The 95,818-nt window shown below is 62.5% G+C and carries 100 protein-coding genes, 1 pseudogene and 2 riboswitches; of the genes and pseudogenes, 26 read left to right on the top strand and 75 right to left on the bottom strand.

What is annotated here, in order from left to right; all coding sequences use genetic code 11:
* From AX681_RS05780 to AX681_RS05745, 8 genes are all read left to right on the top strand, one after another.
* Nucleotides 1-1,262, top strand: a 1,262-nt coding sequence (locus AX681_RS05780; RefSeq protein ID WP_443026337.1) for a TraG/VirB4 family ATPase, incomplete at its 5' end; no start/stop codon positions are given.
* Entirely contained in the window at nt 1,259-2,023 is a 765-nt protein-coding gene (trbJ, locus tag AX681_RS05775) for a P-type conjugative transfer protein TrbJ (protein WP_054362438.1), read from the top strand. The genes AX681_RS05780 and trbJ, both read left to right, overlap by 4 nt.
* A 10-nt stretch (nt 2,024-2,033) precedes the next feature.
* Nucleotides 2,034-2,405, top strand: coding sequence for a putative entry exclusion protein TrbK-alt (gene trbK-alt, locus AX681_RS05770; RefSeq protein WP_054362437.1), 372 nt, complete (start codon nt 2,034-2,036; stop codon nt 2,403-2,405).
* A 4-nt stretch (nt 2,406-2,409) separates the two neighbouring features.
* The gene (trbL, locus tag AX681_RS05765; protein ID WP_054362436.1) at nt 2,410-3,765 is read left to right on the top strand and encodes a P-type conjugative transfer protein TrbL; all 1,356 of its coding nucleotides are present in this window, start codon (nt 2,410-2,412) and stop codon (nt 3,763-3,765) included.
* Entirely contained in the window at nt 3,765-4,448 is a 684-nt protein-coding gene (gene trbF, locus AX681_RS05760) for a conjugal transfer protein TrbF (RefSeq protein ID WP_054362435.1), read from the top strand. Before trbL ends, trbF begins: the two co-directional genes overlap by 1 nt.
* Complete coding sequence (trbG, locus tag AX681_RS05755) at nt 4,445-5,473, top strand: P-type conjugative transfer protein TrbG (RefSeq protein WP_196490233.1); 1,029 nt, start codon at nt 4,445-4,447, stop codon at nt 5,471-5,473. The genes trbF and trbG overlap by 4 nt, the downstream gene beginning before the upstream one ends.
* A gap of 71 nt (nt 5,474-5,544) precedes the next feature.
* Entirely contained in the window at nt 5,545-6,678 is a 1,134-nt protein-coding gene (locus tag AX681_RS05750; RefSeq protein WP_196490234.1) for a TrbI/VirB10 family protein, read from the top strand.
* Between the two features lies 1 nt (nt 6,679).
* A complete protein-coding gene (locus tag AX681_RS05745; protein WP_054362432.1) occupies nt 6,680-6,913 on the top strand; it encodes a DUF2274 domain-containing protein in 234 nt (77 codons plus the stop codon).
* A gap of 35 nt (nt 6,914-6,948) precedes the next feature.
* On the opposite strand, the gene cynS is transcribed toward AX681_RS05745, so the two are convergent.
* From cynS to AX681_RS05710, 7 genes are all read right to left on the bottom strand, one after another.
* A complete protein-coding gene (gene cynS, locus AX681_RS05740; RefSeq protein WP_054362431.1) occupies nt 6,949-7,434 on the bottom strand; it encodes a cyanase in 486 nt (161 codons plus the stop codon).
* A gap of 89 nt (nt 7,435-7,523) precedes the next feature.
* The gene (locus AX681_RS05735) at nt 7,524-8,222 is read right to left on the bottom strand and encodes a cysteine hydrolase family protein (RefSeq protein WP_054362430.1); all 699 of its coding nucleotides are present in this window, start codon (nt 8,220-8,222) and stop codon (nt 7,524-7,526) included.
* Nucleotides 8,223-8,305: 83 nt separating this feature from the next.
* Nucleotides 8,306-8,896 carry a TetR/AcrR family transcriptional regulator gene (locus AX681_RS05730; RefSeq protein WP_054362429.1) on the bottom strand — a complete coding sequence of 197 codons (591 nt, stop codon included), beginning with the start codon at nt 8,894-8,896 and terminating at the stop codon, nt 8,306-8,308.
* A 27-nt stretch (nt 8,897-8,923) separates the two neighbouring features.
* On the bottom strand, nt 8,924-9,871 hold the full coding sequence (locus AX681_RS05725; protein ID WP_054362428.1) for a LysR family transcriptional regulator: 948 nt from the start codon (nt 9,869-9,871) through the stop codon (nt 8,924-8,926).
* Between the two features lie 161 nt (nt 9,872-10,032).
* Complete coding sequence (locus AX681_RS05720) at nt 10,033-10,875, bottom strand: SDR family oxidoreductase (protein WP_054362427.1); 843 nt, start codon at nt 10,873-10,875, stop codon at nt 10,033-10,035.
* Nucleotides 10,868-13,324 (bottom strand): strawberry notch-like NTP hydrolase domain-containing protein, encoded by a 2,457-nt coding sequence (locus tag AX681_RS05715; protein WP_058803406.1) that lies wholly within the window; start codon nt 13,322-13,324, stop codon nt 10,868-10,870. The genes AX681_RS05720 and AX681_RS05715 overlap by 8 nt, the downstream gene beginning before the upstream one ends.
* Nucleotides 13,325-13,359: 35 nt before the next feature.
* Nucleotides 13,360-14,226: a DUF7146 domain-containing protein gene (locus AX681_RS05710; RefSeq protein WP_066659803.1), complete on the bottom strand. Its 867-nt coding sequence runs from the start codon at nt 14,224-14,226 to the stop codon at nt 13,360-13,362.
* 358 nt (nt 14,227-14,584) lie between these two features.
* Here AX681_RS05710 and AX681_RS05705 point away from each other — a divergent pair, with 358 nt between their 5' ends.
* Together AX681_RS05705 and AX681_RS05700 are read left to right on the top strand one after the other, a co-directional pair.
* Entirely contained in the window at nt 14,585-15,271 is a 687-nt protein-coding gene (locus tag AX681_RS05705; protein ID WP_054362425.1) for a ParA family protein, read from the top strand.
* A complete protein-coding gene (locus AX681_RS05700; protein WP_054362424.1) occupies nt 15,268-15,594 on the top strand; it encodes a hypothetical protein in 327 nt (108 codons plus the stop codon). Before AX681_RS05705 ends, AX681_RS05700 begins: the two co-directional genes overlap by 4 nt.
* On the opposite strand, the gene AX681_RS05695 is transcribed toward AX681_RS05700, so the two are convergent.
* The 3 genes from AX681_RS05695 to AX681_RS05685 form a co-directional block, all read right to left on the bottom strand.
* The gene (locus tag AX681_RS05695) at nt 15,591-15,824 is read right to left on the bottom strand and encodes a hypothetical protein (protein WP_054362423.1); all 234 of its coding nucleotides are present in this window, start codon (nt 15,822-15,824) and stop codon (nt 15,591-15,593) included. The two genes, AX681_RS05700 and AX681_RS05695, sit on opposite strands and share 4 nt — an antisense overlap.
* Before the next feature lie 121 nt (nt 15,825-15,945).
* On the bottom strand, nt 15,946-16,350 hold the full coding sequence (locus AX681_RS05690; RefSeq protein ID WP_054362422.1) for a hypothetical protein: 405 nt from the start codon (nt 16,348-16,350) through the stop codon (nt 15,946-15,948).
* Between the two features lie 64 nt (nt 16,351-16,414).
* Entirely contained in the window at nt 16,415-16,666 is a 252-nt protein-coding gene (locus AX681_RS05685) for a hypothetical protein (protein WP_058539788.1), read from the bottom strand.
* 234 nt (nt 16,667-16,900) lie between these two features.
* On the opposite strand from AX681_RS05685, the gene AX681_RS05680 reads away from it, so the two are divergent.
* Entirely contained in the window at nt 16,901-17,170 is a 270-nt protein-coding gene (locus tag AX681_RS05680; RefSeq protein WP_054362420.1) for a hypothetical protein, read from the top strand.
* Between the two features lie 3 nt (nt 17,171-17,173).
* Here the strand turns inward: AX681_RS05680 and AX681_RS05675 are convergent.
* The 4 genes and pseudogenes from AX681_RS05675 to AX681_RS05660 all read right to left on the bottom strand — a co-directional run.
* A pseudogene (locus AX681_RS05675) lies at nt 17,174-18,226 on the bottom strand (hypothetical protein); the annotation flags it as partial.
* Nucleotides 18,227-18,259: 33 nt separating this feature from the next.
* Entirely contained in the window at nt 18,260-21,238 is a 2,979-nt protein-coding gene (locus AX681_RS05670; protein ID WP_012449407.1) for a Tn3-like element ISMpo10 family transposase, read from the bottom strand.
* Between the two features lie 4 nt (nt 21,239-21,242).
* The gene (locus tag AX681_RS05665; RefSeq protein WP_010339849.1) at nt 21,243-21,827 is read right to left on the bottom strand and encodes a recombinase family protein; all 585 of its coding nucleotides are present in this window, start codon (nt 21,825-21,827) and stop codon (nt 21,243-21,245) included.
* A gap of 133 nt (nt 21,828-21,960) precedes the next feature.
* Entirely contained in the window at nt 21,961-22,437 is a 477-nt protein-coding gene (locus tag AX681_RS05660; protein WP_010339850.1) for a YkgB family protein, read from the bottom strand.
* A 104-nt stretch (nt 22,438-22,541) separates the two neighbouring features.
* Between AX681_RS05660 and AX681_RS05655 the strand changes: the two genes are divergently transcribed.
* Nucleotides 22,542-23,084, top strand: coding sequence for a MarR family winged helix-turn-helix transcriptional regulator (locus AX681_RS05655; protein WP_010339851.1), 543 nt, complete (start codon nt 22,542-22,544; stop codon nt 23,082-23,084).
* Nucleotides 23,085-23,172: 88 nt separating this feature from the next.
* Nucleotides 23,173-23,532, top strand: a complete 360-nt coding sequence (locus AX681_RS05650) for a hypothetical protein (protein WP_058456890.1) — start codon at nt 23,173-23,175, stop codon at nt 23,530-23,532.
* A 128-nt stretch (nt 23,533-23,660) separates the two neighbouring features.
* On the opposite strand, the gene AX681_RS05645 is transcribed toward AX681_RS05650, so the two are convergent.
* From AX681_RS05645 to AX681_RS21320, 7 genes are all read right to left on the bottom strand, one after another.
* Nucleotides 23,661-23,870, bottom strand: a complete 210-nt coding sequence (locus AX681_RS05645; protein ID WP_054136348.1) for a hypothetical protein — start codon at nt 23,868-23,870, stop codon at nt 23,661-23,663.
* Nucleotides 23,871-24,010: 140 nt separating this feature from the next.
* Nucleotides 24,011-25,327 carry a hypothetical protein gene (locus tag AX681_RS05640; RefSeq protein ID WP_058803396.1) on the bottom strand — a complete coding sequence of 439 codons (1,317 nt, stop codon included), beginning with the start codon at nt 25,325-25,327 and terminating at the stop codon, nt 24,011-24,013.
* Nucleotides 25,317-25,748, bottom strand: a complete 432-nt coding sequence (locus AX681_RS05630) for a hypothetical protein (protein ID WP_152998738.1) — start codon at nt 25,746-25,748, stop codon at nt 25,317-25,319. Before AX681_RS05630 ends, AX681_RS05640 begins: the two co-directional genes overlap by 11 nt.
* A 10-nt stretch (nt 25,749-25,758) precedes the next feature.
* Complete coding sequence (gene mobF / locus AX681_RS05625) at nt 25,759-28,785, bottom strand: MobF family relaxase (RefSeq protein WP_058803394.1); 3,027 nt, start codon at nt 28,783-28,785, stop codon at nt 25,759-25,761.
* A gap of 1 nt (nt 28,786) precedes the next feature.
* Nucleotides 28,787-29,083: a helix-turn-helix domain-containing protein gene (locus AX681_RS21325; RefSeq protein WP_082660521.1), complete on the bottom strand. Its 297-nt coding sequence runs from the start codon at nt 29,081-29,083 to the stop codon at nt 28,787-28,789.
* The gene (locus AX681_RS05615; protein WP_066659786.1) at nt 29,080-31,476 is read right to left on the bottom strand and encodes a type IV secretion system DNA-binding domain-containing protein; all 2,397 of its coding nucleotides are present in this window, start codon (nt 31,474-31,476) and stop codon (nt 29,080-29,082) included. Before AX681_RS05615 ends, AX681_RS21325 begins: the two co-directional genes overlap by 4 nt.
* Nucleotides 31,469-31,762 carry a ribbon-helix-helix domain-containing protein gene (locus tag AX681_RS21320; protein ID WP_058818294.1) on the bottom strand — a complete coding sequence of 98 codons (294 nt, stop codon included), beginning with the start codon at nt 31,760-31,762 and terminating at the stop codon, nt 31,469-31,471. Before AX681_RS21320 ends, AX681_RS05615 begins: the two co-directional genes overlap by 8 nt.
* Before the next feature lie 392 nt (nt 31,763-32,154).
* Between AX681_RS21320 and AX681_RS05610 the strand changes: the two genes are divergently transcribed.
* A complete protein-coding gene (locus AX681_RS05610) occupies nt 32,155-32,538 on the top strand; it encodes a hypothetical protein (protein ID WP_156442723.1) in 384 nt (127 codons plus the stop codon).
* Nucleotides 32,539-32,585: 47 nt separating this feature from the next.
* Here AX681_RS05610 and AX681_RS05605 read toward each other — a convergent pair whose 3' ends face one another.
* A complete protein-coding gene (locus AX681_RS05605) occupies nt 32,586-32,837 on the bottom strand; it encodes a hypothetical protein (RefSeq protein WP_231733732.1) in 252 nt (83 codons plus the stop codon).
* 89 nt (nt 32,838-32,926) lie between these two features.
* Between AX681_RS05605 and AX681_RS21840 the strand changes: the two genes are divergently transcribed.
* Nucleotides 32,927-33,118, top strand: a complete 192-nt coding sequence (locus tag AX681_RS21840) for a hypothetical protein (protein ID WP_146215413.1) — start codon at nt 32,927-32,929, stop codon at nt 33,116-33,118.
* A 149-nt stretch (nt 33,119-33,267) separates the two neighbouring features.
* Here AX681_RS21840 and AX681_RS05600 read toward each other — a convergent pair whose 3' ends face one another.
* Together AX681_RS05600 and AX681_RS05595 are read right to left on the bottom strand one after the other, a co-directional pair.
* Complete coding sequence (locus tag AX681_RS05600; protein WP_058818295.1) at nt 33,268-33,834, bottom strand: hypothetical protein; 567 nt, start codon at nt 33,832-33,834, stop codon at nt 33,268-33,270.
* A 339-nt stretch (nt 33,835-34,173) separates the two neighbouring features.
* Nucleotides 34,174-35,166, bottom strand: a complete 993-nt coding sequence (locus AX681_RS05595; protein ID WP_058803389.1) for a DUF2493 domain-containing protein — start codon at nt 35,164-35,166, stop codon at nt 34,174-34,176.
* Nucleotides 35,167-35,847: 681 nt separating this feature from the next.
* Here AX681_RS05595 and AX681_RS05590 point away from each other — a divergent pair.
* The gene (locus AX681_RS05590) at nt 35,848-36,333 is read left to right on the top strand and encodes a hypothetical protein (RefSeq protein WP_058456879.1); all 486 of its coding nucleotides are present in this window, start codon (nt 35,848-35,850) and stop codon (nt 36,331-36,333) included.
* 431 nt (nt 36,334-36,764) lie between these two features.
* Here the strand turns inward: AX681_RS05590 and AX681_RS21835 are convergent, their stop codons facing one another.
* Together AX681_RS21835 and AX681_RS05585 are read right to left on the bottom strand one after the other, a co-directional pair.
* A complete protein-coding gene (locus tag AX681_RS21835; protein ID WP_156416645.1) occupies nt 36,765-36,905 on the bottom strand; it encodes a hypothetical protein in 141 nt (46 codons plus the stop codon).
* A 304-nt stretch (nt 36,906-37,209) separates the two neighbouring features.
* Nucleotides 37,210-37,845, bottom strand: coding sequence for a hypothetical protein (locus tag AX681_RS05585; protein WP_058456878.1), 636 nt, complete (start codon nt 37,843-37,845; stop codon nt 37,210-37,212).
* A gap of 154 nt (nt 37,846-37,999) precedes the next feature.
* Between AX681_RS05585 and AX681_RS05580 the strand changes: the two genes are divergently transcribed.
* Nucleotides 38,000-38,242, top strand: coding sequence for a hypothetical protein (locus AX681_RS05580; protein ID WP_156442722.1), 243 nt, complete (start codon nt 38,000-38,002; stop codon nt 38,240-38,242).
* A gap of 37 nt (nt 38,243-38,279) precedes the next feature.
* On the opposite strand, the gene AX681_RS05575 is transcribed toward AX681_RS05580, so the two are convergent.
* The 11 genes from AX681_RS05575 to AX681_RS05525 form a co-directional block, all read right to left on the bottom strand.
* Nucleotides 38,280-38,615 (bottom strand): single-stranded DNA-binding protein, encoded by a 336-nt coding sequence (locus AX681_RS05575; protein ID WP_058456876.1) that lies wholly within the window; start codon nt 38,613-38,615, stop codon nt 38,280-38,282.
* A gap of 476 nt (nt 38,616-39,091) precedes the next feature.
* Complete coding sequence (locus AX681_RS05570; protein WP_058456875.1) at nt 39,092-39,496, bottom strand: hypothetical protein; 405 nt, start codon at nt 39,494-39,496, stop codon at nt 39,092-39,094.
* Nucleotides 39,477-39,779 carry a hypothetical protein gene (locus AX681_RS05565; protein WP_058456874.1) on the bottom strand — a complete coding sequence of 101 codons (303 nt, stop codon included), beginning with the start codon at nt 39,777-39,779 and terminating at the stop codon, nt 39,477-39,479. The genes AX681_RS05570 and AX681_RS05565 overlap by 20 nt, the downstream gene beginning before the upstream one ends.
* A 75-nt stretch (nt 39,780-39,854) precedes the next feature.
* The gene (locus tag AX681_RS05560) at nt 39,855-40,226 is read right to left on the bottom strand and encodes a hypothetical protein (protein ID WP_058456873.1); all 372 of its coding nucleotides are present in this window, start codon (nt 40,224-40,226) and stop codon (nt 39,855-39,857) included.
* Nucleotides 40,220-40,735, bottom strand: a complete 516-nt coding sequence (locus AX681_RS05555; RefSeq protein ID WP_058456872.1) for a hypothetical protein — start codon at nt 40,733-40,735, stop codon at nt 40,220-40,222. The genes AX681_RS05560 and AX681_RS05555 overlap by 7 nt, the downstream gene beginning before the upstream one ends.
* A 184-nt stretch (nt 40,736-40,919) precedes the next feature.
* Nucleotides 40,920-41,420 (bottom strand): DUF736 domain-containing protein, encoded by a 501-nt coding sequence (locus tag AX681_RS05550; protein WP_058456871.1) that lies wholly within the window; start codon nt 41,418-41,420, stop codon nt 40,920-40,922.
* A 202-nt stretch (nt 41,421-41,622) separates the two neighbouring features.
* Nucleotides 41,623-41,970, bottom strand: a complete 348-nt coding sequence (locus AX681_RS05545; RefSeq protein WP_058456870.1) for a hypothetical protein — start codon at nt 41,968-41,970, stop codon at nt 41,623-41,625.
* A gap of 73 nt (nt 41,971-42,043) precedes the next feature.
* Complete coding sequence (locus AX681_RS05540; RefSeq protein WP_066646883.1) at nt 42,044-42,415, bottom strand: DUF3768 domain-containing protein; 372 nt, start codon at nt 42,413-42,415, stop codon at nt 42,044-42,046.
* Complete coding sequence (locus AX681_RS05535) at nt 42,408-44,102, bottom strand: ATP-binding protein (RefSeq protein ID WP_062344726.1); 1,695 nt, start codon at nt 44,100-44,102, stop codon at nt 42,408-42,410. The genes AX681_RS05540 and AX681_RS05535 overlap by 8 nt, the downstream gene beginning before the upstream one ends.
* Before the next feature lie 103 nt (nt 44,103-44,205).
* The gene (locus AX681_RS05530) at nt 44,206-44,841 is read right to left on the bottom strand and encodes a DUF7007 domain-containing protein (protein WP_062344724.1); all 636 of its coding nucleotides are present in this window, start codon (nt 44,839-44,841) and stop codon (nt 44,206-44,208) included.
* 47 nt (nt 44,842-44,888) lie between these two features.
* A complete protein-coding gene (locus tag AX681_RS05525) occupies nt 44,889-46,175 on the bottom strand; it encodes a hypothetical protein (RefSeq protein WP_058803381.1) in 1,287 nt (428 codons plus the stop codon).
* 67 nt (nt 46,176-46,242) lie between these two features.
* Here AX681_RS05525 and AX681_RS05520 point away from each other — a divergent pair, with 67 nt between their 5' ends.
* Nucleotides 46,243-46,740, top strand: coding sequence for a hypothetical protein (locus AX681_RS05520; RefSeq protein ID WP_058803380.1), 498 nt, complete (start codon nt 46,243-46,245; stop codon nt 46,738-46,740).
* A gap of 7 nt (nt 46,741-46,747) precedes the next feature.
* On the opposite strand, the gene AX681_RS05515 is transcribed toward AX681_RS05520, so the two are convergent.
* From AX681_RS05515 to AX681_RS05480, 8 genes are all read right to left on the bottom strand, one after another.
* Nucleotides 46,748-47,242: an RES family NAD+ phosphorylase gene (locus AX681_RS05515; RefSeq protein WP_058456863.1), complete on the bottom strand. Its 495-nt coding sequence runs from the start codon at nt 47,240-47,242 to the stop codon at nt 46,748-46,750.
* A gap of 4 nt (nt 47,243-47,246) precedes the next feature.
* Complete coding sequence (locus AX681_RS05510; RefSeq protein ID WP_054590611.1) at nt 47,247-47,597, bottom strand: antitoxin Xre/MbcA/ParS toxin-binding domain-containing protein; 351 nt, start codon at nt 47,595-47,597, stop codon at nt 47,247-47,249.
* A gap of 110 nt (nt 47,598-47,707) precedes the next feature.
* Nucleotides 47,708-47,908, bottom strand: coding sequence for a hypothetical protein (locus AX681_RS05505; protein ID WP_058456862.1), 201 nt, complete (start codon nt 47,906-47,908; stop codon nt 47,708-47,710).
* Between the two features lie 16 nt (nt 47,909-47,924).
* Nucleotides 47,925-48,548 carry a DUF6927 domain-containing protein gene (locus tag AX681_RS05500; RefSeq protein WP_058803379.1) on the bottom strand — a complete coding sequence of 208 codons (624 nt, stop codon included), beginning with the start codon at nt 48,546-48,548 and terminating at the stop codon, nt 47,925-47,927.
* Between the two features lie 12 nt (nt 48,549-48,560).
* The gene (locus tag AX681_RS05495; RefSeq protein ID WP_054136320.1) at nt 48,561-49,202 is read right to left on the bottom strand and encodes a hypothetical protein; all 642 of its coding nucleotides are present in this window, start codon (nt 49,200-49,202) and stop codon (nt 48,561-48,563) included.
* A gap of 47 nt (nt 49,203-49,249) precedes the next feature.
* A complete protein-coding gene (locus AX681_RS05490) occupies nt 49,250-49,642 on the bottom strand; it encodes a hypothetical protein (RefSeq protein ID WP_058818314.1) in 393 nt (130 codons plus the stop codon).
* Nucleotides 49,611-50,561: an ArdC family protein gene (locus AX681_RS05485; RefSeq protein ID WP_058803377.1), complete on the bottom strand. Its 951-nt coding sequence runs from the start codon at nt 50,559-50,561 to the stop codon at nt 49,611-49,613. The genes AX681_RS05490 and AX681_RS05485 overlap by 32 nt, the downstream gene beginning before the upstream one ends.
* A gap of 82 nt (nt 50,562-50,643) precedes the next feature.
* Entirely contained in the window at nt 50,644-52,761 is a 2,118-nt protein-coding gene (locus AX681_RS05480; protein WP_058803376.1) for a ParB/RepB/Spo0J family partition protein, read from the bottom strand.
* 698 nt (nt 52,762-53,459) lie between these two features.
* Here AX681_RS05480 and AX681_RS05475 point away from each other — a divergent pair.
* Entirely contained in the window at nt 53,460-54,581 is a 1,122-nt protein-coding gene (locus AX681_RS05475; protein WP_058818313.1) for a hypothetical protein, read from the top strand.
* Nucleotides 54,582-54,614: 33 nt separating this feature from the next.
* Nucleotides 54,615-55,352 carry a type II toxin-antitoxin system PemK/MazF family toxin gene (locus AX681_RS05470; RefSeq protein WP_062344765.1) on the top strand — a complete coding sequence of 246 codons (738 nt, stop codon included), beginning with the start codon at nt 54,615-54,617 and terminating at the stop codon, nt 55,350-55,352.
* A 314-nt stretch (nt 55,353-55,666) separates the two neighbouring features.
* Here the strand turns inward: AX681_RS05470 and AX681_RS05465 are convergent, their stop codons facing one another.
* A complete protein-coding gene (locus AX681_RS05465) occupies nt 55,667-59,884 on the bottom strand; it encodes a strawberry notch family protein (RefSeq protein ID WP_058803373.1) in 4,218 nt (1,405 codons plus the stop codon).
* A gap of 222 nt (nt 59,885-60,106) precedes the next feature.
* Here AX681_RS05465 and AX681_RS05460 point away from each other — a divergent pair, with 222 nt between their 5' ends.
* The 4 genes from AX681_RS05460 to AX681_RS21315 all read left to right on the top strand — a co-directional run bounded on the left by AX681_RS05460 (nt 60,107) and on the right by AX681_RS21315 (nt 65,046).
* On the top strand, nt 60,107-61,306 hold the full coding sequence (locus AX681_RS05460; RefSeq protein WP_058803372.1) for an AAA family ATPase: 1,200 nt from the start codon (nt 60,107-60,109) through the stop codon (nt 61,304-61,306).
* The gene (locus AX681_RS05455; protein ID WP_058803371.1) at nt 61,303-62,319 is read left to right on the top strand and encodes a ParB/RepB/Spo0J family partition protein; all 1,017 of its coding nucleotides are present in this window, start codon (nt 61,303-61,305) and stop codon (nt 62,317-62,319) included. The genes AX681_RS05460 and AX681_RS05455 overlap by 4 nt, the downstream gene beginning before the upstream one ends.
* A 178-nt stretch (nt 62,320-62,497) precedes the next feature.
* Nucleotides 62,498-63,751 carry a replication initiator protein A gene (locus AX681_RS05450; protein ID WP_082660526.1) on the top strand — a complete coding sequence of 418 codons (1,254 nt, stop codon included), beginning with the start codon at nt 62,498-62,500 and terminating at the stop codon, nt 63,749-63,751.
* A gap of 1,013 nt (nt 63,752-64,764) precedes the next feature.
* The gene (locus AX681_RS21315) at nt 64,765-65,046 is read left to right on the top strand and encodes a WGR domain-containing protein (protein ID WP_082660524.1); all 282 of its coding nucleotides are present in this window, start codon (nt 64,765-64,767) and stop codon (nt 65,044-65,046) included.
* A 5-nt stretch (nt 65,047-65,051) separates the two neighbouring features.
* On the opposite strand, the gene AX681_RS05445 is transcribed toward AX681_RS21315, so the two are convergent.
* Nucleotides 65,052-65,978, bottom strand: coding sequence for a hypothetical protein (locus tag AX681_RS05445; RefSeq protein WP_058803369.1), 927 nt, complete (start codon nt 65,976-65,978; stop codon nt 65,052-65,054).
* Between the two features lie 193 nt (nt 65,979-66,171).
* On the opposite strand from AX681_RS05445, the gene AX681_RS05440 reads away from it, so the two are divergent.
* A complete protein-coding gene (locus AX681_RS05440; protein ID WP_230960947.1) occupies nt 66,172-67,182 on the top strand; it encodes a site-specific integrase in 1,011 nt (336 codons plus the stop codon).
* Between the two features lie 359 nt (nt 67,183-67,541).
* On the opposite strand, the gene cobU is transcribed toward AX681_RS05440, so the two are convergent.
* From cobU to AX681_RS05360, 16 genes are read right to left on the bottom strand one after another with little or no spacing between them, the layout of a single operon-like run.
* Nucleotides 67,542-68,048, bottom strand: coding sequence for a bifunctional adenosylcobinamide kinase/adenosylcobinamide-phosphate guanylyltransferase (gene cobU, locus AX681_RS05435; RefSeq protein WP_039330671.1), 507 nt, complete (start codon nt 68,046-68,048; stop codon nt 67,542-67,544).
* A complete protein-coding gene (locus tag AX681_RS05430) occupies nt 68,041-69,504 on the bottom strand; it encodes a cobyric acid synthase (RefSeq protein ID WP_039330669.1) in 1,464 nt (487 codons plus the stop codon). The genes cobU and AX681_RS05430 overlap by 8 nt, the downstream gene beginning before the upstream one ends.
* Nucleotides 69,492-70,445, bottom strand: coding sequence for an adenosylcobinamide-phosphate synthase CbiB (cbiB, locus tag AX681_RS05425; protein ID WP_039330667.1), 954 nt, complete (start codon nt 70,443-70,445; stop codon nt 69,492-69,494). Before cbiB ends, AX681_RS05430 begins: the two co-directional genes overlap by 13 nt.
* The gene (locus AX681_RS05420; RefSeq protein ID WP_039330665.1) at nt 70,438-71,427 is read right to left on the bottom strand and encodes a threonine-phosphate decarboxylase; all 990 of its coding nucleotides are present in this window, start codon (nt 71,425-71,427) and stop codon (nt 70,438-70,440) included. Before AX681_RS05420 ends, cbiB begins: the two co-directional genes overlap by 8 nt.
* A complete protein-coding gene (gene cobS, locus AX681_RS05415; protein ID WP_039330663.1) occupies nt 71,424-72,140 on the bottom strand; it encodes an adenosylcobinamide-GDP ribazoletransferase in 717 nt (238 codons plus the stop codon). Before cobS ends, AX681_RS05420 begins: the two co-directional genes overlap by 4 nt.
* 13 nt (nt 72,141-72,153) lie before the next feature.
* The gene (locus AX681_RS05410; RefSeq protein WP_039330661.1) at nt 72,154-72,723 is read right to left on the bottom strand and encodes a histidine phosphatase family protein; all 570 of its coding nucleotides are present in this window, start codon (nt 72,721-72,723) and stop codon (nt 72,154-72,156) included.
* Nucleotides 72,720-73,736 carry a nicotinate-nucleotide--dimethylbenzimidazole phosphoribosyltransferase gene (cobT, locus tag AX681_RS05405; protein WP_039330659.1) on the bottom strand — a complete coding sequence of 339 codons (1,017 nt, stop codon included), beginning with the start codon at nt 73,734-73,736 and terminating at the stop codon, nt 72,720-72,722. The genes AX681_RS05410 and cobT overlap by 4 nt, the downstream gene beginning before the upstream one ends.
* A complete protein-coding gene (locus tag AX681_RS05400; protein ID WP_039330657.1) occupies nt 73,733-74,140 on the bottom strand; it encodes a DUF1636 domain-containing protein in 408 nt (135 codons plus the stop codon). Before AX681_RS05400 ends, cobT begins: the two co-directional genes overlap by 4 nt.
* A 25-nt stretch (nt 74,141-74,165) precedes the next feature.
* Nucleotides 74,166-74,813, bottom strand: coding sequence for a 5,6-dimethylbenzimidazole synthase (gene bluB, locus AX681_RS05395; RefSeq protein WP_081095568.1), 648 nt, complete (start codon nt 74,811-74,813; stop codon nt 74,166-74,168).
* Nucleotides 74,810-75,436: a cob(I)yrinic acid a,c-diamide adenosyltransferase gene (cobO, locus tag AX681_RS05390; protein ID WP_039330652.1), complete on the bottom strand. Its 627-nt coding sequence runs from the start codon at nt 75,434-75,436 to the stop codon at nt 74,810-74,812. Before cobO ends, bluB begins: the two co-directional genes overlap by 4 nt.
* Complete coding sequence (cobF, locus tag AX681_RS05385; protein ID WP_039330650.1) at nt 75,426-76,190, bottom strand: precorrin-6A synthase (deacetylating); 765 nt, start codon at nt 76,188-76,190, stop codon at nt 75,426-75,428. Before cobF ends, cobO begins: the two co-directional genes overlap by 11 nt.
* Nucleotides 76,187-77,005: a uroporphyrinogen-III C-methyltransferase gene (gene cobA, locus AX681_RS21310; RefSeq protein WP_230962559.1), complete on the bottom strand. Its 819-nt coding sequence runs from the start codon at nt 77,003-77,005 to the stop codon at nt 76,187-76,189. Before cobA ends, cobF begins: the two co-directional genes overlap by 4 nt.
* A complete protein-coding gene (locus AX681_RS05375; RefSeq protein WP_039330645.1) occupies nt 76,906-78,219 on the bottom strand; it encodes a cobyrinate a,c-diamide synthase in 1,314 nt (437 codons plus the stop codon). Before AX681_RS05375 ends, cobA begins: the two co-directional genes overlap by 100 nt.
* The gene (cobM, locus tag AX681_RS05370; RefSeq protein WP_039330643.1) at nt 78,216-79,001 is read right to left on the bottom strand and encodes a precorrin-4 C(11)-methyltransferase; all 786 of its coding nucleotides are present in this window, start codon (nt 78,999-79,001) and stop codon (nt 78,216-78,218) included. Before cobM ends, AX681_RS05375 begins: the two co-directional genes overlap by 4 nt.
* Nucleotides 78,998-79,363 carry a cobalamin biosynthesis protein gene (locus AX681_RS05365; protein WP_039330641.1) on the bottom strand — a complete coding sequence of 122 codons (366 nt, stop codon included), beginning with the start codon at nt 79,361-79,363 and terminating at the stop codon, nt 78,998-79,000. Before AX681_RS05365 ends, cobM begins: the two co-directional genes overlap by 4 nt.
* A complete protein-coding gene (locus tag AX681_RS05360; RefSeq protein ID WP_039330640.1) occupies nt 79,360-80,568 on the bottom strand; it encodes a bifunctional cobalt-precorrin-7 (C(5))-methyltransferase/cobalt-precorrin-6B (C(15))-methyltransferase in 1,209 nt (402 codons plus the stop codon). Before AX681_RS05360 ends, AX681_RS05365 begins: the two co-directional genes overlap by 4 nt.
* Here AX681_RS05360 and AX681_RS05355 point away from each other — a divergent pair.
* The gene (locus tag AX681_RS05355) at nt 80,567-81,328 is read left to right on the top strand and encodes a cobalt-precorrin-6A reductase (protein WP_039330637.1); all 762 of its coding nucleotides are present in this window, start codon (nt 80,567-80,569) and stop codon (nt 81,326-81,328) included. The genes AX681_RS05360 and AX681_RS05355 overlap by 2 nt on opposite strands.
* Here the strand turns inward: AX681_RS05355 and cobJ are convergent.
* The 12 genes from cobJ to AX681_RS21830 all read right to left on the bottom strand — a co-directional run bounded on the left by cobJ (nt 81,292) and on the right by AX681_RS21830 (nt 95,762).
* Complete coding sequence (gene cobJ / locus AX681_RS05350; RefSeq protein ID WP_039330635.1) at nt 81,292-82,068, bottom strand: precorrin-3B C(17)-methyltransferase; 777 nt, start codon at nt 82,066-82,068, stop codon at nt 81,292-81,294. The genes AX681_RS05355 and cobJ overlap by 37 nt on opposite strands.
* Complete coding sequence (cobI, locus tag AX681_RS05345) at nt 82,065-82,802, bottom strand: precorrin-2 C(20)-methyltransferase (protein WP_039330633.1); 738 nt, start codon at nt 82,800-82,802, stop codon at nt 82,065-82,067. Before cobI ends, cobJ begins: the two co-directional genes overlap by 4 nt.
* Nucleotides 82,799-83,428 (bottom strand): precorrin-8X methylmutase, encoded by a 630-nt coding sequence (locus AX681_RS05340; RefSeq protein WP_039330631.1) that lies wholly within the window; start codon nt 83,426-83,428, stop codon nt 82,799-82,801. The genes cobI and AX681_RS05340 overlap by 4 nt, the downstream gene beginning before the upstream one ends.
* Nucleotides 83,428-84,555, bottom strand: coding sequence for a cobalamin biosynthesis protein CobG (locus tag AX681_RS05335; RefSeq protein WP_039330629.1), 1,128 nt, complete (start codon nt 84,553-84,555; stop codon nt 83,428-83,430). Before AX681_RS05335 ends, AX681_RS05340 begins: the two co-directional genes overlap by 1 nt.
* A complete protein-coding gene (gene cobN / locus AX681_RS05330) occupies nt 84,552-87,830 on the bottom strand; it encodes a cobaltochelatase subunit CobN (protein WP_039330627.1) in 3,279 nt (1,092 codons plus the stop codon). Before cobN ends, AX681_RS05335 begins: the two co-directional genes overlap by 4 nt.
* A gap of 8 nt (nt 87,831-87,838) precedes the next feature.
* Nucleotides 87,839-88,876, bottom strand: coding sequence for a cobalamin biosynthesis protein CobW (gene cobW, locus AX681_RS05325; RefSeq protein ID WP_039330625.1), 1,038 nt, complete (start codon nt 88,874-88,876; stop codon nt 87,839-87,841).
* 181 nt (nt 88,877-89,057) lie between these two features.
* Nucleotides 89,058-89,288, bottom strand: a riboswitch (cobalamin riboswitch).
* Nucleotides 89,289-89,377: 89 nt separating this feature from the next.
* Nucleotides 89,378-90,358, bottom strand: coding sequence for a DUF6925 family protein (locus AX681_RS05320; RefSeq protein ID WP_052241778.1), 981 nt, complete (start codon nt 90,356-90,358; stop codon nt 89,378-89,380).
* On the bottom strand, nt 90,355-91,137 hold the full coding sequence (locus AX681_RS05315) for an ABC transporter ATP-binding protein (protein ID WP_052241777.1): 783 nt from the start codon (nt 91,135-91,137) through the stop codon (nt 90,355-90,357). Before AX681_RS05315 ends, AX681_RS05320 begins: the two co-directional genes overlap by 4 nt.
* Nucleotides 91,134-92,120: a FecCD family ABC transporter permease gene (locus tag AX681_RS05310; protein WP_039330624.1), complete on the bottom strand. Its 987-nt coding sequence runs from the start codon at nt 92,118-92,120 to the stop codon at nt 91,134-91,136. Before AX681_RS05310 ends, AX681_RS05315 begins: the two co-directional genes overlap by 4 nt.
* Nucleotides 92,117-92,908 carry an ABC transporter substrate-binding protein gene (locus tag AX681_RS05305; RefSeq protein ID WP_160328032.1) on the bottom strand — a complete coding sequence of 264 codons (792 nt, stop codon included), beginning with the start codon at nt 92,906-92,908 and terminating at the stop codon, nt 92,117-92,119. Before AX681_RS05305 ends, AX681_RS05310 begins: the two co-directional genes overlap by 4 nt.
* A gap of 113 nt (nt 92,909-93,021) precedes the next feature.
* Nucleotides 93,022-94,965, bottom strand: coding sequence for a TonB-dependent receptor plug domain-containing protein (locus AX681_RS05300; protein WP_039330622.1), 1,944 nt, complete (start codon nt 94,963-94,965; stop codon nt 93,022-93,024).
* A gap of 215 nt (nt 94,966-95,180) precedes the next feature.
* A riboswitch (cobalamin riboswitch) is annotated at nt 95,181-95,423 on the bottom strand.
* Between the two features lie 57 nt (nt 95,424-95,480).
* A complete protein-coding gene (locus AX681_RS21830; RefSeq protein ID WP_197421908.1) occupies nt 95,481-95,762 on the bottom strand; it encodes a hypothetical protein in 282 nt (93 codons plus the stop codon).
* Nucleotides 95,763-95,818 lie beyond the last annotated feature (56 nt).

The raw sequence follows: 95,818 nt of genomic DNA, 5'->3' as shown, positions 1-95,818 counted from the left end.
GCACATTGAACCTTGCCCACATGATCCCGCTATCAGCGGTGTGGGCGGGTCCGGAACGGGATGACCATCTCGGTGCGCCCCCCTTGCTGTTTGGCAAGACCGAGGGAAGCACCCCGTTCCGGTTTTCCATCCATGTCGGCGACGTCGGCCACACGCTGGTCGTCGGCCCGACCGGCGCCGGCAAGTCGGTGCTGCTCGCGCTCATGGCGCTGCAGTTCCGCCGCTACCGCCAAGCACAGGTCTTTGCCTTCGACTTCGGCGGTTCGATCCGCGCCGCCGCCATCGCTATGGGCGGCGACTGGCACGATCTTGGCGGCGGGCTTACCGAAGGCTCGGCCGACAGCGTCTCGCTCCAGCCGCTCGCCCGCATCGACGAGACCCCGGAACGGGCATGGGCTGCCGATTGGATCATCGCAATCCTAGCACGAGAAAGCGTCGCGATCACACCGGACGTCAAGGAGCTGATCTGGACGGCGCTCACGTCGCTCGCCTCGGCGCCGGTCGCCGAGCGCACGATCACCGGGCTGGCGGTGCTGCTCCAGTCGAACGACCTGAAGCAGGCGCTCAGACCCTATTGCGTCGGCGGGCCTTATGGCCGGTTGCTCGACGCCGAGAGCGAACATCTCGGCAGCGCCACGGTGCAAGCGTTCGAGACCGAAGGCCTCATCGGGACCGATGCGGCCCCGGCGGTCCTCGCTTATCTCTTCCATCGCATCGAGGACCGGCTGAACGGCGAGCCGACGCTCATCATCGTCGACGAAGGCTGGCTCGCGCTCGACGATGAGGGCTTCGCCGGCCAGCTCCGCGAGTGGCTGAAAACGCTCAGAAAGAAGAACGCCAGCGTCGTTTTCGCCACGCAGTCGCTTTCCGACATCGACGGCTCGGCGATCGCGCCAGCCATCATCGAAAGCTGCCAGACCCGGCTGCTACTGCCGAACGAGCGCGCGATCGAACCGCAGATCACGGCGATATATCAGCGCTTCGGGCTCAATTCGCGCCAGATCGAGATCCTCGCGCGGGCGATGCCCAAGCGCGACTACTACTGCCAGTCCCGCCGAGGCAATCGCCTGTTCGAGCTGGGCCTGTCCGACGTCGCGCTGGCGCTCTGCGCCGCCTCGTCGAAGACCGACCAGGCCGCCATAGACCGCATCGTCACCGAGCATGGCCGCAAGGGATTCCTCGCCGCCTGGCTGCGGCTGCGCGGCGCGACATGGGCGGTCGACCTCATTCCCGACCTCACCAACCTGGAGAGCCTGCCATGAAACTGCGCATTCCCCGCGCGGCGATCACCGCCGCCGTCCTCGCCATCCCTTTGTCTGCGTCGCCGGTGCTAGTCGCGCCGGCCTCGGCGCAATGGATCGTCTACGACCCGACGAACTACGTTCAAAACGTCCTGACGGCGGCGCGTTCGCTGGAGCAGATCAACAACCAGATCACCTCGCTCCAGAACCAGGCCACCTCGCTGATCAACCAGGCCCGCAACCTCGCGAGCCTGCCGTTCTCCTCGCTGCAACAGCTCCAGCAATCGGTCCAGCGCACCCAACAGCTTCTGCAGCAGGCGCAGCGCATCGCCTACGATGTCCAGAACATCGATCAGGCGTTCCGCACCAATTACGGGGCCGGAAGCGCCTCGATGAGCGCGTCCAATCAGCAGCTCATCGCCCAGGCGAAAGAGCGCTGGAACAACACCGTTTCCGGCCTTCAGGACGCCATGCGCGTCCAGGCCGGCGTGGTCGGCAACATCGACACCAACCGCACCCAGATGTCGGCGCTGGTCGGCCAGAGCCAGGGCGCCACCGGCGCGCTGCAGGCCACCCAGGCGGGCAACCAGCTTCTCGCACTCCAGGCCCAGCAGCTCGCGGACCTGACCGCCGTCGTCTCGGCGAACGGCCGTTCCCAGGCGCTCGCCGAAGCCGAGCGGTCGGCGGCCGCCGAACAGGGCCGCGAGCAGCGCCGCCGTTTCCTGACGCCGGGCTCGGGCTACCAGCCCGGCAACGCGCAGATGTTCCAGAACGGCAACTGAGGGCGCGACGATGGACGGAAAGATCCTCGCGCGCATCGGCGCCATCTTCTTCGTGACCTTCGCCGTCACCGCCACCGCCATCGAACTCGCCCGCAAGGACGAGCCGCCGATCTACCGCAGCATCGCGGTGCCCGCGGAAGCGGCGGCCGATCCGCTGAAGGCAAAGCTGCGCCGCTGCCAGCGGCTCGGCGAGGCCGGCACCAGCGACAGCGAGTGCCTGCAGACCTGGGCGGAGAACCGCGACCGCTTCCTCACGCCGTCGCAGCCGGCGCCGCAGGCGCCCGGTCCGCAGGACATCCCGCAGAATCCGCCGGTCACGCGCGAGCCCATCGTCAAGGAGCCCGTGCCGGCCGTCGACTCCCACACGAACGAGGCGCGCTGAGATCATGGGCGGCACCGGCGTCATCGACCACTTCCTGGAAGTTTTCACCCGCTACATCGACGGCGGCTTCGGGCTTCTCTCCGGCGAAGTTGCGTTCATCGCCACGACGTTGATCGTGATCGACGTCACGCTCGCCGCGCTGTTCTGGAGCTGGGGCGCCGACGAAGACATCATGGCGCGCCTGGTGAAGAAGACGCTGTTCGTCGGCGTCTTTGCCTACCTCATCGGCAATTGGAACAACCTGGCCCGCATCATCTTCGAGAGCTTTGCTGGCCTCGGCCTGAAAGCCTCCGGCACCGGTTTCACCGTCGCCGACATGATGCGGCCCGGCCGCGTCGCCCAGACCGGCCTCGATGCCGGCCGGCCACTGCTCGATTCCATATCCGATCTCATGGGTTACTGGAGTTTCTTCGAGAACTTCATCCAGATCGCGGTGATGCTGCTCGCCTGGGCGCTGGTGCTGTTGGCCTTCTTCATTTTGGCCATCCAGCTCTTCGTGACGTTGATCGAATTCAAGCTCACCACGCTGGCGGGCTTCGTGCTCATCCCGTTCGGGCTGTTCGGCAAGAGCGCCTTCATGGCCGAGCGTGTGCTTGGCAACGTCATCTCCTCAGGTATCAAGGTGCTCGTCCTCGGCGTCATCATCGGCATCGGGTCGAGCCTGTTTTCCGAATTCACCGCCGGCTTCGGCGGGGCAACACCCACCATCGATCAGGCCATGGCCATCGTGCTCGCGGCGCTGACGCTGCTCGGTCTTGGCATCTTCGGTCCGGGCATCGCCAACGGTCTCGTCTCTGGCGGACCCCAGCTCGGCGCGGGCGCCGCCATCGGAACCGGCCTAGCCGCGGGCGGCATGGTCGCCGCAGGCGCCGCCACGGTTGGAGCGGTGGCGTCCGGAGGAGCCGCGCTGGCAGGAGGCGCGGCCGCCGCCGCTCGCGGGGGCGCCGCCCTCGCGGGCGGCGCTTCCACCGCCTACAGCCTGGGCGCCGCAGGGCAGTCGGGCGCCTCAGGTGTGGCCAGTGGCCTGGGCGGCGTCGCCCGGGCCGCCGGTTCCGCTGCAACATCGCCGCTCCGCCGCGCCGCTGAACGCTCGACCGAAAGCATGCGCTCCAGTTTCTCGGAGGGCGCCAAGTCCGCCTTCGAGGCGACCGGCGGCTCCTCGACCATGGGCACCATCGGCGGCGGCTCAGACGAGGCCGCGCCCGCCGCCGGCAATTCAAACACGCCGCCCGCCTGGGCCCAGCGCATGAAACGCTCCCAGCAGATGAGCCACGCCGTTTCCACCACCGTCCATGCCGTCCGCAGCGGCGACAGCCATGGCGGCGGCTCTTCCATCAACCTCTCTGAAAGCGACCGCTGATGTTCCGAAGACCCTCTACGCATTACGGAAAGGCTCCCGAGCCCGAGACCCCTTATCAGCGCGCCGCCCAGGTTTGGGACGACCGTATCGGCTCGGCCCGCGTCCAGGCGAGGAACTGGCGCTATATGGCCTTCGGATCGCTGTTCCTCAGCGCCGGCTTCGCCGCTGCGCTGGTCTGGCAGTCAGCTCGGGGAACCGTCGTGCCATGGGTGGTGCAGACAGACCGGCTCGGCCAGGCGCAAGCGATTGCGCCTGCGACCGCCGACTACCAGCCGACCGATCCGCAGATCGCCTTCCACCTGGCGCGCTTCATCGAGCAGGTCCGCTCGATCCCAGCCGACGCGATCATCGTCCGCCAGAACTGGCTACGCGCCTACGACTTCACGACAGATCGCGGCGCGGCCGCACTCAACGATTACGCGCGCTCGAACGATCCCTTCACCAAGGTCGGCCGCCAGCAGATCGCCGTCGATGTCTCGAGCGTCATCCGTGCGTCGCCGGACTCGTTCCGCGTCGCTTGGACGGAGCGCCGGTATGAGAACGGCCAGCTCGCCGACACCACGCGCTGGACCGCGATCCTCACGATCGTCGTCCAGATTCCCCGCAATGCCGACCGGCTGCGGGCCAATCCCTTGGGGATCTACGTCAACGCAATCTCATGGTCACGGGAGCTGGGGCAATGACAAAGCCGTATTTCCGTAAAGCCGGAAGGCCGGCTTTGCGCATTCAGACATTTGCGGCTTTGCTGCTGTCGGCGACGGCGCTCGCCGGCTGCGCCACCGCGACGCCGCCGCCGGAAATCAGCTACGACGACGCTCCGGCCGCCGTGCAGACCGTCGATCCTCCCGCGCCGGTCCGGGTCGTCGAGCTGCCGCGACCGCTGCCGCTGCCCGGTCAGATGAAGCCGGTCGAGGAATCGCGCCGCGCTCCGGAGCCGGCCGATCCCACCGCGCGCGTCAACCAGGCCAACGCCGCCGCCCGTATTCAGCCGGTGCGCGACGGCTTCATCAACTCGATGCAGGTCTATCCCTTCACGCAAGGGGCGCTCTATCAGGTCTACACCGCCGTCGGGCAGATCACCGACATTGCGCTCCAACCCGGCGAGCAGCTCGTCGGCTCAGGGCCGGTCGCGGCCGGCGATACGGTCCGCTGGATTATCGGCGACACGCAGAGCGGCGCCGGCGCGACGCTGCAGGTCCATATCCTCGTCAAGCCGACGCGCGCGGATCTGATGACCAACCTGGTCATCAACACCAATCTACGCACCTACCATATGGAGCTGCGCTCGACCGAGCGGACCTATATGGCCTCGGTCTCGTGGCAGTATCCGCAGGACCAGCTCATCGCGCTCCGCAGGCAGAATGCCGAGGCGCAGGCCACCCAGCCGGTGGCCACCGGCGTCGATCTCGCACGGCTGAACTTCCGCTACGAGGTGACCGGCGACCGTGCTGCATGGCGGCCGCTGCGGGCCTATGACGACGGCCGGCAAGTCTTCATCGAATTCCCACGCGGCGTCGGCCAGGGCGAGATGCCGCCGCTGTTCGTCGTCGGCCCGGAGGGCAAGACGTCGGAGCTGGTCAACTATCGCGTCCGCACCAACTACATGATCGTCGACCGGCTGTTCGCCGCCGCCGAGCTGCGGTTCGGCTCCGGCGACAATCAGAAGCGTGTCCGGATCACCCGCACCGACGGGAGGCCGGCGTCGTGAGCGAAGACCGGAACGAGGGAGAGGATGCGGCCGCGCCGCTGACCGGATCGGCGCCCGAAGCGGCAGCGCCGATGCGGCTGCGCGCGGATGCGCCGCGCGTGACGCGGCTGTCGCGCAAGGTGCTCGCCGGGCTCGGCCTGGTCGCCAGCCTCGGGATCGGCGGTGCGCTGGTCTATGCGCTCCAGACTCGCAACGGCGGCCGGGCGCCGGAGGAGCTTTATTCAACCGACAACCGCAACACGGCGGATGGCCTCCAGGGCCTGCCGCGCGACTATAGCAGCGTGCCGCAGCTCGGCCCGCCGCTGCCGGGCGACCTCGGCCGGCCGATCGTCAGCGCCCAGAACCGCGGCCAGCCCGTGCCCAATCCCGGCGTCGCCGCTCCGCAGCCCGGCCTCAGCGCCGAGGAGCAGCGCCGGCTCCAGGAGATCGAGACCGCCCGCACCAGCCGTCTGTTCGCGGCGGCGGAGGCGCGCAATGCCGCGCCGGTCACGGCGAACACGCCGAACCAGGCGCCACCGGACCTCGCCAGCCTCGGGCTCGCGCCGCCGCCGGCAACGCCGAGCGCCCAAGATCGGCAGCAGGCCTTTCTCAACGCGCCGGTCGACCGACGCACTGTTGCGGCCGACCGCATCGCCGCGCCGGCCTCTCCGAATATCCTTCAAGCCGGCGCCGTCATCTCGGCCGCTCTCATCACCGGCGTTCGATCGGACCTTCCGGGCCAGATCACCGCCCAGGTCACCGAGAACATTTATGACAGCCCGACAGGCCGGATCCTCCTGATCCCGCAGGGCACGCGCGTGATCGGCCAGTATGACAACAACGTCCAGTTCGGGCAGAGCCGCGTCCTGCTCGTGTGGAATCGGCTGATCTTTCCGAACGGCCGCAGCATCGTGCTGGAGCGCCAGCCCGGCGCCGACGCCGAGGGCTATGCCGGCCTGCAGGACGGCGTCGACTATCACTGGTGGGATCTCGCCAAGGCCGCCGGTCTCTCGACGCTCCTGAGCGTCGGCGCCGAACTGGCCACCAATGATGACGACCGGCTGATCCAGGCGATCCGCAACGGCGGCCAAGACACGATCAACGACGCAGGCCAGCAGATCATCCGGCGGCAGCTCAACATCGCCCCGACGCTCACCATCCGACCCGGATTCCCGGTCCGGGTGATCGTAACCCGTGATCTTATTCTCGAGCCCTACGGAGGCTGATGTGACCAAGTTGAAACTCGGCATGATAGCCGACGACAAGCCCGTGAAGGTGACGGCGGAATTACCGGCGACGGTCTATCGGGATCTTGTCGCTTACGCTGAGGTTCACGGCCGCGAGACCGGCCAGCCGGTCGCCGATCCAACACGTCTGATTGCGCCTATGATCGAACGCTTCATCGCGACCGATCGCGGCTTCGCCAAGGCACGTCGCGCGCGGCACGTTACTTCCTCTTGATCGTCGGCAGGGCCCAAGGGAGCCCCGGCGAACGATCATTCGGGTTCCTTATAGCCATATTCGGGAATGCCTTGCTCGCTTCCGTAGTAGCGATAGGGAAGAAACTTGCCCGACATTCCGATCTTCACTCGATCACCTTTTGGATTCGGCTCACGCTCGAACGTGATGTCGAAATCGATTGCGGACATAATGCCGTCGCCGAACTCGTCCTCGATGAGTGCCTTCCACGCGGGGCCGTTGACCATCACCATTTCATAGAAGCGATATATCAGGGGGTCCGTCGGCGGCATGGGCATGCCTCGATATGGCACCTCGTTCAGCATACGCTCTTCTGCCTCCGACAGGCCGAACAGCGCCGCAGCCTTCTTCGCGAGCGGTTTGATCAGCTTCATCTGCCCGAGCAAAGCGCCGATGATCAGCACCTCGGACACACCACCGATCTCTCCGGTGATGTGTTTCCACGACCAGCCTCGCTCGCGCTTGATGTCCAATATCTTTTCGGTCAGTTCCTCACGCCTCATCGATCCGTTCTCCTTCTTTGATGATCGCTAACGGGATGCGGTCCCGGCAATGCCGGGACCACAGGGACATGTGCGCAGGTGCGGGCGTCTCAGCCCTTCAGTTGTGAGACGGTTTCCGCGGTCGTCCAAAGGCCGTGCGCGAGGAACCGGAAATTCACCAGGGCGGCGAGGTAGCCGTCGCCCTCCGGAACGCGAGGGCCGGCTGTCGCATCGCGAACGACCACCACTTCGAAGCCCTGTTCGATCAGTTCCCGCAAATGCGCTTCAATGCACAGATTGGCGGCCATGCCGGCCAGGATGACTTGTGACACACCTTGTTTGCGCAGTTGGAGAATGAGGTCGTTCGTCTCGGGGCCGTAGACCTTGTGCGGCGAGGCAATGATGGTTTTGCCGTCGTGGATGTACTTTTTGTAGTCTTCGAGGAAATCCGCGCCCGATCCCTCGAATTCCTCCACGGTAAACTGGCCTTTGCGACCAAACATGTTGATCGCATGCATGGTCTTTTCCAGTGGACCGCCAAACTGCCAATGATGGTCACATGGATAGTAGAAGTGGGGCGAGATGGCGACGGTGATATCCGCTGCCTTCGCGGCTTCGAACAGTTGGCCGATGTGCGACACGGTGTTGTTCTCGACAACGCTCTCGCCGAAGAACGGCCAGCTCACACCGCTGGGATGTAAGAAGTCGTTCTGCGGATCGATCACCACGAGGGCAGCTCGCTTCAGGTCGAGCTGAAACGTGCTTTTTGGAAGCACCGGATTTTCGGGATCTGCGTAGAGTTCAGTCATGATCTTCTCCTTTCAGAAGAGGAAGGCGCCATCTGCTGGCGACGTATTAAAGTGACTGGTCGTCTATTAATACGACACGATTTTCACGCGAGGAGCCGAGGCAGGGCAACAGTGCCAAATCGCCTCAGAGCTCTTCCGCTTTGCTCGACCTTGGCCACCATCACCGCGCCCTCGAAGGCCTCGATGAGCGTCGCCGCAAGGTCCTGGGGTTCGCGCGCGAGGGGAAGCTCTCCCGCTTCGCTCGCGGCCGACAGGCACTTTGCAAGGGCGGCTGTCCAAGTCCTCAGGAGAGCTTTCAGCTTTGATCGTGCAATCGAGCTCTGCGCCGCAAGCTCAAGCGCGAGATTGCCGATCAGACAGCCAAACGTGAATTTCTGTCGCTCATGATACTCAATCAACTCCGAAAAGTGTCTCTCGACGCGCTTTAACGGGCTAACGAAATCGTCTTCCAGGATGGACACGTAATTGGATTCGATTGCGCGCCAGTATTCATCGAGTATCGCTGCCGCGAACGCATCCTTGCTTTCGAAGTAATTGTAAAACGATCCCTTCGGAACTCCGGCAGCGGCAGTAATATCCTGCACGCCACAGCCGTTGAAGCCAAGGCGATGGATGATTTCTGCGCCTTTTTCGATGAGGCGCGAACGAACTTCTGGATTCGGTGGACGTGGCATGACGTTAATAAATGACCAGTCATCTCGTTATGTCAACCGTTGAATGGCCTCTAGGACCGTTGAGGACCGCCGCTGGTGCGTTTTTGCGATCGATGCGCTAAGGTCCAGCAGACGCTTAAGCGCGGGATTGACGTTGTTTGTCGACCAAACAACGCTTGAGTTGAACACCTCGCCCCCTTCGGCAAGCGGAACGAAGATGACCGCGGGATAGGAGGCGCCCTGAGTGGAGGTCGCAGCCAAGGTCACGCCGAATCCCATGCCCACCATGTTGAGGAGGTTCTCGCGGCCAACCCGCTGCACCGAGATCCGCGGATGAAAACCCAAACCGGAAAGCTGCCGCACGATGATCGCCTCGACCTCAGGCCCGTGAACGTCCGCTGCGACAAGGAATGTCTCGTCGCGGAGATCCTCCCAATTGACGCCGACGCGTGCCGCCATGGAATGGTGCTTTGAAACTGCGACGTATAGAGGTTCACCCCAGAGATGCATCGCCTGGCAACCGGGAAGACGCGGCTCGCCGGGAATGAATGCCGCGTCGAGCCGACCGCTTAGCACGCCGGCGGCAGTCGCCTGCGCCGTCGCCTCTTCGATCTTTATATCGATGTTCGGAAACCGGAAATGGAACGCCTCGAGCACGTCGGCCAAGAAACCGCTGGCGAGCGAGGCCATCAGCCCGATTTTCAACTCCCCAATCTGGCCTCGTTTCTCCATGCTTAGGCTGCTGACAGCTTGGCGAATGTGTTCAGCGCCAAATGCAGCCTCCCGTATGAAGCGCTCGCCGGCTGGCGTCGGCCGCACTCCGCTCCTGCTGCGTTCGAAGAGCGGCACGCCCACCCTGCGTTCGAGCAACTGAATTCGACGGCTGACCGTCGACTGCGAGAGATTCATCGCATCGGCCGCACGGCGGAAACTTCCGTGTTCCGCAACCAGAATCGCGTAGCGGAGAAAGCGGAGGTCAAGAGCCAAGTCAGGCATGTCCCCCTCCGCCTGCCCGCCGATGCAGTGGCCGGCCGACGCTCAGCCGCGACCTGCGCAACAGGGAATGACTGCGCATTTCCGCCGCCGCGAACCGCGGGACGGCGCCAATTATGCGGCTACGATGCTCGTGGAGAAGCGACACTCGCATAGAGAAAACACTACTCAGAAAGATCAGGCCCGAACATCGCCCGCATCTGTGCCAAATAATGTTCCTCCGAGGTCATCCATCGCAATTGTGCGAACAACGCGGTATCGGGGCCCGCCGGAAAGCGCAGCCGATCGCCCTCCTCCGTCGCAGCAGCGAAAACAGCCTCGGAGACTTCGCTCACACTCGTGAACGCGGTTGGATAGTCTTGCAACTTGGCGAAATAGCGTTGCGCAAAGGCGTCGTATGGCGGTGGTGTCAGTCCCTCAATGCGATTGGCGCTGTTCGTTCTGAAATTGGTCGTTGGTGCAAGGCCTGGTTCTACGATCCGCGCCCGGATGCCAACCAGGCCCAATTCATACGAAAGCGCCTCAGTGAACCCTTCAACAGCACACTTGCTGGCCGTATACACGGCAACGAACGGCATCGGGGCGATCGCCGTGCTGGAGGTCACATTGATTATCACACCACCCGCATGCTGGCGCATATGCGGGATTGCCGCTCGGCAGACCGCCATCACCCCGAAAGTGTTTGTTTCAAACATCTCCCGAATTACGGTGTCAGGCGTAAACTCGAACGCGGAAAGCAAGCCGATGCCCGCGTTGTTGACCAGCACATCAATCCGTCCAAAGGCGGCGACGGCATCGGCGAGAGCCTTAGAAATGCTTTCAGCGCTGGTCACATCCAGCGGCAGGACTTTCAGCCGGTCCCCGGGCTTGTCGAACACGCTTTCGTCAGGCGCCCGCATTGTCGCAACGACGTTCCAACCTTGATCGAGAAAGAGCTGTGCGGTCGCCTTCCCATAGCCTGAGGAAGTTCCGGTAATCAGTATAATGTGGAGCTCCACATTAGACATATTCGCGTGGCGACAGGTCGATTTCGAGGTCTGCCCGCTCGTCGGGGCTGAGCTCCCCGAGGCGACGGTTGAGGATCGATTCCGCGGTCGTGACGAGCTGCAGCACCACCGATTTGCCATCGGCGAGGTGTTCCTCGACCGCGGCGATGACGGTCGGCATCTTCAGGCTGAGAAGGACCTGGCCGAAGAAGCGCTGCTTGGTCGACTCGAAGCGCGAGCGGGCGGACGCCTTGGCGCCGCTGTTGAGCGTCGCGTTCTCGAGGGAGTCGACGACGGCGGTCAGCTCCAGCGCCTGTTCCATGTTGCGGTGGATGATGCCCCAGGCATCCGCATAGGTGTCGTAGATCCTGATCTGGTCGGGTGTCAGCGCATGCTTGAGGATGTCGTACTCGACGCCGGCGAAGCTGAGCGCGCGCGCCATGTAGAGGCCGGTCGCCTTGAGGTCGCGAGCGACGAGCTCCATGGCGGCGATCCCGCCCTTGCGGATGCCGCTGATGAACTGCTCGCGGTCGGCGAAGGCGGTCTCCGGTCCCCAGAGGCCGAGCCGGACGGCGTAGGCGAGATTGTTGACGTCGGAGGCTCCGGTCGCCGAGGCGTAGAGCACGCGCGCGCCGGGCAGGTTATTCTGGAGCAGCACCCCGCAGATGCCCTGCTGGGAACCCTTTTTCGCGCCGAGAGCGCCCTCCCCGCCTGCGACGCCGCCCATTTCGTGTGCCTCGTCGAAGGCGATGACACCGTCGAAGTCTTCGCGTGCCCAATCGATGAGCTGCTTGAGCCGGGTGTGATCACCCCGAGCAGAGCGGAGCGCCGGATAGGTGACGAAGATCACGCCCTGGTCGAGCTTGACCACCTCGTCGATCTTCCAGCTGGTAAGGGGCTGGATGTCAGCCGTCATGCCGCCCAGCGCGGTCCAGTCCCGTCGGGCATCCTCGAGGAGGGGCTCGTTCTTGGTGATCCAGATGTGGCGGCGGCGGCCCTGCAGCCAGTTGTCGAGGATGCAGGCGGCGATCTGCCGGCCCTTCCCCGCCCCGGTCCCGTCGCCCAAGAAGAAACCCTTGCGATACTCGCGGCCGTCCTCGGACAGGTCCAGTCCGACGCCCTCCTTGCTCGGGCGGAACCGGCCCGGGATCATCTGGGTCCAAGCATCGCCGGCGTAGACGACTGTTTCGAGCTGCGAGGCCGACAGCAGACGCTCGGCAACCGTCCGCTCGGGCAAGCGCGGGACATGATGGGGGATTGGCGCGGGGATCGAGCCCATGGCCACGGACTCGACCAGTGCGGTCGGATGCTCGCCGGCGGTGGTGAACACGAGGCGGCTCGGCCGATAGGGCAGGTAGACGCCCGTCTGTCCGAGAAGCGGCGCCGGGGTTTCCAGCGGCGTGAAATCGACGGGGAGAACCTCGTTGCGGACGGGGGCATGATAGGCGCGCGGTTCGGCAGGGCGCGTGCTCTTCACGGCACGGAACAGTGAGGTCGTGCCGGTCTTCCGGACAGGAGCCATTGGCACGTCCGTTTTCGGCTTCAGCCGGTCGACGATCGTCACCGCGTCGAGGATCTCGGCGACCGACGAGCGCTGGATCGTCGAGGGGATCGTCGTGCCCGGTGCCTTGTCGATGACGTAGAGGCGGACCGCGATCGAGGTGCCGTGCTTCGTGTAGCACTTTTCGAGGCGGATCGAGGTTCGGACCGCGACATCGCGCAGCGTGGAGTCGAACAGGTCACGCAGACGCGCGCTGGGGCCGAACCAGTCGGGCATGATCGCGACAAGCCGTCCTCCGGTGCGCAGGCGGCGCAAGGCTGCCTGTAGGTGGCGCACGGCCGCGAAGTCGTCGGCGCCGCGGCCGAGCGAGCGCGAGAACGGCGGGTTCATCAGGACCAGCGTGGGACGCTCGGACGATGCCATCAGCGACGTCAGCGCTGCGCCGTCGTAGCCGGTGATCGGCGCGCCGGGAAAGCTGTGGGCGAGCCGTGCCCGTCGAGCCGGGTCGAGTTCGTTCAGCTGAAGCGTGACGTCCTGGCGCAGCTGCGCGACGAGCAGGCCGTTGCCGGCGCTGGGTTCGAGGACGACGTCGCCTTCCTGTGCGTTCGCCAGGAGCACGGCCAGAGCGGCGATGTCTGCCGGTGTCGAGAACTGCTGCCATTCGAGCTGCTCCTCGCTCCGGACAGTCTGGGTGGGTAGCGCCGCCATGAGCCGGATGGCGTGGGCAACATCGGGCAAGGCGTGGAGCGCGTGGGGGACCGTCCGCAGGTGGACGGCGAGCGCGTGCTCCAGCACCTCGAAGCTCTCGCGCTGGGTCCAGCATCCCTGCGCGTCGGTGCCGCCATAGGCCTTCGTCATGGCCTCATTGAGGGCGGCCCGCGTGATGCTGTCGCCGGCGCGGAGTCGATCCTGCAGCAGGAGCGCGGCGCTTCGGTCGGCGTTCTCGGCCGTCGAGAATAGGTCGGTCATGGGGGTCTCCTGGATCGGCCGCCCAAACGGCAGCATCATCCACTCGCCCCCCCTCCCCTTTCCTGCTCGCGATCGAGGACGATCGCCCAGTCCTTGATGCGCCCTGGTGGTGGCGCTCGCCGGATGTTGAGCCGGGGACGTGCATAGTGAGCCTCTGCGCGTACGGCAGCGGCTTCGCCCTCCGGATCGTTATCCTGTGCGAGTAGAAGATTGGCGAGCGCCGACGGCAGGCCGAGATGATCGAACCGTCGAGCGCCGAGGGTCGCCCAGCAGGGCACGCCATGCAGGATCGTGAAGGCCGCGGCCGTCTCGAACCCCTCCGCGATCGCGAGCGTGTCACCTTGCAGCGGTCGTCCCTGCCACGCCCCCTGCCCCGGTTGTCCAAGCATGACCTTGCACTCGTAGTCCGCGGTTGCCGGGTCGAGGAAGATGCGCTGGAAGGCGACGAGCCGATGTCCCTCCCTCACGCCGACCAATAGGGCGGGCTTGAAAACGGTACGTCCCTTGGGTCCGAGCGGGCATCGCGGATGGAAGCGGAGATCGGCCGGTCCTGCGACGATGTGGCGTCGCTGCAAGTAGCGCTCGCCGAGCGTCTGCATGACGTCGCGGGCCTGTTCCCAGAGACGTTCGACGTTCCCGGTTCCGCGGCGTATGTCGGCCTTCGGGGGCTCGAAACGCCTCGTCACCGGGATGCGACGAATCTCGCGCAGGACGTCCTCTGCCTCGCAGCCCGCAAAGCACGTCACGAGGATGCCGCGATCTCCCTGGCGTAGCGACAGGCTCGGGGTCCGATCGACGTGGGCTGGGCATCGGCATGTCGCAACATAGCCGTGCCAAACTCCACCGAGCGAGCCGACGATGTCGACGAGTTCCTGGCTTGGTTTCAATGCGGTATAGGGCATCTTTTCTGCTCCTTCGCTATTCTGCACCCCCTCCCCTCGCTCCGGCCAGTGGTAGACTATGGTACCAAGAGAAGGCCTAAGCATCGCAGCTGAACCGCTCGGAATGCTCGGCATGCCCGAGCGGTGCATAGCGGTGGCTACCATATTCTAGCGTAGCGCTGCCATGCGGTGGCTGGGGTGGCATAGCCCTGCGTAGCATTTAGTACGCCTTAGTAGCGTATCCTATCCATGCCCTGCCATGTATAGCGTTGCCAAGCGATGTGTGGTCTGGCATGGCGTAGTCAGGGCGGGCAATCTCCCCGCCTGTCGTGTGAAGGCTGCGCCAGTGTAGCGCAGCGATGACGAGGAAGGCTGGAGCATGCCAGTAATCAGCTTTGCAAGCCCCAAGGGCGGGGTAGGTAAGAGCACGTCGGCGTTGGTGCTCGCCAGCGGTCTCAGCCAAGCCGGGGCCTCGGTGACTGTCATCGACGGCGACCCGAACCGAACGCTTGAGACGTGGGCGAGCGAGACGTCTGATCCTGGATTCGAGTGCCGGACACTCCCGTCAGACAACGCGATCATCGACGAGATCGAGGAGGCGGCAGCCTCCAGCCAGTTCGTCATCGTCGATCTGGAAGGAACCGCGAACTTGGCCATGTCTCGCGCGATTTCGCGGACCGACTTGGTCATCATCCCGCTGCAGGCGTCGCCGGTCGACGCACGACAGGCGAGCCGGGCGATCAAGCTGGTGGTGGATGAGGGGAGGGCGCTTCGCCGCGAGATCCCGTATCGCATGCTGTTTACGCGCGTGAACCCTGCGATCGCGACGCGCGACGAGAAGGAAATCAGGTCGCAGTTTCGGGGCGCGGGTATCCCGACCTTCGAGACCGCTCTGAACGATCGCGCGGGGTTTCGCGCGATGTTCACACACTACCGCTCGCTCTGGAGCCTCGGCGACGATCAGGCGACCGGGCTGGACAAGGCGCGCATCAATGCCACCGCCTTCGTGCAGGAGGTCGTGACGGAAATCAGACGGCAGAACGCTGTCGTGGAGCAGACGGCATGAGCAACGGCATCAAACTTGGGCTGGACGATCTCTCGGACATCCGGCCGAACACCCGGGCTGAACGCAGCCGAACGGATCAGCGCCGAGACGCGGCTGCGGTAGATGACATCGGGCGCGAACACGGGTTCTCCAAGCCGTCCGCGCCTGCGGCATTGCCGCGCCGGCAGAAGTCGGCTTATGCGGGCGAGCAGCTCCACCAGGTCAGCGTCAAAGGCCCGGTGAGCGTGATGGGGCGCTTCGTCGAATACTGCGACCGGGAGCGGCTGCCTTACTGGCAGGCCATCGAGAAGCTGATGGACCTGGCTGAGGGAGAGGAACGCTAGGCGGCGGGCAGCGACGCCACCACTTCGCCGATCAGGTAGAAGGCGTCCGGAAGTGCGAAGAAGGCGTCGACGCGCGCGTTCTCGTCATCGGGTGCCTCTGTGCTTCCGAGCAAGGCTGACCAGCGATCGTCCACGAACCCCAGCAGCGCCGCCCATGCGGAGCCGTGGTCCGGGTGGACCGACAGTTCGTCTTTGTCGCCGAAGGTGATCATCAAGAGGTGTAGCGACATCGCAAGCTCCTGCGAGCTGCGCCGGGACCGGAGCCTCGGCGGGTGAGGGCAGGGGCCGCGGGACGCAACTCCCGCTTGCCCGATCCTCTCGATCCCTCTCACCTCTTTTATGATTCTGCGCTCAGCGCAGAAGAACCGATGCTACTTGCGAATAGTTGCGCGGATGTATCCGGTCCCGCGTCTCAAAACGGTTCAAGTCGACCGTCTCGTCCCCGAAGCGAGCGGCAACCGAGCTGACAGTATAAGCCTGGGGTCTTGCATAAGGCAGCAGCCAAATGACTCGGCGAAAGCAGAGGCTGGTGCGGATCTTCGTGAGTTTGGTCGCGAGGGCGGCGCCGGCCGGGTCGTTTGATCCCATGGCGAAAACACAGGCGCCATAGTCTTTGCCCGTTTTCCTCCAGGTGAGGATCTGCGCCGCTGTAGCACGCTCGACGGCCTGCACGTCGCATTGCTGGGCATAGCGCCGGTTGATCGCCTGACCGGCACCGACGCCGGTGCTGTCGCCCAAGATAAGGCACTCGAACATAGGAGGCTCCCGCTCGCCTAGATTGTACGACGGGATGGTGCGTCAGGCCAAGCGAAGAACGGCGTCAGCTGAGCGCCTCCTGCAGCTCGGAAAGGTCGGCGTCGATGATGGCGTAGAGATCGTCGCTGTTGTTGCGGAAGAACTGGTCCGCGCGCGCCTCGGGCTCGATAGGGGAGGGGGCTCGGCCGAACCGGCGTTCCCAGCGTCGGTCTACGAACTCCATCAGCTGCCGCCACGCCTGCGCTTCGGTCGCGTGGAGCGTGACCTTCCGAACGCCCTCGAAGATGATGACGAGGACGACGACGCCGGGGTTCATCAACAAACCGCCTCGGCAGCTCGGCGTGCGGACGTGGGTCGGCGATCCGATCGGCAGGACGTGCGAAGCCGTTTATCGACCATTAGCTTGCGGTATGCGAGGAACTTGCGTCACTTTCGTTGCGGTGGGGGGTTAAGCATATCCTCACCATGCTGTTGTAAACAGATAGGGTCCGTTCGGAACCGGCCAAGGGTCGGAGACATTAATCACCCGAGGCGGGCTACGAGGCTGATCATGGCGCACCTGACCCAAGTCGAGTTGATCAACTGGATAGCACTCTACACCGCCACGGGGCTGTGCTGCGCGATCGCGATGGTCCTCTCCGTCTCGGTCGCCGGAATCCGTCTGTATCGCGAGCGGTCCTGGGAGGAGATGCGGTCCGTGCGTGGCGCCGTGCTGTTCCTGCCGAAGACCTGGTGGCGCTGGCAGAAGCTCTACCTTCTGTCGACCCCTGTGACGCTCGGGATCGTGGTCTCGTTCGGCATGAGCCTGAGCTGGAACTGAGCCTCAGAGATCGAGAGCACTCGCGATCAGATCGCCCACGCGGTCCTTCTCGACATCCGTGGGCTCGATCGTCAGGAGTGGTCCAAGGAGCCGCATACGCGGATGCGTCGTCGCCTTGGACGTCAGGTAGTCGTCGTCGCTGAAGCCCATCGCTTCGACCACGAGCTGTTTGATCTCGCCAGTCAGGCGCGAGCGTGCCTCGAGGAGGAAGTCGGGTCGGCATGAGCCCTGGGTCGTGAGGCGGTCAAAGACGGGCTTCTCGATCGCGAGATCCACTCCCCCGGCGTCCAGTAGCCGGCGGGCCTTGAACAGCTCGCGAAGGACCGACCGTTCGAACTCGGAGTCGACCGGGATGAAGCGCTGACCGGAGAAGATTGGTTGAGCGTAGGCGCGAAGCGGTGCGTAGCCGTGCGCCTCGGGATACTCGCCCGCGACGATCATCACCAAGAACGGCCCCTTGATGAGGTTGCCGCGCACGGAGGGCGACTGCACGCGGTTGGCGACGTGGATCGCCTCGGCCCCGGGGACGTCGACGACGTGGCCCCGGACGTGTGGCGAGAACAGCGCCATGAAGCCCTGTGGCGCGTGTCCGCTCGGCCACGATTTCGCGAGCTGGCGCAGCATGGCGTAGGCTCTACGGCTGTGAAGCGCATTTGCGTGGGTCCAGAACGCTCGGCCGAGCTCGATGCCCGGCGCGATCTCGATCTTGGTCGAGGCTCTGCCGAGCGCCTCGAACTCCAGCTTGATCGAGGCGGTTTCGTATTCGTGCGCGACGGGGGCCACCTTGTTGGTGCCGGCAGCGTCGATCAGGCGCCACAGGAGCCGCGCTAGGCGCGGAACGGAGGCATGGCGGGTGCGATCGTCGCTGGCATCTTCCTCGGGCCTCTGCGCCAGTTTCTCCGGGGCTGGGCGCAGCACCTCGAAATAGCCGGTGGGTGGATCAGCAGGCGTCTCGCGAGAGCGGATCTCGGTGATGCGGTGCGTGACCTGGTCGCGGAAGAAGGGGCAGTCCTCGCGGTGCTCCGGCCGCTTGGTGCTCGTCAATCTCCGCAGATAGGGGTCGGTACACAGAACGGACCCAGATATACGCTAAGGTTTTGCCGTGCCTTCGACGGCGCGCATCTGGCGAAGCGGTCTGAGCGCGGTGGATGGCGCATCGGGATCGGTCCAGAGGTAATCGCCGGTGAGATTGATATGCTGCCAACCGAGCGGTGATAGGTGTTGCAGCAGGTCCGGCGGGACCGGCCGGCCGAGGTTGGCGAGATGCATCCGGGCGGCTTGCAGGTAGGTCGTGTTCCACAGGACGATGGCACCGGCGACGAGGTTCAGCGCGCTCGCCCGATGGCTTTGGGCTTGCAGCGCATGATCGCGGATACGGCCGATGCGATGGAAGAAGATGGCGCGTTTCAGGGCATTTTCCGCTTCTCCCTTGTTGAGTTCGCGGGTGGCGCGGCGACGCTGTTCGGGCTGCTCGATCCAGTCGAGCGTGAACAGGGTACGCTCGACGCGACCGATCTCGCGCAACGCCAGTGCCAGGCCGTTGGCGCGTGGATAGGAGCCGAGCCGTTCCAGCATGATCGAGGCGCTGACGACGCCTGTGCGGATCGAGGTTCCCAGTCGCAGCACGTCGTCCCAGTGTGCCTCGATCAGACCTTCGTCGATGCGGCCCGCGACCAGCGGCGCAATATCGGGGCCGGGTTCGATGCCGTTAAACAGGTGCAAACGGCGTGCGGCGATATTCGGGATACGCGGCGCGAACCGGAACCCAAGCAGATGACATAGCGCGAACACATGGTCGGAGACGCCCCCGCCATCGACGTGATGCTCTTCGATGTGCAGATCGGCGCCGTGGTGGAGCAGCCCGTCGAGCACCTGTGCCGCCTCGCTCGCCGAAGCGGAGATAACTGTGGAATGGAACGGCGCGTAGCGATCCGAGACGTGGCTGTAAAAGGAGACAGCCGGCTCTGTCCCCTTGTGCGGATTGACTGCGCCGGTTGCCTGGGCGCGGCGGTCGAGCGGAAAGTTCTGACCGTCTGAGCTGGACGAGGTGCCGGACCCGAACAGCGCGGCCAGCGGCGCGGTGTGTTGGGCGTCGACAAGCCGGGCGAGCGCGCGACCGTAGGTTTCCTCGCGCAGATGCCACGAGGCGAGCCAACCGAGTTGGCGCTGGGTCACGAGATTGCAGGCTTCCGCCATGCGCGTATGGCCCAGATTGGTGGCATCGGCGAGCACCGCCGTGAGGATCGCACGTGGTTCATCCGCGGCACGGCCACTTTGCAGATGCGTGAAGCACTGGCTGAACCCGGTCCATCGATCGACTTCGGCAAGAAGGTCGGTGATGCGGATCGCGGGCAGATGCGCATAGAGCGGCGCAAGGGCGGTATCGGATTCCTCGGGAGTAATCGCCTTCAAGGGCGAAATCCGCAGCCTGCCCAAGCTGAGCTGCACGTCTTCCAGCGCGTCCGTCTCCGCCTTTCGCTCGACCTCGGCCAATCGACGGGCGAGGCGGGCGCGTCGTTCGGCCAGCCAGATATCGGCCGTATCCGGTGCCGGTATCGGCAAGGGGCCGGCCGCGCGCATGTTGGCGAATACGGGGGCAGGAATGAGTTGCTGCTCGACAGCACGATAGCGTCGGCTTCCCTCGACCCACATGTCGCCGGCGCGAAGCCGGTCGCGAAGCTCGACCAGCACGCACAATTCATAGATCCTGCGATCGGGAATGCCGGTGCCGATCGCCCGACGCCAAGCTTGCCGGATGAAGCCGACTGGCGTGCCTGCAGGCAATTTGCGCAGATGACCAAAATGAAGGTCGCGCATGATCGCGACCGCTCGCGCGAGCGCATGGCAGGCTGGCACCGCCCCGAATGTGAACGAGGCGATGAACGAGGGACCGACCTGTCGGAGGACGGGGTAATTGGTCGCGGCGACCGCGACGGGATCGACCGAATCGGGGCGGATCAGCTTGCGGGCTTCATCGACCTCGCGGCCGAGATCATTCCATCCGATCGCTGCCTCGACCGCAGCGCCGATATCGCCACCTGATATCTTGGCGGCGAGCAAGGCAGCGCCGAGTTGGGCAAGCAGCCGGATTTTGCCGTTGATGGTGCGCCGGTTGCGCTTGAGTGTCGTGTCCGCGCTGTTCTGTTCGCGCCGGAACATCTGCCCAAGCAGGCGATCGAACATCAGCACCGCATCGTCGGTGAGGGTAACGATGGTTTCGAGGATGGTCGCCACCAATGTGGCGCGACGCCGCGTCGCTTGCAGCGTCCGAACATGTTGCGCGGTCAGCCGCACGCCTTCCTGGCACAGGCGTCGGAGGCGCTCGGGATGGACGCCTACGGCGATATCCGGATCGATCCCGATGGCCCGAAGCAGTGTCAGTCGCTCGATGATGGCGGCGAATGTCTTTCGGCCGGGCTTGCCGGGTGACTGCCGCACCCAGGCCAGATCGCTCAAGTTCGTGCCTGTGTGGGGCAGGAGAAGCGCATCGAGCAGCCGGCGCTGTCGAGCATCGAGTCCTCGGGTCAGATGCTCGGCGACATGGCGTTCGGCATCGAGCAACGCCTGTGCGACCATCCGCTCGACCGAACTGATGCCCGGCACAATGATGCGCCGTCGCCGGCACTCATCCAGCATCACGCGCGCCAGCCTAGCCCCGCTGGTCGTCGTCAGCGCGATCGGCAGGAGCCATTCCTGCAACGTCGTTCGCAGCGGCCGACTGAGCGGCATGAAGCCGAATGCATCGCGCAGTGCATCGAGCTGTTCGTACCGGGTCGGGCCGCGCGTCGCGTAGTCGGCCAGCACCTCGGGTCCGACCTGCAATTGCTCTGCGACGAACGCGAGCGGCGTATCAGGGATCAGTTCACCGGGTCGCAGGAAACGGCCAGGATAGCGCAGCGCGCAAAGCTGGATCGCGAAACCCAGCCGGTTATGCGGTCGCCTCCGGCGGACGATGATGGCCAAGTCGTCCCGGCTCAATGTCCAGTGCTGGACGAGCAGGGTTTCGTCGTCGGGAAGCGCGAGCAACGCCGCGCGTTGCTCGTCCGACAGGACGGCGCGACGCGGCATCGGCTTAGACCTTGGCCGGTGCGGTCCAGCCGATCCGGGCAAGCGTGCCGAGAAGGGTCGAACGCGGCACCTTGAAGGTCCGGCAGACGGACGCCTTGCTGGCCCCGCCATCCAGCGCGGCGGTGATCCGCTCGAGCGTTTCGGCGTCGATCATCGGCGGGCGGCCACCTTGGCGTCCCCGGCGTTTGGCAGCAGCCAGTCCCGCCATCACCCGTTCGCGCGTGAGCGCACGCTCATATTGTGCCAATGCACCGAACAGCGAGAACAGCAATTCGCCGTGCGGCGTGGTCGTATCCATCTGCTCGGTCAGCGACCGGAACGCGATGCCGCGCGCCTTCAGATCGGTGACGATCGTCAGCAGGTGCGGCAGCGAGCGTCCGAGCCGGTCGAGCTTCCACACGATCAGTGTGTCGCCCGCGTTCAGATAGTCGAGGCAGGCTTTCAGGCCTGGTCGGTCGTCGCGCGCGCCGGATGCCTTGTCGGTATGGAGATGCCGATGATCGACCCCGGTTGCGACGAGCGCGTCCCGCTGGAGATCGACCGTTTGGCGGTCATCGGTCGTTGACACCCGCATATATCCGACCAGCATGTACGACAAACCCTCGAAAGCATGTTTTCGAACACCCTATCAAAGCGACAGGGTTTGTCGATCGTTATGGGCTGAGGCGGGTATGGTTCGGCAAAAGCGCAGGTCCGGAGCGTCGCCTATCACCTGTTTGCCGTCACGCGTCTGCTGTCCGTATGGACGCAAGTAGAAGGCACGCTGATGCCGCAAGAAGCACCAGGTCCTTCAACAGGAACTGTCCGGTTCCGGCCGAAATCGCCGGGAACCCGCCAGCGGTCGGCTCGGCGACGCCAGGCGTGCTCAGGAAAAACGTCAGTGTCACGGCATAAGTCAGGCATGACATCGCCGCGCCGAGAGCGGAGGCCGTCTTGTTGAAAGCACCGATAATCAGCGCAGCGGCCGTCGCGAGCTCGACGGTGCCTATAAAATAGCTTCCACCCTGCACCCCAAAAACGGCCGGAATCCAGCTCATGATCGGACTGTTCTTCATCAATGGCGCGATGCCCATCGCTTCATAGCTCGTGAATTTCATGCAACCGAACCAGAGAAAGATGACCACCAGCGCCCAGCGCAGCAACGCGAGAGACCCGCGAGAGCCGGTCGTCTTTTCAGCTATGTGTAATGTCGAAAACATGGTGCCTCGCTTTCATCATGGCGCATGACCTGCCTTCATGCTTAGACAGGCGTGATATATGCGCTGCGCATACACTATACGCCGTCAATGAATGAGGCAACCCTTTGAACGTACTCTCGGACCGGCTCGTCAATCTGTTCGGCGCCCTCGCAGTGGGCATCACCGATCGAATTAAGAAGGCGGCATTCGACCCGACGATACCCGGCGGTGGCGAAACCACCGCGGCGATCGTCGTCATCGGTCACGCGACCGGTCTTTCGATCGACGAATTAGGACGGGTGCTAGGCTTGTCCCACGCGGGGACGGTGCGGCTTGTCGATCGATTGGTTGCAGCCGGGTTCGCCGTTCGATCCAAAGCGCTACGGGACCGTCGTGCAGTAGCGCTGATGCTCACTGAGGCAGGCGAGACTCGCCTATCTGCGATCCTGCAACGAAGAAACGAGACTTTATCCGAAATCCTTAGCCATGTCTCGAATGCTGACCGCCTCGTGCTGGAACGTATTGCCGAGACAATACTTGCGCAGATGTCTGACGACGCTGTCTCGGCGCTGACGATATGCCGGCTCTGCGACGAGAGGCGATGCTACAACTGTCCGATGGATGCCTTTGGAATGCTGGAGTCGTCGACGCATAGAGTCGACCCATAAGTGCGCGCAGAGACGCTTAGCGTATATCTGTGCCCGTTCTATGTCCTGACCCCTCAAAGGGATCCCATGGCCTAACCCCGCTTGGAAAATGATCGACAAGCGAGATTCGGCCGCTCGCGATGCTTGGTTCTATGAGTGCCAACGCCGCAAGATACCGTTCCTGCACGTGGCAAAAGCAAGAAAACACTTCTCGGTCCATTGGGACCATATCAGCTTGGATTCTGATTATGACCAGATGATCAGACAGTCTGCCGATGGGAAAATGGCAAGGGTTCTGTTCCGAACCTATCAACTGATCGCTTCTGGCCTTGAGCCTAAAAGCTTTTTCGATGGCGGGGCCTTGGTGGGGGATGTGACTGGCTTGTCTGAATCAAGCGCCCGGCAGATTGCAAATGCCTTCGCTCTCCTGCTTTTTCCTGGCAACGTGCAATCTGCTTTGGCTGCATAAGAAGATATTGGAAGCCGCGGAACCAGCGGCTTCAATACGCCACAACTCCATCAGGCCGAAATTCTGAGCTCCGTTCGCGTCGTGCAACAAGCCAGTGGTCCAAATCAGGCACGCTGCGGTGGACTTCATCATCGCCAGAAGCCGTCCTGTCTCTGGCCGTGCCGGTTGTCGTAATTCTCGCGCTGATCGTAGGCGCTCTTGCGGATACCCACCTCGACCCGCTGGCCGCCGACGTTGCGAATGTGGAGATCGCGCAGATCGACCTTGTTGCGCTGCGCCCAGTCTTTTGCCTCGCGCTCGCTGCCGAAAGTGCCTGCATCTTCGTAATCGAATGCCATTTCATGCTCTCCTTCATGTGGTGATTGACGGTCTGGAAGATTGGATGCGCAGGCGCAGGCTCATGCCGACTGCTTCTGGGCATTGGCGGATCGGGCTTGGGAAGGGCTGCCGCTTGAAATTGGAGTTGAAGTGCAGTTCGTCATGTAAGCGCTGATCCTCGGTCCATCTGGTGGTCGAGGCTGGCTTTGGCCGACCGGTGCTCCTTTATTTGCTGGCTGAAGCCTCGAGCCGACTGGAACGTGAATAACGCCAGCGCAACGGCGGCAGCACCGGCAATGAATGCGGTGATGTAGAAGCTCATTGCGGGAACATTCATCCGAGCCAGATATTGTGGGTCGTTGATCACACTCATCTCGTGGGCGAGGAGTATGATGCTGCCAAACATCAGGGCCATCCGGATCGCTATCGTGCCGGCGTGTGTAATCAGCCGGCTTCTCGCAATGGATTCGCGCTGGCGAGCCTCGACGATAGGGTCTGGCGTCGAATTGTACGCTGCTTCGGCTCTATCGGCCTTTCGCTTGCGCCATATGGCGCGCCCCTGGGCAACGAACTGGGTAAACTCTCTGGGTCCGTTGTTTTCGGCAATAAGCCGCTCAAGGTGCCGATACTCAGCCTCGGCGGCTTCCTGATTCCTATAATAGATTGCTGCACTGAAGACCGATTCCATTCTTGCAATGATATCGTGTAGTGTTTGGTTAGGGTTGAAACATTCGTTCACTCGGGGGTGCAGTACCCAGTCGTGCCACTGTTCGTATCGGTTGGTACAAGCAAAGTATGAGTTAGGGCGTGTGTCCCAGTCGATATAGCGGATCTTGTGGAAGCGATTTTGGCTCCGGTAAGCCGCAACCCGTTGACGGGCTCGGTGATGAAATGCTTCGACGCTCATCAACTGCAGCGGCCCGATCAGGGCCTCGATCTTTGCTAGGTGAGCGTCACAATTGTAGATGCAGTGCTGGAGGTGCTCGAGCGTGAAGTCTTCATAGAGCGCCTTTACCTCTCGCAGGAGCGCTCCCTCGTTCAGCATTTTTGAGGTCCAGCAATGGACGCCCGTTCTTTTACCGAGAAGTACATTAAGGGGGATATCGAGCTGTCGTCCCTCATCGCAGTATTGCTGGATCATCCTTGGTGCTGTCACGTCGCGAAATTCGGCATCGAGGCCGCGATTGACGAGAACGCGGATTTTGGTCTGAGAAAGCTCAAAGCAGCCCGCGATTTCTCGTACCGACTTTCCGGCCCTATGCTCTTTGAAGACCCGGCGTGCCAGATTGTTTGCCGCTTCGCCCTTCAAGTAGCTGTTGGGTGATCTGCGCTTGAACTCGCTCGTTTTCTGAACGGTACTTTGACCGCCGGCATTGCGGATGTGGAGATCGCGCAGATCAACCTTTTTGTGCTGCGCCCCGTCCTTCGCCCCACGCTTGCTTCCGACGGTCCCTGCGTCTTTGTATTCAAGCGCCATGCCTCTTCTCCTTCCTGGTTATGATGTTGACCGCATCTTTCCGGGGCTTTGCCCGACCCCTGCGCAGCGGGATAAAGGCAACGGCGCACCGCTCCCAAGGAGGAGCCGCCCGCTGCGCCACCAGCCTCACAAAGGCGGCCGCGATCGTGCCCACCAGAACTGCGACAAGGATCATCAGACCTATCGCCACCAACTCGGCGGCCATTTTCTGGTTATGGAGGGCGGCTCGCAGATCAGCGCATCCCTGAACCCCGTACGTATTGAGGTCGCAGACCACAAAGCTGTCCCCGCCAGCGGCACGCGCAATCTCCGAGAGTCCTGCCTCGTTCACCAGATTGGTCAGGGTCAGCTGCTGCGTGAGGTGAATCTCGAAAGTGTCTGAAGGCGGCGTGCCCGCTTTGGCATGGCCCATCTGTGTCACGATCTTCCTCCTATCGGCTGCGTTCGATGTTGCGTTCGGGCACATCGAGCTGGGGCGTTGCCCGAAGGCTCGCCGGATCGATCCGTGAGGCATTTGCTTGCCTGTCCTCGGGCGCCCTCAAATGATCGGGAATTGTGGGCCGGAATTCGCCAGCCTCGCGGCCGCTGCGCTTGGCCTCGACCTGCTTTTCGCCGAGGGTTTCGAGTGCGCTGGTCTTGTCGCCCGGGTTGCGGCCGATCTGTGCGAGAAGCCGATCGCGGTCGTTGGTGACGACTATGATGTCGTCGCGCACCCGGGTCATCATGACGAGCGCCAGACGCTGGTTCGACAAGTGCCTGGCCGATGAGTGCATCTCACCGATCGCCATGTCGCGCGTGTCGCCCTGCGCCTGATGCATGTTGATCGCATAGGCCAGGCCCATGCGCTCGAGCATGCGGTCATTCTGCTTGAGTTCTACGATCTCGCCTGCCTTGTTCTCGAGCGTGACGATCCCATCCCTGATCCCGAGGATCCTCGCCTCCTCGGACTTCATCAGCCCCCTGGCATCATCCTTTTCGGTCCAGCGGATCTTGTCGCCCTCGTAGATTGTCTCCTTGTGCTTTTCGGAGAGCCTCAAGGCATCGCGCTTGTCCGAAGGGTCGATCGCCGCCGGATCGAATTTGATCAGCTTGCCGCTTTCATCGCGCAGCATGACCCGGCCCTTCACGTCTATGCTTTCGACATCGTACCGCCCCCGAACAAGCCCTCCGGGGGCGTTCTGGCGCGTCACTTCGAGCAGCTGGCCCTTGCTGTAGGTCGAGGCGTAGCGCAGCTCCTCGCGCGTCGCATGGGCCGGGAGGAGCGTGGTCAGCCTCAGCCCTTCCCCCTGGATCGCCCCTTCTGCCTTTAGGCCCTGCTGGACCATCCGGTTGAGTTCGCCGCGCGCTGCACGACCCGATGAGTAGATCGCGGTACGCTCGCGGTCTTCTGGCGATAGCTCCAGCCATTTCTGCGCGGTGACCTTGAGGTGGTCTGCGCCAGCTTCGACCACACGCTCGCCAAGCGAGGCAAAGCTTTCCTTGAACATTCCGGCGCGCGCGAGGCCAGCGGCTTCCTTCATATGTTCGGTGCGCTGCCGAAGGCTGGTATCGATGCGGGCTATGGCGGGGTTATCGGACTGGATCAGCGAAAAGCTTTTGCCCGCCTCGATCGGCTGCAGCTGGGCCCGGTCTCCGATCATGACCAGCTTTTCAACCCCAAGCCGGTTGGCGATCGTGAGCAGGTCATTCATCGGCTTGTTCGCAACGAGCGAAGCCTCGTCCAAGACCAGCACTTTGCCGCGCAAGGTCTCTCGTGATGCCTCGAACTTCGGACCTGAGCCCTCAAGCGTGGGCCGCAGATGCTCATTCACGAAGGATGAGACGGTTCTTGCTGTGATACCCTGCCTGACAACCTCACCGTCCGGCCCCCGGATCGCTGTATCGCTGCGAAGATCGCTCACCATCTTGTTGGCAAAGGCGAGCCCGATCACCTCCCTTCCCTCCTGATGAGCTACGCTTGCGATGGCCGAAATGATTGTCGTCTTGCCTGCGCCCGCGACACCCTGGATCACGATCGTGCGGTCCTTGCTGGCCAGCGCCAGAGTTCCCGCGGCAATCTGCTCGGCATTGAGCTCGTGGGTGCCCGCTACTTGCCGCAAGCGCCCGGGTGCCTCGGCAGCTTCAATGATGGCCTGGCCTGCGCCCTTTCCGGCGGCGACATTGGCAAGGGTTGCCCGCTCGATTGCGACATGCTCGGGCGTGGTGAATCTCTCAGGCCTGCCATCGAGCCTGTCGCTCTTGCCCTCGAGCACCCTCCCGTCGGCCACCAACACGCCAATCCTCGCTTCAACCCCATCAGCGGTCACACCCTTCACCCCAAGGTCGAGCGCGGTCTTGACCAGCTCGCCCCGGGTCCAGGAGGTTTCACGTTCGCCGATGATCCTGATCGCAGAAGCGGTTGCCATCTCAGTGCGCAGCTGCGTGGGCGTCAGAGTGATCCGTTGCAGGCCATTGGTTGTCAGTGTGTCTGCTGGCCGAGTGTAGAGCTTGGCGCTGTCGCGGAGCGCACTAAGAGTCTCCTGGACACGCTGCGGCGACCCCAAAGGGCTTTCACGCCCCTCGGAGCCGCGTTCCCGCGCCTGTTCGACCAGCGCCTTGGCATCGAACCCCAGCCCGGCAGCGCGCCTCGCCCATTCCTGCCGAAGCGCCTGCTTATCATCCGGATTGAGCTTGGGATCGCGGGTGCGCTTGGTGATTTCACGCAAGGCTTCTGTGTCGTTAGCGCTCTTCCCGAGTTTCTCGGCCGTTGCCAGAATGGTCAGGCGACGCTGGCTGAAGGCTTCGATCACATCGCGCGCCACGCCCTTGATCTCGAACTGGCCGTGCTTGCCCGTGATCTGGGTTTCGTAGCCGAGCTTCTCGAGGTTCGTCCGCAGCGCGGCGTTGTAGATGGAGCCAAGGACTGTGTTGTTCTTCCAGATCTCTCCGTTCCACAGCGCCTTCCAGTTGCCATCCTTGTCTTGGGTCATCGCGGCAATGACAGCATGGGTATGGTTCTGCGGGTCCAGCGCCCGGCTCGTGTCGTGCTGGAACAGGGCATAGAGGAGCTTGCCTGTGACCACGCCCTCGCCGTTGGCATTGCGCGAACGATCGCGGGCCTGCGCATAGTGCTTCTCGAGATAGGCCATGGTCGCCTTGACGGCGGCCTGCTGTGCATCGAGAATCCGTTTGTCGCCGCCCAACTGCGCCAGCAGGCTGGCTGACTTCGGCATCGAGAATGTGAGGTCTATGCCCGAGCGGCGGTTTGCATTGCCATTTACGACCGTGTCATCGGGCAACTTGCCATCGAGGACTTTTTCGAAGTCTTCCTTGGCAACTGGGCCTGCAAGCCCGAGCGCTTTCGCGCCCTCGCCACCCCATTCGCTAAGCTCGGCAGGACCATCGCCGACATAGTAGTCGTCCTTGGCAAAGTAGTTTGCGGCGCCGCCTGCAGATGCGACCGATGCGACCGACAGCATCTCAGGCCACCCTTGCCTGCTCATGCTGGAACATCGGCCGCGAAGCATCGCCCAGCAGAAGCCAGGCGGCATCGATGCGGAACTGTTCGCAGATGGCAGCGATCAGGCTGGAGGGCGGATCCCTGTGCCCACCTTCATAGTTCTTGATGGTCTTGTCCGCGATCCCGAGCTGCAATGCCATCACGTGCTGGGAGATACCCAGAGCCGCTCGGACGGTCTTTATCCGCCGCCCGATCGTACCGGCACAATGCGGGCACATTGACGGGGACACATGGCCAGTTTGCGCGGCCGCGCTCATCGCCCAAGCTCCTGATCATCGTCGATGGAAGGGTCCTGACGGCTCTGCTTTTCGTTGCCGATGCCGCGCATGTTCTCTTTGGAAAGCTCGCTCTCCTGCGCGTCTGCCCTGCTGTTCTGCGCTCGCCCCTTTGGCCCTTCGATCTTCGCCTGCGCGCTGCGCTCTTCGCTGTCGCGCATGGCCAGGTTTTGCCGCTCGCGCTGGTCCTTTTTTCCCGGGCGGTGATAGCCGTAGAGCTCCCCTTGCACTGGCCTGCGCTCTAAGCGTTCCCTCTCCTCTTCATCCTCGATCTTGCGCGCCACCTCCTCCGCGGTCAGCTCGCGCTCAGGGTTCAATGGCCCTTCGATCGCCTCCCTCAGCTGATGCGCTGCCCGCTCAGCCTCACTCAGCGCTACCTCTTCGCGATCCTTCGGTTCCTTAGGCGCGATGTCAGGTTGTGCGCCTTCCCTATCCCCACCCCCCAATTCCGCGCCATCCCCGGACGGTGGTGTGTATTCGGCGGCGCGCATGTCGGTGACACGTTCGAAGCCCTTTGCGCGGGGTTCGTAATCTTTCCACGTCAGCCTGATCCGGGCAGCGGGGAATCCGTCCGGGAATTTCACGAACCCGTGCATGCTGGGCAGGTCGCTGATGTCGACCGGCATGACGAGTTCTTCGACGTTGGTACGGGGCGTGATCGTCGAGGCGTCGCGGTTGTCATTATAGCCGTAGGAATAGGCTTCATCCATGATCCGGACCTGACGGTTGCCGATGAACTCGGAGCATCGCCGCGACGTCTCGGGATCGGCCGTCTTGAGGATCAGTTTGGTGCCCGCCAGCGAGGCCAGATTGGTAGCTCCGTTCTCGCCGTAGGTTTCTTCAAGCTTGTCGAAGGAATGCATGCCAAGCACGAAGGCGCCGCCAAACGCGCGCGCGGTCTGAAGGCCATGGTCGATCGCCGGGAGACGATGCAGCGCATGGACCTCGTCGATGAGAAACCAGGTGCGCAGATCGCGGCTCCGTCCCATGTGGAATAGCGCATTGACGGCCAGATCCATCCAGAGGGTCAAAAGCGGACGATTGAGGACCAGGTCCGGGTGAGTGGAGGTAATGAAAAGGATCGATCCTTCCTTGACCTCGGTCGTCATCCAATTCTTGATCGAGAAGCCGCTTTCGCCCGGAGGAGGTTCGGGCAGGAAGCGGAAAACATTCGCATTGGCGATGAAGGTGGTCCGGATCGACTCTGCCATTTTGGCAGCGGCGGGTGACATCATCGGCCCTGCAATCGTGCCTTCAAGTTGCGCATGGATCGTCTTCAGATCCGACTGCATCAGGAAGTAGGAAAGCGCGCCATTTGAGCGCACGCCCATTTTGATCATCTTGACGCACATCTCGACGAACAGGGTGCGCGCCGATTTCTGCCAGAAGTCATCTTCCGCGCTGTGACCGCTCGGAACCAGCGCCGTCGCAGCGCTCATGAATTCGGCGTAGTTGTCGCAGTCGTTGAAGATCGACCATGGCACGCAGCGCCGGTCCATCGGATTGAGGATGATGTCTGTCTCGGCATCATAGAAGCTCTCGACGAAGGTGCCGGTCAGATCGAAAATGACGCAGCGATGCCCGCGTTCACGCGCCTGCGTGACGATCTTCTTCAGCTCGGTTGTCTTCCCAGCGCCAGTCGTCCCGATGAACATCGCATGGCTCTGCTCAAGGCGCCAAGGAACCGGCACGCCTGCCAGACGGTAAGGCGCATGCAGACCCGCGCGGACACGGTCCTTCAAAGGCTCTGCGAGGATCTTGTCGGGGTCCACTGCCGGCGTGCGCTTGCGGCACTCGCTGACATGCGCTTTCCAGTTATGGCTGGTGATGGCTTGGGCCAGTTCGCTGTGTGTCACAAGCACGGCACCGCGCTCATGGCGCTCGGTCAGAATGTCGGTGCCGCGCCGTTTCGAAAAGTCGACGAACCAGACGGTCAAGGGCACGCAGATAAAGGCTGCACCGAGACCTGCGGAAATGCTGACCTGCACGGCCTTGGCCCACGCCCTTTCCACGGCAGGATGATAGGGCACCATGGACATAGTGCCTTGCACCATCTGACCCGATGGAAGCGTCAGGTTTACAGGCTTGTTCGGATTGAGCTGCACCCATCCCCAGGCCTCGGCATAGAGCTTCATCAGCACGAGCTGAACCTCGTGGTTCTTGAAGGTCAAACTGACGAGGATGCACAGCAGAATAACGGCGGTTCCGACCCAGACGTAGAGGGGCATTCTGATGCCCGCCCAGGTCATCAGGATTTCATGGTGGAACAGCTGCGATCCGCGCGTAAAATTGCCTGCGTTCCGCTTCACTTTTCCGCGCGCGGAAGCGTGGGTGAGAGTGGCAGCTTTTTTGCTGAACCGGATGTCTTCAGCCATGATGCTCTCGCACGTTGGAGAGCGCCTGAGCGATCAGGTGTTCGGCATCAGCCGGATATTGCTCTTGAACGATGAGCGAGAGCGCGAGCTGGGTATGCTCGAGGATTGTGACAGCCCGCTCGGCATTGAGCGATAGTCCCGCCTTCAGGAGGGGAATGCCCACTTCAAGGGCAATGCGGATGGCTTCTGACCGCGAGACACCGCGGCTTGCTGCAAGTTGATCGACGACGTCGATCATCCTCGGGCTGAGCGTTACACCGACGCTCTGGAACTGTTTCTTTTCCACTACCACACCTTTTCAGGCGTGGTTCGTCTATCGCAGGTTCGAGTATATAGCGCTGCATCGCGCTTGCCAAGAGTCTCGGCGATGCAGCCCGGTGCAGCGCTATGGTATTGGTTTTTCAGTGCTTTATTGTGGCCGTGAGCATCCTGCAGCCGACTGCACCGCCCCAATTCTGAGCAAGAGTTCAGCTAACCAATTGTGAAATATACAGAACGTCGCTGCATCAGCCTACCGCGCAGCGGTGTACGGTGTGCAAAAAATCAGGAACTTGTGCCCTGTGCTAGGTCCATTGCCGTAGCGGGATCACCGGCCCAGGTGGTTCTCCAGTGGGATTGCGCGAGCGAGCCTGACTCGCGAACTCACCGCATGCGTTATTTCCGCCTACAGCGGGAGCTGTGGGACGACAATGGCTCTTGGTTTGGCCATGGCGATGGCTCAACCAGGCCATCTTCCGCGACGAAGTGGCGCGAGAGCAGCAAGCAAAAAAATGCCTCGAACAGACCCTGCGATTGGTGCATCTTCGCATGGTCTTTCAAGGCTTGGAGGAATGCGCAGTGGTGTCGAAACTTGAACGCGAACGGTCCGCGCTTGCAGCAGCAGAAAAGGAGCTGGAAGAGCGCAGGCAGAAGCTTGCAGAGCTTGAGCGCGAGGAAGCAGAACGAGAGCTAAATCGGCTGATCAAGAAGGTGGGTCAGGATACGGCGATTGCCCTTCTGGAGCTGGCCGTCAAGGTGAAGCCAAAGGTGGCGATTTCTGCCCTCGAGAAGCTTGGCAGGTGAGGTCTTTTTTCGTCGAGTTGGGCGGCGATGACCACCGCCCTGTCTCGTCAGAATTCATCGGCCATCTTGCCGGTGGCGGTGTAGACGATCTGGTCGATCAGATGCATCGGCAGCTCGCCATAGTCTCCCTCCTCGATGAGGATGTACCCGTCCGGGGTCTCAACGACGTGGACGTCGAAGAATGTGTGGTAGGAGCGCCGCTCAGCTTCCAGCGTTCTTTCATCAAGGGCGATGATGTTGGGATTGATCTGGCGAAGCACTGAAATGTCGTCTTCGTAGCTTTCTGTTGTGTAGCACATGACCTTGCCTCCTGGCGCTCGGCGGCTCGTCCGCCATGCCATGAAACAGCGCCCCGTCAGTGTGCTGGTCACCGGAGCGAAGCGGAGGCTTGACCGCTAATTTTTCGATGGTGCGGAAGCCGGCGCAGCACGGCTTCTCGGTCGGGAAATTAGTGGTTGACCAGTATGCTGGCGGGGTGCTCATGGCGATGGTGGTGGACGTGCCTGCGGCGGGAGGCATGCGTTACCAGCGACTTCGCGAAAGCTATGTGCCGGAATGTGGTTGTTCGGCAGTGCCGTGACCCAGGGGGCATGAAAAAAGGGCACCGCGGCAACGTGCCGGGCACCCTTTTCCACCTCGATCCTGCAGGAGGCAATTTGCAGATCGAGCGTTAAACATGGCGACGAGTTCAGCCGGTTCGTGGCTGCTCGTGAACTGCTGTCCGGATAGTCATGAGGTCCATTCGAGCAGCGGATGTTGCTCTCCACAATCGGTGGCGGCGATGAACGCGAGGCTTTCGAAGAGCGGAGTGATTCCTGCCTTGGCGAAAGCCGCATAAGTCCGGTGATCCTCGAGCGCTGTCCCAAGCTTTTGCAGGGACAGTTGGCCAGATTCTTGGCGGTGGTAGCCAAGCGAGGTGAGCACCTTTGCAGCAAGGTCGCTGCTCATTGTGATGTCGCCTACCAGTGCAATGTGCTCACTCACCCGCATCGTGATCGGTGCGTCGTATTGGTGGTGCTCGATCCGCAGCATTCGTCCAAGAAACTGTGCTTCCTCGACGATCGCGATCATTTCCGGGCGATGGTCGAAACAGGATGCGAACTCGGCGATCGCAAGCGCGTTGGCATTGATCTCGAAGTTCAGGGGCGCGGCCAGGAATTCGCCTGGGTCTGCATCGATCGTGCTGTTGGCGGTGTGCAGTCTGCGCATCAGTGCTGCGAGCTCTGGCGGGCATATCTGAGCCGGTTTCGAATTGAGCCTTGTCTCGATATCCTTGACGCGGAATGTGACGAGCATCTTTGCCTCCTGTCGCTGCTCGTCTCCTCCATCCCCCTCTTCTTTCTCACTACCTGAGCTGGTGGCAGAATGCCGCCAGGTGGTTCTGGTTCACCCCAAGGATGGCTGGTCGACCCATTGTCCGGGTGTGGCAGTTAGTGCGGCAGCGATGCCCGCAAGATGCAAAGCATCGAGCATGGGCAAGGCGCGCCGAGCCAAGGCACAAGCGCGCCTGATAAACTCAGGGGATCGCGATGCTCGCGTCAGCGGGCGAAGGGGGTTCGATGCCCCCAGAGCCCGCCCCTTGCGCAAAAGAAGAGCGGAAGGCCCCGGGATAAGCCGGAGCCTTCCGAAGAGCGCTCACGCAAAGTTGCGCGACCGAACCTGCGCCTGATCACTGATCCGGCGGATGTGCAGCGGCACGCCTGCCTGACGGAGGCGCTGTGCAAGGTTGGACTGGATGCCCGACCCTTCACCGATGATCGCTTCAACAGGGTTCAGCTTAACGATGCTCTCGTTGCGCAGGAACGGAGCCCGGTTGCCGTGGCGCTGATCGGGGACGAACAGGATCGTGTTGACCCCGTTCTGCTGCGCCCATGCACCGGCCATGGCGTCGACGCCCTTGCGCATGCCGGTCGTGCCCAGGACCATGTTCGGGATCCGCGACTTGATGTCGTCGAGGATAGCCCAGATCATCGCAAAATCGTGCCAATCCTTCTGGCCACCTGACACGATCACCAGCGGGCCATCGGGCTGGAATTGTGCCCTGCGATCCTTGGCGCGTGCGGCGAGGAAATCGCGTGCCTGCACCTGGCTTGCGGTAACCCCGTTCTTGCTGACTTGCGATCCCCGTGCGGCCGTGAAGGGGCGACCGGTTTCGACCCGGTAGACGTCCGCTGCATGATCGCGCATCGCCTCGAGCGCTTCGCGGCATCCTTGCAGTGTCTGGCAGAGCTGTTGTGTTTCCTCGAGCTCGACAGCGTAAATCTCCGAAGGGTCGAAGTGGCGGGCCATTTCGCCCAGCTTCTTTGCAGCATCGTCCTCGCGACCTTCAGCCAGGCGTGCGGTCATGTGGAAGGAGTTGACCATGCCCCAGGCGAGTTGCTGCGCAAATTCCTCCATGCGCGTGTCCTTGAGGACATCGAAGATCGTTCCGATTGCCATCTCCACGGCGCGGCGCGCCATGTCGGGATCCGGCATCTCTGCGGCGATTGGAGCCTCGATGATGTTGAGCTTTGCCAGATCGCTGTGTTCAAGAAACGCTCCGTCATAGGATTCCGTGATCCCTTCACGAGCATCGGCGAGATTGATCCGTGCCTGAGCCAGATCTGCGAACGAATTGAAAAAAGTCATAAAAGCCTCCGATTTTTGAAATCGTCCCCACATTGGGAACAGCCAAAAACCCATCGGGCCGGACGAACCGTGTCAGGGACGGCGAGCTCGTCTCGCCGCCGCCATGGCGGGCGTGGGGGAACCGATTTTCTGCCAAGCGTGGCGCGAGCGCAGCGAGACAGCCGCGATTGCTGAAAATTGGGGGGACCGCGATCCTTGACCAAGGGGCGGCCGCCGATAGGTTTCGGCAGGTGTTCCTGTGTGTGTGGAAGAGACGTTCCCGCCCTCGAGCAGGTGAGACGAAGGCAGGGCCGGTCAGGCGCTTCAGCGCCACACCGGGCCGCCCCTTCGGCCCTGCGAAGGGGTTACAGCGGGAACTCCCCCCATCTTGAGAGACCGTTTGGCGGGGCTGGTCGCAAGACGACGGACTGTCAGGGATGATGCCGCAAAGCGGGCATCACCGCCACGCGGGCGGTGAAGGCAAGCGCAGCGACAGCCTGAGCCGATCCTTGACCGGACGGAGGATACCGAATGACCCGCCTGCTCGCAGCAGCACGCATTACGGTCGGAAAGCTCCGAGCGCGAACGCCTTCCTGGCAAGGAAAGGCGCGTTCGCGGGTAAGGGGCGCTGCCCTGCCCGCATGGGCGGCACTTAGCGAACGAGCCCATTGTCGGAGCCCGCATTGACGCTATGTTCGGGCCATGGCCGTCTGGCAGTTCGTCATCAACCTCATCCCTGCCTCTGCGGCGCGTATCGCAGGGGTCCACGCAGCACGGATGAGCCGCGGGCAGCTCGAGGAAGTTGTTCTGGCACTGCCCATCGCAAAGGCGGATGCGCTGTTCGCAAAACTCGACATGCTGCTGCCCGAGAAGCCGCGATCGTACACCGGTCTCCGGGTGTGGGGTGACGAACCTGCGGACGACATTCAGGTGAGCTTCGATGACGAATTCATCGAAGAAATCCAGGTCCGCTTCGACGCGGCAGATCTCTCTTTGCCTTTGGTCGGCGGGGTCTGCGACGTCGCGCGGCAACTCGACTGCGTCTTTGCAACGCCGGAGGGTGCGATCATTCAGCCAAGCAGGGAAGCTGTCGTCAGGACGGTTCTGCAATCAGACGCAGCGCATTTCGTGAGAGAGCCACAGGGCTTCATCGAAAAGGCGGTCCGTCTGGATCAGGAGGACCGATAGGGTCCATACCAGTGGCGGGCCACATTAAGTGACGAGCAGGAGCCGTACTTGAAGCAGACCGGCAGCTTCGTGCAGTTTGCCGCGGAAACGACAATAGCCGAGATGGCTGCGGCGGCGGTGTCTATGCACAGTTCGCACAGCAGATTCTGGCAATCTTGATCTCACCTGATGCCTCCTTGGCCAACACCTCGGAAAGAGGGACGGCTTGTTGCGGAAAGACTTGATGAATGCCTCGATGGCACGGCTTGCACACAGCATGTCGATGAGCTTCATCCGTGTATCGCTTATCGCCACGCTCAAAATCATGATGAGTGTCCGCACATCCGTCGCTAAGCGTTATGCTGCAGCGTGCGCAAACGGAATTCTCTTCGCGCGTTTTCTTGCGCCGTTTGCGCTCCGACCCACTGACGTTGGCCATATCTCATCTCCTTTCAAAGGTCTGATAAACGAAGAAGTTTGAAACGTGAAATCGCGCGCGGCAACTCGGCCGCGAGCGGCGGAACCGAGAGCCGGCGGGCCATCAGAAACGCAATGCCCCGGCGCAGCCCGAGCCGCTTGAGAGCGCCGCTCATCAGGCGGCAGCGCGCAAGCGTGGCCAGCGGCCAAATGCGTCAGCGATCGTCACCTGAAGGACCGAGACCTTTCAGGGGCTCGGTGAAGCCTTGGGTGCGCGAAGCCTTCGTGAAGACGGGGCCGCAGCGCACGGGGCGGAATAGAGCGCGATCCCGGCCAGAGGTCGGGAGACGCCACCCACTGTTTATCCTGCGAGGGGGCAACCAAGTTTGAAGCAAGGCCGCTTGCATGACGGTAGCCTCATGCAAGGCGCGCGTACGGAAGATGATACATCAACCACTCCGCTTGCCAGAGCACCATTTCCTAGCCAGAGGTCCGTCGCGCCGCTGCAGCTTCCTCATTTGAGGGGCGCCTTTCGCCAGCATCTATGCGCGCTTTGGCAGCTTCCCAGATGGCTGGTATTTCATCGAAAGCCGCTTCGCCTGCTTCCCAGTAGTATTGGAAGAATGCCTGGATCAGCGGCAGCCGGACCGAGTAGAGGTCATCGGTTGCAAAGCCAATGTCGAAGCGGATGATGGGCGCGAACGGGTAGCTTCGGTTGGTGGGTTCGATCTCGGGGTTAGTGGCGAAGGCGAGCGATTTTTCGATCACCTTTTCTCTCAAGATTTCATAGATCGGCTCAATGCCCTGGTCCCATTCGACGTCTTCGATGGCCTTGGTTAGGCGATCGAGCGTTTCGCTCCGCGAGGCCCATGCCTCATCGGGAAGGGTTCGGATGGCGGCTATGATCGCCTTTTGTTGTGCGTCGAGCACGGTTCGGGAGAAGTCGCGCCATTCGTCCCAGATGGCTTCGTCGTCGTGGACGTGGTTCTGAGCTGAACTGAAATACTCGGTCAGCGCTTGTCGGACGATTTCGGATCGATCGTGCCGCTGGTACTGGGCTGCGTTATCCAGATGCTCCTCGAGCTGTTCGTCGAGATTTACCCTAAAGAGTGCCATGATGTCATACTCCTCAGCTGCAATGTGCGGGATTATTGCGCTTTTTTGCTTCGGCGCAAAGTGTCTTGTTATTCGGTTTGCGGGTCTTTCTGATCAGGCCGATTGCGCAACCCCGCAGCACGCTTGACAACTAATGTTCTTATGATGTTCTGCCGTGGCTATGGGCAGCAAGCGTCTCGATACGGTGGCCGATCTGGTTCGCCATGGCCTCAACGCACAGGTTGAATGTCTCGCATGCCGCCGCGTTGTGATCGTTCCGGCGGCCAAACTGCGAGACCGATGCTTTGCCAAATCCATCCCGATGAAGCTGGAGATCGTCGCGCGGCACTTGCGCTGCAGCTGCGGTCACCGGGGAACCAAGCTGGACGCCACCGGTGTCCAGCTGTCGCCCCCCTGAAAGGGCTCGGGCGACGCCTGCGCGCCGCCCCTCCCGGTCAGAGAAACTCGACGTTCTCGGCGATGATCTCGCAGCCATAGCGGTCATTGCCTTCGGCGTCCTGCCAGCGCGAGTAGTGGATGCGGCCCGTCACGGCGAGTTGGTCACCCTTGGCCTTGTGCTGGCGCAGCGGGAGCCCGAGGCCATTGAAGACGGTGACCTTGTGGAATTCTGCATCCTTGACCGGGTAGCCGGTTCCCGGATCCTTCTGGACCTTGCCGTCGCGGATGACCGGACGCTCGGTCACGAGGATCAGTTCGGTGATGCGGGTGTCGCTGCGGTCGCGGGCAACGGGATCCTTGGCGAGACGGCCGACGAGGTTGACGATGTTCATTGCATGAGCCTCCTTGGTGCCGACGGCTCGTCCGCCGGTGCCCTTATCGAGCCTCGGCGAGAGAGCTGGGACACCGCGCGCTGCGGCGCGCGGGAAACCTCAGAAAGCGAGATGGTGCGGGCAGCCCGGCTTGCCGGGCAACACGGCTCGCATTTCTGCAGGTTGGCCCTAAGCTCGACCAGAGAGGCAGGGGCACTGGGCGGCGGACGTGCTGTTGGCACAGGAGCTTATCGCACGCCTGGACATCGACCTCGCCGCGTCTCGGCTCGCAGGAGCTTGCTGTCGACGGTGATGATCGCAGGATCGATCGCCCGTCCTCACCGATTTTAGGGAGCGAATAGACTCTTTGTGGCTGTCGTCCGGAAGACCCGATTTTGGCTACCTGGGGTGCCGATCCCCGAAGTTGCCGCCATACTGGCCTTGATGCGGGGTCAGACATGGCTCCAAGGGGGCTGCCTGTCTCTGCGTTGCGGCAATCAATCGCGATCGACGGCAGCGGCGCCCCAGGCTGCGATGGCATCGATGGTCTTTGCCGTGAACCGCGGTGGGAGTCGTCCGGCAATGTACCCGGGCTGCTTCATCAGGGGTCTGATGTCGAACCCGGGCCAGGTGAACCGGTTGAATTCCGAAACGACAATGGCGCTGCCCGGAGCGAGCCCGGCTGCGCGTGCGATCTCATCGGGGATTGCGACAGCGTTCTTGCGCCCCTCGCCCTTGGTCGTGATCGCCGCGACCAGGTAGCGTGACCCTTCCACACCAACGACGACGACAAAGCGTTCCTTGACGCCTTCGTCGCGGCCCCGTCTCTGCTCTTCCTCGAAGAGATAGACGTATCGGAGGATATGGCCTGCGGCGGGGCGGTCAGTCTTCCCAGCGGTCATTGGCGAGTTCACTGGCCGAAGGCCGTGCATTAGCGAAAGCCTTGCGATCGGCTTCGGTCATGTCGGACGAAGCGACAGCTTCGATATTCATGTGGCCGGCGATCACACCGCGTGCTGCCTGTTCAAGATGGCGGAAATATTCGCTATCTGCGATGACATGTCGCTCGCGCCCATGGCTGGTGAGGACGACCGGCTGTTTGGTTGCGAGATCAAGGAACTCGCCGGTGTTGTTGTGAAACCGGGTCAGGGGAATCCTGGGGTGCTCATTCGCCGTCGCTGGCATGGTGGTATCTCCTCTTGGCACCAAAATAGCAATTATTGCCAAAATAGCAAGATTTCTGTGGCGACGCTTGCCGCGCTAGCCGTCCACCTCTGCCGCCAGCAGCTCAGGCAACAAGGGGACGAGGCCCGCATCAATCGCAAAGCCCAGTGTCCGTGCGAGGCGGCAGGCTCGCGCGATTGACCCGTCTGGAACATCTAGCGCCGTTTCAATGTGCCCAAGGGTTTCACCAGCGCATGGCTCACAGACCGCGTGAAGCTTGCCCGGCTCTGCGGTGATAGCAAACGGCCAGGTCATCGCGACACCGACAACCCTCTCATCGAGGATGAGCAGCGTATCCCCAGCAGCAATAGTCTCGTCGGTCTGCACGGCGTCGTAGGCATTGCCCGTCGAGGCGAAGGCATGGATTCGCCAGGCGCTGAAGGCGAAGCGCTCGCTGTCGGTCAGCATGGCACGGCCCCTTCGGAAAAGGCGCGCTGTGCCGCTTCCGGAAAGGCTGCGGTGAGGTTGCGATGGATCGGCCCGGAGGATTCTGGAAAGAATGCCCCGGTGGTGCTCGGCCGTGTGATCCGCAGCGCGCTTGCGACGGCATCCACGACGAAACTCACAAGCTGATCGCTGGCCGTCAGCTTGCTAAATTCAGGCGGTGCGAACCCGGCCTGATGCCAGAAGGCGATGCCGATCTCGAGGGTCTCGAGATAGCTGGCATGGCTGCCATCGTCCTGGTCGTCGTCGATGCGCGCCTCGACCGTCCGGTAGGTTCCGAAGTCATGGGCGTTGGCCTTGATCCGCAAGGTGATGCCGGCAGGCGGGAAGCCAGCTACCGCGATCAGCGCAGCCCTGTAGAGCATGGCTTCGGCAGTATTCACGAGGTCGAAGTTTAGGGTGTGGCCGATCTGCGCGCAGTCTTCGTTCCACGGAGCCCCGCCAAGATCGAGAGTCCAGTTTGTCTGTGCCATTCAAGCCTCCTTTGCTCGAACGGCACCTCCCCCTTCCCTCTTGTGGGCCGAGTTCCTTCAGCAGTTCTGCCAAGCCCGACAGCAGCGGGCAAAAGAAAAGGCCCGCCCGCGACAAATGCGCGGACGGGCCTTCCCGATGTGACCGGCGCGGGTCGCGGCACCGGTCACGGGGGGCTTGTCCCGGTCAGGCGTCGACGCTCACGCGCGTCTTGCCCTTGGGTGCCGGAGCGGTGCTTTCGCCCAGACCGTCGCCGGTGGCAGCGGCGCTGTCAACGCTGCGGTCGCTGGCCGGTTCGTCGCCGGTGGCGGTGAGCGGCGGCAGGGCGCCTTCGCTCTCGCTGCCGAAGCCGTCGAGCGACGCCTTGGGCTTCGAACGCCGCCAGGCGACATTGAAGCTGCCGTCGTTCTGCTGGAACATGGCGACCGGGATCGGCGCCGAGAGGCTGGGATCGTCGATCTGGCCCGACAGGAAGCATTCACCGGTCTCGTTCGACGAGTATTCCCACAGCGCGCCGATCTTGACCCAGCTGCGGCGGTCCGCCGAGAGCGCCATAAGGTCGAACTTGGGTGCGCGCTCATTGCTGGATTCGAAGGCCCGCAGAGCAACCGTTGCGCTGAAGGTCAGGGTGGTGATGCGGCCGATGTGAACGCCTTCTGCGTTGGCCTTGAGGGTGCCGATGTTCATGTCACATTCTCCTGATGCTGTCCGAACCCCTTGTCCGGAACACCTTCTCCCATCCCCCCTCTCCTCCGGGCCCGTGGCCCGGCCCGTGCGCCAGCCACCGCAGGCGCGCGTCATCCTGTCCAGCCCAGAGGGCTGAGGAGCCTCGATGTGTGGTTTGGAGATGAACCGGCCCTGCTTCGAGCCATGCGCGGTCCGTGCCGACCTAAGCTTCCGGCTCGGTGTCCTTGATCTGGCTGACACGCGCCATGAAAGCCTTGGCTTCGAGCTGATTGGGTCCGTCGCGCGTGGCGAGGCATGCCATCCTGTCGATCTCTAGCTGTGCGGCAAGACTTGCCTCGATCTGGCAGTAGGGTTCGAGTACGCGGATTGCGTCAACCGCGCGGGGCAGCTCGCCGAAGGCAGTGCCGACCCACACGAGTTCGGTCTCCTCCCCGTCCTCGTCAGGCGCGCTCAGAACCTGCGCAAAGTATGTCTGCAAGGGGCGGTCCCAGCCAACATAGGCACTTGCCGCCGCAACCCCGTCACGAAGCGGTACTTTGTGTCTGCTCATGCGCTTTTTACCTCCCCATCAGGTTTTGGGCGGCTGCCGGGTGACGCAGCGATATGCCTGTCCCTCACAATGATCAGTAGTCCGCAGGCCGCATCAGCGTGACGACGCGCCGTGTCATCGCTGGATTGGCCGGATCCTCTGACCCGAACGCCAGTTCGGTGTCGTAATAATCGACTTTCATCAGCACCTTGATGCCATCGACATCCATGCTTGCAAAGTCTCGCTCGGGCGAATCCGGGGCGAAGGTGCAATGGCGCAGAGCGGCCATCAACCGAGCCTGGGCCATCATGCTGTCTGCCGCGGTGTCGCCGCCGAGTTCTGCAAGCAGCCCGGATGTCATGACGATGCGGGCCGTGCGGTCACGGCCCTGACGCGCTGCATCATTGAGCTGCGCGATGTGCTCGGTGCGTTGCCGTGCGCAAGAGATGTCGGATGTGTCATGCATTGGAGGTCTCGTCCCGATCCAGGAGGCAACAAGCGGATAGCTGAACATCGATCGCGGTCCCCGGGGCGACGGTAATGGCGACCTGCCGATCCTTGGGAATGACCCACAGGATGCCGGCGAGCGTGTCGCGGATGCGCGCCGCGATGGCCTCGTCCTCGCCGAGCAGCACCCGGGCCGCGAGTTCGCGCGCATCGCGCAAGAAGTGCTCGTGCTGGGTGTCCCAGGAGTCGGCCTCGCTGTCGTCGCTCGCGCAGAAACAGACGTTCTCGATCAGATCGACCAGCGTTTCGGGGGTCAGCGCCGGACCCAGCACATAAGCGATGCGGATCTGATCGACACCGCTGTACCAGCCATCCTCGCCCACGACAAAGGCCACATCTGCCGGGATCCGTTCCTCGCGCTGCGTTTCGCTGGCGCGGTGGGAGACACAGAACCTCAGTTCGATCGTCTCTGCACGCACATGGTCATTGAGCGGCGGGAAGCTGCCGTTCTCGGCGATGACGTGGCCCTGCTCCCCGGCAGCAACATAGAAGCGCACGTTTCCGAGCTGATGCAGCGCGTCATACCAGCCATAGCCAGCGTAGGCAGGATGGTTCTCGACGAGGTGCGCTCGCAAGGGGTGCTCGCGCAGCGCGCGCTCCAGTCCCTGTGCAATATCGGGCTCAAGATCCGCGACAAGGATCGTGTCCGCACCTGCTGCGACTTCCTCATACTCGACATTGACGTTGTCGCTCTCCGCGATGGCCGCATGCCAGCGGGGCAGGCAGGGGTCGGCCTCCGGCAGGGCGACCCCCAGATCGCGCGCTTCCTTCCAGTTCTCGAAGGAAAGCCGGTGCTGGCCTCTGTGCGCCAGCGCGGCATAGATCGTGCGCTTGCACGCTGTCTGCAGCGCCGCAAATGCGGCGTTCTCGACGAATTCCTTGCGCGCCGGCAGCACAAGGGCAAGGCCCGGGGTGGCCCCGATATCGAGCCGGGCATGGTAGGTCTTGCCGCCAAGGCTTTCCGAGACGCTGGCAAGCTTGCGGGTGAGCACCATGCCATGGAAGTTCGTGGTGGGATCCTGGTTGTATTCGCGCCCCTCGAACACCCCGATCTGGCTGCCGTTCCATTCGGCGATGTAGATCGCCTTGGCGAGAAAGTCCTCGCGCGGCACTTGCGCGCCATTGAAGAAGACCGGCAGCGGATAGAACTTCGCGACCTCGCGCAGAATCCGCTCGGTCGTCTGCTCACTCACTCCGGGCATCAGGAAGGTGATGGTCGTGCCAACCGGGCGAGCAAGGGGCACCACGGCAATGTCCTTCGCGCCGGTCCAGCCATCCGCGGGGACATGCACCGACCATCCGGTGTCGGCACCGCCATGACGTGAGCTGATCCGGGTGTCCTTGCCCGCCAGGCTGAAGACACCCATGCCTGCCGGGTCTTCGGCCTCATGGATGTGCTGGCTCCAGCCCGAATCCCCCAGCGCAATCATGGTCTGGGGATCGGCGACCCCGGTTCCATCATCGACAAGGGTCAATCGCGCTCCGTCCTGATCGGCGCAGCAGGCGATATCGATCCGGGATGCGCCAGCGCGGCGACTGTTCTGGAGGAGCTCGCCGAGGATATCGCCGATGGTGCCGTTAAAGAGGCGCGTGACTTTGGTGATAGTCTTCGGGCTCACGCTGGGTCGGATGACTGTCGGGTTCATGGCAAAGGGTCCTTCATCGCACTGGTTCGCCCTTCCCCTCCCCCTTCCCTCCAGATCGGCGGATCGATGCCTGGCCAGAGCCGGGCGGTCCTCGGCCTGCTCTTCAGCCCACTCGTTTCGGTCGCAGGGCCTCGGGCATCGGAATGATCTCGTGCGCCGTATCCCGCAGCGCTGTGACCTCGCCGCGCGCGGCGTAGAGGTCCTTCGCGATCAGCGCGCAGACCTCAGCCTCGCCATAGGTTGGCCGGCCAATGTGATCGACGCGCTCGACTTGCCGGGCAATCACGCCAACCTTGCCTTCCGGCACCCATTCGGCCCAATCGCCCCAGGCGCTGGTGACGCAGAACTCGCCGATGGCGGCGATGTAGGCCTTACGCGTCCGCAGGATCGTGGAGGCATTCTCCTCGACAGCCTCGCCGGTAAAGGCACTGAAGCGGTCCGGATGCCAACATTTGGCGGTATCGCGGGCAAGCTGCAGAAAGCCTGCAGAGCAGGAGCCCTGCCCATCAAGCTCGCTGGAAAAGGCAAGGATCGGGAGCGCCCAATCGCAGTCTTCTTCGTAGGACCCTCCGTCGATCTGTAGCGCTGACGGCATGGCGGCCTGTCTCTGATCGGACAGAATGATGCCGCCGTGGCTGGCGGTCATCACCGACCAAATCCCGGGGCCAAGCTGATCGGCCTGTTGGACAGCACCCCAGATCGATGTCGATGGGCGCGGCGACGGAGCAAAGCATGTCATGAGCGAACTCTCCTTCTTCAGGTTCGCTCAAATCCTCCCCCTCCCCTTCACGCGAGAATGCGGCGGGCTTCGCTGATAATTTTCTGAGGCGTCACGCTGCTGACCGACAGGCATACGACATGCCCTGCCTGAGCGAGACGCTCGCGCTCGATGCTGCACAGCTCAAGATAGTCGGCATCATCCGACTGCAGGATCTGGAGCGCGAATTTGCATTCCTCCCCGCTATGCTCATCGAGCAGCGCCACCAGGAAATCCGGCCTCGCCGAGCCAGCACCCAGCGTGATGTCAAAAAGGACCTTCTTGACCGCCATCCTGACGCCGAGGCGACGCAGTTCATACTGGGCCTGTTGGAGCGCGCGCAGCACATCGCGATCGTGGTCGCGCTCGGCGGGCACGAACTGGTTTCCGCTGAACACAGGCTGGGCATATGCCCGCAGCGCCAGGTATCCTTCGCGCCGGCTGTGCTCGCCGACGACAGCAAGCACCAGAAATGGGGGCTCGACCTCGGCGCGGATGATCCCGGTGTGCTGGATGCGGTTGCGGATTTCGACAGTTCCGAGCCCCGTCACCACCTCGCTCGATGTGACCTCGCTCGCTTCGAGAAGCAGAAAGGCTTGCGGTGCAAACTCGGGCGGCCAGGTCTCGGCCGCAGCCCGCAATCGGGCATGGACCCGCCGTTTCTCGTAATCGATCGCGTTGGTGTAGAGATGATCCGACAGCCGGATGCCCGGCGCGATTTCGAGGCCCTGAGCGGCGCGCTTGAGGTGACGCATTTCTTCGCTGATCGAGCCTGCGCGCCTGCCGCTGGGCGGTAATTCGCGCAGGATATTCGAGCCTGCGCGTTCGAGCAGCAACCAGAGCAGCTTGCCGAGGCGCGGGATCGCGACGCCGCGTGAGCGGTCGTCGGGCTCTATGTCCTCTGGCCTCTGTGCAAGCTTCTCCGGCGCCTTCTGGTGTGCGCTGAACAGGCCTTTTGGAAGGCCGATGGCATAGAGCGAATCCTTCACGGTCTCGCGGATGCGCGGTGGCGCCTGCGGCAGATGAAACGGGCAGCCCGGCTCGTGGCCTGGCCGCGAGGTAAGACGCCGGAGGTAATAGGTTTCCTGAAAACTGAGATAGGCCGCGCTCATCAGCGGCGGCGGCCGCTCTGCCCCAAGGCAATCGCAGGCGATCCACTTGTGGTTCTCTCGCGCGGTCGAGACCAGTGAGACGCAAGCGCGGTGGTCGGCCTCGCTGCCCCGGCCTGTATACCAGCGCACCAGCGCAGCCTTCAGCTCGTCGCTGATGGCGACCCTGCCGGTCTTTCCTGTGGTGTCCTTACCTACCAGCCACATGCATGATGACGCCTTGACCCTGTCGTTTGTTCACGTTATGTTCATAATCTGCAGGAGCCCATGAATAATGAACAAGGTCTTTGATATCGGCAAGTTCGACCTCGATGTCACGCTGCGCGACGCGGCACTTGATCCCAATTGCCGTCCAACCAAGCGTATGCTCGCCAATGCCTCGATCGGAGTGGAGCCGTTCGATGCCTATTACTCAGCGCGCGAGCTCTATGAGACCTTGCAGGGCGTGTTTCAGGGCCTGCCCAATGCCAAGGCTCGGCTGACGCAGATCCTGTCCTGCCATTGCGATGACTATCAGCGCTGCCTCTACTATGCACTGGCAGGGCGCGGGGTTGTCCAGATGCTCGACGATCTCGAATGGCTCTTCGAGCTCCTCGGGCCGCGGTGCCAGATGTCGGGCCACATTCTGCGCTCGGGCCAGCACCCGGCACCGATGGTCAACCCTTACGTCTCGTCAGAGCCTGATGGCCCTGTTCCTGCCCGCAACGCCGACTTTACCGAAGGCCCATCGTGGTATCTCGATCCCGGCCTCGGAGGGATGATCGAGGAATAAGAGGCCATCAGTTATTGCGAAGGCCAAGTCGGTCGTCGTCATCAACAAGCGTGATGCGCCCGTCCCAGTCCCATAGGACAAGATTGAGCGCGTCTGCGGGGGCGCCGCGGGCGTAGCTCGGGACAACGATGCCAGCATAGCCTTGCGCGATCGCGGCCTCCGCCAGGTCCTGCGTCGGGACCGGCTTGCCGGAGAGCATCCGATCACGCCATGACGGGTCGGCGAGTTCAGCCGGTGTGATGCCGAAGGGATGCAATGCAGCCGTGTCCCGGCCATCGAGCAGCGGCCCGATGTCGGCCTGATAGGCCACCAGCGTGGTGGGCTGCAGCGTGCCAGCCTGATTGGCCTCGCGCAGCGCGGTCTCAGGGGCGAGGGAAGTATAGAGCGCCGTGCGCCCCATGCGATTGAACCGTCCGCCAAATCGGGCGGCCCCCTCCCCTGAGAGGGGTTCACGGGACCAGACCGGATTGTGGGCGCGGTAGAGCAGCCCGGTAAAGTGCATTGGACTAGGCGTGGACGCCGGCGTCGACCGCGTCGATATAGGTCAGCACGTCATCGGCCCGGTTGCTCTGCACGAGCTGCATGGCAGTCTGGCCCGAGAAACCCGGCAGTGGTTCCGAGCGGTACCAGGCATAGGCCAACAACGCCGAACCAAAGCGCGGCTCGACCTTGTTGAGCACCTCGACCATCTGGCGAAGGCGGCGCTGCGTCCGGTCGGACGCGATCCGGTCCTTGCGCTGGATCGCATCCTTGCCGAGGCCCAGCGAGCGTGCGAGTTCGTCGCTGGTCGTCCGCAGCGCGTCGACGATCTTGCGCGGAGCAAACGCGCCGTTGTCAGCGTAGTTTTGAATCGCCATTGCACTTTCCCATGAATTCTGACGCGATATAGCGTCAATATCTGCGGTAATCAAGGTTTGGGTGTCAAACCCAGCAGGTGTTCCCGTTTTGCCGAAGAGGTTACCCGCTCTTACAAAACCACGACCTGCAATTCGATCGCGCCGGCAAGGCCCTCTTCTGCAGGCAGAACGCAAAAGGGCTGGAGCTTGCTGTCCGTCCTCACCACGGCATGGCTCTGCCCGGAATTTGCGGTCATCCGAATGGCGACACGCTCGGCATTGGCGCGCCCGCACAGGATCGCCCTTCTGGGGTCCAGGCTCTGAGGCAGCATGATCACCTCCCGAGCGTTACGGCGTCGCCGGGAAGAATGTGCGCACCGCGCGCTTTGGGGGCACGACTTCAAATCGGCGCTCCATCAATCTGCTGATGCGAAACCGGCCTCGGCCATCGGGCGTGCTGAGTTCAATTTTCGCGCCGCGCTTTGTCACCCTGAATTCAGCGTGTTCGGTGCCGTCGGTGAACTTCATCGGTTCAGGCAGCCGGATCATGTCGCCATCGGCGATCTTGCGTTCCTTGAGCCGGAGCTGGCGGTAGCACCGGTTGCGCCAGTCGAGGGCATAAGGATGACTGGTTGGCCCCAACTCCTCCAGGACACTTCTGGGGCACCCGGCCTCCACCGGTCCTGAATTTTCATCCATGTCCTTGTAGCCGAACAGGAGGCCGTCGGCTGCCTTGGGGTTCCAGCGGACCAGACAGATCACCGCGGAGATGGCGTGGGTCTGGTTGTTCGGTCCATAGCGCTGGACAGCCGCGTAGTAGGCACCGGTTGTGGACACGCTTCTGATGACCCGGCATCCTTCGAAGGTGCCGGTTTCTTCATTCTCGCGCTCCCATGTGAGCTGATTGTCAAGATAGGCCTTGGGAGTGTCGAAGCCCCCCATTCCGGCACGGTGCATGTAAAGCCAGCCCATGCGTGTTCTCCTTCAGATGAGCCCCGGCTGCGCCGGAGGTGCGATCTTCAATTCGCGCGCGATCCGCGCCGTGAGTGCGGGAATGTCTGCAAGGGCGGTGATCGGCGCTTTGCGCATCACCGCGCCAGGCGGTTTCCAGAACGGGTTGCGCCAGGCGAGACCCGGCTCGCCGAACCTTTCCGGGCTGATCCGGACGTAGATCCCGTCGGCTTCCAGCACATGCTCGCCCGCGAGCTGTTCCTGTGAGGTGTAATAGCTGATGCGATAATCGGCGTGCTCGAGCCCGATCCCTGCTGCGATCTGGCGCAGCGCCCGCGTGCCCTCGCGCCGGTAGTGGCGCAGTTCTTCGGGACGATAGTCGATCCCGCGTTTGACCAGCGCAATGATCGCAGGCCTGTGTTTGAGCTCGGCAAGGCGTTCAATGCATTGGGACCGCAGAGCCTGGTCGTCTGCCTCACATTCGGTCGGCCTTCCGTCAGCAATGCGTTGAAGGTGGCGCGTCAGCAGCAGCACTGCCGGACAGGTTGCGGCCTGCCGGCCTGCCAGACGGACATCATCCACGGCCTCGTTCAATGCTCGCAGCGCATTTTCGAAGGTCGTCAGCCCATCGGGCTGGAGTGCGCGGCGGTAACGGTAATCAATGTCGCAGGACATGAGGCTTCCTTTCCATTGCAAGATGCAATGGCCCCATCCCCCTTTCCTCAATGCAGGCTGCCGCAGTGCTCGCTCGGGTTCTCCAGCAGCAACGGCTCGTAGATCATCGGTCGCAGGAGCGCCCCTGGCGCAATCTGTTCGAGGATCCTCGCTATTGCCGAGACCGCAACGCCCGCCTCGGTTGTCTGGATGATGAGCGATCGGCCTTGACCCGGAACTGTGCCAAGCGACCAACCGACGCCCCCCTTGCCGAGAAGGCCGTCCAGCACCTGGCGCGGGTCCCTCTGGGGGAACAGGCCTGCGATATGCTGGTCCAGCTCCTCGCCGATCGGCGCCCTCCTCCGGCCTGCAACATCGCCCGCATAACGGTGAAGCTGGGTGAGGCAAACGACCTCCTGCGGTGCCGGCTCAAGCAAAAGCCGGAACTGGCGCCGTCTCATCGGCTTCCTCCCCCTCTTCGCCGGCAGGTTCGCTCTGGAAGCCCGAATAGGCCGCAAGATGGTTGAACGCCTGATCGGCCTTCGCGGCTGCGGTGATGATCGCCGTCTTGTCGGCCTTGAGGATCTCCAGCCAGTGCGAGACGTAGCTGGCATGGCTTTCGTGAAGGTCTGCCGGCAGACCCAATTCATAGCAAATGCGCGCACTCACCTGCTCGGCCACCAGCTCCTCGAAAGCGTATGCCTTGTCGCCGAAACGCTTGCCAAACTCGCGGGCGAGCCGCGAGGCATGGCCCGACCAATGCCCGAGTTCATGCGCTTTCGTCGCCACGAACCCGTCTTCGGTGTTGAAGACATTGGGGTGCGGAAGCTGAATATAATCAGCGCCCGGCGAGTAGAACGCGCGGTCTCCGCCGAGGCGTATGTCAGCCGGAACGGGTGAGAAGAAGCGCTCGATGGCAGCGGCCTTCTGTGAGGGCGTCGGCGGCGCTTCAGGCACCGGGCTCGGATAGAAATGCGGCGGCAGCCCGTCGATTTGCGATGCGTTGAACACACTGTAGGCGCGCATGAACCGGATTGTTTTCGAGGATTCCTCGCCGGTCGCCTGGTCGATCGCAGTCTTCTTCGTGCTGTTGAAGTAGATGCTCGGCTCGGCGGTCTCGCCCTTGCGCACCTTTCCGCCAAGCTCGATGGCTTGCCGCCAGGTCATCCAGTAGCGCGAGCCATAACCATAATGGTCGGCGACCGCCCAAAGATAGAGGCGGTTGATCCCTGTGTAAGGGACGCCTGCCGCGCGCAGCGGCGCTCCGCCCATCCCAGTCTTCTTCCAGGGCCGGCGCCAGGGCAGCGTTCCGGCCTCGATTGTAGCGATGATCAGATTGGTGATTTCCTGCGCGACGTCGCGCTTGGGTCTTTGGCGCATTGGCCTGCTCCTCAACAAAAAGAGGCCCAGCTCACTCAGGCGAGTGGCCGGGCCAGGTCATCAGGAGGGGTGATTTGCCGCCTCAGGCGGCTACCGCCGCTTCTTCACAGGCGACTTCAGGTTGATGGTCATTGATAAGCTCGTCGGCCTCGCTATCGGCTTCAGCTTCAGGTTCAGCGCCATCGCCATCGCAGGCGCCGGAGACAGGGGCGCTTTCGTCGGTGTCCGGGATGACCGGATCAGCGGGGTTGGCACCAATCGTGAACTTCATGCCTTCGGGGAGCCAGGCCAGCGCTGCTTCCTTGACGTCCTGTTCAATGATCGCCTTGCCGGCGAAGATCGTCTCGCAGGTCTTGGCAAGGTCAGCCTTCTTCGATGCGGCATAACGCGCCGCAAGATCGCTGCCGCCGACTTCGGTCAGTGCCGCAAGACACGAGGTCTTGCTCACCCGGTCGAAGAAATTCTCGGCTGTCGGGCGCCACATTGCTGCAACGTCAATGTCGAGCATGCTGCCGATGACGGCATGGATCGGATGGTATTCCGAACCATAGCCCTTCTTGGCTTCGAGCGAGATGGCCACCGCATAGGCGAGCCACGCCGCCTTGGCTTCGTCGGCAAGTTCGCGAAAGGCAATGAAGCGCTGCGCCGCACACCCATGTTCCTGCCATGCCTTGTCGAGCGCGCTTTCGGCCTCGGCGAGAATCCCTTCGGCTGTGGACTGCGGAAGTTCTCCGGTCGCCGGATCGCTGGGGTGCCCGCCCCTGATCGAGGTTCCCCGGCTTTCATAGCTGCGGCTGTCAGCCAGCGCGAAGATGGCGAAGTCGAGCGCGAGCCCGGCATCGCTGAGGAGGGATGCCGACAGGATATTACGGCGCTGCACGGAAAGCTCGTCGAACAGACGGGCGCTGATCGGCTTCTCCGTGCCCGGCGCAACTGCCTCGGGTCTGGAAGGTGCAGCGCTACCGCGCTTGGTGGAACCTGACACCGGCTCTTCGGCCGTCGCTGTCACCTTGCCATTCTCATCGGTCTCGAACGACAGGCGCTTTTCGCTGTAGTAATCGGCCTCGAGCACCATCTCGCCGCGGGTGGTGAGAACCAGGAACCGCCCGGCCTCACTGCGCCATTCTTCGGGCAGTTCGCGCACCGGGTTATTGAGGTCGCTGCGCTCAGCATCGAGATCCTCATACTCGGCCTCGAGCTGCCCGAAATCGGCCCCGTCGCCTTCAGGGCCGCCTTCATGGCCTTCGTCGATGATCTCGCTGATTTCTTCCATGCGGGCATCGATCGCGTCAATTCGGGCTCGTGCTTCTTCGGACAGCGGCGCGGGCGGCAGCCGGACAGCATTGACGCCCATTTCGCTGCGCGCCTGCCATGAATTGGTCGACGCCACTGGGCTGATCCAGGCAAGGCCAGTTTCAGCAGCGATCCGCTGGGCTTCGGCCTCCATTTTCTCGGCCGCAAGCCTGTGGGCGATCTCGATGTCGATCCAGCGATCATCTGCCGCTTCGCTGAAGAGGTCGCGTTCGATCTTCCCGCCGGCGGCCACATAGGCATCTTCGCCGATCAGCAGCGCAATCGGGTCATTGCCGCGCATGGAACCGTTCGCCACCATACGCCGGATGGCATCGGCGCTTGGGTTATAGGCGTAGCGCATCTGCTCAAAGACCCGCAGTTGCACCTCGTGCTGGTCGGTCGCTGCGTAGGCCTTGGCGATCTCGAGTGTGACATCGCCTTTGGCGAGTGCCTCGAAAATCGGCTCGGCAAGGTTCGCTAGCCGCAAGCGGCCTTCCACGAAGCGCAGGGTGAGGCCGAAGCGTTTGGCGACCGCGGCAACGTCGCTGCCTTCCTTGATAAAGTGCTGGAAGGCCCGGCATTCCTCAGCCGGTGACATCCCGACGCGCTGGAAGTTCTCGGCAAGCGAGGCCTCGCCTGCTTCCTCTTCGCTGCCTTCGAGCAGCTTGCATTCGATCTCGGTATCGGGGGCCCAGGCACCGCGCGTGACGATCATCTCGATGGCCCGCAATCGCCGGCCACCGGCGATCACGGCAAACTTGCCGCGCTTCTTGCTCCTGGTGACCAGCAGGTTCTGCAAAAGGCCGCGCGCTTCGATGTCGGCGGAAAGCTGGATATCGTCTTCTTCGCTGCGCGTTTTGCGCACATTGGCATCGCTCAGATAGAGCCGGGAAAAGGGAATAAGCATCGTGGTCGCTCCTGATGTGCACCCGGCAATCACCCGGGCACACATCCCCTCCCCCTCCCCTTCCGATCTGCGTTTCACGCAGGACTAAGAGTTGACCATCTTCTCCCCTGAGGGTGAACAGCATAACATGGTCTTGAGCTGGACGGAGCGACTCATAAAAGAACAAAATGCCGAAAGGGTTGGAGCTCGCGATTCTGGGATGGCCACCATTCGCGGCGTAACCAGACCGGCTTTGAGCCAGAATGCGACGTTAGCTAGTCGAGCTTTGAAAGGCAGTTTTCATCGCTTCTCGACAGCACCTGCCTGAAGGCGAGAGCTGAACGCACAATGCGCGATCGGTGATCGGAAAGCGCTTGATGCTAAAGGAATCTGGATGAGGAAAGGGGAGAGCCTCTTGCGAAGCTCTCCCCGAGCACCTTGCGGTGTAATTCCAAAAGGCCGTTAAGCCGAGCAGCCTGAGCTGTGAGTTCTATATAGGCCAAAGGCGTTAAAATTCAACTCGCGTTTGAATCCTAAGTCCCTGATTTCAGACATTCCTTGCGAGCCAGGCCGTTATACGGCATGATCCATTTTCCTTGATTCCCTTGATATGTTCCATTGTTCTTGATTGCCTTGATACCCTTGATTGCATTGAATACCTTGATGGGGACAGAAAGACGTGTTACCACGCCCTCGTGGAACGATCGAAAAATGCGCCTTTGGACGATTCGGCGTCCCGTGAAGCCGAATCAGTCGGTGCCGATCGCATTCGGGGGAAGGGGCGAGGCGGCAACTTTCTTGCCATTGATCGCGCAGCATGGGAACGCCTATGGGAGGTTGAGACTAACAACAGGCTGAACCTCGTCACCGCATATATTGTGCTGCTTGCCGGGACCGGCAGCGACCATCAGCTCAGCAAATGGTCGACCAAGGCTTGCGAACAGCATGCAGGAATGGGCAAGCCACGGGCCAAGGTCGCGATCGACGAGCTGATCCAGCATGGGTTCGTTGCGCACACCGACCGCTCGACGAAGCTCTATCCGCAATATCGCCTGCAGCCGATCCCTCTCGACAGCGACCCCATCTTTCTGCCGGTCGCGTTGGTAACGGGAATTGAAACTGAGGCTTCAATGCTTCGCCGTGTCCGCGAGACCGGCGACGCGCTCTTACTGCGAATGCTGGTGGACCTCTATGGTTTGGTCCAGCTCGATGCGACATTCGGTGTGCCAATCGGCGCGTTGAGCCAGACCCCGCCCGACGATTATCCTGCTCGAAAGGTTTTTGAGATCGGCATCCATTCCGTTTGGGCACTTCGCCTCGTCGGTGGGTCGAAGTCTGCGAAAGGTGATTGGGCGAGTTATCATCGCTCGAAAAGCCGCAACAAGGATGGAGCCTGGGGGGATTTCTGGGCGCGGGTGGCGATGCTCGAGAAGATCGGGGCCGTCTGGTATGAAGCATGGATCTTCGACAGCGAGGAATCGGATGCCGAGCCGCTGTTTCCAGTCGATCCCGGCGCCCTGTATCATCAGGGTGAGGGTGACGATGTCTATCAGCTCACCCGCACGATGCTCGACGCTGCGGCCAATCTTTCTGAAGAGCGCAGCAACCTGCTCGAACGCTATGGCATCGACATGTTAGTGACCCTCGCGCAGCATCGTCGCGCGCCAGGTATCCGGGGCGTGGCGCGTATGCGGATCGAGGCGGATACGCCGGGTCGTCGGCTTTCCTATTACAAGCGCCGAACCCAGATCGAAATCTACGAAGCTGGCTACACCCAAATAGCACTCGATGCGCTACGGGGTGAATATAGTCGACCAATGAATACCAGCACGCCGCAATGAGACAACCAACCGCCGGGAAAAAGCAGCCTCTCCATGCCGAATGACGACAATTCAGATGATCAGCCGACTATGGAAGTGCCGTTCCCGACCGAGGCCGAACTGCTTGCAGCGGGCTATGTGCCAATCCCGACAGACGAAGAGTTGCTGGCACAGGGCTATGTGCCGATCGATTTCACAAACATGCCGGACGTGGCCCATTTACTGACGGAAGCCGGGCATCCTTTTCCGTTGCATCATGAGATCATCAAAGCGGGCTATGTGCCAATCAGCCGCCGCGAACGGCGTATCGTAAGCCGACCGCGCATGGGCCAAATGTATTGGATCGATTTTCCGCACGACGCTTATGCGCCCGAGTTCGTGAAAGAGCACCCTGGCATTGTTATTCGCGCGGCCAATTCGCTACACGACACCTGCATTATCCTGCCCGTTACGAGCGCGCAGCAGAAAGCGGGGACGAACTTTCATCAGCTCTCCAGGAATCCCAATCCCAAAGGGCAGGCTGCAGGGCGGATCGCCTATGTCGTCTGCGACCATCTCTACACGGTCAACATCAACCGCCTCCGCCCATTGGTCCACAATGGGAAGGCTGTCTTTCCCAAGGTAGAGCCGCACGATCTGACCGCGATCTTCGCGGTAGTGCAAAAGGTTCTGGGCGCTGCGTTCGGACCTGCGCAGACCGCTGTAGCGGCGGGGGCCACGCCAGTTCAGGTACCGCCTGCCGTACCTGCAAAGGCTTTGGGGCCGAACACCCTGACGCTGAGAAAGAAGTAGGCAGCGGTGTCGGTGATGCGGTCACGTCGCTGACTCCATCCACTCGACTGACCCGAACTGTCGAAGCTGATCGGCTTCGGCTGCGCCGAGGGTGCTACGAGCACTGTCGCCCTCCCCAACCGGCCAGCCTCACTCGTCGTTGCGAACAAGCAGGAAACATCTGATTCTGGCGCGAGCCGTTGCTAGCAAACGCCACCGACACTGACAGGAATGCCCCACTTCGTGGCCTTCCATGCTGCACAGATAGTGCAGACCAAGAGGAAAACCGTGGGACGTCAGGGCTCCGGCATCGATGTTCCCAGCATTGCTTTTCATCATGCTCGAAACATCGCGCCTATGACCGACAGCGCTGCCTTTGTCGGGATGAACACCCGTGTGCGAAACGCAATGATTTCCGTAAAGCAGCCGATGCTCTTGAGCCAAGGCAGCTGTTCAGGCGGGACCCCCACGATTTCATAGCGCTGCTCGCCTGCCACGCGGGAGCATTTCAAGGTCGCCTCGAAGGGCTGATTGATCGGGACTGTCCGGCCTTCGCCGAGCGACCTGATGATCATTTCCGGGCTGAGTTCAACGGTGGAGGCAATGTCGAATTTCTCGAGCAGCTTCGCCACGTCGAGTTCGTGGACCATACGGCCGAGCCAGCTTCTGCCCTCTTCGTCCACGATCCGCCGGACCTCCAGATAGTCGATAGGCAGGCTCGACCAGATCGGCAGGAGAAGTCCGGTCGCAAGGTACACGGTCTCCGTCGTTAGCCGTTCGGCAAGCTCCGCAACCTCGCTTTGCCACAGCTTCTCGAAGGTCCTGCGCGGGACTTCCTCCCATGCGGATTCGGCGAGGTCATCGAAGTGGTGGTATTCGCGGCGAAGCGGACGGTGGAGGATAACCCGCCGGATCAAATCCCCCTGTTCTGTCATGAAGTGCCGCGAAGGTTCGGCCAAGGCCGCCTTCCCGCTCTTGATATTGTGGAGCAGAATGCAGCCGTCGGCATAGTCGCGGCGCTCAAGGACACGCTCAAGCGAGATCGGCCGTGCTCTGGTCTTGAGGGCTAGCTGCAGCAAATGCGACGTGGCGCCGGTTCGCTCATCGGTCCGAAGGACTATGTCCTCGACAATATCGGCCTGTTCAACCCGCAGGGTTTCGACGCCAACATCGAGCGATCCGGCCTCGCGCGCTGCTGACACCCGCGCTTCGACCAACCCCAGAAACTCCTCGAAGATCGCATTCTGCATCCCGATCGGCAGCGCGAGGATGCGATTGAGCCAGCGCTGGATCGGCGGAAGGTCCTCTTCGAGCACGCCATCGTCGGAGACGATCTTGAGCCCACTGCGGCGCTGAAAATCGATCAGCGTAGCGCTCTTGAGCTTGCCGTCCGCCAGCAAGGCAAACCATGTCGAGAGGGCCGCCTTGGCATATTCGCTCTCGAGATTGTCGGCAGGGTCAAACAGGTTCTGCCCGCCCGTCTGGCGTTGGCCCCGAGTAAGCGCGCCGAGGCTATCGAGCCTGCGCGCAATGGTGCTGGTGAACCGCAGTTCCCCCTTGCAGTTCGTGGTCACAGGCCGGAACAGCGGCGTGTTGGCTTGATGCGTCCGGTGCGTTCGGCCCAGCCCCTGGATGGCCCGGTCGGCTCGCCATCCAGGCTCCAGCAGGAAGTGGATGCGCCGCTTCTGGCAAGTTGCATCGAGGCTGGCGTGATAGGACCGCCCGGTGCCGCCCGCATCACTGAAGACCAGGATCGGCTTCCTGCCATCCATGAACTGGTCGGTCTCGGACTGGTTCGTCCGCGGCGAGCGGGTCTCGAGCCGCTGCTGCCCGTCGCTCTGGGTTATGAGCCGCTTGCTGCGCCCGGTCACCTCGGCGACTTTCTCCGGGCCATAGTGCTCGATGATCCCGTCCAGCGCTGGCTTGATCGGCGGCATGGCGCACAGGTGCTCGATCATCTCGCCGCGGCGGGCGATCGCAGTCTGGTTGTGGACGGGACGGCCTTCCTCGTCGAACATCGGTGCAGAGCGCTGGGTGCCGGTATCATCGACGAATACCTGCATCTGTTGCGTGGGGAAGGCGCGTTCGAGGTACTCGATCACAGCGTCGAGCGGGCTGAGGTCGAGGTCGAGCTCCGCGCGCTCTTCTGGCGAAAGGCTGTCGAGACGGCGATCGAGGATGCTTTCGGCAGTCGAGACCAGCTGAACCACCACCACCTCGTCCCGGTCCAGATGATGATTGATGGCAGCGATCAGCGTTGGCAGCTTCATCGACAGCAGCAGCTGGTTGAAGAACCGCTGCTTGGTGCTTTCAAACCGGCTGCGTGCCGCAGCTTTTGCGCCGCTGTTGAGCGTTGCGCCGCCGATTTCATCGACCACGCCGGTGAGCTCCAGCGCTTCCTCCATGTTCTGATGGATGATCGCCCAGGCATCCGCATAAGTATCATAGACCGCGATCTGCTCGGCGGTCAGATCATGCTTCAGGATGTCGTATTCGACCCCTGCAAAGCTGAGCGCGCGCGCCTGATAGAGCCCGAGTGCCTTGAGGTCGCGCGACACGAGTTCCATCGCTGCGATGCCCCCTGCCCTGATCTGGCTGATGAAATCTTCGCGGTTGGCAAACGCAGTGCCCGGTCCCCACAGACCGAGCCGCACGGCATAGGCAAGGTTGTTGACCTCCGAGGCCCCGGTTGCAGAGGCGTAGATAACCCGGGCATTGGGCAAATTGTTTTGCAGCAGTACGCCGGCGATGCCCTGCAAGGATCCGCTTTTCGTGCCCCGGGCGCCCTCGCCTCCCGCAACCCCGCCCATCTCGTGGCTCTCGTCGAAGGCGATGACACCGTCGAAATCCTCGCCCGCCCAGTCCAGTAGTTGCTTGAGGCGCGTGGCATCCTGACGCTGGCTCCGAAGGGTCGGGTAAGTGACGAACAGGATTCCTTCGCGAAACGGAACCGCCTGATCGATCTTCCAGTTCGAAAGCGGCTGAATGTCGGCAGCAAGGCCGCCGATGGCACTCCAGTCGCGGCGCGCGTCTTCGAGCAGACTCTCGTTCTTCGATACCCAGATGGCCTTCCGGCGTCCGGCAAGCCATCCATCAAGGATGCAGGCGGCGATCTGCCTGCCCTTCCCTGCCCCCGTGCCATCGCCGAGGAAATAGCCTTTGCGATAGGCCCGTCCTTGCTCGTCGAGTTGGAGGCCTACGCCCTCTTCAGCCGGAACGAACTGGCCAGGCAGATACTGCTGCCACGCGTTCCCAGCATAGATGACAGTTTCGATCTGGGCCTCGGATAGCAGGCTTTCCTGCAAAACCCGATCCTGCAGCGCCGGGACATAATCCGGGATCGGTGCCGGGATCGAACCCATGGCCACGCTTTCGACGAGCGGCGTCGGATGCTCGCGTGCACCAACAATGTCGATCCGGCTTGGCCGGTATGGGATGTAGACCCCGCTTTGCTCACCGAGAACGCGCGGCTTGTCCAGGGTACTGAACGCCAGTGCTTCGATCTTGGGCGCTTGGGCTGCCCTCGCTTTGACGGGCTTTGTGATCGGCGTTGCCCGCATGGCTTTGAAGAGCGCGCCCGGCTTTGTTTTCGGCGGCACCGCGCGCGGTTCGCAGTCGGGCTGGGCTGTCACGCGTTTGATGATTGGAACCGCAGACGCCACGTCTGCAACCGTTTCCCGCGCCAAAACTGCTGGTCTGGTTTGCCCCGGGATCTTGTCGATCACGTACAAGCGCACAGCCACGCTAGTGCCCTGCTTGTGATAGCATTTATCGAGGCGGATTGATGTGCGGACCGTGCAAGAGGCGAAGGTGTCGTCGTAGATTTTCGCAAGCTTCGCGCTCGTCGTGAACCAGTCCGGCATGATCGCGACGATCCGCCCCCCCTGCCCTATCCGCGTTATGGCAGCGCGCAGGTGACGCACAGCCGCGAACTCGTCTGCTCCTCGTCCCATTGAGCGGGAAAACGGCGGGTTCATCAGGATCAGGCTGGGCTGCACAGCAGCGTCGAGATGCGATGCCAGCATGGCTCCATCGATCCCCGTGGTGGTGGCCTGGGGGAACAGCAGAGCCAGCTTCTCCCGCCTGCGCGGATCGATCTCATTGAGATGCAATGCGCGGACATCGGGCAAAGTTGCCACCAGAGCGCCATGTCCGGCGCTCGGCTCAAGAACGATATCGGTTGCAAGCGGCTGCGCCAAAATCACGGATAGCGCTGCGAGGTCAGCGGGCGTCGAGAATTGCTGGTACCTGAGCTGGTTTTCACTTCTGACCGTATGTGTCGGCAGCGCCTCGATAAGCGCGCTGATCTCCGAAATTTGGGTCAGCATCTGAGGTTTGCTCAGGAGTCCGGCCATGTGGCGCGTCAATGCCGCCTCGAGCAGGTCAAAGGCGTCCCTCTGGCTCCAGGCGCCGTTTGCGGAGCCCTCCCCGTAGAGCTGGCTCATCGTCTCAAACAGGCGTTGTTTGTTCGCCATTCCGGTGGCGATGGCGTTCTGGATTTCGGTGATTGCTGCGTCCAGCTTCTGGCTGGATTGTTCAAATAGGTCGGTCACGGTCTGCTCCTGATGCTGAACCGCATCAGGTCATCCCCCTTCCCTCTCGCCTCGGGTTTATGAGCCCGTGATCACTACGGGCTATGCGACAAGGGATGCCCGGCAGCGACGAGGATTCGGGACCGGCACCATCCCGAAGATATCGGTTTGACTTCTACCGCCGAAAATGATCATAAAACACGAACTGGGTCGCAGAACTGCGATTCATCGAAAGGCAGACGCATGTCCTACACCGTGAACACACTGCGAAATATGACCAGATCCTGCGAAATGATGCGCGATCGGGTCAAAGCTGTGGTGTTCAAACCTGATGAACGCAAGGTCCTGGATATCACGTTTGGGCCTACGGCGGCAGCGGAATTGGTCGGAAGAACGCCTGAAGCGCTTGCCAAGGCAGAGAAGGAGGGACGTCTCGCGCCTCCGAAGCAGCTTAACAATGGCCGTCGCTATTACACGCTCGAAGACCTTACTCATATTCGCAAGGCGCTGAACATTCATCCGGGCAAGCTAGCCCATGAGAATGCGGTCGTAGTAGCCGTGCAGAATTTCAAGGGCGGCGTCGGCAAGAGTACGATTACCAAGCATTTCGCCGATTTTCTCGCACTGAACGGATATAGCGTTCTCGTGATCGACTGCGATCCGCAGGCGTCAACGACAACTATGTTCGACATCCAGCCCGAAGCACTTATCGATGAAGAGGAGACTTTAGGAAACTTCCTGTCGCCTCGCAGTACATTCGATGATTTCAGGAAGGCAATCCGAGAAACCGCTTGGCCTACAATCAAAATAGTGCCGTCAAGCCTTGGCCTGCAGGATGCAGAGTGGGACCTCACGGCAACGTTGACGGAGGGCGGACAAGCAGTGCGCGAGGGACTTCAGCGTCTCCGAATTGGCATCGACAGTATCATCAAGGACTTCGACGTCGTCTTGCTCGATCCTCCGCCGGCCATGGGGTTCCTGGGCCTCAATGTGATGGCCGCCGCAACAGGTATGCTCATCCCGGTTCCGGCAAGGCAGCTCGACTATCTTTCAACCATCCATTTCATGGACACCATCGCCGAGAATATCGAGATCCTCGAGGATCACGGAACGCCTGTTGATTATGGGTTCATTCGCGTCGTCTGCTCGGCCTACACCCCCAGCAAGCCAGGTGAAGCCGACATGTGGAAGATGATGAAGGCCACATATGCCAATTTCCTGCTGAATCAGCCAATTCTGGCTTCTGAGGAAATCAAGAATGCCACTCAAGCATTCCGGTCGATCTATGAAAGCAAGCCTTCAGCTGCGCACGCAACCTACCAGCGTTGCCGGGACAATCTCAACGCAGTCTTCGGAGAAGTTCTGAACGAAATACACGAGCAGTGGCCGTCGAAGAGCATTTCGAGACGGTCATCTGACACGGCAGGGAGTGTTGCAGCGTGAGCCGTCGTTCATTGATTGGCGAGGCCCTCGCCTCCCCTGCCCCTGACCAGCCTTCCGTCTCTGAAGCCAAGGACGCTGCAGGGGCAACTGCATCGCGCAATTTCACAACACGTCGGCTTGAAGGCTTCACGGAAGCAGCGCGGATGGTCAAGCGCCCGACCATCCGGCTCAAACCTGCAGAATGTTCGATCTGGCCGGGAAACGCCCGTGATTACGAACAGCTCACCGAACCCCGTTTGCGATCTCTGATTGAGTCGATCCAAGCAGAAAACGGGAACCGCATCCCAGTAGTCGTGCGTCGTAAGCAGCAAGGTGAGCTGCAGTACGAACTGATCATTGGCACAAGGCGTCACTGGGCTGTCGCGTGGCTCAACGCCAATCACTACCCGGATATCGAGCTCGTAGCGATTATCGAAGATCTCGATGACGAAGCTGCGTTCCGCCTTGCTGATATCGAGAACCGCGAGAGGGAAGATATCTCAGACTTAGAACGCGGTTTGAACTACAAGGCAGCAGTCGACACCTATTACGATGGCCTTCAGGCACGGCTTGCTGAACGCGTGAAGATCTCGAAATCTACGCTCGCCCGGTACATCGGCCTGACAGAGATCCCGCAAACAATCGTAAGCGCATTTGCCTCGCCAATGGAACTTCAGGTCCGGTACGGTGACAAGCTTCTTCCAGCCATACGCAACCCATCGCTGCGCCCCAGGATGGAGGAAGCAGCAAAGCAAATCGCTGCGGAACAAAGTTTCCGGCAATCCGGAGACGAAGAGCCAATTTCTGGCCCTCAGGTTGTTGTCCGTCTGCTCAAGGCAGTTTCGGGCAGGCCTGGCCGTGCCCAGAAAGCCGTAATCGAAGCCGCAGGATCGTCCATTGGTGTCATCGAAAAGGATCGTGCACGAGGGCTCACGATAACGATCAACCCCACTGATTTGAGCGCTGACGAAATCCTTGATGCATTGCGCCCTCTGATTGAGAAGGCGAAGATACTGAAAAGGCCTGCCCCATGAAGGAGGGTTTTGGACCCACCTATGGCCATGCCTTTACCACTCTGAAAATGTGGCTTTTATCGTTTTATTTCATATGTTTAGCTCACTTGTCCCACATGTGGGACAGCGGCAGATTTACTAGGCGAAGAACGTGAGCGAGAAAGATCAGTCCTCCTCCGGTCGCCGGGTGCAGTTCGAGATGTTCTTCACGCTGCCTGATTTCAGCGATATCTCGCTGCGGGACTATCAGGAGACCATGCAGCGCCCTTTCTTCAGCCTTTCGAAGAAGAAGCGCCTGAAACCCATTGAGTACCTCAGTCCGGACAAGTCGGTCACCGTGCATGTATCAGCCAACCCAGCCTATGGGATGGCGACCATCTGGGATGCAGATATCATGATCTATCTGGCGTCCCACCTCAACGAATTGCGCGAGCGGGGTGACAATGACCTGTCGCCGACCATTCGTGTTCAACCTGGCGATCTTCTCAAGCGAATCTGCTGGGGTGTAAGCGGGCGCGCCTATGAGCGACTGATCGCAGCGCTTGATCGCCTTCAGGCCACGACGATCAAGACGAACATCCGAGCGAACTCCAAATCCCGCGAGACCACATTTTCGTGGATCGATAGCTATACTCATCTCGTTGATGAGCGAACCCAGCGTTCGCTTGGGATGGAAATCACGCTTTCTAAGTGGTTCTTCGACGGGGTCATGGACAAGCGAAATGTCCTTGCGATTTCGCCTCTGTATTTCGAGATAACGAGCGGACTTGGGAAATGGCTCTACCGCGCAGCTCGCAAGCACGCTGGTGGCAATGGGCCAGAAGGTTTCACGATTGGCTTCGAAACTCTTCATCAGAAAAGCGGCAGCGAAAGCTCCCTACCCTCGTTCAAGAACAAGATTCTTGAATTGGCGCGAGCTAACAACCTGCCGGATATCAGTCTGGAGGTCATTGGAGCAGAGACGCCGCGTCCAAAGCTAAAGATGGTGATGCGTCGCCATCTCGAAAAACCTTCTGGAAAAACCGAACATAGTGGCTCTGTCGCCACGGAGAGCAGACCCCAGCGCATTCAGCGCGCAACCCCCGAAAAGGCAGCCAAGGTCAGCCCTCCGCAGGAATTCGTTGATCCTGCCCTCGTGCGCAAGCTCCTTGCAACAACAAGCGCGAGCTTGCGCCCCGAACAGCAAGCCGATGCATCAGCGGCATTGGACAGCAATGCGAGCCAATCTCAGTCACGACGAAGGGGAGGGGGCGCTCAGGACACTCTTGACCCCGAAATCTATCAGGCCATCCGTGCTGAATGTCCTGGTTGGGATCTCGATGTGCTGATGCGGCAATTCGATTCCTTTTTGAACAGCAATCCGCATGAGTTGCCAAGGAACTACTCGAAACGGTTCTACGGCTTCATGAAGAAGCACCACGAGCGCAACAAGCATACGCTTCCGGGCTTTTGAAGATCGCGACCTTCTGCAGGACTTGGTAGCGGCGCCCGGCGCGCTGGTAGAGCTGCCGCTCGGCTTCAGGCCTGATTACGCTCTGCCGCAGGCATAGCGATCTATCGTAAGAATAAGAACAGTCTCATCATGCACGGCAGCTAGCGAACGTGTTTTCGGGAATCACTTCGCTTAGCCCGCCCGATCAGAGGACCGCGTCTACGTTCGGCGCCAGGTAAATAAATCGCTGACTAGGCCCAAGAGTACCGGCATAGACCCTACAGCCGTGCTTCTGCCGTCCATCTTTGACTGAAATCAGCGATCTACTGTGCAGCGCTCAAGCCAGCTGGCAGATCGCCTGAGGCTCCACTTCAGTCACTGCGATCCAGAAACCCGACAGGTCGGCCTTCAATCTGGACGATGGAAAATGCCTCCAAAAACCATTCCTGAAAACACGTTCGACCGGAAATACCACATTTCCGAAAACACGTTCGTTTCAGCCTAGGAGCAAATGGGGGATCAGAAAGTTTGGGATCGGCGCATCATATGTGAATCGGAACGCTAACTGATCCTCTGGCCTCACGCTCACAGCCGCGCTTTCAAAGTTATCAACAGGGCGGGGAGGTGGCGAACGTGTGATCGGGCATCAGATGACGTGTTATTAGAATCTGGCGGTCGTGCTATCAGAAACCGAACATCGTGTTTTCAGATTCGGCATAGCCGCCCCGACTCGCGAGAAATCAGGAGTTTGCAGGCTGATCACGAGCAGGTAACCTCTTAACCTTAGAATCTAAATCCCCTAACGTTCACGCCTGCGGCGGATTTGTTATTGATTTGATTCAAGATTAAGGAAGGCCGACATATCCCTTCGACGATGACCGCTTTGCGTGCGATGCGTACATTCCACCAGAATGGCAACTCGGCAGATTAGCGCTGGTCACAGCCTTAAGATCGATTCCGTGAATCACGACAGGGACCTGTGATTCAAACTTCCGATTGGCCTAACTTCACGTGGCTATCGCATAGTCCTCCGCATGTTAGAGGTTGGACAAAGGGAATGTCAGATCTGGCTCGAAGCCAAAGATCCCGATCTCAATGTTGCAAGGCGGTACGTCATATCTCGAAGCCAGGACCTGTTCGGTGTCACGATTGTTGAATTCTCGTGGGGGCGGATTGGAACGCGTGGACAGCGACGCATCTTATCCTTCGCCGACGCAGGCAGGGCGACAAAGTTCGTAGAACAGTTGCTGCGTCGCAGAGCGACCTCACATCATCGAATTGGCGTTTGCTACCGGGAAGTATTCCGGGGTCCATGATACGTTCACGTGTCCGTTGGGACGATTGCTCCATCGGAAGTTCGAAGGCTGACCATGCTGGCAGTCACCATAGCCGCAACTGATTGTGAAGCGGTTCGCTTGGTCACCCCAAGGCCTCTGGCAAGCTCCGCACGGGTGAGAGGTCCGATGCCGGCTACCAGACGCCAAGCCAGGGGAGCCGTCGAGGAGGCGTACAGGCCTGAAAGTGCTCCCTCAGCCTGCAGGTGAGCCCTTTGCATGGCACGGAGGTCTGCGGCTGCACTCTCAGCGGTAGCCTGAAGCGCACGGCCTAATAGGACGGGCAGGGGTTCCTCGTGAAGTTCACGGAACAGAGCCCGCGGCATGACCCCAGCAAGCGCCATTGGCGCCGAGCCCAGCCCAAACAAGTGTGGCCGCATGGCAGCAGCGAGCGATGCCGCCCAGGCCGCCCCACGCGGTGCCATACGTGTTACCGCGAACCCTCCGACCTGGACCATCTCGCTGCCGCCTTCGAGAAAGTCGATTTCTTCCGTTCTCAGTTCCGTCAGCCATTCAAGCAAGGTGCTCATCGGGTCACGGCTTGGTAGCAGCGCGTCAAGCCGCTCCAGCGCGCGATCGGCGGGCCAATAGGTCTCGGTGAACCCTTCAGAGTGGTTCTTGGCGGCCATGACCAGCTTGGCAGCATGGGCGAGGGGAGGGTGTCCTCGCCGGCTAATCCACGACAAGAACTGACGGCGTTCCTCGGAATACCACGAGCGCATCAGCTCGCTCGCTTCGAGCCCCGGATTGTGTTCAATTCCAAGATTATCAAACGGATAATCGCGCACATGCACGCGCCAGAGGCGCCGAAGTGAGGCCAGCGCAAGGCATTCGGACAACTCGGGTGAGATGAAGGGGAGGGCGCCTTCGATGCGGGCAAGCGTCAGTTGCCAAGGTGCTGGGGCGGATACCATCGGCCAGATAGTATATAAATGGCATAAAAAGTATACCCAGCTTGTACGGTGGGTTTGCTGTCCGATAAGCGCCCTTCACGGACAACACGACAATCTATATAGAGTGCCTCAAATCCGCTGCGACGCCGCCGCTCTCCCAAGGGCAGAACGCCGAAGAAACCAGCGGCGCGATCGAGCATGAAGGAGAGGCGCTTTGGCTGACGGCACCGGGCTGATCGTTGAGGTGCCGATCGATGAGGGCCTCGTCTCGCTCGGACAGGCAATCCCTCCGCAGCTCGCCGCCGAAATCGAGGCCGCCCGTTCCTACAGGGCGCGATCCAAGGCCGCGAACACCGTCCGCGCCTATGACAGCGACTGGCGGCAGTTCGAAGAATGGTGCTGGACGCGCGACCTTGAGCCCATGCCCGCGATGCCCGAGGTGGTTGCAACCTGGCTGGCGTCACTGGCTCAAGCGGGGAGGGCGGACAGTACGATCGGGCGGCACCTTGCTGCCATTGCCTGGCACCACAGGCAGGCGGGGCACGTGGCGCCGCAGCACCGTGATCCCCGCGATGTCATCGCCGATACGCTCGCCGGCATTCGGCGCGAGCAGCGCGCACGGCCGACACGCAAGAAGAGCGCCATTCTGGCGGCCGATCTGGCGCGGATGATTGCGGCTGCAGAAGGATCGAGCCCGAGGGCAATCCGTGACCGTGCGGTCATGGCGCTGGGCCTTGCAGCAGCACTTCGGCGCTCGGAGCTGGTCGCTCTGCAGCTCGCCGATCTCGAGCTCGTGCGCGAAGGGCTCAAGCTGACGATCCGGCACTCGAAGACCGACCAGGAGGGGGAGGGGCAGGTCATCGCAGTTCCGTCGGGCAAGGTGCTCAAGCCCGGTCCCCGCCTCAACGAATGGCTGAGCGTCAGGGGAGGGGAGGCGGGGCCCCTTTTCTATCGAACCGATGCTCAGGGCTTGATGACGAAGGAGCCCATGTCAGATCGCTCGGTTGCTCGCCTGATCCAGCGCTACGCCGAGAAGGTCGGTCTCGATCCGGCTGCGGTCGGGGCGCACTCGCTTCGATCGGGATTCCTGACCGAAGCTGCGAAGGCTGGTGCTTCACTGCCAAAAATGCAGGAGGTCTCGCGACAGAAAAAGGTGGAGGTGCTGCTTGGCTATGTCCGAGATGCGGCTTTGTTTGAGAACCACGCTGGCAAGAGCTTTCTCTAGCCTAGGTTCAGGCTGAAACGCGGTGCCCCAAGGACCAAGGGAGCCACCGCGACACTTACCGCGCGCACATACACCGTGACGGTGGTCTGAAATGTAACCGATTTTGAGCAGAGTCCGACGCCAAGTTGCACTGCTACCCAACTTTGAACCGCTTGGGTCTAGAGTTTTCCGCCACCAGATAGGCACTCTCGTCGCGGAAAAAGATGTCCCGACAAGCCGCATCAACGTTATGAACGCCTTCCAAACCGGGCAGCCAACCATCGCCATGGGCAGCGCCATGATCCAGCTTCTGGCGGTCTTTCTGGCCGGCTCTCGCGCAATTTGAATTCCAAATATGCCATTAATACAATGGGACATTTTCATTTGAACTGCAAATTCAAGCCAGCGCACAGCAACTGCACCTCGTTCGCGCAAGCCGCGACACGTTGATGAAGAAACCCGGCCTCATCCCGAAACCGGCGCGCCAACTGGTTTTCCGGGACGATGCCCAATCCGACCTCATTGCTGACGAGTATGAGGGTCCCTTGCGCAACCGTGATGGTCTCAATGAGTGTGCGGACTGCCGCCGGGATATCGTGATCGCCGATCAGGAGATTGGTCACCCATAGCGTGAGGCAGTCCACCAGCAAGACCCGGTCGGGTGAGGCATGCAACTCGATCGCTTCCGCAAGTTTAAGGGGGGCCTCGACCGTTTCCCATTCCACGCCGCGATCCGCCTGGTGCCGAACGATACGGTTGCGCATTTCCTCGTCGAAAGCTTGAGCCGTAGCGATGAAGACTGGCGACAGGCCGGTCGCCTCGGCTCTGGCCTGTGCATAGCGGCTCTTGCCCGAGCGCGCTCCGCCAATCACGAACAGGCTACGCATCGTCTTTCCCCATTGCGAGTTTCAACAAACCATCCACATCGAGATGATGTTCAAGCTCAGCCGCGATCGCATTGAGCGCGTCATCCACCTTCGCATCATGGTCGATCCCGTCCGACTGCGCGCCGAGCATGCCGAGCAGAGCTGAACGCAGCGCCGTGCTGGCAAATGCTCCGTGGACGTAAGTGCCCGTGACTTGCCTGTCTGCACTGGTTGCGCCGTCGGGCCGCCCTTCGCCGAGCAGCGCAAAGGGGTGACGGCAATCGGGACCGCTGGTCACGCCCATGTGCATTTCAAAGCCGGTGAAGGCTTGATCGAGCGCAGTGCCTGCAACCTGGCGCAGCGCCTTATCTCCGGTCAGGACCGTTTCGACATCCAGCAGACCCAGACCGGGGATATCTTCAGGTGGTCCCTCGATCCCTTCCGGATCGGCGATGCGGCGGCCGAGCATCTGATAGCCGCCGCAGATGCCCAGGACCTTTCCACCGCGCCGATGATGCGCAAGGATATCAATGTCCCAGCCTTGTTCGCGCATCGCCTTCATATCAGCGATCGTGGCTTTTGATCCGGGCAGGACGATCAGCGCACAATCACCGGGGATGGGCTGGCCTGGCGGTACCATGACCAGTTCGACCGAGCTTTCCGCTTTGATCGGATCGAGATCGTCAAAATTGGCGATCCGGGGGATGATCGGGCAGGCGATTTTCAGGCGACCGGCGGTTTCGCGTGCGGTTCGTTCAAGCACGACCGCATCTTCGCTTGGCAAATGGGCAGTGGCGCGCAGCCAGGGCACCACGCCATAGCCTCGCCAGCCCGAAAGCGCCTCGATCTGCCGATAACCGTCGGCAAAGAGCGCCGGATCGCCGCGAAACTTGTTGATGAGAAAACCCCGGATCATCGCCGCGTCGTCCGGGTCCAATACCGCCCTCGTGCCAACGAGCGCAGCAATGACGCCGCCGCGATCGATATCGCCGACCAGCACGACTGGCACACCGGCAGCACGGGCAAAGCCCATGTTGGCGATGTCGCCTGCCCGCAGGTTGATCTCCGCCGGCGAGCCGGCGCCTTCAACCACGACGACATCGCACTGCGCCTGCAGCCGGTGCCAGCTTTCCATGACCTCGGGCAGCAGTTCGCCACGCTTGTGCCGGAAATTGCCACCGCCCAGCGTGCCGCGGACCTTGCCGTGAACGACCAATTGCGATGTGTGGTCGGCCTGAGGCTTGAGCAGTACCGGGTTCATGTCGGTGTGCGGTTCGACCCGGCATGCTAGAGCCTGCAAAGCCTGGGCGCGGCCGATCTCGCCGCCATCGACGGTAACCGCAGCATTGTTCGACATGTTCTGGGGCTTGAACGGGCGAACGCTCAGCCCGCGATTGGCAAGGGCGCGGCACAGCCCGGCAACCAGCACCGATTTCCCGACATCGGAACCCGTGCCCTGCAACATCAGAGCGCCCATACGATATCCTTCCAGGTGAGAGCGGCCACGATGGCCCAGAGCAACAGGCAGGCGCGGACATAAATGCGCAAAGCGCGCCTGACGTCAGCAGCGCCAGCATCGCGCCGCCCGCTGCCGATCCAGTCCTTGGCATGGGTCACACCATCGTAGGACACTGGTCCCGCGAGCGCGAGATCTAGCGCGCCCGCCATGGCCGCCTCGGTCCAGCCTGCATTGGGTGAGGCGTGGCGGCGGTGATCGCGCCACAGCGTGGCCCACCCTCCGCCGCCGGCAAGACATACCACGACGCCGCCAAGCCGAGCCGGCAGCAGGTTCATCACATCGTCCGTGCGCGCCGCAGCCCACCCAAAGGCGCGCCAGCGCGCTTCCTTATGGCCGATCAGGCTGTCTGCCGTATTGATCGCCTTGTAGGCCCAGACGCCGGGCAGGCCGCCGATAACCAGCCAGAACAGCGGCGCGGCGATGCCGTCGCAAAAGCTTTCGGCCAGACTTTCGATTGCAGCTCGTGCCACACCCGCGCGATCAAGGGTGTCGGTATCACGCCCGACGATCATGGAGACGGCATGGCGCGCACTTTCGAGATCATTCTGCTCCAGTGCGACTGCGATGGGAAGAACATGATCGTAGAGGCTGCGTTGGGCCAGAGCGGGCCAGGCCAGTGCTGCGGCACCAAGCCACCAGCATGAGCCCAGCAGGTGCCGGGCGAGCGCGGTAAGGCCAAGTCCAGCCCCGATTGTCAGCACCAGCAGTATCAGAACGGTCATGACGCCGAGCGTCTTGCGTATGCCGTCTGAGTGAGTTGGCCGGTTCCATGCGCCTTCGCAGGCATTGATGATCCGGGCAAACAGGCCGACCGGATGTCCGACACGGCGATACAGCGCGCCAGGCCAGCCAATGGCAGCATCCAGCACCAGGGCCATGAGCGCGAACGGTTCAGCCATGGTCTTCGAGCACGGCACAGAGACGCTCCATCGCCTCGTCGTTGGCGGGCAGGCCAAAGCGTAACCAATCCGGTTTATCGGCGAAGGGGCGGCTGAGGATCGCAGCCCGGGCAAGACGTTCAAACAGGTGTGACGCGTCCGGCGTCGTTATCAGCCGGAAGAGTGGGCATGCGCCGCTTGCCAACAAACCGAACGAGGCCAAGCGCTGATCGAAGCTGGTGGCCTCGGCGATGAGGCGCTCCCGCATCGCGTCCTGCCAGGCGATATCCTGATAGGCGCGGGTGCCGATGGCGATCGCAGCCGCCGAGACCGGCCAGGCACCTAGCTGCTTACGCAGACTCGCCAGGATCGGACGAGGGCCCAGCACAAAACCGAGCCGCAATCCGGCGAGGCCAAAGAATTTCCCGAAGGACCGAAAGATCAGGAGTCTGTGCCGATCATCAACTTGGTCGGCGAAACTGTGGTCGGGGTGGCAGTCTGCAAAGGCTTCGTCGATTACCAGCCACCCTTTCCGACCACGCCGCACCAGAAGATCGCTCAAGGCTTCCCGAGAAAGCAGGACGCCATCCGGGTTGTTGGGGTTGGCAAGGATCAGGCTTGATCCATCGGCCAGCGCCAGATTGCCAAGCGTTACGGGATGGCTGGAGGCCGCCATCTCGCCGTGGGTGCGATAGGATGGAACGGCGTGGCAGACGTCATCGCCCAGCACCCTGCCGGCGAGGCGAAGGCCAACTTCGGTGCCTGGCACCGCGCAGACATGATCGGCATGACACCCGAAGCTGGCGGCGGCCGCTTGCTCCAGCGCGCGCAGGGCCATTTCGTCTGGCAGGGCACGCCAATCGATCTCCACCGCCCCTGCACCGTGCCAGACATGCGGATTGATCCCGGTGGAAAAATCGATCCAACCACGCGCATCGTCGCCGAAATGCGCGCGGGCCGCAGAGAGGCCGCCGCCGTGCCATGTCCAGCGATCGCGGGTCATGCGGCCGCCATCACGACAAGCGCCAGCAGCAGCGCCGCCTCGATCAGTTCAATTCCGGCGCCGTGTCCATCGCCCGAGATGCCGCCAATAGCGCGCTTGATCCACAGGCCCCATAGTGCCGCAGCAGGAACCGCAATGAGCAATGCAGGAAACGCCACCGTGGTGGCGAGAAGTACTGCGGCCCACAGCGCCAGATCGATCGGCCTGATCGCGCCCCGAAAGCGCGCACCAAGGCCATCGTGCAACGGCGATAGCAACAAGGTCCATGCCAGCGGCGCGATGCGCGCGGCGACCGGCACCCAGATCAGTGCCAGAAACTGGCTGTGCTCGATCATGCCATGCAGCAGCACGAGCTTGGTCAGCAGTTGCATGGTGATGGCCGTTACGCCGAAGCTGCCGACATGCGGATCTGCCAGGACGGCCAGGAGCCGCTCGCGGTCCTTGTGGGCCGCGCCGCTGGCATCGGCCATATCTCCCAGACCGTCCAGGTGAAGGGCTCCGGTGACGAGAACCCAGGCGATCAAGGCGGCAAGGGCTCCGGTCCAGGGATCGGTCCTTGCTCCAACCCAGGCGGCCCCGGCAACGATAAGGCCAATCACCAGCCCAGCAGCTGGAAACCAGCGCATGGACTGGGCGAATTCCTCGGCAGAAACCGTGAGCCGGGGTGTCGGCAAACGGGTGAGGAACTGGAGTGCGATGAGGAAGCCTTTCATGCGATCGGGCGCTTCATGTCCAAAGGCCCGCGATCTGGGCTGAGCGCGGCGTTCCCGGCCAGACCCGCAGGCTGATCAGCGCGGCATAGGGAAGGTCAAACGCCCAGACCTGCCGCTGTCCGAAGCCGAACAGGCTGGCCAGCGCAGCCCGGATTGCTCCGCCATGCGTTACGACCAGCGTGTCTTGCGGCGGGATTGCGGCCAAGGCCGCTTCCACGCGCGAAACCAGAGCAGACCAGCGCTCACCACCGGGTGGCGGATTGGCGTCCGGGTCGTCCCAGAACGCGCTGATCGCGGCACTGTCGACCTTAGCGGGTGCCAGACCGTCCCAGTCGCCGAAGTCCAGTTCGCGCCACCGTGAGTCGAGGATCGGGTGCAGCCCTCTTGGATCGGCGATAGCTCTTGCTGCCTCTGCCGAGCGCTGGAGATCGGAACATACAATCGACTGGAACGACAGTTCCTCGACCTGTGCCACGCATGATGCGACGCCCTCGGGCGTCGTAGGCGCATCGGTCCTTCCGAGAAGCAGACCGGGGTGGATGGGCTCGCCATGCCGCATGAGGTGCAGGAAAAACTCGCTCATACGCCAGCAGCCACGCCAGCTTCGGCAAAAGTGGCCATCTGGTTGTGTGCGGCGAGAGCTGAACGCACGATCTGGGCCGCGACCGCAGCGCCGCTCCCTTCGCCCAGGCGCATGCCCAGAGTGAGGAGCGGTGCGAGACCGAACCGCTCGAGCAACCGTTTGTGACCAGGTTCGGCCGAACAATGCCCTGCCAGGCAATGGTCGACAATTGCAGGTTCGGCGGCAAAGATCGGCGCGATGGCAGCGCAGCAGATGAAGCCATCCAGGAGCACCGGCACCCGAAGTTGCCTTGCACGGACAATTGCACCTGCCATTGCGGCTATTTCCCTCCCGCCCAGACGCCGCAGGGTTTCGAAAGGCGTTGACGGTGCAACCTGATGGAAGACGAGTGCCGCTTCGATTACACCGATCTTGCGCGCCACGCCCGCCGGATCGAGCCCCGTTCCCGGGCCGACCCATTCGCCTGCACCGCCTCCCAGCGCCTTTGCACAGAGGGCTGCAGCGGCCGTGGTGTTGCCGATGCCCATCTCGCCAGGGACAAGGAGATCAAGGCCGGCTTCGACCATGGCGGCCCCGGAAGACAGCGCGGCAAGGCATTCGCTTTCGGTCATGGCCGGGGCTGAGGTGAAATCGGCGGTTGGCCGGTCAAGCTCCAGCGCCAGCACCTGAAGATCGAGCCCGGCAGCGGCACACAGCGCGTTGATGGCAGCGCCACCTGCTTCAAAATTGGCCACCATCTGGTGGGTGACTTCGGGAGGAAAGGCGCTCACGCCCCGTGCCGTGACGCCATGATTGCCCGCAAACACGACTGCACGCCCCCGTTCCAGCCGGGGTCTTTCGTGGCCTTGCCAACCGGCCATGAAGATCGCGATCTCTTCCAGCCGTCCCAGGGATCCTGGCGGCTTGGTCAGTTGCGACTGCCGGTTGCGCGCGCTGGCCATTGCTGTTTCATCTGGCGCAGGCATATCGGCAATGGCAGCATCAAAGGCATCGACGGAAGAAAACGTGCTCATTGCGCGACAAAGCCCGGCGGCGGTGTGCGGGTGATGAAGTGGCCTTTGACGCCCTGCGGCCAGTCCTTGAACGGAACCCGGCCATGTTCGCTTTGCGCATAATGGACGGCATAATCGAGGATGGCAGCGGCGGCATCTTCATCGGGAGTGAAGCGGCCCAGAACATACCCGACTTTGCCTGGCGCACGAAGATGGACCGTGCAGAATTCGCTGCAGGCGAACAAGCAGGGCATTTCCTGCACCGCGATACCGGAATAGCGTTCATCGCGTGCCTGCACGGCGCGCAGGGCCTCGACCATACGCGCGCCACCACGCACACCGGCGTCATCCTCCTTTGCGGTGCTGCTGTGTCGGCAGGTGTTGCATGCTACTACGGCAGGGCCGTCCTCGACGGGGATCAACATAATTTCTTGCTCCATAGATTGGGGGTCATCGGTCGAACACTCGGTTGGTCACAGGTTCCCGGGCTTGCCAGCCCCGCCGCTCCAATTCGGGTGTCTGGGACGGGTCCTGGGGGTATCCGAAGCACAGCAGTGCAATCAGCGACCAGTCGGCGGGTACGTCCAGCAAGGCGCGGATGACACCGGGCTCGAGGATCGATACCCATCCGACGCCAATGCCGCGGAGCCTTGCCGCCAGCCAGAGTGTGTGGATCGCCAGCACGCATGAATAGCGCAACATCTCCGGCATACTGACAATGCCAAGTCCATGGCCTGCTTTGGGCTGCTCATCACAGAACACCACGATCAGTTCCGGGGCTTCGCGAAGGCCATGCAGCTTGAGCGAACGATACAGTTCCTGCCGGGCTTGGCAGGCATATTGCTGCGCTGCTTGTGCGTTCTGTGCATCGACATGGTCGGCCAGCGCCTGACGAAGGGTGGATGAACGCACGCGCACGAACCGCCAGGGCTGCGCATTCCCGACCGAAGGCGCGAGGGAGGCACACTCCAGCAGCGCACACATCTCCTCTTCCGCGACAGCACGGGCTTCGAAGTGCCGCACATCGCGTCGCCAGCGCAGCAGCTGCGCAAATCGAGCCGCGAACTCGGCATCGAACTGGGGCGGCAGATCGCTCAGAACTCGATCCCTGCCTGCGCCTTCACGCCCGAGCGGAAAGGGTGCTTGATCATGGTCATCTCGGTGACGAGATCGGCCGCCTCGATCAGTGCATCGGGCGCATTGCGTCCGGTGACGATGACATGTTTCATCTCGGGTTTCGCGGCAAACGCCTTAAGAACCTCATCCAAGGGCAGGTAGTCATACCGAAGGACGATGTTGAGTTCGTCGGCTACCACCATCTGGTAAGCCGGATCGGCGATCATGCGGCAGACTTCATCCCAGGCAGTACGTGCCGAAGCGATATCGCGTGTCCGGTCTTGCGTATCCCAGGTGAAACCTTCACCCATCGGCTTGAACTCGACATTTTCCGGGAAAGCGTCGAACACCGTCTTTTCGCCTGTCGCCATCGCGCCCTTGACGAACTGGACGACCCCGACCTTCATGCCATGTCCTATTGCGCGCACGACCATACCGAGTGCAGCGCTTGTCTTGCCCTTGCCCGTGCCAGTGTGAACGATCAGCAGCCCCTGCTCGCGGGTCTTGGTGGCCATCATGGTGCTACGCGCAGCCTGGATCTTGCGCATTTTCTCGGCATGGCGCGCATCTGCGCTTGCAGCTTCTTCTTCGCGGTCAGCAGGCATCGGCTCGTTCCTTTCGCATCAGGTAGACATCCATGATCCAGCCGTGGCGAGCGCGCAGTTCCGCGCGGCGCGCGGCAATCTGCGGCGCAGAATCGGCAAGTGGCCCATGCACCAGTGCTTCTTGCGACATGCCCAGATAGGCACCCCACCAGATCGTGATGCCAGCAGGATCGAGGACTTCGAAGGCGCAGCCGGAATCGAGCATGACGACGATCGTGTGCACTCCCAGCGGCCAGCCTTCCCGGCGCAACCTGCGGCCGGTGGTGATCGTGACAGGTTCGGCCAAGGCGTTCAGCGGGATGGCGTGAGCAGCCGTAAGAGCCTGAATGCTGGTGATACCGGGTTCGACGCGAACAGTTAGGTCGACCCCAGCCGTCCGGAGCCGATCGGCAATACGCAGTGTGCTGTCGTAAAGCGACGGATCGCCCCACACGAGCAGCGCGACCCGCCCACCATCAGGAAGGTGAACTGCTATCTGCTCTGCCCAAATCGCTGCAATCGCATCGTGCCAATCGTCGACGGCCTGCGTGTAGTCGCCATCCTGTCGGCGAACGGGCATGTCGAACTCGGCCATGCGGACCGGTGAGGCCAATGCGGCGCCACAGATGGAGTGGCGCAGGTCCAGGAGATCTGATTTGGCATCGCCTTTGCGGGGCAGCAGAATGAGATCGACCGCGTTGATTGTGCGTATTGCAGCACGCGTCAGGTGGTCGGGATTCCCGGTGCCTATGCCGATCAGATGGAGGTGGATCATGCCTCCTCCATCATGGGGCCGTAGATCACCAGTGCGGTTGCATCCGATCCGCCGTCGGCAAGTGACCGAGCAAGTCCGGCAATAGTGCTTCTGGTAAGTCTTTGGTCCGGTCGGCTAATGTTTTCTGCCAACAAGGCTGCAGTATCGTCCGCAAGTCCTGCCGCGACAAGCTGCGCAGCAAGCGCCGGAAATGTGCGCTTTGGCATGAAGACGACCGTTGTGGCACAAGGGTCGGCAAGCGCTGATAGATTGAGGTCTTCGGGTAAAGTGCCAGTCTTGCCATGTCCGGTTACGAACTGGACGCGTCTAGCGTGCTCGCGTCGTGTCAGTGGTATCGCGGCAGCTGCCGCTGCGGCGGTCGCCGAGCTGACGCCAGGAATGATCTCGAACGAGATTCCCGCATGGCGAAGCGCCTCAATTTCTTCTTCGAGTCGGCCGAACAAGCCAGCATCTCCCGATTTGAGCCGGATGACATGCTTCCCGGCCAGGGCATGGTCCACCAGAAGACGGCTGACTTCGGCCTGACTTGGAGATGGCCGACCGGCGCGCTTGCCTACCGCTACCAGTTCAGCGTCATCGCGCGCGCGGGCCAGGATCGGTCCCGCAGCCAGATCATCAAACAGGACCACCTGCGCTGTCTCAAGACGAGAAACGGCTTTAAGGGTCAGCAGCTCGGGATCGCCAGGGCCCGCACCCACAAATGATACGAACCCTTTCACGATGCGTTCGCGATCATGTGGAAGAAGGTTCCGGTCACGCGGCCGCGATACGAGCCTGTTTCGGCAACCGCGACGCCATCTGCATCGGTTACACATGCCAGCGCTGCGTCTGTCTGCTCGAGGATCGTCGAGTAGTGGAACTCGTGGCCGCGCAGTCTTTTGCCTTTGGCCAGTCCGGCTATCGGTGCCAGCAGTTCGGCCTGGCGATAGCCGAGATGCATCTTGCGCTGTGCATAGCTGGTAACAAGCCCCAGCAGGCCGGCCATACGATGCCGTTCTCCCGACTTGTCCACCAAGGCCTCGCCCAGAACCATGTAGCCGCCGCATTCGCCGTGGACCGGGCGGGTCTTGGCGTGATGGCGCAGGCCGGTCAGGAAGTTCGTCGCTGCAGCGATGGTCCCTGCGTGCAATTCCGGATAGCCGCCCGGCAGCCAGACAAGATCGGCATCGCGGGCAGGGGCCTCGTTTGCCAATGGCGAGAAGGGCATGATCTCCGCGCCAGCCCGCCGCCAACCTTCGAGCACATGGGGATAGACGAAGGAAAAGGCGGGATCGCGGGCGATGGCAATCCGCTGGGCAGGGGGAAGCGGCAGTTGGCCGGGGGCCGGAGGCGGGGCGCTGTTGCTGCTGGCGGCATGGCGGATGGCATTCAGATCGACATTTGCACGCAGAAATGCGGCATAGTCCGATATCGCCCGCTCGAGATCGGGATGCTCGACAGCCTGGACCAGACCGAGATGGCGTTCTGGCAGGGTGAGATCGCCGCGCCGGGGCAGGGCACCCAGCACAGGCATGCCTATCGCTTCCATCCCCCGGCGCACCAGCCGTTCATGGCGGGGACTGGCCACCCGGTTCAGGATCACGCCTGCAAACGGCAGCGTGTCATCCAGATGCTTGAAACCGAGCGCCGTTGCAGCGGCGGATTGGGCTTGTCCGGACACGTCCAGCACCAGCACAACCGGCCAGCCCATTGTCCGTGCAATGTCCGCACTGGCGCCATTGCCAACGGCACCCCGGCTCGCGACACCATCGAAAAGGCCCATCGAAGCCTCGGCAAGCACCATGTCCGCGCCAACAGCCTCTCCCGCGATTGCAGCGATCAGCTCGCCATTCATGGCCCAAGTATCGAGGTTGAACGACGCACGGCCGCAGGCGGCGCGGTGAAAGGCGGGATCGATATAGTCGGGACCGCTCTTGAAGGGCTGGACCACCGCGCCGTCTTCAACCAGCGCTCGCAGCAGGCCCAGCATGACCGTAGTCTTGCCCGTTCCCGATGCCGGAGCGGCGATCATCAGGCCTGAAACGCTCATTCCCCGGCTCCTGCAAAGCGCGAGCTCGCATCCTGTGGGCGGAAGCGCCGGTCGTAGCCGTGGGCGTAGAGGCTGCTTTGTGCGAAGTCCTCCGCCCCCAGCACCCGTCCGACAAGGATCAGCGCGGTTCGTTCCATGCTGCCGGCGATGGCTGTTTCGACGGTGTCGAGGGTGGCCCGGACGATCCGCTGGTCGGGCCAGCTGGCGCGCCAGACGACCGCAACGGGGCAATCCGCGCCATAGGCGGGAGCAAGATCGGCCACGACCCGCGCGAGGTTGTGGATCGATAGATGGATAGCCAGAGTCGCGCCCGTCACAGCGAAATTGGCGAGGCTCTCGCTCTGCGGCATCGCGCTGGCCCGCCCTGGCGTGCGCGTGAGTACCAGCGACTGGCCGAGCTCGGGCAAGGTCAGTTCGGCTTCCAGAGCCGCCGCTGCCGCCGAGAAGGCGGGAACACCCGGCGTGACCGTAAACGGAATGTCCAGTGCGCGCAGGCGGCGCAATTGTTCGCCCATTGCCGACCAGACGGACAGGTCGCCCGAATGGAGGCGGGCAACATCGCACCCTGCGGCGTCAGCCTCCGCTATCTCGGCGATGATCTCGTCCAGCGTCATGGGCGCGGTGTTGACGATGCGGGCACCGGGCGGACAGTGATCGAGTACAGCCACGGGAACCAGCGAACCGGCATAGAGGCAGACCGGGCTGGCGGCGATCAGGTCGCGCCCTCGCAGGGTCAAAAGATCGGGTGCGCCGGGGCCGGCGCCGATGAAGTGGACGGTCATGGCTGTGATCCTTCGGCAATGGCGCAGCTGGCCATGCGATCGGGCGAGATGTGGCGCGTGCGCAAAAGGCGGGCGCCCGGACCAGCGGCGACCAGCGCGCAGGCTTCTGCGACACTGCCGGTCGCGCGTGCCTTCAGGCTGGCGGCAGAGCTGGTGGGCGTAGGCGTGGTGGACAGGGACGCCGATGGGATGCCGGTCATCGGCAGTCCCAGTGCCTCTGCAAGCGGTACCAACGCAGACGTCTTGTCGATGGCGGTCGCCAAATGGGTTATAGGGGGCAGCCCGTCCTGCGCCAGTTCCAGCGCCGCCCGCAGCGAAGCGAGGCCTGCGCCGCGCCGAAAGCCGAAGCCAGCCACGATCATAGCGTGACGCTCCACTGTACCACGGGATAGCGCCCCTTCCAGCCATGCCGCTGGCCAAGGGGCACGGCATCGGCCAGTTCGATCCGCAGCAGACTGCCGCCCTTTGCGCCATGCCAACGGGTAAGAGCGGCTTCAGATTCAAGGCTCACGGCGTTCGCCACCAGCCGCGTTCCATCAGGCAGCCGGGCCCAGAGGGCATCGAGCAGCGGGTCGGACAAGCCGCCACCGATGAACACAGCATGCGGATGGGGGCCTTCCGGCAGGCCTTCGGGCATCCGGGCATTGATCACATCCAACCGGTCTACACCCAGAGCCTTGGCGTTTGCGCGGGCGCGGCCGGCCCGTAGCGGATCGGCTTCGAACGCGGTCGCCCGGTTGGCGGGATGAGCCAGCAGCCATTCGATCGCGATTGACCCAGAACCCGTGCCGATATCCCAGAGCCATTCACCGGCACGCGGGGCGAGGGCCGAGAGGGTCAGGGCGCGCACCGGGGCCTTGGTGATCTGTCCGTCGTGATCGAACCACGCATCCGGTCTGCCGGATGTGACGGGCAGGACATTGCCTGAACCGGCGAACGCGATGCCCACGGCAACGGGATGGGCAATGTCTGCGAACGGCAGGGCTTGCGCGGTCGTCACGCGGAGGCGTTCATGGGGGCCGCCCAGCGCTTCCATCACATGAAGCGTCGATGGGCCGAAGCCCTTGCTGGTCAGATATTGCGCCGCCGTGGCAACGGCATCGCCATCGCGCAGCAGGACAATGGCGCGCTGGGCGGGTGCGATATGGGGGCACAAGCGGTCCAGCGGCGCTGCGTGCAGGCCGAGGCAGGCCGTTTCCTCGATCGGCCAGCCCAGCCGGGCGGCAGCAAGGCTGAAGGTCGATGGCGCGGGGTGCGCAACCCATTCCGCCGGACCGAGATGGCGCGCAAGGCTTGCGCCTGCGCCGAACCAGAACGGATCGCCCGATGACAGCATGACCACCCGCCGCCCGCGATGCGCCAGCAGTTCGGCTATGCCGTCGGCAAAGGGAACTGGCCATTTGAAGACCGCGCAGGTAAGCGCGGGAAGCAGCGCTAGATGGCGCGCCGATCCCATGACCAGTTCGGCCCTGGCCAGCGCGGCCCGGCCCGCTGAGCACAGGCCGTCCACGCCGTCTTCACCGATGCCGATGATCGTCAACCATGCGCGAGGGTCCATGTCAGCCATGCCGAATGTTCTCCTGCTTGGCGGAACAACCGAAGCGAGCGCACTGGCGCGCCTGCTTGCGGCAGCGCAGGTTGCGACGACACTCAGCTACGCGGGCAGGACCGACAACCCGCGGCCACAGCCGGTGCCGATCCGCGTCGGCGGCTTTGGTGGGGTGGCGGGGCTTGTGGCCTATCTCCAAGACCATCGCATCACGCATCTGGTCGATGCGACGCATCCCTTTGCCGCGACTATGAGCGCACATGCCATAAAGGCCGCGCGGATTGCCGGGATTGCCCATATCGCCTTGACCAGACCCGCATGGGAGGCCGGGTCGGGCGATCGCTGGACATGCGTGAGAGACACTGCCGCTGCGGTGGCCAAACTTGCGGGCACGCCGCGCCGCATCCTGCTCGCGCTGGGCCGAATGCATGTGGAAGCCTTTGCCGCACAGCCGCAGCATCACTACCTGCTGCGCTTTGTTGACCCTCCGGCTGCGCCCCCAGGCCTGCCCTCCCACGACCTTGTCATCGATCGCGGGCCGTTTACGGCTGAAGGTGATCGGCTGCTGATGCAGTCTCACATGATCGACCTTGTTGTGTGCAAGAACGCCGGTGGCACGGGCGCCGAGGCAAAGCTTGTCGCTGCGCGCCAGCTCAAGCTTCCGGTCGTGATGATCGACCGCCCGGTGATCGGTGACCGGATCGAGGTCTGTCGCGCAGAAGATGTGCTGGAATGGCTTGGTCATGAGGCCACTTCCGCAACGGACCGGGGCGTATAGAGGATAGGGCCTGCCGCACGTTCGATGATCCGCGTCCGGCTTGATCCCACGATCACCGTGGTGCGCATGTCGGCCATTTCATCGTGCGCCTTGCCCAGCGGCACGATGCGCAGATCTTCCTGCGGCGTTGTGACGGCGCGGGCAAACAGCATCGGGCGATCATCGCCGCACAGCTCCTTCAATAAGGCCAGCGCACGGGCGAAGCCTTCGGGACGTGCCTTCGAGCGGGGGTTGTAAAGCGCCAAGGCAAAGTCCGCCTCCACGGCCAGCCGCAGCCGCTTTTCGATCATGGCCCAGGGTTTCAGGTTGTCGGAAAGATTGATCGCGCAAAAATCGTGACCCAGCGGTGCCCCGGCCCGTGCACTGGCGGCCAGCATGGCGGTGATGCCCGGCAGCACCCTGATATCCAGCGTCCGCCAGCGGGAAGGACCTGCCTCAAGCGCTTCGAATACCGCCGAGGCCATCGCGAACACCCCCGGATCACCTGACGATACGACAACGACCCTGCGGCCCTGCGCCGCAAGATCGAGCGCCAGAGCGGCGCGGTCGAGCTCCACCCGGTTGTCCGAGGGGTGAAGCGTCAGGCCTTCGCGTGCAGCTATCCGGGCGACATAGGGAATGTACCCGATCACGTCCGTAGCCCCGGCCAGCGCGGCGGTGACTTCGGGTGTGACGAGTGCCTCGTCTCCTGGTCCCAGACCGGCGATTGCTAGCCAACCCTTGTCCTTTTCCCCGGTCATGGTCGCCTCCCCTGACCATGGATCAGCAGGATCGAGAAATAGGGGGTCACCGCCTCAGCCTCGGCCAGCATGGTGACGCGCTGTCCGGGCATCGCTGCGTGTTCGACCAGCCATGCCGCATCCATGCGCCCGGCGGCTGCCACGGCGCGGCGAAGCTTGGGCAGGTTCCGACCGATCTTCATCACCACCAGCGCGTCAGTCTCGCGGATCCGGCGGGCAAGCTCGGCTTCCGGCAGCGTGGCCATGACCACGGTCATCACATCATCGCCCCAGGTGATCGGCAGGTCCGTCGCGGTCCAGGCGCCAGACATGCCCGTGATGCCAGGGACGACTTCCACCGGTATGCGGCCTGAAAGGCGGGCATGGAGGTGCATGAAGGAGCCGTAGAAGAACGGGTCGCCCTCACACAGCACGACGACGTCCTCACCCTGCTGCGAAATCGCTGCAAGCCGCTCCGAACAGTGCGTGTAGAACGCCGACAGGCAGGCATTGTAGCGAGGATCGGATACCGGGATTTCGGTGGTTACCGGATATTCCATCGGAAACTCGATCACGTCAGCGCGGAGCATCCCTTCCACGATGCGCCTTGCCTGGCCGGGCCGCCCAGCCTTGCGGAAATAGGCGACGTGGTGCGCCGTGCGTACAAGCCGGTCGGCGCGCACGCTCAGCAGGTCTGCCGCACCCGGACCAAGCCCGACACCGTGAATGGTGCCGATGTTCGTGCCGGCGTTCATTCGGCCGTACTCGCCAGCGCGTTGATGGCCGCCACGGTGATGGCACTGCCGCCAAGGCGGCCCTCGACGACGCAGCAGGGTGCAGGAGGAGCGGCCCAGAGGGCAGCCTTGGATTCAGCTGCTCCCACGAAGCCCACCGGACAGCCGATGATCGCCGCAGGGCGTGGGCAGGCGGGGTCTTCCAGCATGTTCAGCAGATGAAACAGCGCGGTTGGTGCATTGCCGATCGCCACGACCGCACCCGCCAGAATGGGCCGCCACAGTTCCAGCGCGGCAGCGGATCGGGTGTTGCCGATCTTGCGTGCAAGGTCAGGCACCGCAGGATCTTGCAGCGTGCAGATGATTGCGTTGCTCCCGGGAAGCCGGGCGCGGGTGATCCCTTCAGACACCATCCGCGCATCGCACAGTATCGGCGCGCCGCCGGCCAGCGCAGCGCGTGCCGCATCGGCAAATCCCGACGAGAACCGGATATGCGCTGCAAGTCCGACCATCCCGGCCGCATGGATCATCCGCACTGCCACCTGCTCTTCGCCTGGCGCGAAAGGGGAGAGATCGGCTTCGGCGCGGATCGTGGCAAACGACTGGCGATAGATCGCTGCCCCGTCGGTTTCATAGACATGGGGCATCAGACGGCTCCAAAATGCGCGAGGATTTCGCTGGCGCTCAAGCCGGAGCGGGACGGAGGCGATCCGGCTTTGCCAGCAAGGACCAGATCGAACCTGCCGTTGCGTCCGGTCAGCGTGACATCGGCCACCTGCGAGCAGGCGCAGCCTTTGGCACAACCCGAAACGTGCAGCCGTCCCGAGACATAGGGCGCAAGTCGGCGCGCAAGCGCACGGGTTTCAACCGTCGCCTGTGCGCACAATGGTGCGCCCGGGCAGGCTTCCACATGGGGCAGCGGATCAGGTTTAGCGCCGGTGGACGGGTGGGTCCGGGCAGCCGCCGCCCCCTCGATCAACAGCCGCCGCCACGGTGTTGTTCGCAGTCCAGAAGCAGAACCGGATTCGAGCAGGATGGCGAGCTCCGAAGCCTCTATCAGCCCGAACGCCAGCGCGATCGATGGATGATGTCCGGTGCCAAGCACATGGCCCGGTTCAGCCATTGCAGGCGCGATCGCACCTTTTGCCCATGCGGGAAGTTCCGCATCCCAACGGGCCATGCGCCCGGCTGCGGCGGCGCCGCTCGCGGCGAACCAGTGAGCGAGAGCGATCAGGGCGTCCGCTTCCGTGCCTGGAGACAGGCTTGATCCGGTGAGGCAACCATCGGCGCGAAGGATGAGGCTGCCGTCCGTGCCGCGTTCGACACGGAAATCGCCGGATGCGCCGGTCAGCACAGCGGCAGGGCCGGCATCGATGACGAACCCGACCTTGCCGGGAAGATCGGGCCATTCGCCTATCCGGGCCAGCAGGGCGTTGGCGATGCGGTGGGTGTCGTCGTTCTCCTGCCAGTCGGGCGCGACAAGGACGTTGCGCCGCGCTTCGAGTGCAGGCTCGGGCTGCACTAATTCCAGCGCAATCAGCCTTTGGATCAGCAAGGGCCAGCGATCTTGGGCAACGCCGCGAATCTGCAGATTGGCGCGCCGCGTCAGGTCGATCAGCCCGCTGCCGCAGGTGGCGGCCGCATCGCAAAGGGCCAGCGCCTGCTCCCGTGTCAGCCGCCCGAGCCGGGGTTTGACCCGCACCAGTAGGCCGTCGCCGGATATCATCGGGTGCCATGCGTCCGGGCACCAGCCCTTGACGGCAAATCCGGTCATGGTGCCTCCCGCAGGCTGGCCAGGATGGAATTTCGCCGGGTGCGCCAGAGGCCCGCGGCATGCAGCGCGGCAAAGCGCGCTTCCATCGCCGCCAGTGCATCGGGATTTTCGCGTTCGAGGAAGGCGCGAACTTCGGACTGGCCGAGCGTTGCCTCGTGATAAAGGTCGATCAGCTGCGGCGGCACGCTGCCGGAAAGATGTGCGAAAGCGCCAAGATGGTCCAGCGTCGCGGCCAGTTCCGCGCCCCCACGAAAGCCGTGGCGCATCATTCCTGCGATCCAGCCTGGATTGGCGGCTCGGGCACGGACCACGCGGGCAATTTCTTCGGTCAGCGTGCGGGCCGCCGGGTTGTTCGGGTCCCGATTGTCGAGATGATAGAGTGCGGCCTTGCCTCCGACAATCGCCTGGGCTGCGGCAAAGCCTGCCTCGTGCCCGGCATAGTCCGCGGCCAGCAAGAGGTCGGTTTCAGGCAGGTCCTGCAGGTGGACGAAGGCGTCCGCGCTGGCCACTCGCAGACGGATGCCATCGGGGTCAGCCTCGCTTCCCGTGCTGGAATCGGAAACGCTATCCAGCGCGTGGTCGGAGGCTGCCAGCCATGCTTCGCCCGCCGCACGCCGGGCATCATCGGTATAGGTTTCGGCCGCGTCTCCGATCCCGAGTCCATACCGGCCCGGACGCGGACCATAGACGCGCGGCGCTGGGGCCAAGGCAACGAAAGGGTTCCAGTCGGCGGGTTCGTCCCTGGTGCACAGCGCCCGGACGGCCTGACCGAACAAGGCGGGCAGGGTGGGAAAGGCATCACGAAACAGGCCCGAAACGCGCAGCGTTACATCGAGGCGAGGGCGGTCGAGCATGGCGAGTGGGAGAATCTCAACCCCCGTCACGCGCTCTGAAGCCATGTCCCACATCGGCTTTGCCCCCAGAAGGTGCAGCGCCATCGCAAACTCTTCACCAGCCGTGCGCATGGTGGCCGAACCCCACAGATCCACCACAAGGCCACGCGGGTAGTCGCCGTGATCCTGCAGATGGCGGCGGAGCAGCTCCTCGGCGAGCACGACGCCCTGTGCATGCGCTGCGCGCGAAGGTACTGCGCGCGGATCGATCGTGTAGAGGTTGCGTCCCGTCGGCAGCACATCGGTTCGTCCGCGATGGGGCGAGCCAGATGGTCCGGGAGCGATCCATCGGCCGTCCAGCCCAGCCAGAAGCCCGTTCCGCTCTGCCGCGCCCTGTTCACCGCGGCCGAAAACGTGGAGACCGTCACCGAACTGGCTGGCTTTCACATCGCAGACGAAGCGATCGATCCGGGTGATCGCTTCGACCAGAGTGGTGGCGGTATCAAGGCCGAGCTCTGCCTCCAGCCCCAGCGCGGCAGCTTCCTCGCGGATGGATTTCTGCAGACGGTCCCGGCGGGCAGGGTCCAGCCCGTCGGCATTGGAGAATTCGTCCAGCAAAGCCTCGATCCGGCCCAGCCCGGCGCCGCTTCCGGTCGGGACGAGCGGCGGCGGCACATGGCCGATGGTGACAGCACCGATGCGGCGCTTGGCCTGCGCTGCCTCGCCCGGATCGTTGACGATGAAGGGATAGATGACCGGCATCGCTTGTGTCAGCGCTTCGGGCCAGCAAGCGTCAGACAGCGCTACAGCCTTCCCCGGCAGCCATTCCAGCGTACCATGCGCGCCAACATGGACCAGCGCATCCGTACCCTGCTGGCCCAGCCACAGGTAGAAGGCGACATAGGCGTGCCGCGGGCAGCGCGAGAGGTCGTGATAGTCTGCATCGCGACTGATAGGCTCGCCCCGCTCGGGCTGAAGCGCCACCAGCACCTGGCCGAGCGTGAGCGCCGGGAAGCGAAATGCCCCATCGACAGCCAGCGGATCGTCTTCCGGCTCTCCCCATGCCGAGGCAAGGTCCTGCCGCAGCGTCTCGGGCAGGGCGGACATGGCAGTGCGATAGGCATTCAAAGGCCAGACCAGATGCTCGGTCGCCAGCTGCCTGGCAAGATCGGTGGGGCGGCTGACCTTGTACCCGGCCTCTGCCAGATCGGCGACAATCGCATCGACTGAGGCCAGCGCGTCAAGACCCACGGCGTGCGCCATCTGGTAGGCCTTGCCGGGGTAGGTCGACAGGATCAGGGCGACGCGGCGTTCGCATGCCGGCTTGCGGGCCAGCCCGATCCAGCGCGCCACGCGGTCGGCGACCGCTGCGATCCGGTTGTCATCGCCGCGGTGCGAATAGGGAGCGAAGCCGAGTGCCGGATCGCGTTCGCCCGCTTCCTTGAAGCTCGACACGCCTGCAAAGATGCGCCCGTCAATCTCGGGGAGTACGACATGCATGGCAAGGTCAGCCGGCGAGAGGCCACGCGATGTGCGCGCCCATCCTGCGCGCGGTGCGGTGGCAAGCGCGATCTGGAAGACCGGAACGCCCCCCCCGTCGAGCGGCGTTCCGCCATCCTCGCCCCGCGCTGAAAAAGCCGTGGCATTGACGATGGCTGCAGGCGCCAGCGAACGCACCCAGCGATCCACCTGTGCCCTGACCTCAGGGGGCTTGAGCGAGGGGACGAAGATCGAGAGCGCGTCAAAGCCGCGTTGTTCAAGCGCGGAATGAAGCGCGGCGATCGGGTGCAGGTCGTGTGCGGCGAGGTACGCACGGTAGAAGACGATCAGGATCAGCGGCCGATCCGCATTGGGCCTGAAGCTGGCAGGATCGATGATCCCGCAGGAGGGGTGCCATCCGCCAGTTGCCGGCAAAGCCGTGCATTGCGTCACAGTGCTGACGCCAAGCCCTGCGGCGTGCGCGAGAGCGGCCAGGGCCGCGCGCGCCGCTGCCGCGCCGCCCTCGTCACACAACTGGCAAAGCTTGGCCAGCGTGGCGGCAGGAAGCGTGGAGACACTGTCGAGGTGCCAATCCGGCCGACCATCGGCAGGCAGGACAGCAAGCGCAATCCCGCGCGATCGGGCGAGGGTCTCGACCTGTTGAAGGCCGTAGCTCCAATAGGGCGTGCCGCCGATCAGCCGGATCAGCACGGCCTTTGCCCCGGCCAATGTCTTTTCGATATAGGTGTCGACCGACAAAGGGTGGATCAGCGCGGCAAGATTGGCGAGCCGCAACGAAGGAAATGCCGGATCCGCCGCTTGCGCCTGGCGCCAGCCTTCCGCGAACGCACCAAGATCGCTGTCCGAGAAGGACAGGACGACAAGATCCGCAGGCTCCTGCCCCAGATCCTGTGGGATGGCCGTTTCCTCCATCCCATGCGTTTCGCGAAAGATGACGTGCACGGCCTAGCTTAGCCTGCCAGCACCGCGCGAATGGCAGGCTCGTCGATATCGTCATGCTCGGCGATGGCGACCAGGGTGGTCTGGCGCCGCTCATCGGGGCGCCATGGGCGGTCGTACTGGTGACGAACCCTCGACCCGACGGCCTGCACCAAGAGGCGCAAGGGCTTGCCAGTCACGGCAGCGTAGCCTTTTACCCGCAGGATGCGATGGTCGCGGGCGAGCGTTTCGATACGCGCCACCAAATCGGCGGGATCGGCAATCTCGCCGAGCGCGATGACGGTGCTGTCGAAATCGTCGTGCTCGTGATCATCCTCATTGTCGTGATGCGAGGGCCGGGCAGCGATATCGTCTTCGGCGGCAGCTCCAAGTCCAAGGATCACGCGAGGGTCGACAATCCCTTCGGCTATCTCGATCACAGGCACGGGGCGGGGTGCTTCGGCCGCAATGGCTGCCCTTGCGGCAGCGACTCCGTCAGGTCCGGCCAGATCAACCTTGGTCAGCAAAACGAGATCGGCGCAGGCAAGCTGGTCCTCGAAGACTTCGGACAGCGGGGTTTCGTGGTCGATCCCCGGGTCTGCGGCGCGCTGGGCCTCCAGCGCTGCAAGATCGGGGGCAAACCGTCCGGCAGCAACCGCTTCGGCATCGGCCAGCGCAAGGACGCCATCCACCGTGATGCGACTGCGGATTGCCGGCCAGTCGAAGGCCTTGAGCAAGGGCTTGGGCAGGGCCAGCCCTGATGTCTCGATCAGGATATGGTCAGGGCGCGGATCAAGCGCGAGCAGGCGCTCTACGGTGGGAATGAAATCGTCCGCCACGGTGCAGCAGATGCAGCCGTTGGCCAGTTCGACGATGTTTTCCGCCGGGCAATCGGGAATGGCGCAGGATTGTAGGATGTCCCCATCCACCCCCAGAGTACCGAATTCATTGACGACCACAGCCAATCGGCGTCCGCCAGCGTTGCGGATCAGGTGGCTGATCAGCGTGGTCTTACCGGCACCCAGAAAGCCGGTGATGATCGTGACGGGTACCTTTGACAGGTCCGACATGGCAGTTCCTCCGCGCGCCAGAGCGACACCGGGCAGGGCTTGCCGGACAGGTCCGGTCGGCGCGCGACAACGGGCTGGCGCGACAGACGCCCGAAACCACGCGGCCGTGCAGCCCCAGCCGCACAGCTTCGTCGCTCAGACGGAAGAGTACCGTGCCTTGGCCATCCCCTGGACCCGGGCAAGAGCGACCAGAGCGCCGGCAGGTCTCCTGGCTCGCGGGTCACAGCTTGATGCACGCCTTCCCAGATGCGCGTTCATGCGCGGTCCAGTGGCTTTTCCTGCACGCGCAGGAAAAATGTGCATCGCGCTATCCGCTTACAGTTGCAGGGACAGCCGCGGATTTGGGAGCTACGCTCCCGCACCGCATTCCCGATTAAGCCCCGTTGGGGGCACCGGCGCGATCATCGATGGCACGGGCAAACCCGCATCATCATTGAATATCTCTAGACCCAAACTTCGATCATGCCAATCAAAGTTCGCGCTGAAATTGCAGGCGCAACCTCACTGTTCCGTTTCATCGGTTTCAACGGGAGCGCGGTCGAACCAGACGCGCCAGGGACCCACGTGCTCGTGACCGGCAGCGGCAAGACGGCGCAGGACGATGCGGGCTTTCGTTCGGCCCCGCCGTGTGTCGGGCCAATCAAAGAATTCAGGGTTTGCGCCTTCAGCCACAGCGGTGCGGATATGTGCGTCCACGGCACGATCCTGATCAAGGCCAAAGCGTTCAAGCATAGGTGAAAAGGCGGTGTCCGTATCGGGCACGAAATCGTGCCGTTCACCCAGTGCGTTCCGCCAAGGTGAGCGAGGGTGAATGTTCAGGATCGACTGATAGCCATCCGGAATGGGGACGTTGGCGCCATGTGGCCGACCCTTCCCGATAAGCTTGGCAAGCAGATGGGTGTGCGGGCCTTCCGGCGATTTCCCATCCGGAGGCGGAATCGGTTGGAAGACTTCGATCCGTCCGGCAGGCGAGAGCATGACCCGGTGGGGCTGCGCACGCAGAACCTCGGCCATGACTGTTGGCGAAGACAGCAGGTCCTGACCTTCAAGAGCCTCGAGAGCCCCGATCAGCGCTTCGTCGTCAGTGCGGGCGCACATCCTTATGGTGCCGTTACAAACGCCCATGTCGAACAGGCGGCTCGACTGGTCTTCCCTGCGAATGGCGTCGGTATCGGCGCCCAAAGATACGACAGCCCGATCGACCGAACCAGTCAGAGGCGCGCAGAGCGCCATTGCATGACCCCAGCTTTCGCCATCAGAGGACAGGCTATCCCAGGCAAGGCATTCAAAGCTATCCGAATGCCTGATCCGCAAGGCACCGCGAGCGGTCACGATTTCGATATTGTCGCGGTCGTTTTGAACCGTGGCCGGCTCATCCTCGTCGCGAATGAATTCGCCGATCGCACCGAATGTGCCGATGCTCCAGCCATGGCCAGGGTCGCACGCGAGACGTGCCAGTTCGTCAAAGGAAATCTGGTTCATGATGATACCCCGGACTTGAGAAAGCGGACGGAAATGCCGTCCCCGTCACGAGATAACCGGACCGGAACGTCATAGAGCGAGGTGAGTAGGCTTTCGGTGACGACTTCGTGCGTCGGACCGTGTGCAAGCAATCGCCCATCGCGGATTGCGAGGATCGAGTCCGCGAAGGCCAAGGCCAGATCAAGATCGTGGATCGCCATGACAACCGTGCACCCGGCCGTGGTCCGGGCCTTGAGACGCTGGACGGCATCGATGGCATGGCGTGGATCCAGACCCGCGGTTGGTTCATCAACGATCAGAAGCGCTGGATCGCCGACAATCGCGCGGGCCAGCATTGCCCGCGCCAGTTCGCCACCCGACAATTGCGTGGCTGGCCGATCCCGCAAACCCAGCAGATCGCAGGCGAGCAGTGCATCGTCGATGGCGGGAAGCAGAGCGGACGGTATGGTGCCGAATGCTGGCAGCGCCGGAGTCAGCCCGAGCGCAACCACGCGCTCTACGGTGATCGGCCAATCAACCCCCGCACGTTGCGGCAGATAGGCACGCAACTTGGCAAGTTCCCGGCGGCCAAGGCGGTGGAGGTCCTTGCCATCGAGTTCGACCGAACCTTGCACCGGGCGTTTGAGGCCCGATGTGATGTCCAGCAAGGTGCTCTTGCCGGCGCCATTGGGGCCGATCACAGCAGTCAGATGGCCCGATGGAACACGCGCCGATATCCCGTCAAGGACCAGACGCTGCCCCCGGCGCGCCGAAACACCATGAAAGTGCAGCGCGCTCATGCGGTGCGTCTCCGGACATGAAGGACCAGCCACAGGAAGAACGGTGCCCCGATCAGGCTGATGAACACCCCGAGATTTAGCGGCATGCCCCGGAATACCAATGTGCGCGACGCGATGTCGGCGAGGGTTACCAGAACGGCTCCAACCAGCATGGCCGGGATGAGCACCTTGCCTGGACGATGGGCGACCAGAGGCCGGACAAGGTGAGGCGCAATCAGGCCTACGAAACCGATCGTTCCGGATACGGCGGTTGCGCCTCCGACGCCAAGGGCCGTACCGATCAGCGCCAGCATGCGCGTTCGTGAAACCGCAATCCCCAGGCTTTCAGCCTGCGCTTCACCCAATGCAAGAGCATCCAGAGCTCGGCCCGTCAGCAGAAGCATCGTACCCCCGGCAAGGATAAAGGGTGTGGCAAGGCGGACATGATCCCAGCTTCGATCGGCAAGCGAACCCATCAGCCAGGTCATGATCTCGTAAGCGGCATAAGGATTGGGGGAGAGGTTGAGCGCCAGACTGACGCCTGCACTGGCTATGCTGCTGACTGCTGCCCCGGCCAGGATGAGCGATAGGGTACCGCCTCCCCGCGCAAGGATGAAGGCAATGCCTGTGGTGACGAATGCACCTGTCAGACCAAACAGCGGAGCGGCAAGGGTAAAACTGGCGGCAAAGCCGAAATAGATGGCGATGACCGCACCGAGCGAGGCACCTGCCGAAACGCCCAGCAGGCCGGGGTCAGCCAGCGGGTTTCGCAACAGCCCCTGCATGACGGCACCCGAGAGGCCAAGGATGCCACCGATGGCCATCGAAAGGACAACCCGTGGCAGGCGGATCTGGGTGACGATCTGGCCAGCCAGATCCGCATGATCGAAAGCCAGCGCCTGAAACGCTTCGCGTGGTGTCAACCAGACGGAGCCAGCCAGCACCGAAGCGAAAGCGCTGGCGAGCAGACAACTGACCAGCATGGGAACAAGCCACCGGGTCATAGCGATTTCCCACCGGCAAAGGGAAGGGGAGAGCGGGCATGGAGAGCCGCTGAACGAAGTTCGTTGCGCAACTGCATCGCGGCTTCCGTCACCATCGGCGTTCCGCAAACGTAGTACGCCTGTCGGATCGTCAGCGTACGGTCACCGTCCCAGTAGCGACGGATTAGAGGGTGTCGCTCGACGTTTTCGCGAAGCCCCGGGCGGCGACCTACCCCGGCGCCTTTCACCAGCAGGGACGGAGCAGAAAGGAGCAGGATTTCGATATCCGGTTTGCCGTAGCTGCTCTTCTGCAGTGTGTTGGCAACATTGGTCGCACCGGCTGTCTTGAGCACAGTGTCATAGAGAGACCCCGTGCTTGCATTGAAGCCAGCACCATCCCACGCAGCCACTCGTAGCGGCGGGCCCGGATCGCGCGCAAGGTCGGCCAGTTGGCGGTCCATTTTTGCGATCAATTCCTCGCCGCGAGCGGGCTCTCCTACTGCCTTGGCGACCTGTCGGGTTATCTTGCGGATATCTTCGTAGGTTTCCGCATGATCGACCTCGATCATTGGAAACCCTAATCGCTTAAGCAGTCCGCGTGTTGCCGGCGTCGTAAATGCCCCGGCAATAACCAGGTCCGGCTTCTGGCGCAGGACCTCCTCCGACATTCCATGGTTGATGTCGACACGCGCAGCCTCGCGGAACATGAGGGAGCCGTCGGGATCGCGCGACAGCCAAGTGACCGACGCGATCCGCTCAGGTGGCAGCAATGCCAGGACAAGCTGATCCGTGCACTGGTTCATCGACATGACATGGACTGGCTTTGCTGCCGCCTGGCTGCGACTACCAGACGGCTCCGTGCAACCGGCCAGAGCCGGAAGCACGGAGATCATCCAAAGGAGGCAGAGCGCCTTGCGGAACATCAGAAGCGGACGCGAACGCCACCATAGCCTGCGCGGCCCGGAGTGGCGAAACTGAACACCTCTTCGTATTGCTCGTTGATGAGGTTTTCTACGCGCGCAAACAACGAAATGTTGGGGCGCAACTTGTATTCGGCATTCAGGTTAACCAGTACATATTCCCTCAGGGACACGCGCACCGGAATGAAGCTTGGATTTGTAAACGCGACATCGGTCTGACGCCCGTTGTAGCGCACTGTCAACGTACCCGAAAAGCGCTCATCCTTGCTGAACACTGTCGCGTTGAAACTGCCGATATGCTTGGGGCGACGCACCTCGACTGTGCCGTTTTCTCGCGCATGAAGCCATGTGTAGGCGGCGTCCAGCCTGATCTGGGGAATTGGACGGGCGGCAAGGGCCACCTCAATGCCATGCTGTTTCGACAAAGTTGCACGGTTTGATGGCGTCGCTATGAAGGTCGGAGCGGGGAAGGTCGTGAAAATTTCGTCCTTCAGGCGGCTATCGAAATAGGTCGCGCTTATGGTGGCCTTGCCATCGCTGAAGCTTTGCTCGATGCCGGCTTCCCACCCTTCCGACTTCTCGGGCCTCAGGTTAGGGTTGCCAATATAGCGGCCATCGGAAAATCCATAGAGCTCGAAATAGCCCGGATTCTTGACCCCCGTTCCATAGGCACCGCGAACACGGGTACCAGTCGGGAGCGAATAACTGCCTTGAACCCGCCAAGTTGTGGGGTCATCAAAGCGATCATTTTCGTCATGGCGGATCGATGCACCAAAAGAGAATGCGTCGTTGATCAGCAGTTCATACTGCCCGACAATCCCGACATTGTCGGTCGATCTTTTTCCCTGAAACGCGAAGGATGACGGTGTGGTGTTCTGGAATTCTTCGCGCTCGACGTCGATTGCGGCGGTCAGGCGATGCCGGATGGCGTCGGTGCCCAGCCGCAGGCTCGATTCGAACGAGCCTTTGTAGCGGTTACCCTTGTTGCCGTAATCGAAGCCCGCAGCGTCGAAGCCCTTGCGCTCGCTCAACGCGACTTGCCCTGTCACTGCGTTCGTCCAGCGGCCGTCGAGCCCGATCAGTTCAGCTCTCACAAGACCATAGAAGGCCTTGTTTCTGAAGAACACGCCGGGGCTGTCGACGGTGAATCCGAATAGCGGGCTCGCCGGATTGTTCTCGCTGTTGTTGGTATCGGCTTCCGTGAAGCTGTAGCGGGCAACGCCGGTCAGTTTGAAGGTTTCGGACGGCGACCAGATGAGCTTGGCCGAAAGGCCTGCGATGTCGGAGCCGACATCCCTGCTGCCATTTCGTGCCGTGGGATAGCCGCCGGTGTGATAGTAAGCGCCAGACACAGCATAATCGAGATCGCCAGACACTCCGCCAGCACGCGCGCTTCCGGTGAAGGTGTTGAAGCTGCCGCCCTCTGCGCGCAAGCTGACCCCCGGAGCCTCCTTCCCGGTCAATGTCAGATACTGGATAACGCCGCCGATCGCGTCCGAACCGTAAAGCGAGGACTGCTGCCCTCGCAGGACTTCAACGCGGGCTTCGGGATCGGCAATGAGAGTGGCGAAATCGAACTCGCCAAAATACGGGTCCGAAGCTTCTATACCGTCAATCAGAACGAGGACGTGGTTGCCCTCGGAGCCGCGAAGCCGGAGCTGGGTGAGGCCGCCAGCAGCGCCGGTGCGGCTCACGGCAACGCCCGGCACATCGCGCAGAATGTCCGAAACAATCCGGGTCTGGCGCTGCTCCAACGCTTCGCTGTCCAGTACCGTCACCGACGCACCGAGCTTGTTTACGGCCACGGCCTCACCGGACCGTGACGCCGTCACGACAATGGTTTCTCCGCTGTCATTGGTTGTAGGCTGTCCCGGGTTCGACTGCGCGAAGGCCGGGCAGCTGGCTAGCGCCAGCGCAAACGTGGATACGAGAACAGGTTTCTTCATCGGGATACCCCCTTGGTGCCGAGCAACTGCGCGACGAAAAGGGGCAACCGGATCCATCAACTCCCAAGGCGAGTCGGGAGAGCGCACGAACGGTCGGCCAGGCCAACGCGAGTGGGCACAATTCACCCGCGCAGGACTAACCCTGCGGCCCCAGCCGCAATGGTTCGTCGCTCAGACGGAGGTTACCGTGCCATGGCCATCCCCTGGACCGCAGCAAGAGCGACCAAACGCCGGCAGGTCTCCTGGCTCGCGGGTCATAGCTTGATGCACGGCCTTCCCAGGCCGCGCTTGGACAAGCGTAAGGCCCAGTGGCTGCTTCCGCCCGAAGGTGGAAGCGATGTGCATCGCGCTCGCCGCTTACAGTTGCAGGGACAGCCTCGGATTCGGATCAGCCAAGGCCGCTCCTCACCGTGTTCCCGAATTAAGCCCTCTCGGGCACCGGCGCGATCTGTTGACAACGGTCTTAAACCGTTGACGTTGATCCACTAGTCGAAAGTCGCCCGAAAGCCAATCCCTTAACGACTGGCATCGGAACGACGCCAAGCCTCAACGATGGCAGGATTTTCAAGCAACCGTTCCACCGCATCCACATTATAGGTCGCGAGCGAAATGAGGTTGTCCCCTCGGCGTATTTTGGATGTCCCGGAAATTTGCAGTCGGCCATCTTTCGACCACCGGTTGCGTTCGGCGGGGGTGAGCGACAACAGCTTCTCAATCTGCTTGAGACTAAGGGGTTTCGAAGCGATCCGGCGGAGCCTGTCGCGAAGCTCATCGACAAGCATTTCAGCAGAGCCCAACTGTGATCTGCCCCCCGCTGAGTGGCCCAGAGACTATGATAGTCTGGACCATGAAA

It is taken from the genome of Sphingomonas sp. CCH9-E2 (genome assembly GCF_001557215.1).
Classification (GTDB): Bacteria; Pseudomonadota; Alphaproteobacteria; order Sphingomonadales; family Sphingomonadaceae; genus Sphingomonas.
The sequence above is the reverse complement of the archived record's forward strand: the minus strand, read 5'-3'. Positions and strand labels throughout refer to the sequence as shown.

Bases quoted from the DNA above. Each gene is read 5' to 3' on its own strand.
- AX681_RS05685 (WP_058539788.1), bottom strand. From the start codon at position 16,666: ATGAACCCCGGCGTCGTCGTCCTCGTCATCATCTTCGAGGGCGTTCGG.
- AX681_RS05735 (WP_054362430.1), bottom strand. From the start codon at position 8,222: ATGACTGAACTCTACGCAGATCCCGAAAATCCGGTGCTTCCAAAAAGC.
- AX681_RS05705 (WP_054362425.1), top strand. From the start codon at position 14,585: ATGCCAGTAATCAGCTTTGCAAGCCCCAAGGGCGGGGTAGGTAAGAGC.
- AX681_RS05410 (WP_039330661.1), bottom strand. From the start codon at position 72,723: ATGAGCGAGTTTTTCCTGCACCTCATGCGGCATGGCGAGCCCATCCAC.
- AX681_RS05365 (WP_039330641.1), bottom strand. From the start codon at position 79,363: ATGATCGTGGCTGGCTTCGGCTTTCGGCGCGGCGCAGGCCTCGCTTCG.
- mobF (WP_058803394.1), bottom strand. From the start codon at position 28,785: ATGCTGTCGGTCGCATCGGTCGCATCTGCAGGCGGCGCCGCAAACTAC.
- AX681_RS21325 (WP_082660521.1), bottom strand. From the start codon at position 29,083: ATGAGCGCGGCCGCGCAAACTGGCCATGTGTCCCCGTCAATGTGCCCG.
- AX681_RS05490 (WP_058818314.1), bottom strand. From the start codon at position 49,642: ATGAGACGGCGCCAGTTCCGGCTTTTGCTTGAGCCGGCACCGCAGGAG.
- AX681_RS05660 (WP_010339850.1), bottom strand. From the start codon at position 22,437: ATGTTTTCGACATTACACATAGCTGAAAAGACGACCGGCTCTCGCGGG.
- AX681_RS05320 (WP_052241778.1), bottom strand. From the start codon at position 90,358: ATGAACCAGATTTCCTTTGACGAACTGGCACGTCTCGCGTGCGACCCT.
- AX681_RS05750 (WP_196490234.1), top strand. From the start codon at position 5,545: ATGCGGCTGCGCGCGGATGCGCCGCGCGTGACGCGGCTGTCGCGCAAG.
- AX681_RS05555 (WP_058456872.1), bottom strand. From the start codon at position 40,735: ATGGCACAGACAAACTGGACTCTCGATCTTGGCGGGGCTCCGTGGAAC.
- AX681_RS05720 (WP_054362427.1), bottom strand. From the start codon at position 10,875: ATGTCTAATGTGGAGCTCCACATTATACTGATTACCGGAACTTCCTCA.
- AX681_RS05695 (WP_054362423.1), bottom strand. From the start codon at position 15,824: ATGTCGCTACACCTCTTGATGATCACCTTCGGCGACAAAGACGAACTG.
- cbiB (WP_039330667.1), bottom strand. From the start codon at position 70,445: ATGGCTGAACCGTTCGCGCTCATGGCCCTGGTGCTGGATGCTGCCATT.
- AX681_RS05540 (WP_066646883.1), bottom strand. From the start codon at position 42,415: ATGCATGACACATCCGACATCTCTTGCGCACGGCAACGCACCGAGCAC.
- AX681_RS05315 (WP_052241777.1), bottom strand. From the start codon at position 91,137: ATGAGCGCGCTGCACTTTCATGGTGTTTCGGCGCGCCGGGGGCAGCGT.
- cobM (WP_039330643.1), bottom strand. From the start codon at position 79,001: ATGACCGTCCACTTCATCGGCGCCGGCCCCGGCGCACCCGATCTTTTG.
- AX681_RS05575 (WP_058456876.1), bottom strand. From the start codon at position 38,615: ATGAACATCGTCAACCTCGTCGGCCGTCTCGCCAAGGATCCCGTTGCC.
- AX681_RS05690 (WP_054362422.1), bottom strand. From the start codon at position 16,350: ATGTTCGAGTGCCTTATCTTGGGCGACAGCACCGGCGTCGGTGCCGGT.
- AX681_RS05450 (WP_082660526.1), top strand. From the start codon at position 62,498: ATGTTCTTCACGCTGCCTGATTTCAGCGATATCTCGCTGCGGGACTAT.
- AX681_RS21835 (WP_156416645.1), bottom strand. From the start codon at position 36,905: ATGAGCGGCGCTCTCAAGCGGCTCGGGCTGCGCCGGGGCATTGCGTTT.
- AX681_RS05485 (WP_058803377.1), bottom strand. From the start codon at position 50,561: ATGCGCCAAAGACCCAAGCGCGACGTCGCGCAGGAAATCACCAATCTG.
- AX681_RS05360 (WP_039330640.1), bottom strand. From the start codon at position 80,568: ATGGCTGACATGGACCCTCGCGCATGGTTGACGATCATCGGCATCGGT.
- AX681_RS05480 (WP_058803376.1), bottom strand. From the start codon at position 52,761: ATGCTTATTCCCTTTTCCCGGCTCTATCTGAGCGATGCCAATGTGCGC.
- AX681_RS05710 (WP_066659803.1), bottom strand. From the start codon at position 14,226: ATGCCCTATACCGCATTGAAACCAAGCCAGGAACTCGTCGACATCGTC.
- AX681_RS05535 (WP_062344726.1), bottom strand. From the start codon at position 44,102: ATGAACCCGACAGTCATCCGACCCAGCGTGAGCCCGAAGACTATCACC.
- cobT (WP_039330659.1), bottom strand. From the start codon at position 73,736: ATGAGCACGTTTTCTTCCGTCGATGCCTTTGATGCTGCCATTGCCGAT.
- AX681_RS05585 (WP_058456878.1), bottom strand. From the start codon at position 37,845: ATGGCACTCTTTAGGGTAAATCTCGACGAACAGCTCGAGGAGCATCTG.
- AX681_RS05650 (WP_058456890.1), top strand. From the start codon at position 23,173: ATGATCGACAAGCGAGATTCGGCCGCTCGCGATGCTTGGTTCTATGAG.
- AX681_RS05445 (WP_058803369.1), bottom strand. From the start codon at position 65,978: ATGGTATCCGCCCCAGCACCTTGGCAACTGACGCTTGCCCGCATCGAA.
- cobA (WP_230962559.1), bottom strand. From the start codon at position 77,005: ATGTGTAACCGATGCAGATGGCGTCGCGGTTGCCGAAACAGGCTCGTA.
- trbJ (WP_054362438.1), top strand. From the start codon at position 1,259: ATGAAACTGCGCATTCCCCGCGCGGCGATCACCGCCGCCGTCCTCGCC.
- cobF (WP_039330650.1), bottom strand. From the start codon at position 76,190: ATGATCCACCTCCATCTGATCGGCATAGGCACCGGGAATCCCGACCAC.
- AX681_RS05335 (WP_039330629.1), bottom strand. From the start codon at position 84,555: ATGACCGGATTTGCCGTCAAGGGCTGGTGCCCGGACGCATGGCACCCG.
- trbG (WP_196490233.1), top strand. From the start codon at position 4,445: ATGACAAAGCCGTATTTCCGTAAAGCCGGAAGGCCGGCTTTGCGCATT.
- AX681_RS05600 (WP_058818295.1), bottom strand. From the start codon at position 33,834: ATGCTCGTCACATTCCGCGTCAAGGATATCGAGACAAGGCTCAATTCG.
- AX681_RS05495 (WP_054136320.1), bottom strand. From the start codon at position 49,202: ATGTCCTGCGACATTGATTACCGTTACCGCCGCGCACTCCAGCCCGAT.
- AX681_RS05725 (WP_054362428.1), bottom strand. From the start codon at position 9,871: ATGCCTGACTTGGCTCTTGACCTCCGCTTTCTCCGCTACGCGATTCTG.
- AX681_RS05700 (WP_054362424.1), top strand. From the start codon at position 15,268: ATGAGCAACGGCATCAAACTTGGGCTGGACGATCTCTCGGACATCCGG.
- cobO (WP_039330652.1), bottom strand. From the start codon at position 75,436: ATGCCTGCTGACCGCGAAGAAGAAGCTGCAAGCGCAGATGCGCGCCAT.
- AX681_RS05670 (WP_012449407.1), bottom strand. From the start codon at position 21,238: ATGCCGCGTCGCGCCGTCCTGTCGGACGAGCAACGCGCGGCGTTGCTC.
- AX681_RS05550 (WP_058456871.1), bottom strand. From the start codon at position 41,420: ATGAACATCGGCACCCTCAAGGCCAACGCAGAAGGCGTTCACATCGGC.
- AX681_RS05530 (WP_062344724.1), bottom strand. From the start codon at position 44,841: ATGACATGCTTTGCTCCGTCGCCGCGCCCATCGACATCGATCTGGGGT.
- cobJ (WP_039330635.1), bottom strand. From the start codon at position 82,068: ATGACCGGGGAAAAGGACAAGGGTTGGCTAGCAATCGCCGGTCTGGGA.
- cynS (WP_054362431.1), bottom strand. From the start codon at position 7,434: ATGAGGCGTGAGGAACTGACCGAAAAGATATTGGACATCAAGCGCGAG.
- AX681_RS05565 (WP_058456874.1), bottom strand. From the start codon at position 39,779: ATGCCAGCGACGGCGAATGAGCACCCCAGGATTCCCCTGACCCGGTTT.
- AX681_RS05680 (WP_054362420.1), top strand. From the start codon at position 16,901: ATGGCGCACCTGACCCAAGTCGAGTTGATCAACTGGATAGCACTCTAC.
- AX681_RS05500 (WP_058803379.1), bottom strand. From the start codon at position 48,548: ATGGGCTGGCTTTACATGCACCGTGCCGGAATGGGGGGCTTCGACACT.
- AX681_RS05525 (WP_058803381.1), bottom strand. From the start codon at position 46,175: ATGTGGCTGGTAGGTAAGGACACCACAGGAAAGACCGGCAGGGTCGCC.
- AX681_RS05505 (WP_058456862.1), bottom strand. From the start codon at position 47,908: ATGCTGCCTCAGAGCCTGGACCCCAGAAGGGCGATCCTGTGCGGGCGC.
- AX681_RS05560 (WP_058456873.1), bottom strand. From the start codon at position 40,226: ATGCTGACCGACAGCGAGCGCTTCGCCTTCAGCGCCTGGCGAATCCAT.
- cobW (WP_039330625.1), bottom strand. From the start codon at position 88,876: ATGTCGGACCTGTCAAAGGTACCCGTCACGATCATCACCGGCTTTCTG.
- AX681_RS05590 (WP_058456879.1), top strand. From the start codon at position 35,848: ATGGCCGTCTGGCAGTTCGTCATCAACCTCATCCCTGCCTCTGCGGCG.
- AX681_RS05520 (WP_058803380.1), top strand. From the start codon at position 46,243: ATGAACAAGGTCTTTGATATCGGCAAGTTCGACCTCGATGTCACGCTG.
- AX681_RS05300 (WP_039330622.1), bottom strand. From the start codon at position 94,965: ATGAAGAAACCTGTTCTCGTATCCACGTTTGCGCTGGCGCTAGCCAGC.
- AX681_RS05515 (WP_058456863.1), bottom strand. From the start codon at position 47,242: ATGCACTTTACCGGGCTGCTCTACCGCGCCCACAATCCGGTCTGGTCC.
- AX681_RS05605 (WP_231733732.1), bottom strand. From the start codon at position 32,837: ATGTGCTACACAACAGAAAGCTACGAAGACGACATTTCAGTGCTTCGC.
- cobU (WP_039330671.1), bottom strand. From the start codon at position 68,048: ATGCGTAGCCTGTTCGTGATTGGCGGAGCGCGCTCGGGCAAGAGCCGC.
- AX681_RS05470 (WP_062344765.1), top strand. From the start codon at position 54,615: ATGCCGAATGACGACAATTCAGATGATCAGCCGACTATGGAAGTGCCG.
- trbK-alt (WP_054362437.1), top strand. From the start codon at position 2,034: ATGGACGGAAAGATCCTCGCGCGCATCGGCGCCATCTTCTTCGTGACC.
- AX681_RS05545 (WP_058456870.1), bottom strand. From the start codon at position 41,970: ATGAGCAGACACAAAGTACCGCTTCGTGACGGGGTTGCGGCGGCAAGT.
- AX681_RS05715 (WP_058803406.1), bottom strand. From the start codon at position 13,324: ATGACCGACCTATTCTCGACGGCCGAGAACGCCGACCGAAGCGCCGCG.
- AX681_RS05420 (WP_039330665.1), bottom strand. From the start codon at position 71,427: ATGACCCGCGATCGCTGGACATGGCACGGCGGCGGCCTCTCTGCGGCC.
- trbF (WP_054362435.1), top strand. From the start codon at position 3,765: ATGTTCCGAAGACCCTCTACGCATTACGGAAAGGCTCCCGAGCCCGAG.
- AX681_RS05640 (WP_058803396.1), bottom strand. From the start codon at position 25,327: ATGGCGCTTGAATACAAAGACGCAGGGACCGTCGGAAGCAAGCGTGGG.
- AX681_RS05570 (WP_058456875.1), bottom strand. From the start codon at position 39,496: ATGACCGCTGGGAAGACTGACCGCCCCGCCGCAGGCCATATCCTCCGA.
- AX681_RS05400 (WP_039330657.1), bottom strand. From the start codon at position 74,140: ATGTTGATCCCCGTCGAGGACGGCCCTGCCGTAGTAGCATGCAACACC.
- AX681_RS05645 (WP_054136348.1), bottom strand. From the start codon at position 23,870: ATGGCATTCGATTACGAAGATGCAGGCACTTTCGGCAGCGAGCGCGAG.
- cobS (WP_039330663.1), bottom strand. From the start codon at position 72,140: ATGAAAGGCTTCCTCATCGCACTCCAGTTCCTCACCCGTTTGCCGACA.
- AX681_RS05355 (WP_039330637.1), top strand. From the start codon at position 80,567: ATGCCGAATGTTCTCCTGCTTGGCGGAACAACCGAAGCGAGCGCACTG.
- AX681_RS05375 (WP_039330645.1), bottom strand. From the start codon at position 78,219: ATGAGCGTTTCAGGCCTGATGATCGCCGCTCCGGCATCGGGAACGGGC.
- cobI (WP_039330633.1), bottom strand. From the start codon at position 82,802: ATGAACGCCGGCACGAACATCGGCACCATTCACGGTGTCGGGCTTGGT.
- AX681_RS05615 (WP_066659786.1), bottom strand. From the start codon at position 31,476: ATGGCTGAAGACATCCGGTTCAGCAAAAAAGCTGCCACTCTCACCCAC.
- AX681_RS05310 (WP_039330624.1), bottom strand. From the start codon at position 92,120: ATGACCCGGTGGCTTGTTCCCATGCTGGTCAGTTGTCTGCTCGCCAGC.
- AX681_RS21315 (WP_082660524.1), top strand. From the start codon at position 64,765: ATGTTAGAGGTTGGACAAAGGGAATGTCAGATCTGGCTCGAAGCCAAA.
- AX681_RS05305 (WP_160328032.1), bottom strand. From the start codon at position 92,908: ATGTCGATGAACCAGTGCACGGATCAGCTTGTCCTGGCATTGCTGCCA.
- AX681_RS05430 (WP_039330669.1), bottom strand. From the start codon at position 69,504: ATGGGCGCTCTGATGTTGCAGGGCACGGGTTCCGATGTCGGGAAATCG.
- AX681_RS05730 (WP_054362429.1), bottom strand. From the start codon at position 8,896: ATGCCACGTCCACCGAATCCAGAAGTTCGTTCGCGCCTCATCGAAAAA.
- AX681_RS05340 (WP_039330631.1), bottom strand. From the start codon at position 83,428: ATGCCCCATGTCTATGAAACCGACGGGGCAGCGATCTATCGCCAGTCG.
- trbL (WP_054362436.1), top strand. From the start codon at position 2,410: ATGGGCGGCACCGGCGTCATCGACCACTTCCTGGAAGTTTTCACCCGC.
- AX681_RS05460 (WP_058803372.1), top strand. From the start codon at position 60,107: ATGTCCTACACCGTGAACACACTGCGAAATATGACCAGATCCTGCGAA.
- AX681_RS05665 (WP_010339849.1), bottom strand. From the start codon at position 21,827: ATGCTGGTCGGATATATGCGGGTGTCAACGACCGATGACCGCCAAACG.
- AX681_RS05510 (WP_054590611.1), bottom strand. From the start codon at position 47,597: ATGGCGATTCAAAACTACGCTGACAACGGCGCGTTTGCTCCGCGCAAG.
- AX681_RS05595 (WP_058803389.1), bottom strand. From the start codon at position 35,166: ATGACTTTTTTCAATTCGTTCGCAGATCTGGCTCAGGCACGGATCAAT.